Annotated in this window: 76 protein-coding genes and 2 tRNA genes (1 of these 78 running past the window's edge); 36 read left to right on the top strand and 42 right to left on the bottom strand. The window is 47.2% G+C overall.

Annotated features, from left to right (window positions below; genetic code table 11):
* Positions 1–220 precede the first annotated feature (220 nt).
* The 7 genes from GC130_RS04275 to GC130_RS04245 form a co-directional block, all read right to left on the bottom strand.
* Entirely contained in the window at positions 221–496 is a 276-nt protein-coding gene (locus GC130_RS04275; RefSeq protein ID WP_151997016.1) for a hypothetical protein, read from the bottom strand.
* Entirely contained in the window at positions 477–1,046 is a 570-nt protein-coding gene (locus GC130_RS04270; protein ID WP_151997015.1) for an RNA polymerase sigma factor, read from the bottom strand. The genes GC130_RS04275 and GC130_RS04270 overlap by 20 nt, the downstream gene beginning before the upstream one ends.
* Before the next feature lie 81 nt (positions 1,047–1,127).
* On the bottom strand, positions 1,128–2,858 hold the full coding sequence (locus GC130_RS04265) for a cellulase family glycosylhydrolase (RefSeq protein ID WP_151997014.1): 1,731 nt from the start codon (positions 2,856–2,858) through the stop codon (positions 1,128–1,130).
* Entirely contained in the window at positions 2,855–3,943 is a 1,089-nt protein-coding gene (locus tag GC130_RS04260) for a bile acid:sodium symporter family protein (protein ID WP_151997013.1), read from the bottom strand. Before GC130_RS04260 ends, GC130_RS04265 begins: the two co-directional genes overlap by 4 nt.
* 74 nt (positions 3,944–4,017) lie before the next feature.
* Positions 4,018–4,776 (bottom strand): hypothetical protein, encoded by a 759-nt coding sequence (locus GC130_RS04255; RefSeq protein ID WP_151997012.1) that lies wholly within the window; start codon positions 4,774–4,776, stop codon positions 4,018–4,020.
* 87 nt (positions 4,777–4,863) lie between these two features.
* Entirely contained in the window at positions 4,864–5,808 is a 945-nt protein-coding gene (locus GC130_RS04250; protein WP_151997011.1) for an AraC family transcriptional regulator, read from the bottom strand.
* Positions 5,809–5,864: 56 nt separating this feature from the next.
* Positions 5,865–6,626 carry a creatininase family protein gene (locus GC130_RS04245; protein WP_151997010.1) on the bottom strand — a complete coding sequence of 254 codons (762 nt, stop codon included), beginning with the start codon at positions 6,624–6,626 and terminating at the stop codon, positions 5,865–5,867.
* 174 nt (positions 6,627–6,800) lie between these two features.
* Between GC130_RS04245 and GC130_RS04240 the strand changes: the two genes are divergently transcribed.
* Complete coding sequence (locus GC130_RS04240; RefSeq protein ID WP_201568303.1) at positions 6,801–7,295, top strand: DinB family protein; 495 nt, start codon at positions 6,801–6,803, stop codon at positions 7,293–7,295.
* 51 nt (positions 7,296–7,346) lie between these two features.
* Here GC130_RS04240 and GC130_RS04235 read toward each other — a convergent pair whose 3' ends face one another.
* The 5 genes from GC130_RS04235 to lhgO all read right to left on the bottom strand — a co-directional run bounded on the left by GC130_RS04235 (position 7,347) and on the right by lhgO (position 11,213).
* Positions 7,347–8,087, bottom strand: coding sequence for a copper homeostasis protein CutC (locus tag GC130_RS04235; protein ID WP_151997009.1), 741 nt, complete (start codon positions 8,085–8,087; stop codon positions 7,347–7,349).
* A 14-nt stretch (positions 8,088–8,101) separates the two neighbouring features.
* Complete coding sequence (locus tag GC130_RS04230; RefSeq protein WP_151997008.1) at positions 8,102–8,542, bottom strand: DUF3368 domain-containing protein; 441 nt, start codon at positions 8,540–8,542, stop codon at positions 8,102–8,104.
* A complete protein-coding gene (locus GC130_RS04225; protein ID WP_151997007.1) occupies positions 8,520–8,762 on the bottom strand; it encodes a UPF0175 family protein in 243 nt (80 codons plus the stop codon). The genes GC130_RS04230 and GC130_RS04225 overlap by 23 nt, the downstream gene beginning before the upstream one ends.
* A gap of 87 nt (positions 8,763–8,849) precedes the next feature.
* A complete protein-coding gene (gene moeB / locus GC130_RS04220; RefSeq protein WP_151997006.1) occupies positions 8,850–9,944 on the bottom strand; it encodes a molybdopterin-synthase adenylyltransferase MoeB in 1,095 nt (364 codons plus the stop codon).
* Between the two features lie 72 nt (positions 9,945–10,016).
* A complete protein-coding gene (lhgO, locus tag GC130_RS04215) occupies positions 10,017–11,213 on the bottom strand; it encodes an L-2-hydroxyglutarate oxidase (RefSeq protein ID WP_151997005.1) in 1,197 nt (398 codons plus the stop codon).
* A 140-nt stretch (positions 11,214–11,353) separates the two neighbouring features.
* Here lhgO and GC130_RS04210 point away from each other — a divergent pair, with 140 nt between their 5' ends.
* Entirely contained in the window at positions 11,354–12,631 is a 1,278-nt protein-coding gene (locus tag GC130_RS04210) for an acetyl-CoA hydrolase/transferase family protein (RefSeq protein ID WP_151997004.1), read from the top strand.
* 2 nt (positions 12,632–12,633) lie between these two features.
* Here the strand turns inward: GC130_RS04210 and GC130_RS04205 are convergent, their stop codons facing one another.
* Positions 12,634–12,921, bottom strand: coding sequence for a hypothetical protein (locus GC130_RS04205; protein ID WP_151997003.1), 288 nt, complete (start codon positions 12,919–12,921; stop codon positions 12,634–12,636).
* A gap of 398 nt (positions 12,922–13,319) precedes the next feature.
* Between GC130_RS04205 and GC130_RS04200 the strand changes: the two genes are divergently transcribed.
* The 3 genes from GC130_RS04200 to GC130_RS04190 are packed head-to-tail and all read left to right on the top strand — an operon-like array spanning position 13,320 to position 19,013.
* Entirely contained in the window at positions 13,320–14,450 is a 1,131-nt protein-coding gene (locus GC130_RS04200) for an efflux RND transporter periplasmic adaptor subunit (RefSeq protein WP_151997002.1), read from the top strand.
* Between the two features lie 10 nt (positions 14,451–14,460).
* Positions 14,461–17,634 (top strand): efflux RND transporter permease subunit, encoded by a 3,174-nt coding sequence (locus GC130_RS04195; protein ID WP_151997001.1) that lies wholly within the window; start codon positions 14,461–14,463, stop codon positions 17,632–17,634.
* Between the two features lie 20 nt (positions 17,635–17,654).
* On the top strand, positions 17,655–19,013 hold the full coding sequence (locus tag GC130_RS04190) for a TolC family protein (protein WP_151997000.1): 1,359 nt from the start codon (positions 17,655–17,657) through the stop codon (positions 19,011–19,013).
* 77 nt (positions 19,014–19,090) lie between these two features.
* Here the strand turns inward: GC130_RS04190 and GC130_RS04185 are convergent, their stop codons facing one another.
* Entirely contained in the window at positions 19,091–20,452 is a 1,362-nt protein-coding gene (locus GC130_RS04185) for a D-alanyl-D-alanine carboxypeptidase/D-alanyl-D-alanine-endopeptidase (protein ID WP_151996999.1), read from the bottom strand.
* A 230-nt stretch (positions 20,453–20,682) separates the two neighbouring features.
* Between GC130_RS04185 and GC130_RS04180 the strand changes: the two genes are divergently transcribed.
* Genes GC130_RS04180 through GC130_RS04170 form a run of 3 tightly spaced genes read left to right on the top strand, consistent with a single transcriptional unit; the run spans position 20,683 to position 25,837 of the window.
* Entirely contained in the window at positions 20,683–21,759 is a 1,077-nt protein-coding gene (locus tag GC130_RS04180; RefSeq protein WP_151996998.1) for a DUF1611 domain-containing protein, read from the top strand.
* Positions 21,740–22,807: a mandelate racemase/muconate lactonizing enzyme family protein gene (locus GC130_RS04175; protein ID WP_151996997.1), complete on the top strand. Its 1,068-nt coding sequence runs from the start codon at positions 21,740–21,742 to the stop codon at positions 22,805–22,807. Before GC130_RS04180 ends, GC130_RS04175 begins: the two co-directional genes overlap by 20 nt.
* 60 nt (positions 22,808–22,867) lie before the next feature.
* On the top strand, positions 22,868–25,837 hold the full coding sequence (locus tag GC130_RS04170) for a glycoside hydrolase family 3 N-terminal domain-containing protein (protein ID WP_226940376.1): 2,970 nt from the start codon (positions 22,868–22,870) through the stop codon (positions 25,835–25,837).
* Between the two features lie 446 nt (positions 25,838–26,283).
* On the opposite strand, the gene GC130_RS04165 is transcribed toward GC130_RS04170, so the two are convergent.
* The 8 genes from GC130_RS04165 to GC130_RS04130 form a co-directional block, all read right to left on the bottom strand.
* Complete coding sequence (locus GC130_RS04165; protein WP_201568305.1) at positions 26,284–27,570, bottom strand: Ldh family oxidoreductase; 1,287 nt, start codon at positions 27,568–27,570, stop codon at positions 26,284–26,286.
* Between the two features lie 154 nt (positions 27,571–27,724).
* Complete coding sequence (locus GC130_RS04160) at positions 27,725–28,531, bottom strand: CPBP family intramembrane glutamic endopeptidase (protein WP_151996996.1); 807 nt, start codon at positions 28,529–28,531, stop codon at positions 27,725–27,727.
* A gap of 35 nt (positions 28,532–28,566) precedes the next feature.
* Positions 28,567–33,510 (bottom strand): M6 family metalloprotease domain-containing protein, encoded by a 4,944-nt coding sequence (locus tag GC130_RS04155; protein WP_151996995.1) that lies wholly within the window; start codon positions 33,508–33,510, stop codon positions 28,567–28,569.
* A gap of 10 nt (positions 33,511–33,520) precedes the next feature.
* Positions 33,521–33,934 (bottom strand): hypothetical protein, encoded by a 414-nt coding sequence (locus GC130_RS04150; protein ID WP_151996994.1) that lies wholly within the window; start codon positions 33,932–33,934, stop codon positions 33,521–33,523.
* Between the two features lie 342 nt (positions 33,935–34,276).
* On the bottom strand, positions 34,277–35,188 hold the full coding sequence (locus GC130_RS04145) for a PorP/SprF family type IX secretion system membrane protein (protein WP_151996993.1): 912 nt from the start codon (positions 35,186–35,188) through the stop codon (positions 34,277–34,279).
* A gap of 1 nt (position 35,189) precedes the next feature.
* Positions 35,190–41,147: a gliding motility-associated C-terminal domain-containing protein gene (locus GC130_RS04140; RefSeq protein ID WP_151996992.1), complete on the bottom strand. Its 5,958-nt coding sequence runs from the start codon at positions 41,145–41,147 to the stop codon at positions 35,190–35,192.
* Positions 41,148–41,336: 189 nt separating this feature from the next.
* On the bottom strand, positions 41,337–41,966 hold the full coding sequence (locus GC130_RS04135; protein WP_151996991.1) for a response regulator transcription factor: 630 nt from the start codon (positions 41,964–41,966) through the stop codon (positions 41,337–41,339).
* 65 nt (positions 41,967–42,031) lie between these two features.
* Positions 42,032–44,044 carry a tetratricopeptide repeat protein gene (locus tag GC130_RS04130; protein ID WP_151996990.1) on the bottom strand — a complete coding sequence of 671 codons (2,013 nt, stop codon included), beginning with the start codon at positions 44,042–44,044 and terminating at the stop codon, positions 42,032–42,034.
* Positions 44,045–44,362: 318 nt separating this feature from the next.
* Between GC130_RS04130 and GC130_RS04125 the strand changes: the two genes are divergently transcribed.
* On the top strand, positions 44,363–45,124 hold the full coding sequence (locus tag GC130_RS04125; protein ID WP_151996989.1) for a ThuA domain-containing protein: 762 nt from the start codon (positions 44,363–44,365) through the stop codon (positions 45,122–45,124).
* A gap of 70 nt (positions 45,125–45,194) precedes the next feature.
* Positions 45,195–46,109, top strand: coding sequence for a DUF3750 domain-containing protein (locus tag GC130_RS04120; RefSeq protein ID WP_151996988.1), 915 nt, complete (start codon positions 45,195–45,197; stop codon positions 46,107–46,109).
* A gap of 86 nt (positions 46,110–46,195) precedes the next feature.
* Here the strand turns inward: GC130_RS04120 and GC130_RS04115 are convergent, their stop codons facing one another.
* The 3 genes from GC130_RS04115 to hemN form a co-directional block, all read right to left on the bottom strand.
* The gene (locus GC130_RS04115) at positions 46,196–49,303 is read right to left on the bottom strand and encodes a PQQ-dependent sugar dehydrogenase (protein ID WP_151996987.1); all 3,108 of its coding nucleotides are present in this window, start codon (positions 49,301–49,303) and stop codon (positions 46,196–46,198) included.
* A 164-nt stretch (positions 49,304–49,467) separates the two neighbouring features.
* Positions 49,468–50,367: a serine hydrolase gene (locus GC130_RS04110; RefSeq protein ID WP_151996986.1), complete on the bottom strand. Its 900-nt coding sequence runs from the start codon at positions 50,365–50,367 to the stop codon at positions 49,468–49,470.
* 61 nt (positions 50,368–50,428) lie between these two features.
* Entirely contained in the window at positions 50,429–51,790 is a 1,362-nt protein-coding gene (hemN, locus tag GC130_RS04105) for an oxygen-independent coproporphyrinogen III oxidase (protein ID WP_151996985.1), read from the bottom strand.
* Between the two features lie 283 nt (positions 51,791–52,073).
* Here hemN and GC130_RS04100 point away from each other — a divergent pair, with 283 nt between their 5' ends.
* The 3 genes from GC130_RS04100 to GC130_RS04090 all read left to right on the top strand — a co-directional run bounded on the left by GC130_RS04100 (position 52,074) and on the right by GC130_RS04090 (position 56,299).
* Entirely contained in the window at positions 52,074–54,143 is a 2,070-nt protein-coding gene (locus GC130_RS04100; protein ID WP_193217764.1) for an alpha/beta hydrolase, read from the top strand.
* Positions 54,144–54,205: 62 nt separating this feature from the next.
* On the top strand, positions 54,206–55,222 hold the full coding sequence (locus GC130_RS04095; RefSeq protein ID WP_151996983.1) for an NAD(P)-dependent oxidoreductase: 1,017 nt from the start codon (positions 54,206–54,208) through the stop codon (positions 55,220–55,222).
* Between the two features lie 3 nt (positions 55,223–55,225).
* Complete coding sequence (locus GC130_RS04090; RefSeq protein WP_151996982.1) at positions 55,226–56,299, top strand: dihydrodipicolinate synthase family protein; 1,074 nt, start codon at positions 55,226–55,228, stop codon at positions 56,297–56,299.
* A gap of 50 nt (positions 56,300–56,349) precedes the next feature.
* Here the strand turns inward: GC130_RS04090 and GC130_RS04085 are convergent, their stop codons facing one another.
* From GC130_RS04085 to GC130_RS04070, 4 genes are all read right to left on the bottom strand, one after another.
* Positions 56,350–57,213, bottom strand: coding sequence for a GNAT family N-acetyltransferase (locus GC130_RS04085; RefSeq protein WP_151996981.1), 864 nt, complete (start codon positions 57,211–57,213; stop codon positions 56,350–56,352).
* Between the two features lies 1 nt (position 57,214).
* Positions 57,215–58,453 carry an MFS transporter gene (locus GC130_RS04080; protein ID WP_151996980.1) on the bottom strand — a complete coding sequence of 413 codons (1,239 nt, stop codon included), beginning with the start codon at positions 58,451–58,453 and terminating at the stop codon, positions 57,215–57,217.
* Between the two features lie 557 nt (positions 58,454–59,010).
* Positions 59,011–59,199 carry a GIY-YIG nuclease family protein gene (locus GC130_RS04075; protein WP_151996979.1) on the bottom strand — a complete coding sequence of 63 codons (189 nt, stop codon included), beginning with the start codon at positions 59,197–59,199 and terminating at the stop codon, positions 59,011–59,013.
* 42 nt (positions 59,200–59,241) lie between these two features.
* A tRNA-Met gene (locus GC130_RS04070) sits at positions 59,242–59,315 on the bottom strand.
* A 199-nt stretch (positions 59,316–59,514) separates the two neighbouring features.
* Here GC130_RS04070 and GC130_RS04065 point away from each other — a divergent pair.
* The 8 genes from GC130_RS04065 to bshB1 all read left to right on the top strand — a co-directional run bounded on the left by GC130_RS04065 (position 59,515) and on the right by bshB1 (position 68,148).
* Positions 59,515–59,928 carry an START-like domain-containing protein gene (locus GC130_RS04065; RefSeq protein ID WP_236582951.1) on the top strand — a complete coding sequence of 138 codons (414 nt, stop codon included), beginning with the start codon at positions 59,515–59,517 and terminating at the stop codon, positions 59,926–59,928.
* Between the two features lie 79 nt (positions 59,929–60,007).
* A complete protein-coding gene (locus GC130_RS04060; protein WP_151996978.1) occupies positions 60,008–61,747 on the top strand; it encodes an LptF/LptG family permease in 1,740 nt (579 codons plus the stop codon).
* Positions 61,748–61,844: 97 nt separating this feature from the next.
* On the top strand, positions 61,845–62,120 hold the full coding sequence (rpsO, locus tag GC130_RS04055) for a 30S ribosomal protein S15 (RefSeq protein ID WP_151996977.1): 276 nt from the start codon (positions 61,845–61,847) through the stop codon (positions 62,118–62,120).
* A gap of 109 nt (positions 62,121–62,229) precedes the next feature.
* Positions 62,230–64,380: a polyribonucleotide nucleotidyltransferase gene (gene pnp, locus GC130_RS04050; RefSeq protein ID WP_151996976.1), complete on the top strand. Its 2,151-nt coding sequence runs from the start codon at positions 62,230–62,232 to the stop codon at positions 64,378–64,380.
* Between the two features lie 95 nt (positions 64,381–64,475).
* Positions 64,476–65,339 carry an RNA polymerase sigma factor RpoD/SigA gene (locus GC130_RS04045; RefSeq protein WP_151996975.1) on the top strand — a complete coding sequence of 288 codons (864 nt, stop codon included), beginning with the start codon at positions 64,476–64,478 and terminating at the stop codon, positions 65,337–65,339.
* 110 nt (positions 65,340–65,449) lie between these two features.
* Positions 65,450–66,394, top strand: coding sequence for a thioredoxin-disulfide reductase (gene trxB / locus GC130_RS04040; protein WP_151996974.1), 945 nt, complete (start codon positions 65,450–65,452; stop codon positions 66,392–66,394).
* 5 nt (positions 66,395–66,399) lie between these two features.
* A complete protein-coding gene (locus GC130_RS29170; RefSeq protein WP_151996973.1) occupies positions 66,400–67,431 on the top strand; it encodes a peptidoglycan DD-metalloendopeptidase family protein in 1,032 nt (343 codons plus the stop codon).
* A complete protein-coding gene (gene bshB1, locus GC130_RS04030) occupies positions 67,432–68,148 on the top strand; it encodes a bacillithiol biosynthesis deacetylase BshB1 (RefSeq protein ID WP_151996972.1) in 717 nt (238 codons plus the stop codon).
* Between the two features lie 20 nt (positions 68,149–68,168).
* On the opposite strand, the gene pdxH is transcribed toward bshB1, so the two are convergent.
* Positions 68,169–68,810, bottom strand: a complete 642-nt coding sequence (pdxH, locus tag GC130_RS04025; protein ID WP_151996971.1) for a pyridoxamine 5'-phosphate oxidase — start codon at positions 68,808–68,810, stop codon at positions 68,169–68,171.
* A gap of 208 nt (positions 68,811–69,018) precedes the next feature.
* Between pdxH and GC130_RS04020 the strand changes: the two genes are divergently transcribed.
* The 9 genes from GC130_RS04020 to GC130_RS03975 all read left to right on the top strand — a co-directional run bounded on the left by GC130_RS04020 (position 69,019) and on the right by GC130_RS03975 (position 81,236).
* The gene (locus GC130_RS04020) at positions 69,019–69,597 is read left to right on the top strand and encodes a YqgE/AlgH family protein (RefSeq protein ID WP_151996970.1); all 579 of its coding nucleotides are present in this window, start codon (positions 69,019–69,021) and stop codon (positions 69,595–69,597) included.
* 183 nt (positions 69,598–69,780) lie between these two features.
* Positions 69,781–72,042 carry a DUF349 domain-containing protein gene (locus GC130_RS04015; RefSeq protein WP_151996969.1) on the top strand — a complete coding sequence of 754 codons (2,262 nt, stop codon included), beginning with the start codon at positions 69,781–69,783 and terminating at the stop codon, positions 72,040–72,042.
* 345 nt (positions 72,043–72,387) lie between these two features.
* Positions 72,388–72,460 (top strand) — tRNA-Thr (locus tag GC130_RS04010).
* A gap of 552 nt (positions 72,461–73,012) precedes the next feature.
* Entirely contained in the window at positions 73,013–73,399 is a 387-nt protein-coding gene (locus GC130_RS04005) for a hypothetical protein (RefSeq protein WP_151996968.1), read from the top strand.
* 84 nt (positions 73,400–73,483) lie between these two features.
* Positions 73,484–74,668 carry a TolC family protein gene (locus GC130_RS04000; RefSeq protein WP_151996967.1) on the top strand — a complete coding sequence of 395 codons (1,185 nt, stop codon included), beginning with the start codon at positions 73,484–73,486 and terminating at the stop codon, positions 74,666–74,668.
* Positions 74,669–74,708: 40 nt separating this feature from the next.
* Positions 74,709–76,475: an efflux RND transporter periplasmic adaptor subunit gene (locus tag GC130_RS03990; protein ID WP_226940375.1), complete on the top strand. Its 1,767-nt coding sequence runs from the start codon at positions 74,709–74,711 to the stop codon at positions 76,473–76,475.
* 219 nt (positions 76,476–76,694) lie between these two features.
* A complete protein-coding gene (locus GC130_RS03985) occupies positions 76,695–77,417 on the top strand; it encodes a superoxide dismutase (protein WP_151996964.1) in 723 nt (240 codons plus the stop codon).
* A gap of 1 nt (position 77,418) precedes the next feature.
* A complete protein-coding gene (locus GC130_RS03980) occupies positions 77,419–80,511 on the top strand; it encodes an efflux RND transporter permease subunit (protein WP_151996963.1) in 3,093 nt (1,030 codons plus the stop codon).
* A gap of 11 nt (positions 80,512–80,522) precedes the next feature.
* Positions 80,523–81,236, top strand: coding sequence for a cupin domain-containing protein (locus GC130_RS03975; protein ID WP_151996962.1), 714 nt, complete (start codon positions 80,523–80,525; stop codon positions 81,234–81,236).
* A 26-nt stretch (positions 81,237–81,262) separates the two neighbouring features.
* On the opposite strand, the gene GC130_RS03970 is transcribed toward GC130_RS03975, so the two are convergent.
* Positions 81,263–82,264, bottom strand: a complete 1,002-nt coding sequence (locus GC130_RS03970) for an ImmA/IrrE family metallo-endopeptidase (protein WP_151996961.1) — start codon at positions 82,262–82,264, stop codon at positions 81,263–81,265.
* Positions 82,265–82,746: 482 nt separating this feature from the next.
* Between GC130_RS03970 and GC130_RS03965 the strand changes: the two genes are divergently transcribed.
* Positions 82,747–84,405, top strand: coding sequence for a glycoside hydrolase family 28 protein (locus tag GC130_RS03965; RefSeq protein WP_151996960.1), 1,659 nt, complete (start codon positions 82,747–82,749; stop codon positions 84,403–84,405).
* Positions 84,406–84,474: 69 nt separating this feature from the next.
* Positions 84,475–85,476, top strand: coding sequence for an LLM class flavin-dependent oxidoreductase (locus tag GC130_RS03960; protein WP_151996959.1), 1,002 nt, complete (start codon positions 84,475–84,477; stop codon positions 85,474–85,476).
* A 106-nt stretch (positions 85,477–85,582) separates the two neighbouring features.
* On the opposite strand, the gene GC130_RS03955 is transcribed toward GC130_RS03960, so the two are convergent.
* Positions 85,583–87,754: an ATP-binding protein gene (locus GC130_RS03955; RefSeq protein WP_193217763.1), complete on the bottom strand. Its 2,172-nt coding sequence runs from the start codon at positions 87,752–87,754 to the stop codon at positions 85,583–85,585.
* A gap of 336 nt (positions 87,755–88,090) precedes the next feature.
* Between GC130_RS03955 and GC130_RS03950 the strand changes: the two genes are divergently transcribed.
* Positions 88,091–88,795, top strand: a complete 705-nt coding sequence (locus tag GC130_RS03950) for a DUF3291 domain-containing protein (RefSeq protein WP_151996957.1) — start codon at positions 88,091–88,093, stop codon at positions 88,793–88,795.
* Between the two features lie 43 nt (positions 88,796–88,838).
* Here GC130_RS03950 and GC130_RS03945 read toward each other — a convergent pair whose 3' ends face one another.
* The 6 genes from GC130_RS03945 to GC130_RS03920 all read right to left on the bottom strand — a co-directional run bounded on the left by GC130_RS03945 (position 88,839) and on the right by GC130_RS03920 (position 96,142).
* The gene (locus GC130_RS03945; protein ID WP_151996956.1) at positions 88,839–89,801 is read right to left on the bottom strand and encodes a hydroxyacid dehydrogenase; all 963 of its coding nucleotides are present in this window, start codon (positions 89,799–89,801) and stop codon (positions 88,839–88,841) included.
* Between the two features lie 4 nt (positions 89,802–89,805).
* Complete coding sequence (locus GC130_RS03940) at positions 89,806–90,291, bottom strand: VOC family protein (protein WP_151996955.1); 486 nt, start codon at positions 90,289–90,291, stop codon at positions 89,806–89,808.
* Positions 90,292–90,293: 2 nt separating this feature from the next.
* Positions 90,294–91,463 carry a mandelate racemase/muconate lactonizing enzyme family protein gene (locus tag GC130_RS03935; protein WP_151996954.1) on the bottom strand — a complete coding sequence of 390 codons (1,170 nt, stop codon included), beginning with the start codon at positions 91,461–91,463 and terminating at the stop codon, positions 90,294–90,296.
* Positions 91,460–92,344 (bottom strand): sugar phosphate isomerase/epimerase, encoded by an 885-nt coding sequence (locus GC130_RS03930; RefSeq protein WP_151996953.1) that lies wholly within the window; start codon positions 92,342–92,344, stop codon positions 91,460–91,462. The genes GC130_RS03935 and GC130_RS03930 overlap by 4 nt, the downstream gene beginning before the upstream one ends.
* Positions 92,345–92,446: 102 nt before the next feature.
* Positions 92,447–95,608, bottom strand: a complete 3,162-nt coding sequence (locus GC130_RS03925) for a PVC-type heme-binding CxxCH protein (protein WP_151996952.1) — start codon at positions 95,606–95,608, stop codon at positions 92,447–92,449.
* A gap of 279 nt (positions 95,609–95,887) precedes the next feature.
* Entirely contained in the window at positions 95,888–96,142 is a 255-nt protein-coding gene (locus tag GC130_RS03920; RefSeq protein ID WP_151996951.1) for a YtxH domain-containing protein, read from the bottom strand.
* A gap of 270 nt (positions 96,143–96,412) precedes the next feature.
* Between GC130_RS03920 and GC130_RS03915 the strand changes: the two genes are divergently transcribed.
* From GC130_RS03915 to arfB, 3 genes are all read left to right on the top strand, one after another.
* Positions 96,413–96,700, top strand: a complete 288-nt coding sequence (locus GC130_RS03915) for an HPF/RaiA family ribosome-associated protein (RefSeq protein WP_151996950.1) — start codon at positions 96,413–96,415, stop codon at positions 96,698–96,700.
* Between the two features lie 138 nt (positions 96,701–96,838).
* Positions 96,839–97,528 (top strand): DUF1080 domain-containing protein, encoded by a 690-nt coding sequence (locus GC130_RS03910; RefSeq protein ID WP_151996949.1) that lies wholly within the window; start codon positions 96,839–96,841, stop codon positions 97,526–97,528.
* 11 nt (positions 97,529–97,539) lie between these two features.
* Positions 97,540–97,950 carry an alternative ribosome rescue aminoacyl-tRNA hydrolase ArfB gene (gene arfB / locus GC130_RS03905; RefSeq protein ID WP_151996948.1) on the top strand — a complete coding sequence of 137 codons (411 nt, stop codon included), beginning with the start codon at positions 97,540–97,542 and terminating at the stop codon, positions 97,948–97,950.
* Positions 97,951–97,981: 31 nt separating this feature from the next.
* Here the strand turns inward: arfB and GC130_RS03900 are convergent, their stop codons facing one another.
* From GC130_RS03900 to GC130_RS03885, 4 genes are all read right to left on the bottom strand, one after another.
* The gene (locus GC130_RS03900; protein WP_151996947.1) at positions 97,982–98,191 is read right to left on the bottom strand and encodes a hypothetical protein; all 210 of its coding nucleotides are present in this window, start codon (positions 98,189–98,191) and stop codon (positions 97,982–97,984) included.
* Between the two features lie 86 nt (positions 98,192–98,277).
* Positions 98,278–99,123, bottom strand: a complete 846-nt coding sequence (locus tag GC130_RS03895) for a fumarylacetoacetate hydrolase family protein (protein ID WP_151996946.1) — start codon at positions 99,121–99,123, stop codon at positions 98,278–98,280.
* Entirely contained in the window at positions 99,120–100,355 is a 1,236-nt protein-coding gene (locus tag GC130_RS03890) for a DUF6786 family protein (protein ID WP_151996945.1), read from the bottom strand. Before GC130_RS03890 ends, GC130_RS03895 begins: the two co-directional genes overlap by 4 nt.
* On the bottom strand, positions 100,352–101,574 hold the 3' portion of the coding sequence (locus GC130_RS03885) for an aldehyde dehydrogenase (NADP(+)) (RefSeq protein ID WP_151996944.1). 352 nt of this gene lie beyond the right edge of the window; 1,223 of the gene's 1,575 nt are visible here — the last part of the coding sequence; its start codon lies beyond the right edge, outside the window — the gene reads right to left on this strand; the stop codon is at positions 100,352–100,354. The genes GC130_RS03890 and GC130_RS03885 overlap by 4 nt, the downstream gene beginning before the upstream one ends.

The following is a 101,574-nucleotide window of genomic DNA, read 5'->3' as shown; positions in this document are numbered from 1 at the left end:
GCAGTTTTTTCATGAAAACCATCCCACTCCAGGGGGTGATTTCTTTGTCAGTAAAGGCCAGTTTTAAGTCCATCTGCCATGTAAGTTAAAATGACACGGAAAATCGTGCAATTGTGGTCGAAAAAAACAACTCATAGCATTGATAATCAGTGATTTAAAACCTAAAAACCCTAATGGCGGCCATTAGAAATTAAGCCCTAATGACAATTCTGGGTTCATGTTATTTGTCCTGGTTGAAAATTTGATCGATTTCCGCTCTGAAAGCTGCTTTGTTGGCAGCAGTAAAAAGTTTGTGGTCTATTGCCACAATTTCCTGTCTAAGCTGTTTTCGCCCATGCAGAAAAATGACTTCCGAAATGGTTTTTTGGAGCTTTACGCTGGCGATGAGCGGCGGATTCAGCAGCATTCTAGCTTCGAAAAGGAGCTTCGCTGCAATGCCTAGCCTTCCTTGCAGGTAGTTGTCAATTTGCGCTATTTCAGTCAGTGAAGTCCTCATAGTGCAGTGCTTTTGATTTTACTTCGTTTCTCACTTTTTCTAAGCACTTGTACTTCTGCACGGTGGCGGAACGCTCACTTCCGAAGCCGAAACTGGAGGCTATTAGTGGGATGCTCAGGCGATCATAATAGAAGCTTTTCAGCAGGTCCAGGCATTTTTGACCAGCAAGTTCCAGCAGACTGAGCAGTTTGTTAGCCGAAGGATGCGCTTCATTGAGGTCGGGCACGTCGAGGCACTTTTCCCACTTTTCCAGGTGGACTTCGTTACTTCGGGTTTTTGCTTTTCGAATCCACAAGTGTTTACATATTCCAAGTAAATACGCTTTGTAGGAAATTTCTACATGTACTTTTTTCGAAGTGAGGCTCTCATAAAAGAGAACCAGGGCATCCTGAAAAATATCTTGGGCATCCTCCAGATTGCCACCCATGCGGTGAACGAACCTGGCGGCTGCGGGGAAAGCTTCTTCATAGAGCGCTTCAAAAAGGGCGAGTCTGTCGTCAGCCGTCGTCGCCATGAAGGGCTTTCTTTCAAGGGTCTCGGTTACTTCCATGCAATAGCTTTTACTATAAGTGCAGAAAAGAGGGAGAATATCACCTTCAAATGGAGAAATTATTAAATAATTTTCTGAGAGCTACTCTTTTATTACCCGAAAAGTCTCGCTGATCGCTCCCTTCGTAAGCCTAACCAAATAGAGCCCCGCCGGAAGCCGACCCATGTCGATTGATCTGCTGGCTGGCTCAAAGGGGAGCACACCAACAAAACGGCCCTGCATATCGAATGCCCGGGCACTGTGGTAATTTTCCAATCCACTCACAAACAATTGGGACGAAGTAGGGTTGGGGAATACCGTAATATTTCCCCCCGACTCATCGTCCAGTGCAGTAACTGAGTTGAGAACCTCTTCAACCAAAATATCGGAGATGCTCAAATCCACTGTTGATTTACCCAGGTCAAACACCAACCTCGCCTGATCGTCGGTGGGTTCGTTCATCGTAAAGGTGAAAATAAACCTCGTTTCTGTAGCCGGTATGCTTACACCATTGTATCCGCTGTATGCCGTCCATGGGTCGCCGTTTTTGCCGGCATAGAAGGTAGCCGCCCGGGCTTCATCTGCTTTGGCGCTGAAGCCTATCTGGTAAGTCTTTCCTTTCGTGAACGAAAGACCGGTTTTGGTGAGTTGAATATGCCAGCCTTCAGTGCCACCGCCTGATATCGCCACTGTGAGTTTATTGCCAGCATTGTCTAATAGCGAGGTGGCACCTCCCTGATTCACCACAAGCCAACCATCCCGACCGGCGCTGAAGTCACTTTGGTAGACGACTTTGGTATTGACCTTGGCTGGCTCGGGCATGGGGTTGTGTAGCAGCGCATCTACCAGTGGTTCAAGAAACGATTTGTTGGCAGGATCGTAAACCCCGAACCCTGCGCTGAATTCCCAATAGGCCCAGCTCATGTTTTGCGACTCAAACCAGCGAGCCAGGTAGGTCGTCCACCGAACCCGTGAGTCGATATCGGCCGTGCTAAAGGCACCAAACTCACCAACATTGAATGGCAGGTTGTGTTCCTCGGCGAAAGCCTGGGCGACCTTGAATTCGTTAACGACTGTCAGTCGTTCGGCTTCCGTATCATTCCACTCAGTACCAAGCCATGCCTGGGTTTCCGGGCCCACCCAATCAGCTCCCTGGTGGGTAAAGTGAAAGGGGTTGTAATAGTGGATGCTAAGAATGAGGTGGTCATCATCAGGAATCTCCAATTGAGGAACAGCAGTAAGTCCACCGTACTCCGCCACTCCCAATACCACGCTTCTTGTAGGATTCGTTTTTCGGATTTCAGTCAGCGCTTTGGCAAAAAGATTGTTCCATTGTGCCGGGGTTATCTCTCCGTGTGGCTCGTTCAGTACTTCAAACAAGAGGCTGTCGGGGTAATCTTTGAAATGGTTGGCAATTTGGTTCCACTGCGAAAGAAATCGGGTCTCTTCCTGGGTCACGTTCTCAAAAAGGGAGTCGTGGTGGTGCATATTCACGATGATATGCAGCTTGTATTTCAGTGCCGTGTCGACAACGGCCTGAATTCTCTGCAAAAAGTCTGCATTGATCGTATAGGGTGGATCGACCATGCTCCGTTCAGGCGTTTCCCAACGAACGGGGAGCCTCACGTGCTGAAAGCCGAGGTCTGCTATTATTTTGAAGTACTCCGGCTGCCAGGGGTTGCTCCATGCATCTTCGGTAGGTGCCTCAAAGGAATTGCCCATGTTGATGCCACGACCAAGTCTGTCATTGATCTCTGACGAGGACGCCGCCTGACTAAAGGCGCCTTGTGTCAAAAACAGCCAAACAGCCGCCGGAAGCAGAAGCCTTTTCATTTTGGATCTTCTTCACCTGTTGGTTTGTCTCTCCACCAATTTGCCAGGATGGACCCTGTAATATTCATTAAAGAACCGAAGACAGACGGGCCGAGGCCCATGGTCGCTACTTTTCCCATTCCCTGGGCTATTCCGGAGGCCAGGCCGCCGTTTTGCATGCCTACCTCAAAGGCAATTGTTCTACAGTCTCTTTCTGGTAATTTGATGGCCTTGCATAGCTTATAACCAAGAAAGTAACCAGCCGTGTTGTGCAGCAAGGCAGCGAAAACAAGGATCACCCCATAAGTGAGGAGGGCATCCCTGCCTGATGCAGTAATGATGCTGATGATGATGGCAATGCCCGCCATTGACAAAAGGGGCATCGCCCTGTCTACCCAGGGGGCCTTTCCGTGAAAGAGTTTGTTGAAGATCAGGCCACCAATGATCGGGATGATCACAATTTTGACAATGCTCCACATCATCCCCCAAAATTCGATGGGAACATATTGTCCGGCTAGTAACTTCATCCATAAGGGTGTCATTAGCGGAGCCAGCATGGTGGCTACTGCCGTCATTGTTACCGAAAGGGCCACATTGGCTTTGGCCAGGTAGGCCATCACGTTGCTGGCTAATCCACTTGGAGCTGAGCCAATCAGTATGATGCCGGCGGCTATTTCAGAAGGGAAGTTAAACAGCTTGGCTATCCCAAATCCGAGCAGCGGCATAATAGTAAACTGGCATAGTAGACCAACACCTACTCCTTTCGGCATTTTGACTACTCCCTCAAAATCTTTGATGCTCATGGACGTGCCCATGCCGAACATGATGATTTGAAGCAGCGGAACTATCAACGTGCCCAGCTTGAAATCGCCGATTTGCTGAAACGGTGCGGGGTAGTACATGGCGGCAGCAACCGATGAAAAAATGACTACAGAGTAACTATAGCCTTTTGCTTTTTCACTTCCTCTTAATGCAAACGCCAGTAAGAGAAGGCCGGCAATCAGCAAGGGCCCACTGATTGGGGAGCTAAGTCCAATGCCGGCAATGGCAGCGGCGACTAGTAATGCTAAAGCAATAAATAGGGTGTAGGTATATGTCTTTTTCATAATGTAGCAATGGAATGAATCGATTCAATCCATTTCTAAGATGCTGCGGATTTATCAAAAAGCCAAAGAAATGCTCACCCCTTGGCTAAATGATTTTGTAAACGGGACGCAGCGCCTTCTTTCTTTAGAAGAAAAACTTGACGCAGTGACAAAACATGAAGAGAAAAGGCAAGGGGCACGAGTATGCCGGGAAGCAAAACGAAAGGAAAAGTTGCCACAATTTCATTGGCCGGATTATTCATGAAAACCCGGAATGGTGTGGGCATAGACAGCACTGCAATCGTGACTATATTGAGCAGTAGCAGCAGTCCACCAATATTCCATGCAATGGCAAAGCTGGTATTGAATCGGTTCTGCCCAAAACAAAAGAAACCTGCTGGAATAGCTGTAAGGCCTACGAGGATATCCCAGTTGCGGCCTTCGAAAGTCATTTGAGCTGGCAGCAGGTTTTGCATAAAGAGCATCCAAAGCAGTATCTCGACAGGTAAGCGGAAGGTTTGCAGGTACATGATCCAGGAAGGTGGAACTTGTTTTAGCAGGTTGTCCAGTTTTCCAAAAAGTGTAACGACGGTGATTGAAATAATAGGGATCAGCGGGGCCATCAGAAGACGGGGAGGAAGCGTAGAGAAATCAGAAAAGAAGCCCGAAAGAGCGAGGCTGCTGATGATTGTGATCCAAATTGAAATGACAAATAGAAATCTCCAATGTCCTCTTGGATTGAGGTGGGTATTGGATTTGACTGTTTTTGCAATGGCCCAGGTGACTAGCCCTAAGCAAATGACCGACAAGACCACAAAGTAGACTGCCGTGGAGGTAAAAAATGATGTTTTCATTGTTTGAGTAATTTGATTGTGGAGCAAAGGTAGGGCAGCCATCAGGCATATAAGATGACCATTATTGCTAAGTTTTAACCGGCTGGATCAGGCAAACAAACTTCTGCGATATTGGGTGGGATAGGCCCCGAAACGCTGAAAGAATAGTCTACTAAAGCTTGTGGCATTCTCAAAGCCTAGTTGAATGGCAATTTGGTTGACGGGAATCTCTTTTGACTTGAGAAGGGAAAAAGCCCTTTGTAAACGGAGCCGCTGGAGATATTGATAGGGGGAGCAACCGAAGGTCACCTTGAATAACCTCAAAAAATGGTACTTGGAGAGGAATGCTTCATCAGCCAGCTTTTGCAGGTCTATGCTTTGGTTCTGGTGACTGTGCAAATAATCGAGCGAATAAGAAAGCCGTCGATGGAGCTCAATGCGGGTGGAAGCTTTCGCAGCAGGCAGCTTCCGAACTTCCTTAAGAATTTGACGATGCTGAGAAAGCAGATAAACCATGAGCTGGTAATTGTATTCATCTAGCTTTAAGCTACTCAGGTTTCCGTTTTTATGGTCGGCATAAAGACACTTTACAATACCTGCAAGGGTATCGTCTTTCCTGTAGAGCCGATTAGCAAAACCAATGTTTTCTGACGTCAGTCCATAAGAATCGTTGAGAATTTGATCCGTTGGAGTAATTAGCCCTGAAAGGACTTGCAACGAAAGGTCTTCTCCCAGGTGAATATTGAGTGTTTCGGCAGGTTGGTCAGGCTCAACAGTCAGTGTATATTCCTGATTCTTGTTGGTGACGTAGAAAAAGTCGTCGTTAATGGTGGCAGTAGGCCCGCCTGTCGAGCAGTAGCTGTTGCCACTTATATTCATGAAAATTGAAATAGGCCCCTGCACGTCCGGCCGATAGGCTGAGGAAGTCGTGGCATTAATAATGCAATTAGGCCACTTGGGTTTGATCAGTTTTCCTGAGGAATCGGTGACTTTGATCTGCCCCGACACCATCGACTTAAGCCATTTAATATCAGGGAAATCGGATCGGATCATTTTGATTCAAGGTGACTCAAATCTTTACGAATTTCATAAACAGATGGTTTTGACCGTTACTCATAAAAGTCCTCTTTATCAATTTGGGAAAGCTCCAACATCAACTTGCCAAGTTTTTGTGTAACGTCTTTGAAAAAGCGAGCTCCTTTTTCCGCAGTAGATTTTTTTGGATTGCCAATACCCGTATCAGCCGAAACTTTTGACCACTCTCTTTCTTTCCAGGCCCAGCCTTCCCTGAAACCCTGGATGCGTGGTTTTTTGTCTTTCCCGTCCCCGGCCTGGTCGAGCGGCAGCACCAGCTCGGGTCTCAGGTGCATAATGAGGCAGGTTTCCATTTCGTCGGCATGGTCTCCAGGCTCTTCAAAGTACTGCTTCTTGTCCATCGACTGGAACCAGTTACAGGTGCTGAGCAACATTTTTGGGTACCTGACACCCAGCTCTCGCAGCATGGTTTTGAAGTCGTTGCCACCATGGCTGTTCACAATCAGCAGCTTGTAAATGCCTTGCCGGTTGAGCACCTCAATAATATCGTTGAGAATAGCCAACTGCGTACTGGGGTAGAGGTTGATGTCAAGCTTGATGTCGGTTTGGCCAGTGTTTACGCCAAAGGGAATGGTGGGGAGTACGGTCAATTTTGCACCGGCTTCCCAGGCGATACGACCTGCCTCAGCGGCTATGCTGTCAGCTTCGTACACGTCGGTGCCATAAGGCATGTGGTAGTTGTGGGCCTCAGTGGCGCCCCATGGTAAAATGGCCAAATCAATTTGGCGATCCTTGATGTCTTTCCAATTGCACTCGGCGAGTAGGTATTGTTTCATAGGGTTGAAGCTAGAATTTTTGAGAGTATTATCAAACTACAAAGTTGAACAGACATTTGGCTGGTTTACTAATTGAAGAAAAAAGTTTTTATATAAAAAATCGACTGACAGACAGCTGTCAGTGGCCGGTGCTAGCTTGGCTTCATCAAAGAAATTTTGAACCTAAAATCACACATGATGAATCAGCTAAACACTCAGATTGAAGCCGGAGTAATTTCACCAGAGCAGTTGCTCAAACACTGGCAGGGACATAGAAGCCTGACCCGCCGGGTGATAGAAGCTTTCCCTGAAAAGGAGTTTTTTGAACATTCCATTGGCGGCATGCGACCATTTTCGAAACTCGTCAGTGAGATGCTTGCCATTGCGGTGCCAGGTCTGAAGGAAATTGTTACTGGCAAAACAACGCCCTTTAATGAAGAGCTGGAGTTTGAAGGGAAAAAAGAAAATGTACTGAAGGCATGGGATGAGTCTACAGAGCAAATTAACGTCTACTGGAAGCAGCTTTCAGCAGAAAGGTTCCAGGAGCAAATCAAGCTTTTTGGGCAGTATGAGGGAACAGTGGTGTCCAACCTTTTCTATTTCATCGACAACGAGATTCACCACAGGGGGCAGGGCTATGTGTATCTTCGGTCGTTGGGTATTCAGCCGCCCTTCTTCTGGGAGAGGTAGAACCATATTGTGGCTGTCTCAACAAACCAATTGGCTTTTGAGACAGCCTTTTTATTTTTTGGTACCTTCGGCTAACAGGCGGACTTTTTTCACTCTTTCTGCACTTACCACCAGCTTTTGGTACTCTCTCGGGTCGTCTCCCATAGACACGGCGGGGTTTCTGAACGCCATGAGACTGTCCACAAAACTCCTCCCTGAAATATGGATTTCTTTCGCTCCAGTGGTTTTCACCAGATCGGCCACATTTTCTTCGCTGATACCAGCGCCTGGCATGATAATAATTCGGTCGCCGGCCTTTTTGATAAGCTCGGCCAGCAACTGCCTGCCATTGTAAACGTTGGCCTGCTGTCCGGAGGTGAGTATTCTGTCAAAGCCAGCTTCAATGCACGCTTCGAGTGCTTGGTGGGGATCATTGGTCATGTCGAACGCCCTGTGGCATGTCACTTTCAGCGGCCTGGCAAGCTGCACAAGCTCCTTGTTTCTTTCGGTATCCACTTCGCCATTGGCTTTGAGTATACCGAAGACCACACCGTCTGCTCCTAGTTTTTTAGCCGATTCAATGTCTTTTTTCATGACCTCAAATTCCTCATCGGAATAGAGGAAGTCGCCACCTCTTGGCCTGACCATGACGAACACTGGTATCCGTGCCTTTTCTTTAGCAGCCAGGATCATTCCAGCGGAGGGTGTGGTGCCTCCATCGCCAGGGCTATCACATAACTCTATGCGACTGGCACCACCTTCGATGGCGTTGAGCACTGAACTGATGTTGTAGCAGACTACTTCTATGGACATATTGAAAATGGTATTTAGGTTAGCAGTGATTTTAATAGGTCATCAGATACTCTGAAATCAGTTTTTTTAATTTTTTTGATGACTTCAGTCATGTTTGAAATAAGCCCTTTTTTTCCGGCCAGTTTCAGCACGCCAACTGACCCTGTAAATTTGATGCCTATTTCTTTCGCTACTTGTCTGCCTTTGAGTTCGTCGATAATAAGCAGAGAAGAGGGGCTTTCCATAACAAGTGCAATGGCTGATGCTTCTCCTGCGTCAATGAATGCCTTAAATATTTTTAGCGAATCTTCTTTTGGGTTGACTACTTGCACCCATTTAGGCAAAGGGTGGCCATATTCAGCAGCTATAACTGGAGTGATGGTGATTGTTCCAAACAACTGATTGAGAAGGCTTAATTGTTCAATTTTTGTTAGCAGGATCAAACAACTTGTGTCAACTATTGTGACTTTCAGCATTTTTCAAGTCATCTTCAAGGTCTTCCATGGGGTAATTAAAAAACGAGACTCCATACTCTCCAAGAAGTTCCATAAAGGTTTCTTTCGAATAGCCGACGATATCAGCGGCTTGTCCGAGGGTCAATTTTCCCTTTTCATAGAGCCGTGCCGCAAGATACATTCTGGCATCCTTGTCATCAACGTCAACAGTATCAGGAAGTTCTATTGTCAGAGTTTTCATAATAAACGATGTATGCTAATTGGTTACCTTAGGCAAGATAACAAGTATTATGACCAATTCATCCATTTCGTTAAAAGCAAAGCGTACTTAGTACGTAGGCAAGGTCGGATCAATTTCCTCAGCCCAGGCATGAATACCTCCGACGAGGTTATAGAGATTGTCGAATCCGTACCGTGATTGCAGCGCTTGAATAACGGAGCCACTGCGCCCTCCATGGTGACAATGAACGACCACCTGGCGGTCTTTGTCAATCAAGTCCAGGTATTCCTGCAGCTGGCTCATGGGCATCAGCTCGCCACCTATATTCACCGTCTCATATTCGTGGGCCTCTCTTACGTCGATCAACTGAAAACTGACGTTATTTCTCTTCCACGAGTCGAGTTCCTGAACGGTTATTTCTTTCATATTTTTCCGGTAGTTCTTAATGCCGCAAAACGCCTCGTAGTCGATAAGCTTGGTCACCTTGGCCCTCGTACCTTTTGGCTTTATCACCATCTTTTGGCGGGTGTTGTCCCATGCCCCAAGCATTACTAAGGTGCTGTCCAGGACTTCGCCAGACTGGGTAATGATTTTAAGTGCTTCTATGGCCTGCATGGTTCCGATAAGCCCTGGAAGCACGCCGAGTACGCCCTCCTCTTCACAAGTGGGTACCGAACCAGCCGCTGGAGGAGCAGGGTAGAGGTCTCTGTAGTTAGCACTTTCTTTTGTGAGGTTGAATACGGCCACCTGACCTTCAAACCGATGAATCGCACCGTAGATGTATGGCTTGTCTGCCAAAAGGCATACATCGTTCATGAGGTAGCGGGTGGGAAAGTTGTCGGTGCAGTCGATCACAAGGTCAAACCCGGCGACAATATCCAGCGCATTGGCAGAGGTGATTTTCTCCGGGTAAGCCACCAGCTCGATGGTGGAGTTGAGCGCCACTAGGTGGCTTTTGGCAGCGTCAGCCTTATTTTTACCGATGTCACTTTCCCGAAAGAGCACCTGCCGTTGCAGGTTGCTGATGGAAACGACGTCGTTGTCGACAATGCCAATTCGTCCCACGCCAGCTGCGGCAAGATATTGCAGGACAGGACAGCCCAACCCACCCGCACCAATCACCAGTACCCTGGCTTCAGCAATCTTTTGCTGGCCAGCGGAGCCTATTTCTTTCAGTGACAAATGGCGAGCGTATCTGGACATGGAAGAAAGTTATCGGTTAATAGTGAAAAGTAAAAGGGTATCCTTCAACCCCCGCACTTCTTGCCGCTGTGCTCAAAATCTTTTGAGTACGATATTCGATACTGTTTCTCCTATCGAAAGGCTGGAGGTGGCCGCCGGGCTGGGCGCATTGCAAACATTCACGGCTATGTCGTTTTCCAAAATCAGGAAGTCGTCTAACAGGCCGCCGTTGCGATCGCAGGCCTGAGCACGCACACCCGCTCCGCCCGGTTCAAGATCCGACTCTTTCAAATCAGGGAGGAGCTTTTGCAGGGCAATGGTGAAAGCAGTTTTGCTGAACGATCTGTACATTTCGCCAAAGCCTGTTTTCCAGTATTTCCAGGCCACTTTCTGAAATCCTGGCCAGGCCAGTGTTTCTGCCAGCTCAAAAAGGTTGATTTTTGACTTGCTATATCCTTCTCTTCTGAACGCCAGCACCGCATTGGGGCCAGCTTCCACTTCGCCGCCCACCATTCGTGTGAAGTGTACGCCAAGGAATGGGAAATTAGGATCCGGCACCGGGTAGATCAGGTTCTTGACCAGATACTTTCTTTCTTCTTTTATTTTGTAGTACTCACCTCTGAAGGGCACAATCTTGATATTGACTTCCTGTCCGGTCATCCGGGCGATTTTGTCAGAATAGAGACCGGCGCAGTTCACCACCAGTTTCGTTTGGTAAGTGTCCTTATTAGTGACCACCGTGCAACCGCCACCTTCCTTCCTGATTTCCCTAACAGCCTCACTTATATGAATCTGACCATCATCCTTTCTTATCACTTCAGCTAGTTTGGCCGATACTTCTTTGTAGCTGATGATGCCAGTATAAGGCACCCAAATTCCCTCAATACCATTTACATAGGGCTCTTTTTCTTTTAATTGCTCAGCAGTAAGCCGTTCGTTTTTCACCAGGCCATTTTGAATACCTCTTTCAAAAAGGTTGTTAAGAAGCGGTAACTCTTCCTTCGAGGTGGCTACGACAATTTTGCCACAAAGGTCGTACTCAATTCCATGTTCGTTGCAAAAGTCAAGCAGCATGTTGTAGCCATTGATGCAATTTGTCGCTTTCAGGCTCCCTGGCTTATAATATAAGCCGGAATGGATAACCCCACTATTGTTGCCGGTTTGGTGAGCTGCCAGTCTGGGCTCTTTTTCAATGAGCAAAACCTTAAGTCCGGGTCGTTTCTTTTTTAGTTGGTAAGCGGTGGCCAATCCCACAATCCCTCCACCAATGATCGTAATATCGTATTGCATGCTTTTCAGTTGATGTTGCGAATATAAGACTCAAAGGTGAATTATAACTGCATGATAATAATCAGTATACTTTGGGAGTGAAATCATCCTGACGTTTTGTAGTGGGTAATACTTTTGTGCCAACATAAATCATCTCAATCATGGAAAGGAAAGTTGTGAGTGCCGAGGAAGCGCTGAAGGTTGTAAAGTCTAATGACCGGGTTTTTGTTCATAGTGTGGCTGCGGCACCCAAGATACTGATAGACGCCCTGGTGGCGAAAGCGCCCGAGCTAAGAAATGTGGAAATTATGCACCTGCACACCGAAGGGCCGGCTGACTATGCAAAACCTGAATATGCCAGCAACTTTCATGTTCATTCACTTTTTGTGGGTGCCAATGTGCGCAAAGCTACGCAGGAGCACAGGGCCGACTACATACCGATATTTTTAAGTGAGATTCCAAGGCTTTTCAGAGAGAAAATTCTCCCGATTGATGTGGCGCTTGTTTCGGTTACCCCACCTGACAAACACGGCTATTGTTCACTCGGCGTGTCTGTTGATGCCACCCTGGCGGCTATCGAAACGGCCAAAGTTGTGATTGCGCAGGTGAATCCACTAATGCCACGCACTTTCGGAGACAGCTGTTTACCGGTGAGCAAATTTCACTATTTGGTAGACGGAAAAGTGCCAATACATGAAGTGCCTTCGCCTCCTATTAGTGAAGTGGAGAAAAAGATAGGTCAGCACATCGCAGGTATGGTAGAAGATGGTGCAACGCTTCAAATGGGCATTGGAGCCATTCCCAACGCAGTACTTTCGCAGCTTACCAACCACAAACATTTAGGCATCCACACCGAAATGTTCTCCGATGGCGTGGTGCCACTGGTAGAATCGGGTGTGATCGACGGTAGTATGAAGGCCATTAACAGAGGCAAGATTGTGTCGACCTTTGTAATGGGCAGCAAGCTTACCTATGATTTTATCGACAACAACCCCTCGGTCAATCTTTACGATGTCGCTTTTGTTAACGATGTTGCTACAATCCGTCGCAACCCCAAGGTAACATCAATCAACTCGGCCATCGAGATTGATATCACTGGTCAGGTTTGCGCCGACTCCATTGGCACCCTACATTACTCCGGGGTAGGTGGGCAAATGGATTTTATCAGGGGAGCATCCTATTCAAAAGGAGGAAAGCCAATAATAGCGTTGCCATCGGTGACCGGGAGAGGTGAAAGTAAGATTGTGCCATTTCTCAAAGAAGGTGCAGGCGTAGTGACCACCCGGGCTCACGTGCACTACATTGTAACGGAATGGGGCGTAGCCTATTTATATGGCAAAACACTGCATCAAAGAGCTCGTTTGCTTATCGATATAGCCCATCCCGACCATAGGGAGGCATTGGAGCGGAAGGCTTTTGAAAGGTTTGGGAAGATATAATGTTAGCTTTTTAGCTGAATCTGATGGGGGCTGGTCTTGGGAACTCGTTCAATAATTCCTCTGGCCTCCATATCCAGCTTAACGGTAACGAAATACCACAACACTTTTCCATCGAATGAGGCTGTCAACTCGTTCACTGCCTGGTCTGCAAGACTTTCAAACGTCCTGGGTTTTCCGTCTTTCAACTTCTTGGCTATGAAAGCATAAATCACATCATATTTATGTTTCATGATATTGACACCCTTTTTACCCTGGGGGTGAAGCGTCAGAATTTTCTCTTTGTCAACCATTATTCGAAAGTTTGACCGTGGATTGTACCTTTGAGCCTCGTTCAATTTAGTTATTTGCAGAGGTTATATCAACAGTTGTAGCCGCCAATTAGCCGGTAGTTCCGCCGGCAGCTTCCACTCTTCTATGAAATTTGGTAGAACTTCCTGATAATTTAGCCAATCGTCCGAAACCCGGAAAATTATCCGTATTTTGAACAACCTTTGCAAGCTTTTTGCGTCCGATAGACAGTGCGCTGCAGCCTGCCGGCGTATTGCTTTCATTAATCCACAGCAGAAAACAAAGCCCACTCTGAGCGGGTTTATTTGAGAATAGAGCCTATTGTAAAGATTGAATCCATTGTTTGGCATTAGAAGGCCTTCACATACGTAAGTAAAATCATTTTGACCTATAAATTTCTATGTCTTTAAGAAGAAAACTCATTGCGTTTCTGGTTGTCGTGTTAATGGTGACTGGCTCCATTGGCCTTTATAGCTTTCTGGCAGCAAAAAAGGAACTACCCCCTGAAAAGGAAGCCCCCGAGGTTGTCAACTATGTGAAAGTGAGAGAAGTGGCTTTCCAGAACGTTGAAACGGAAGTCGAAGCCTATGGCAGGGTAGGTTCTTCGCAGCCCATCGATTTGTTGGCCGAAGTTGGCGGAAGGTTGATAATGGGGGACGTGCCACTGAAAGAAGGGCAGAACTTTAAGAAAGGTCAACTGCTTGTGAGGGTAAATGACGTGGAAACAAGGCTGAATCTCCAGGCGAGAAAAAGTAGCTTCCTTAACCTCATCGCCTCTATTTTGCCTGACCTTAAAGTGGACTACGCCAGCAGCTTTCCGGCATGGCAAACCTACTTTGCGAACATAAAAACAGATAGTCCGCTTCCTGAGCTTCCTGAAATAACAGACGTCAAGGAGAAGACTTTTTTGGCCACCAAGAATATTTTGAGTGAATTCTATTCTATTCGGGGACTTGAAGAGAACCTGAGAAAATACCATATGATTGCTCCTTACAACGGCAGTATTTCCGTAGTTAATATAGAGCCCGGCACTTATGTAAACCCAGGATCCAACATCGGTCGAATCCTCCGCACTGACGCCTTCGAAATTAAAGTGCCCATTGAAGCCAAGGACATTCAGTTTGTAGAGCTTGGCAAGCGGGTGAAGGTGATCAAGGGTGAAGATGAGTCAAACTCACTTACAGGAAGAGTGATCAGAATGACAGACTATATCGATCCTACCACACAGACATTCCATGTGTATGTGTCGGTGGAAAACAACCAGAAACAGGCATTGTATGACGGGCTGTATTTGAAGGTTGTGATTCCGGGGAAAATGGTTGATAACGCCATAGAGGTGCCGAGAGGGGTGGTGAGAAACAAAGGAGAAGTCTTTGTGTATAACAATGGACAATTGGGTAGCAGAAGTGTTTCAGTGATCAAAAACAATCAAAATACTTATCTGATTACCGGACTGAAGGAAGGAGATTCGCTAGTGACCGAAGCTCCGCTGAATGCATTTGAGAAAATGAAAGTGGAAATCATTAAATAATCCAGAGGATATGAGAGCAATTTTATCATTCTTTATTAGGTATCCAATTTGGGCTAACGTAATACTGTTTGCAGTATTTCTTCTGGGGTTGGCTAGCTTCCTGACCATGAAGAAGTCGTTCTTCCCTGAGAGAACGCCGAACATGATTACTGTGTCGGTTGCATATCCTGGTGCGGCTCCTGAGGAAATGGAGGAGGGTATTACTATTAAAATCGAGGAGGCCCTCAAGGGAATCGTTGGTATTGTGGAGGTGAGATCCGTGTCGAGCGAGAACTCGGCGTCCATCACCATTGAAACATCAACCAACTATGAACTTGACGAAGTTCTCACCGAAGTAAAAAACGCAGTTGACAGGATCAATTCCTTTCCGGTAGGTGCTGAAAAGCCCACGGTTTTCAAGCAGCAGTCCACCAGCATGGCCTCTTTCCTGGGCCTCAAAGGCGATGTGCCATTAAGGGAACTTAAAATAATTGCAGAGAAAATTGAGGACGACCTTCTTAAGTCGGGGCTGATTACACAGGTAAGAGTGTCTGGTTTTCCTGACCTGGAAATATCAATAGAGGTGCCGGAGGAGAACCTTTCTCGCTATGGCATCACGTTTACCCAGGTAGCCAATGCGGTCCGTGTAAACAACCGTGACGTGTCGGGCGGTACCATCAAAACCTCTGAAGAGGAAATAAGGATACGGGCCAATGCCAAAGACTATGACCCCGAAGTGATTGGGAATATCGTTTTGAAGGCTAATGCCGATGGCACCCGGGTGCTGCTCAAAGACATTGGTACTGTTACGCTAGGTTTTGCTGACATCCCTAACAAGTATTATAGCAATAATGTGAGGGCTGTCAATATCTCGGTAAGTAAGTTGCCTGAAGAGGATCTTCTCGCTATTTCTGAGTATCTGGATAAGTACGTGGCAGATTTCAACGCCCAGAATCAGGGTGTAACTCTGTTCACAAACTTTGATTTCTACTCAATACTTGAGCAACGAATAGACCTATTGACGAGCAACTTTGTTCTTGGCCTCGTTTTGGTGATGATCACGCTAGGGCTATTCCTGTCATTGAGACTTTCGTTTTGGGTGGCTGCAGGCATCCCGATTTCTTTTCTGGCCATGTTTGTAGTTGGCAGCATTGCCGGCATCACTATTAACATGCTGTCACTATTTGGAATGCTTCTGGTAGTTGGGATACTCGTGGACGACGGTATTGTTATCTCCGAAAACATATATACCCATTTTGAAAAAGGAAAGACGCCCGAACAGGCGGCGGTAGATGGCACGTTGGAAATGATGCCTTCAGTGTTTACCTCGGTGGCCACGACTATGTTGGCTTTCGTAACGCTGATTTTCCTGGATAATGGTGGGTTTAGCTACGAAATGGCGGTGGTGGTAATTGCCTGCCTTGGCTTTTCGCTGGTAGAAGCTTTCTTAATCCTGCCTTCTCACCTGGCCTCCAAAGCCATTTTGTCAAAGAGAAAGCCGGACACATTGTATGACCGGTTCAGGACAACAATGGAGAAAGGCATTGACTTTGTTCGTTTCAGGCTGTACGGAAATTCCATTAAGTTTTTGGTTCAATGGCGTTGGATTGCAATGATGGGGCCATTGGTGTTTGTGATGATGGTAGTGGGGATGTCACAAGGCGGTTTGATAAGGTTCGAGTTTTTTCCGAGAACCCCTTTTGACGATTTGCAGGTGGATCTTATGCTCAAACCAGGTACCCGAGAAAACATTACCGAAGACTACCTGAGAAGATTTCAGGATCAGGTATGGGAAGTGCATGAAGAAATGAAGAAGGAGGCGGGCTTAACCGAACCGTTTTTCTCGTCAGTGGACATCATAATTGGCAGCGGCGCAAGCAGAACGAGCAGCGGCAGCCATGTGGGATATGTAGGGGTTAATTTTGAAGACCTGGAGGGTAAAAACATTTCAGCGTTTGAGGTTGCTAACCGAATTAGGAAAAAAATTGGCCCTATCCCGGAGGCTGAGAACTTTACAGTAGGAGCTGCCCAGCGATGGGGCAAGCCTGTTTCCATAGCGCTGAAAGGCAAGTATATTGACGAAATAGAGGAGGCAAAAACCGAGCTCAAGGAAAGCCTGAGAAGGATTGATCTGCTAAAGGATATTACCGACAATTCTGCGATAGGTCAGCGGGAAATAAAGCTTGAACTAAAGCCATTGGCTTATTTCATGGGCTTGAATCATCAGGATATTACGCAGCAGATACGTCAGGGCTTCTTTGGCGAAGAAGTGCAACGACTGATTATAGGCACCGACGAGGTGAGAGTATGGGTGCGCTACCCGGAAGAGGATCGGGTAAACGTCAGCCAGCTTGAATCGATGAAGATCAGAGCTGCTAATGGTTCTGAGTATCCGCTGTCACAGCTTGCCACCTATGAAGTGGAGAGAGGGGTGTTGAGTATCAACCGCTTCAACGGAAAGCGGGAGGTGAGGGTAGAGGCCGATTTGGCCAACAACAACACCTCGATGCCGCCGCTGATAGAAAAGATTACAGCTGATATTATGCCACCCATCATGGCAAGGCATCCCTCGCTGGAATACTCTTTCGAAGGTCAACAGCGTCGGGCATCGAGAGAGCTTGATTCGGGAGCGGTAATCTTTGGGTTGTGCTTGATAGCAACTCTTTTGTTGCTTATGCTAACTACCCGATCTTATCTGCAACCGTTCATGATTTTCTCGCTCATACCACTCGGCTTTATTTGTGCCATATTCGGTCACTGGATTGAAGACAAAACGGTTTCTATTCTGAGCGCCTATGGCATGCTGGCATTGTCGGGTGTAATTATCAACGATGCTGTGGTGATGGTGGATCAATTTAACCGTAACCTCAAAGAGGGCATGAATATGCACGATGCAGTGATTGATGCTGGAATTAGTAGATTCAGACCTATTGTTCTAACATCGGCAACAACCGTAGCGGGGCTTTACCCTATCATTCTTGAGACAAGCTTCCAGGCCCAGTTCCTGATTCCAATGGCCATTTCTATTGCTTATGGTGTAGCACTGGGAACGCTGTTTATCCTTTTCTTCTTCCCGGTGTTTCTCATGGTGATGAACGATATCAGGGTGTACTCCAAGTGGTTGCTATTCGGTGGAGAGAAGCCAAATAAGGAAGAGGTAGAGCCGGCGGTGAAAGAAATGAAAAAGGGCTATGCCCTTAACTAATCATTGATCTAACAATTGTAATGAAGAAAATACTCTTAACGTTCGGGATGGCCTTGGTCATCCTGAACTCTTATGCCCAGACCGAAGAAACAAAAATAACCGAGCTATCGCTTTCGGAGGCGATTGCCACCGGCCTGGACAATAACTTCTCAATAAAGATTGAAAAGCAAAATATTGATATTGCCACCCGTAACAACTCATGGGGGCAAGCTGGTTTGTATCCGTCTCTAACTTTCAATCTTTCACAGGGATTTAGCAGAACTGAAATCAATAACCCAACCTCCTTTGTGCAGGGAGCCATTCAATCGAGAAACCTACAGCCTTCATTATCACTTAACTGGACACTTTTCAACGGCTTCAATGTTCAAATCACTAAGGAAAGGCTGGAATTTTTACAGCAGCAAAGTGTGGGGAATGCGACCATTGTGATTGAAAACAGCATACAGGGAATTGTAGAGGCCTATTATACAGTCCGTCTTCAGGAAGAACAATTGAGTATTTTCGAGCGTAGCCTTCAGCTATCTAAGGACAAATATAACTATAGCAAACTCAAGGGAGAACTGGGAAGCGCCGTTACATTTGATATTCTTCAGGACAAAAGCGCTTATCTAACCGACTCATCCAATTATATCACCCAACTCTATAATGTGCAGAACGCCTTAAGAAACCTGAATCTGCTGCTGGGTATTGATGTGGAAACCAGTTACGATTTGACCGATTCACTGACGGTGCAAATCCAGCCATTTACGCTGGATGAGCTGTATGCAAGAATGGTGGCGAACAACAGCAACCTAAAGAATCAGTACATCAATCAAGAGATTTTCAAAAGAGACATTGGCATTGCCAGGTCGGCGATGTATCCTAGTATATCAATGACTTTGGGCGGGTCTGACAATAACCAAGTACAGAACCTAACCAAGGCCACTTTTCTAAACGGGAATGTCGGTGAGGCTGGAATCAAATCAGGCAACACAAACTACAACGCCAACTTTACTCTCAGCTTTACGATATTCAATGGGGGCAGAATACGCAGACAGATAGAGAATGCCAGGGTCAATGAGCAGATCGCTGCTATACGGGTTGATGAATTGAAGCAAAGCCTCAAGAACAACCTAATCAATACGCTGGAGTTTTATCGCCTGCGGGCTCGGCTGTATCAGATTGCCATTGAAAACAGACAAACTGCTGAGTTTAATTTGACACTGGGTGAGGATCGTTATCGTAATGGGACGATCAGCTCTTTCGACTTCCGTGACTTACAATTGAACTATTTGCGGTCAGCGCTGAGTGAACTTCAGACCAAGTATAACCTGGTAGAATCGGAAGTAGAGCTAATGCGCCTTACCGGTGGTATTTTGGAAGAATACGAGACTGAATAACCACGAAGATTTTGATTTGAGATTTCTGATTTGAAATTAATGGTTCGCATAATTTCAAATCAGAAATCTCAAATTCCTCAATACTTGTCCCTTATAAACTCCAGCACTTCCTGCATTTGCTCTCTTATAGGGTTGGTGAACCCGGGGTAGTTGTTGTGCATAAAGCTAAAGATCAGCACCTTTCCTGAGTTGGTTTTAATAAACCCACTGAGTGAGTGCACGCCGCTTAAGGTGCCTGTTTTAGCGAAAACGTAAGGCTCCGCATCACCGGCATACCAGCGGCGTATGGTGCCAGCCTGGCCACCAATAGCCAGCGTCCTGAATAACTCCTTTTGTTCAACTAGCGTAGAAGTTTCATCCAGCAAGGCCACCAGGCTTCGTGGCGTGAACATATTGTATCTCGATAGCCCAGAGCCATCATACCAGATAGGTGCATCCGGCAAATTGCTGAGGTATTTGTTCTTTACAAACCACAAGGCATTGTTGCCGCTAAGTGTATCCCCAAACCCGGAAGAGCACATCACCAGAATCTGTTCCGCAATAAAGTTGTCGCTTGGCCAAAGCATGGCCTGATACACTTTTTGCGAGGGATAGCCTTTGAGGGTTTTCCATGCTAAACTATCCGGCTTGTAACCAAAGACGACAGGCTTCTTTAAGGTGTCCTGGAGCAGCTCCCTTCCCAGCGAAAATGAGTACTTGAAAGGCACGTCTCTCTCTACTGTATCCAGTTTTTCTGGTGTGAAAAACAGGTAAGAGTTGTAGCTAAGGTCTCTTTCTACCAATGTTCTTTGCTTTTCGAAAGGTCTCGCTTCCACAAACTGTTGGAAGAAGGGAGGGTTTACCTTCGGCGTCGTGTCTCCCGGAAGCATGCTAAACCTCACGAAGTTGCCGTAAATAGGAAGGCCTGCTCTTTCTGGCTGATAGTAATACAGGTAGTCGTCCCACGACCATCCGGGTCCAAAAACAGGATCTTTGTAGTTCTCGGGCTGCCAAATCAGTGCTTTGGTGGTGTCTGATAGCAAGTCAAACGCCGGTTGATACTCGAAGTCGGGATGCAGAAAAGTAGGATCGCCGGTGCCGGTAAAGAAAAGCGTATCGTTGGCTTCGGCATACTTCAAGGCTGGGATGGAATCGCCGAGCAACCTGAGGCCGGAGTAGTAGGTGAATAGTTTGGTGTTGGAGGCAGGAGTGAAATACTTATCGCTGTGCTGCTCAGCCAGGTAGGTTTTCGTTTCGGGGTCGTAGAGAGCGAAGCCGGTAAAATGATCGGCGAAATCTGGCGACTTCTTAACCATTTGTTTCAGCACCATTTTTTTGCTGATCACAAGTTGTGGCGAGCAGGAAAACTGGCTTATCACAAGCATCGCAATTAATGTAAACCACAGGTAGTCAAGGGGCTTCGACTTGTATATAGGCGACTCTGTACTTTTTCTTTTCATATGGTTTTTATAGCAGCTATCCTTACCATGACCCGAATAAATAATGCTTCAGTGAAAAATTCTAATTTATGAACGAAGAGTGTGGAATTTTAGTAAAATTGGTGCTTGCTAAGTTTGGCAATATATCGAATCTTCGCTAGCTGATTTTTCGAAGTCATTACCTGCTTACAAAACACAATTGACACCTATTATATTGAACAATCAAAAACCTATCTTCTATTTATAGTAAAATGCAATTAAAATCAATCGTATTGTCCAATGGCAGCTTCGATACGAAGTCGGCCAAAACTGCCCATGGGCTTATTAGGGGATCTGTAAGATATGATATCCTCGCTGTCATCGATCCGGTGTTTTTCGGCCAGGATGCGGGTACCGTGCTGGACGGCAGGGAAAGAGGAATTCCTATTTATAAGACCGTTAAAGACTTTTTACTCGCAGGCGGAAAGGCAGAAAATTGCGTTGTGGGCGTGGCTCCAAAAGGAGGTCAGCTGCCCAAATCAATGGAAGAAGATGTGGTGACAGCAATGGAAAATGGCATGGACGTCGTAAGTGGCTTGCATTCATTTCTCAACGACAACGAAAGGCTGGCTACGCTTGCAAAGGAAAAAGGCGTAACAATACACGATATCAGGCAGCCAAGGGAACGGAAATACCTGAAGTTCTGGACGGGTGACATATACAAAGTAAAGTCAACCAAAATTGCAGTAATGGGTACCGACTGCGGCCTTGGGAAAAGAACCACTTCCAAATTTATTGTGGAAGCCATCCGTAAGGAGGGTATGGTTTCAGAAATGATTTACACAGGGCAAACGGGGTGGATGCAAGGCTGGAAGTACGGCTTTATCCTGGACTCGACTTACAACGACTATGTGTCTGGTGAGCTGGAAAATGCGCTCGTAACCTGTGACAGAGACCTGAATCCAGACCTGATGGTGATTGAGGGCCAGGCTGCGTTGCGCAACATAAGCGGGCCCTGCGGTGCGGAATTCCTGTTGTCAGGCGATGTGGATGGCGTAATTTTGCAACATGCCCCCGCCAGAATTCACTACGATGGCTTCGAATACCTCGATGCGAAAATCCCCCCGATCACGGAGGATATTGCATTGATCAAAATGTATGGCAAGGAAGTTATTGGAGTGACCCTCAACACTAGAGGACTTACCATTGATCAGGCCCTGCGCCACAAAGAGGAATATGAGCAGAAGCTCGGCATTCCGGTGGCGTTGCCAGTGGAACGAGGGGTAGACGATATTTTAGGACCAATCAGAGAGTTGATCAAACGAAAGAATGCGAATAAAGGAAATTAGTATCCGAAAGGAAAACCTGGAACTGGCCAAGCCCTATTCCATCTCCTACAAAACTGTTGACTCAGTAGAAAACGTTATTGTGGAATTGATAGCAGACAACGGTATGGTGGGGTTGGGTGTGGCCAATCCCAGCAAATATGTTGTGAACGAGGATGTTGCAGAATGCTACAAAACACTTGTGTCGGCTGACCTGACTTTCCTGAAAACGGCAGATATCTCATGTTTTTACGAATTGCTAAATGGCATTCATACCCATTTCGCTGCCAGCGCTGGCGCCAGGGTGGCCCTGGATGTAGCATTTCACGATCTTTTTGCCCAGTCGCTGGGTGTACCATTGGTTCACTTTCTGGGTGTTCACCACAAATCGATGGCTACTTCGGTTACCATTGGGATTATGAGTATTGAGGAGACTCACAAAGAAGCAGATGACTTTATCAAAAACGGTTTCAAAATTTTGAAAGTCAAGCTGGGGAAGACTATCGAGGAGGACATAGAGCGGACAATTGCCCTGCGCAAACACATTGGCAACAAAGCTATGATCCGGATAGATGCCAACCAGGGGTGGAATTTTGACGAAACCATTGAGTTTGTCAGCGCCACAAAGGATCTTGACATTGAGCTGATAGAGCAACCCCTGAAGCAATCGGCCATTGCTGAGTACCGCAAGTTTCCTGATTATGTAAAGAACCTGGTAGCTGCCGATGAATCACTGGTGGGACCGGCTGATGCTTTTAGCCTGGCCAACAATCCCAAGGCTGCGGGTATCTACAATATCAAGCTGATGAAATGTGGCGGCATTCAGCCCGCCAGGGAAATTGCCACCATAGCGAAGTACGCAGGCATTGACCTGATGTGGGGTTGCAACGACGAAAGCATAATCAGCATTGCTGCCGGGCTGCATGTGGCTTTTTCGTGTCCTCATACCAAATATATCGACCTCGACGGAAGCCTCGATCTCGCCAAGGATGTGGTGTCAGGCGGCTTCACTATCAAAGACGGTATGATGAGTTTGACCGACAAGCCCGGACTGGGGGTTAAGAAGATTTAGCCATAGGTTTTTTGTCACCGGCTGACTTCTCTAAATTTATATTTTCAGTAAACCTGATTGATGATGTTTAAAATCTACCTGCGAGCTACCTTTTTCTTATGTCTTATCCTTTTCCGTTTTACTCCGGTCGCTGCCCAGGCACCCATGCCCCGGCCCTTCGAGCAACTCAACGAAGTAGCGCAAGCTAAAGCCTGGGTAGATTCGACCTATGCCACACTTACGCTGGATGAAAAAATAGGGCAGCTGCTTATGATTGCTGCGTATTCCAACCGGGACGAAGCCCATACGCAGGAGTTGATCCGGCTGATTAAAGAGCGGCATGTCGGAGGTTTAGTGGTTTTTCAGGGGGGACCTGTCAGGCAGATCAACCTGATCAACAAACTACAGAAAGAAGCCAAACTTCCTTTGTCCATCGCTATGGATGCGGAGTGGGGTATAGGCATGCGGCTCGACAGCACGATGTCGTTTCCTTACCAGATGACCCTGGGTGCTATCGAAGACGTTACCTTGATCGAGCAAATGGGGCAGGCGATTGCACGACAGCTGAAACGAGTGGGAACATATGTCAATTTTGCACCGGTCGTGGATGTGAACAACAATCCTAACAATCCGGTGATCAATTACCGTTCTTTTGGCGAGAACAGGGAAGAGGTGGCCCAAAGAGGATTGGCCTATGTGAGGGGCCTCGAAAGCCAGGGGGTGTTGGCCTCGGCAAAGCATTTTCCCGGCCATGGCGACACAGGTACGGATTCTCACTACGACCTGCCTGTTGTTAAGCACGATATGCAAAGGCTTGACAGTGTGGAACTTTACCCTTTTAAAAAGCTAATTGAGGCCAATGTGTCGGGTATTATGGTGGCGCACATGTCAATTCCGACGTTGGACGACACGCCCAATTTGCCGACTACACTATCGAAGCCAGTGGTAACGGACTTGCTGAAAAACAAGTTGGGTTACAAGGGAATCATTTACACAGATGCCCTCAATATGAAGGGTGTGACGAAGTATCATGCCTCTGGCGAGCTTGAGAAAAAGGCTTTTCTGGCAGGCAACGATGCGCTGGAGTTTGCAGAGGACGTGGATGTTGCCTTTGAGTACCTGAAAGCGGCAGTGACGAAGAAAGAGATCACAGAGCAACGTTTGGCAGAGAGTGTGAAAAAGATTTTAATGGGCAAATATGTGACAGGAATGACCCGCTGGAATCCGTTGAGCAATGAGTACGTTTTCGAAGACCTGCATCAGCCCAACGACGAATTGCTGAACCGAAGGCTGTTTGAGGAGTCTGTTACCCTTTTGGAAAACAAGAACGATCTGTTGCCTCTGAAGCGACTCGATACATTGAAGCTGGCAAGCCTTAGCGTAGGAGTGGAGGCACTTTCTCCTTTCCAGCAACGACTGAATGACTATACCGAAATGCCTCATCTGATATTGCCCAATGAGGCCACCCCGGCACAAATAGAGGCAGTGAGAGATAGCCTGAGCAGCTACAACATGGTGCTCATTGGCTTGCACTCAGGGCTCAGAGCTAATAACAGGGAAGGGATGTCAGCCAACGTGCAGGCGTTCGTGAAAGAGCTTGTCGAAGGCAAAGCAACCGTGGTAGCGGCCATGAGGAATCCTTATACGCTTTCCAAACTCGACTGGATTGCAGAAGCTGATGCGGTGTTTACGACCTATCAGGAGCACGCAATAGCCGGAGACATGGCTGCGCAGCTTATTTTCGGAGGCATTGGAGCCAAAGGGCACTTGCCAGTAACGGTGAACGACCGCTGGCCTGCCGGTTACGGATTGACAACGGAGGGAGGCGTTCGATTCAAGTTTACCTTGCCCGAAGAGCTGGGCATTAATAGCCAAACCCTTGAAACCCGCATTGACAGCGCCATGACACTGGCTATTGAGAAAAAAGCCTTTCCGGGAGGACAAGTGATGCTGGCCAAAGAGGGGAAAGTATTCTTCCATAAGACTTACGGTTTTCACACCTACGACAGTTTGCTGGATGTGAAGAAAACCGATATCTACGACCTGGCTTCTCTTACGAAGATTACAGCCGCTTTGGCTGCGATCATGAAGCTTCATGACGAGAATAAGTTTGACCTAAATGCCAGACTTAAAGACTACTATCCGTACTTCGGCTGGTCAAACAAGGCCAAACTGGAGTTCATTGATATCCTTAGCCACCAGGCAAGGCTTAAGTCATGGATTCCTTTCTATCAGTCGGCTTACAAGAAGGACAGCAGCTACAAGCGCCATACATTGTCGCTAACGCCTTCTGCTGACTACCCGATCAAGCTGACCGACAATCTATACGAGTACAAAGACTACAAGCACACACTGCTGAAGAAGATCAAAAAGTCGAAACTCAATCCTGAGCCTGGTTATGTGTATTCCGATATGAGTTTTTATCTATATCCGGATATCGTAAAAACGCTGACTGGCACTGACTTTCAGGAATACCTGAATGCGAATTTTTATGACAGAATAGGAGGGACAACACTGGGCTACAATGCGGGAAGAAAGTATTCCCTTGACCGGATCATTCCTACTGAGAACGATAACTACTTCCGCATGACGCAGCTGCATGGGGTGGTGCACGACGAAGGCGCCGCCATGCTTGACGGTGTGTCGGGCCACGCCGGACTTTTCGCTCGTTCCTACGACCTGGCAGCCATGTGGCAGATGTACCTGAATGAGGGTACGTACGGCGGGGAGCGCTATATTTCGCCTCAGACGCTGGAGAAGTTTTCTGTTTGCCAGTTTTGCGAGGAGGGCAACCGCCGGGCCATAGGCTTCGACAAGCCGTTGATTGAATACAATAAGAGAAGCAGCAGCGTCGCCCGCCAGGCATCTCCGTCCAGCTTTGGACATTCGGGCTACACAGGCACATTCGTGTGGCTTGATCCTGAGTATGATTTTATGTATGTGTTCCTGTCCAACCGTGTGTACCCAACCAGAAACAGCACGGCCATCTACGACCTGGCTGTGCGACCAACGATCCATACGATAGTGTATGAGGAGATGGGGGTGAGGTAGGGAGACTAATACTTCGGGTGGACGCCAGACTGAAGATCGCCACAAGGGAGACCCTTGCGGCAGGTAGGGAACTTTTGTAGTCTTTGGTCGTTTTTCGGACTAGTTCAAGCGTCTCGCTATTCACGCCATTGGTGATCTGTTAGAGCATTAGCGGATTTTACTGAAAGCCTGGCAGGCGGACGCCAGACTGAAGATGGCCACAAGGGAGACCCTTGCGGCAGGCGAGTCATACCCAATCTGCCAGGATCATAGTAACGGATTAAGCGGAAAATCTGGGGGATTAACTTTTAACTGCAATATCCCGAGTGGCTATAAAAAAGCAAAAGGTCCAAGCGAGACGCATTGAACCAGTTTTGCTTTTTATTTAGCCACACACCAATCATTCAATCCCCAGGAATACAGATTGATCCATAGTACCAGCTAAAGTCTCGTTTCCTCTTCCTACATTAATTTTCAGTGCCGTCCACGTTTTCGGGCAATGCAGCGCCGAACTTAACGCTCAGCTCATTCATTTGCTCCCACAAACCTGGCTCTATGGGTATGCCATGCTTGCGACGAAGCTTTTCTTTTGCATAATGATCATCTCCTGGAGCCAGTACTGGTTGCTCGGGGTCTCTTGGCGTCTGCTCACGGGCTGCCCTGGCCATTTCTGCCACTGATGTTGGAAAGGTGATGCCACCGAAAAAGCGCTGGGGATCAATGGCTATCACCAAAGAACCGAGGTGTCTTCTTTCTGTAAGGTCTCGGTACATGTTCGATATATTGGGGCCCCATGCCATGCCATTCAGGGGCCCGCAAAGTAAATCAATCATAAATGAAAGCGCATAGCCTTTGTGCATGCCAACCGGCGCCAGGGAGGCCACTGAATGAGGGTCTTCGGTTGGTGCTCCTTCTTTGTCAAAAGCCACTCCTTCAGGAATTTTGCCGTTTTCCCTTCTGGCATTCAATACGGCATTGTAGGGAATGATGGTGGTGGCCATGTCGAGACACAGCGGCGGACCGTCTGCATTGGGCACGCTGATGCAGATGGGGTTAGTTCCCAGAAACTTTTGATATCCCCTATGAGGTGCGGCAAGAGAATCGGTATGTGTGAAAACGATACCAATCAACCCCTCATTGGCGATCATTCTTCCGTAAATCCCAATGGCTCCGCAGTGTGAAGATTCCCTGATGCCGGCAATGCCAACACCATTTTCTTTGGCCAGTCTTATTGCCTCTTTGGTGGCCCTACCTGTAACCACAATCCCCAGTCCATGGTCTCCGTCAATATTGGCAATGCATGTGCCAGCGTTTTCTATCTTAATGTTAGGCGCAGGTTTGATAGAGGCAGCTTGCAAACGGGCCAAATAATGCGGAAGCCGAGCAATCCCATGAGAATCGATGCCCCATAAGCTGGTCTGAACAAGACTTTCGGATAAAAAATGGGCGTCGTTCTCTTGTACGCCTAGCTTTTCAAGACAGGTCTGCCCCCAAGCCAGCAGGCTGTCATGTCTGATGTATTTGATGTCTTTCACCTGATCTTTCATTGTTTGAGTTTCGGATGATTGATGATTTCTAGTGTAGCCTCTCTTGGTGCCCAGACAAAGATAAATAAGAATGGCAAAGAATAATTCAGTGCCATGTCCAGGCGAAAATAGCTCAAGGCCCGGGGGAAATTGAATCACAAAGTCCAGATCACTTGCGGCATGGAAACGGTCTTTTGCAGCGAAGCCAAGAAGGTACGAAGTCTTCATGCGGTGATGAAGACAAATGGCCTCTGTTTCTGCAAAATAGCTCTATATGAATTGGTGTATAAGCGAAGATGAATGAAAACTGTGGTATTGAGGGAATAACTGGCGGATGCCAGAATACGGGTTGTAACCAGGGAAATCCTCACAGCTCGGGGGTTCAAGCTTCTTTCTCACTCCACCGCTCTATCAAACGGTGGCCCACGAACAGTGCTGCCACTGCCAGAGCAAATATGCCGACGTACAGCAAATTATTGCCAATCAAATTAGGCAATGTCATGTCCTCCATGTCACTGCCAATGAAGACCATCAGACAGAAGGCTAGTAGATTGTTGAAAAAGTGTATGATGAGGCCGGGGATCAAAGAGTTTGTCCTAACATAGGCCCAACCGATCAAGACGCCTGTCGCTGTTGCGCCAATTGCCTGCCAGGGGTTGAAGTGGGCAATTCCAAAAATAAGTGCCGACCAGATGACGGCCTTTTGGGGGCTGTAGTTTTTAAGAAGTCCTTCAAGTATAACGCCTCTGAAAAGAAGCTCTTCGAGAATAGGCGCAGCGACAACTAATGTGAGAAAGCTAGTCAGATCCGGCTTCATAAGCTCTTCGAAAAGCCGTTTGAAGTATTCCGGCATGGGAATAAGTTCTATAATCGGATCGACAATGATGATCGTGGCAATCGTCATTGTCAGCAGTACTGCAATTATTTCCATGCCCACCATTTGCCGTTTAGGAGTTGGATCCCAAAGCCCTTGTTTCCGAATCTTTTTCCAGGCCAATTCGATAACAAGAGCAAACGAAATCACATACATAGCCAGTTGGGCTACCTGCTCATAAACATCGTTGTTCAAATGCATTCCTTTGATAATGATCATTGGAATAGCTCCGGCCAGGGAAAAAAGCAGGAGGAGACCTATCAACCCAAATGATTGCTTGAGGGTGGGGTAGTAGGTTTGATTGGGCTCCTCCATTTATTTAAAAATAATGGTTCTTAAACATCTCAATATCAGTCCTTTATTATCCTAAACGACGTTTGCCTGTGATCCGAATCCTCCAGCTTGATTAGGTACATGCCGGGCTGCAAATCTCTCAGATCTAGGCTTTTTGATGTTGACCTGTGAATTTCTTTTCCGGTCAACTCGAAAACCACGGCCTGTACAAAATCATCCATTTCAACGGTTAGGTAGTCTTTAACCGGATTGGGGTAGACTGTAGCCAATTCGCCCTCCCAGTTTACGGAAAGGAATTGATTGAATTCAAAATTGGCCACAAGTGATCTGTTTTCAGTCACTGTGAAGCTAAGTGCTGGGTCAGTTGTCACTTCCGTACCTCCTTCTGTCCAGTTGATGAATTCGTAGCTTGCCCCCGGCACGGCTGTTAAAGTAGCCGTGGTGCCAAAATCATAAGCACCTGCACCTTCTGTAGAGCCTCCCTCTGAAGGGCTTGCCGAGGCTGTGATATCGAAAGACTTGAGCTCAAAATTGGCCACAAGGTTTCTGGCTTGTTCGATGTCAAATGTGTAGGTAAGGGCTGTCGATACGTCCGAACCGCTTTCAGTCCAGTTGATAAAGTTGTACCCGGCTTCTGGCATTGCGACCACTGAAACAGAACTTCCATAGGCGTAGTTGCCAGCTCCTGTCGTGGAACCACCCTCAACTGGGTTGGAAATCGTTGTGATTGCAAATGATTGTAATTCAAAATTTGCCACAAGGGTTCTATTTCCCAATACAGTAAAGCCATAAGTAACATTACTCGACCGTGCTTGTCCATTTTCTGTCCAATTGACAAAACTATATCCGGCAGAAGGAGTGGCCGTTACCTCAGCGGCTTCCAGATAACTATAGGTTCCTGCTCCCTTTATCTCACCGGCACCTGCAATATTAGGGGTGGCCTGAATTTCGTAGGCTTGTGGCAGAAAATGGGCAACCAGGTCTCTGTCCTTTTTGGCGAGAAAGCTCATCGAGGTAAGCTCAGACACCACCTCGCCGTCTTCCGTCCAGTTGATAAAATCATACCCGATGCCTGGAATTGCGAGCAGAGAAACTGTTTCTCCATAATCATAAGTGCCGCCCCCGGTCACACTTACGTCTTCGGCAATGTCGCCAATGGCCATTATGACGAAAGACTGTATCTGGAAATTGGCGACCAGGGTTCTGTCAACTGAAGCAGTGAAGCTTAATGTCGCTTCGGTCGATATTTCTGTTCCGCCTTCTGTCCAGTTGACGAAGTTGTAACCTTCAGAGGCTGTGGCTGTCAGGTTAACCGCTGCTCCAGGGCTAAAATCTCCCTGTCCCGTTACAGCGCCTCCCGCTGCGGGGCTAGCAGTTGCAGCGATACTGATCACTTCTTCAAAGTTGGCGACAAGCGACCTGTCTCCGGTGGCGGTAAAGCTATAAACAGCGTTATCCGAGACTTCTGTTGCTCCTTCAGTCCAATTGAGGAAAGCATATCCGTCCGCTGCTGTCGCACTCACTTCTACGCTCTCATCTTTTTCATACACACCCGCTCCTATTACGTCTCCACCTTCTTCAGGATTAGCTGCAAGCGAAATAGTGTATTCGATGAGCTCCTCGACAGTCAGTGACGTCGTAACCACGGTTTCCGCCTCATCATCATCATTGCTGCTGATAGTAATGTCTGATGAGTAAGTGTCGGGAGTTAGCGCTGTTGCATCAAAGGTGACAGTAATCATAGCTGATTCGCCGGCATCAACGGTTCCGGAAATGGGGTCAACACTCGTCCAATCCTCTTCAGGTGCGATGGAAAAAGTAAGCTCGCCATCACCCGTGTTCTGGATAGTAAATTCTTTAGACCCCGAACTTCCTTCTGTTAGCGTTTGCGTCAGTGCGGTAGGAGTGACTTCAATTTCCGCACTGCCTTCACCTTCGGGTATATTGATATAAAATGTGTGATTGCTTGGCGTGCTATTTTCATCATCTAGCAAGAGGTAGTATGTAGTGCCCTGCGTCCATGATAGGGAGCCAAATGTGTCCGGAGTATCGACATCGCCAATACAAGTCCAGCTGCCAGAACTGCAAGCCGTGCTCCAGGCATAGTCGACATAACTTACCCCTGACGCAAGAGTTATTGAGTAGTCGCCAGTATACGGCGCTAAAAAGCTATACACTTGCTCGTCACCGGGTGTTGGATAGCCACAAAAGTTGTTACTCCATTGTCCACTGCCTCCACCTTCGAAGGTTATCGAATTCCCTACTCCCGTGCCGGTAATTTCAATCACCTCATCGCACGGGCCGATAACAGGATCGCTTATGAAGAATTCATGGGTGCCTAAAACGTCGCTTTCGCTATCAAGCAATAGGTAATAAGTGACGCCTTCAGTCAAAGACCGTTCCCCGTATGTGCCAGGGTCTTCAATATCATCTATACAGTCCCAGCCGGCAATACTGCAACTTACACCCCAGGCATAGTCAACCCAACCATTGGCTGACGTGATGACGACGCTGTAGGAACCAGAAGCACTTGGCGTAAAACTGTAAACTTGTTCAATGCCAGGGGTAGAGAACCCACAAAAACTGGTACTCCATTGCCCTGTCCCAGCTCCAGAATAGCTTTGAGCGTTTGATTCTCCTGTGCCAGATATTGCAATCACGTTTTCACAAACAGTACCGCCACCGACGGGGCCTTCGATGTGAAATTCATGTGCAATTGATGTGATATCTTCAGCGTCGACTAAAATATAGTATGTTTCACTTTCAGTCCACTCTATCAAGCCATAGGTTCCAGCGCTATTGATATCTCCGATACAATTCCACCCCTCTGCGTCACAACTGGTACTCCATCCGTAGTCGGCCCAGTCTGTCGCAGATGTTACCACCAGGCTATAGAAGCCCGTTTCGGATGGTGTGAAGCTGTAAATATGTTCCGTTCCGGGTGTAGAGTATTCGCAAAATTCGGTATTCCACAAACCGGATCCTTCTCCTGTATATGTCTGACTATTCTCCGACCCCATTCCGGCAATCGCCGTAATATTGTCACACGGAGTGATTGGTTCGTTTATATAAAATTCATGGGTGCTTCCAGTGCCGTCGTCTTCGTCATCAAGGAGTAGGTAGTATGTTTCACCTTCGGTAAAAGCTAGGCTGCCGTATGTTCCGGTTGAGTTGATCTCTCCGATGCAGCTCCAACCTGCAAAGCCGCAAGTTGCACTCCAGGCATAGGCTACCGTACCACTGGTTGACGTTACTTCTAAGCTGTATAGACCGGTGGAAGGAGCTGTGAAGCTGTAGATTTGCTCAATGCCTGGAGCTGTACTCTCGCATACGCCAAGATCCCAATCTCCTTCGCCACCACCTGTAAAAGCTTTTGCATTCCCGCTGCCAGTGTCAGCTATTTCGATAGCATCTTCGCATGGATTTGGGATATCGCCTTGCAAAAGGGTGAAGGATATGCCGAGGCCATCCTCCACTATGCTCGAAATCTGGATATTACTGTTGCTCCCAATATACAGCTTTGAATTAGGGTTAGAAGAATCGTCGAACAGCGTATTGCTGCTTGTGCCAGGATAGAGGTCGCCAGCATCTCCCCGGTTGGTTCCATTGTCCAATCCATTTAGTCCATCTGCCTCTTCCAGGTCTACTAGTTTGTGGGTTTCGTCACCGTTGGTGGTTTTATTGTCATCGATGTGCCAAATAGCAAGTCCTTCTCCGGGTATGTAAGTGTCCTGGCCAGTTTTTTGACGGTTTTCAAGCAAGAAGTATTCTTTGGGGTCGTTGGTGGCGATCTTGTAAACTGTAGTGCTGCTGACTGAGGGATCAAGCGAATAGTCGCCACTCTCGATTATGGTGGGAGTGACCCACTCCAATTTTGCCCGTGACCAGGCGCACATAAAACCCGGTGTTCTTTCATTGTTAAGCCAACCTGCACCTGCCATCAGTCCCCAGTTACCAATGCCTTCCGAATCTCCATTGGAGTCGTCAATATCATACAAATCGGGAAGGCCCAGCCCATGACCAAACTCATGACAAAAAACGCCTATACCCACCATGTTGGTGGTTTGGCGAATTTCGGGGTTGATCATGTAGTCATTCAGGACAACACCATCGTATTCTCTATAATAATTGGCTTCTGGAATATAAGTATAGCCTAAATTCCACCTGTGGCTCCAGATATATTCCGTTTGACTACCTTCCTCAGCACCGGGGCCAGCGTGCACTATGATAACGCCGTCTACAAATCCGTCACTGTCATTGTCATAAACTGAGAAATCTACACCGGCAACCTCAGCTGCGTCTATGGCTTCTCCAACCAGTTCTCTAGCCAAATTGTCGTCGTTGTTTTCTTCACCATAGTAGTCATGGCTATTCTCAGCTTCATACCATCCAAAGACGTCTGCATCTACATCCAGCTCATTACCCGAAACCTTTAAAAAATAGTCTCTGAAACTGCCAGTAGTATTGTAATTGACTTCGTTCATCATGTCATCGAAGTCTGTAACGGTGTAGGTGTTGGCCAGGTCAGGGTATTTGATGAGGATCACCAGCACCTTTCTTGTTCCTGCGGTAGGGAAGGCGTACTCGATGCCTGGCGAGTTACTTTGATTGACATTCATGGGAGAGTTGCTTGAAGCAGATCTGCTTATTGCGTCTCGTAAGTGTTTGGGCTGACTGTTCAGAAATGACTTGGAAGAAGCGTCCCGGCCTGATGGGTTTGAAGCTTTTGTGCCAGATGGTGCCAGTCTTCCTTCTTTTATCTCTGCATATTCATAAATGCCCCTTGCGTTTTTGACTACTGTATAACCATCCTCCGTTTCCGTGTGGTGGTTGGCCATATTGCCTTTGCCGACTACCCGCAGCTTAGAGTTGTCGGGTTGCGTGATTTCCACGGCGTAGGGGGACGCCGGACAGTTTGAAGGATCCAAACCTGACTGCGCACGGAGCTGTGAGACAAAAAATGTTGCGAGTAAAAAAATCAGTTTAAAGCTGGTTCTCATAATGATAATATTAGTGCAACTGGTTTCTTAAATGTGTGTCAATCCTTTTTAAAAACTGGACTTCTTCTGGCTTTCTTTGATCAGGATCGTTGGCTTTCACGCCACTTAGTTCAAGTTTACCGTCCGATCCGGGTACAGCGTATTCATATATTTTTGATTCGTTTCTCAGGATGGTATAGCCGTCAATGGTTTCGGTATAAGGGTTTTGCCTGTTGCCTTTACCCAATATTTGGATAGACGTATTGTCACTCTGTTGAATTGTTAATGCATAAGGGCTTGTGGTGCTACTTCCACCGCCATCTTTTTCTGTGGTTTCAGAAGCACCAGTGTTTTGCAACTTACATCCGGCGATTGTCATACCATAGATTAGGGTCAGTAAAAGGAAGACCTTTGAAAAAATCGTACCCGATAGTCTGTTGTTCATCGTTAATAAATCCTGATTACTAGTGTTACCAGAAAAGATACCCCAGTAGATATTTAAAATTACACGAAGTCCAAGGTATACTATGGGTCAGCAGACTTGAGCTTTTGTTAAAAAAATCTCCGAAATGGAGTAGGCGTATACACAAGGATGAATATACGCAATTCCACTAATTGGCATTATATTTTTTTGTAAAAATACAACAAAAGCTCGGAGCGAAGATTTGACCCAGCTCTTGCATGTTTAGAGACTCTGTTCAGTTTGAGAAAGAAGATGTAGCTTTTTGAGTGATTTACAGGTAGTTAGTTCTTTTTCTATGCAGATCAGAACTCCCGTTTTGGAAGGCTAATAATACCTCACCTTCGGCACCTGCTTAGCAAACAGACTGAGGTCATAGCCCAGGGTAATTTCATGAGTGCTGAAGCTAGTGGGTGCCAAGCTGTTGGTGGCCAGTTCTCCTGAATAGCCCAGCCTGATGCCTCCTTCAGCCATAAAGAAAACATTCAAGCCTACTGTGTTGAAGCTTCTGGTGTAGAGACCAGCCCACACTGCATCCAGCATCAGTACGCTGGCTCCAAGATCAAAGGAGAGGGGAGTGTCGGCACTATAGCGCACGAGCGTCCATGCTTTTAGCTTTACCGCTTGTACTTTGTCGATGACCAGTCCACTGGAAACATACAGCTGGCGACTGTATCGTTGGCTGTTGCCACCGTCCAGGTTGTCTGTTACCTTCAGCAGCCTCGGCGCTGACAATCCCAGGTAAAAGTTTTTAGAGGAGAGGAAAATGCCAGTACCGAAATTGGGTTTCGAATAAGACTGCCCACTAAAGATGAAGTCCTCATCAGAGGGATCATCGGCATTCAACTTGCCAAAGTTGTAGTTAAGCGCATTCACTCCTCCCTGGAGTCCGAACGACACGCTGTAGGTGCTGTCGAGCTTTATTTTGTAAGCCAGACCCAGGTTGATATCAGTTTTTTCAATGACTCCAATATTGTCGTGTTGTACAGAAACACCAAGCCCTACCTGATTATCGACTAGGGAGGTGGTACCTGAAAACAGCATGGTTCTCGGGGCTCCTTTCAAGTTGCCCCATTGGCTGCGATAATGCACATCGAAGCTGGTGATATCGTTTACACCCGCATAAGAAGGGTTGAAGAAAAGCTGATTGAGCTGATACGTGCCCATGAGGGCATCCTGCTGAGCATGGCAATATTCAGTAATCAGGTACAAGACCGATAGCAATACTAGCCTTTTCATATTATCTTCTTAAGTGTAAAAAGCCTGTCAGTTTTTCTCCCGAGGCCTGAATAAGATAGAAGTACGTGCCTTCCACCAGGTTGAGGCTGCTCCCAACATTGGAGCGGCCCTCAAACCTGGCATTTGAGTCCTGATTATCGTAGTTGGATACCTCAAACACCTTCACGCCCCAACGGTCGTAGATTTCTACGGAATTACCCGGGTGACTTTCGATGTTGGCTATTTTGAGAAATTCGTTTTTGTTGTTGCCATTTGGTGCTACGGCGTTGTAAACAATGATCTCGCCACCGTTTTGGCCTATCACGGGCTCCAATACCGTTAAAATGGCTGCCTCGCTGACCAGACTGCCGCAGTCATGGGAAATAGTACATGAGTAGTTTCCCTGGCTATCGAGACCTACAGCAGCTACAACAAGTTCAGCACTTGTTTCTCCTTCCAGGTTTCTCAGGTCTTTTTGCCACTGGTAGGTTATGTTATCGCCGGAGGCCGTGACCGAGAAGGAGGCTGGCTCACCCACTTCCACCGACTGGTCGGCAGGCTGGGAGGTGAATGCTACTTCCTGCCGCAGGGATATCGGTACTGGTACCCGGGCGCTCTCACAAGTGCCATCGTTAATGGCAACGTAGTAAGTAGCATCGGAAGATAGCGCAGGAGTGACCAACGTACTATTGACTTGATTGGGGATGCCAGCGCCGCCCGTGGGCACCTCGTACCATCGGTAGTTTCCGTCGGTACCTCCGGTAGCTGTAAGAGTCGCACTTTCGTCAGGGCATGTGCTTACTTCGACAGCGGTTGGTGGCGTGACGCCAGAGCCAATCTCGACGGTAACGGGTGTTCGGCTGCTTTCGCAAGTTCCGTTGTTGATAGCAACGTAATAGCTGGTGGTCGCCGATAGGATGGGAGTGGTGAAACTGCCGTTTACCTCACGGGGAATAGCGATTCCTGCTGTTTCGACGTCATACCAACGGTACTCACCTTCCGCACCACCAGAGGCAATAAGGGTGGCACTCCCCGGCGCACAAATAGAGACATCTGTCGTTGTCGGGGGCGTCACTTCTGGGCTAATGCTAGCAGTTACGGCCGTTCTGGGGCTTTCACAAAAACCATCATTGATGGAAACATAGTAAGTTGTAGTGGCCGACAGGGTTGGAGTGGAGTAGGCACCATTCGCTTCCCCCACAATGGCGGTTCCACCTGTTTCCGTGTCATACCAGCGGTATTGCCCATCTGAACCACCCGAGGCAGTTACGGTAGCTGAGCCTGGTCCACAAAGTACCGTATCGGTTGTGGAAGGTGCGGAAGGAGGTGAGTTTACCGTGACCACAACCGGCGTCCTTGCGCTTTCACAGGTTCCATCGTTTATAGCAACATAATAAGTGGAAGTGGCTGAAAGAGCAGGAGTGGTGTAGATGTTGTCGGTTTCTCCACTGATGGCAGTGCCGCCACTTTCAACGTCATACCATCGGTATTGTCCGTCGGTGCCTCCTGTGGCAGTCAGTACGGCAACTTCATCAGCGCATACTGTGACGTCAGATGCTGAAGGTGGATTCAGCGTAGCATTGAGTGTGGCGGTTACCGGAACTCTTTCACTTTCACACAAACCGTTGTTGATCGCCACGTAAAACGTGGTTGTTTCTGAAAGCTCAGGCGTGACAAAGGAGCTGTTTACCTCACCATCAATGGCTGTGCCACCAGTTTCAACATCATACCACCTATACTGACCGGCGGTAGCGCCTGAGGCAGTGAGGGTCACGCTTTCGGACGTACAGGTGCTTGCGTCGGTTGCTGTTGGGGGCGTCAAAGGGCCAATGGTTAGTGTGGCACTTCCCGAGAAGTCGTCGATGATTGTGCTGCCAGATACTTTGCATCGGTAAGTTCCTGCACCAAAGTCGCCTGTTGTATTGATGGAAAGGCTGGAAGTAGTAGCTCCTGAATACCCACCGGCGTTGGAAATATCTTCGTAGATCGAAGTTGAAGTATTCAATTTCTGCCACTGGAAATTATAGGGATATGTTCCAAGTACTGTGGTTGCAAACGTAGCGGTAGAGCCTGTGCAGGCAAATTTGTTAACGGGTTCAGTATCAAAACAAACTGTGGGAACTGCCGGACTTACTTTCCTGATGAAGAAGTCGGTGCCGTTTACATTATTCATTTCGAAGACGCATTCGCTGGGATCGAAATCAATGTGGCGGGCAAAGCCACCCACTGAATACACGTCGCCTGCTGAGTTAACTGCCAAACTATAGCCGTTGGTAGAAGTGAACCCCCCATCTATTTTCCTCATGGCAATCACCCACTTAAAGTTGCCGTCGGTGTCAAGCTTAAGCGTGAAGTTGTTGAGGAATAGTCCAGTACTACTTTCTGATGCGATTAGTGGCCCGGGATCAAAATCGGTGGTGCCCTGAAAGTACCCGGTGGAATACACATCTCCCGCAGCATCGATAAAAATCTGGCCCATGAGTACCGAGTTGAGCCAGGTTGTGAAGGATGCACCCCAAACAAAATTGCCACTTGGATCGAGTTTGACCAGATAAGTGGCAGCCGATCCACTTGAAGTTACTTCGAACGTGCCGGCTCCTGGGTCTATGTCAATGGTGTCGTCAAATCCTCCGGTCACATAAATGTTGCCATCGTTGTCCACTGCAATGCTGTTCCCAGCACCCCCATGGATGAGTTGATGGCTTTGGTATTCACCGGCAGTGTTTAGCTTTAAAATATAGGCCGCACCGTCGGTAAGAGTTTCAATAGCAGTTCCTGCTCCTGGGTCAAAGTCCACGGTGCCTGGCCCATACACTCGTCCGCTGATATAGAGGTAGGTTCCGTCAAAAGCAATGTCGGAACCCGAATCGCTGAATAAGTTGGATGCAGTGCTTGTATTGGAGCCAATATTCCATGCCCATAGAAAGTTTCCGTCTGTGTCCAGACTAGCCGCAAGGATGTCCGTGCTGTTGGTGCCCAGGGCTGTCAGGCTAAAGGAGCCCCCTACATTGGTAGTACCTCTAAAGGCTCCGGTGACATAGAGGTTGCCATCCGCATCGGATTCAATGCCACCAGCGTACTCATCGCTGTTGCCCGCAATGGTCCTCACCCAAATGAAATTTCCGTCAGCATCATACTTGGCAATGGCCATATCATTTTTGTTCGCTGGCGAACTTGGGATGGCAGTCAGGCTGGTCACGCCGTCACCGGGGTCAAAATCAGCCGTCAAATTAAAAGCGATCAGGAGGTAGTAATTTCCAGCCGCATCCATAGTAGCGTCGGCTACGCCGATGTTTCCATTTCCGCCCATCGCTTTTGCCCAAAGTAATGTTCCGTCAGGATCCATTTTCAGCATATATACTTTTGATCCTAGGGTAGACGTGAGAATCGATTCGCCGGGACCCGTGTCGAAATCAATCGTGCCACTAAAGGAGCCAAATACCAGAAGGTCTTCATCACCGGTGAGCAGAATTTTAGCGGCAGCGCTAGTGCCGCCTCCTGAACCTGCGCCCAGTGCCCATACGAATCCGGGTTCTGGCTCACAGGTGCTGATGGCTGCCTGTATATCACTTCTGGCACTTTCACATGTGCCATCATTGATGGCCACATAGTAGTGGGTGGTAGTGGTTATTTCTGGAGTGGTGTAGGTACTGTTTACTTCTCCCGCAATTGGCGACCCACCGGTTGGTACGGTATACCACCTGTATTGTCCATTGGCTGCTCCAGATGCTGTGAGGGTAAAAGAAGTCGCCCCGCAGTTGACAACGTCGGAAACCGAAGGTTGAGCCGGCCCAATATCAAGATATACCTCATCAGAGAATGCGTTGGATGAGAGGTCTCCGGAAACCACACACCGATAGTAGTTTTCTCCAAAATCACCGGCTGTATTAATGGATAGCACCGAGGTATTGGTTCCTGAAAAGCCATCCACATCGGTCAAATCATACCATCCACCTTCGTAGTCTGACTCCTGCCATTGATAGGTGAGGTTGGTTGTGCCGCTCGCAACAACTTCAAAAGTGACTATGTCACCAACGCAACCCGTGTAGTCAACAGGCTGCGTATCAATGGTGATTAAGTCCGTAACGCAGGAAACAAGCGCTTCCCAACCCGGTCTTTCGCCGTCGTTGTCGGAATAAAAGTAGAACGTGATTTCGCCGGTAGCACTCGTTGCAATAATGTCTTTTGGCAGCGTGTTGCCACTCATATAGCTTAACCAGGGCGATGAAGTATCGGGCCCGTCATAAGCGACCAGATATTCGCTGACTTCCGTATCGAAGGACAAAAAGGAAATTTTAATTTTCTCACCGGGGTTTTCGGGAACAAAGGTGAAGGTGAAATCTTCGTTGGCTTCATAGTCGCCGAAGCCGCCGGAGTCTGTGAATTGAAAATCGCATCCCGAAACGTTTCCATCGGCCATTACAATGGATGCTGCGGTGACATAAAAATCGACGTCTGAGGCGACCGTATTGCCAGCAACTGTCACCGTTATGGGGCCGCTGCTGGCCCCGGCCGGTACCGATGTGGTGATGGTCGTCGCCGTGCTAGTGGTTACAACGGCAGCAGTTCCATTAAAGGCGGCGGCATTGTCTGCTGGCGTGGTGCTAAACCCGGTTCCTGTAATAGTAACTTCAGTGCCAACAACGCCCGACAGGGGGTAGAAGCTTGTAACAGATTGATCTATAACAGCAATGTAGCGAGCAAGGGCCATATCCCATGTGGCACCATTAGTTCTACCAGCAAGCACAATCTTTTTGTCTGCCTGGAGTCCAATGGCGTAGGCATTTTCGTTGGACGAACCAAATGCAGTGATCACAATACCGCTAGTGCCGAAGCCAGTGTCTAACGACCCATCTGAATTGTAACGCACCAATGCAAAATCGTTATTTGATCCGTTATTACTAAAGCCGGCGAGTAGTATTTTACCGTCAGCCTGAATGGCAACAGCCCGTCCGGTTTCGTGCGAGCTGCCAACAGGGGTGATGACCTTTCCTGCAGTGCCAAACCCGGTATCTACAGAGCCATTGCTATTGAGACGAGTCAAAGCAAAATCCAGGTTTCCTGAATTGTGTGAGCCACCCACCACTATTTTGCCATCAGTTTGCAAGGCAACGGAATAGGCCTGATCATCTGCAATGCTACTTCCAATGTTCACTGTTACTTTTCCGTCAGTATCGAAACCTGTATCTAAGGAGCCATCAGTATTGTATCTCACCACAGTAAAGTCAGCTTGTGGGTTGGAGCTTGTGCCTGCCAGAACAATCTTACCATCTGCTTGAACTGCAATAGACCATGCCTCACTACTTAAGCTCCCATTTGAGGTGGTAACCTTGCCATCAGTGTCAAAGGAGGTATCCAGGGAGCCATCCGTATTGTAACGCACCAGTGCAAAGTCAAAATTTGAACCATTGTGGCTCCTCCCCGCTGCGAGTATTTTGCCGTCGCTTTGAATAGCTACAGCAAAGGCTTGGTCATCGTCTGTACCAATAGCTGTTGTTAGGATTCCGTCAGTATCGAATGAAGTATCCGGGGCACCGTTGCTTGTGTAGCGCACCAGTGTAAAGTCTTCGTTGGAACCATTAAATGAGTAGCCAGCCACCACTATTTTATCATCCGACTGAATGGCCAACGACCAGCCATAGTCGTCGAAAGTGCCAATAGGCGTAGTCACCTTTCCCGCAGCTCCGAAAGTGGCATCCAGCGACCCGTCGGTGTTGTAGCGGGCAACCGCAAAATCGTCGGTGGTGGCAAAAGTATAGCCAGCGACGATAATTTTCCCATCGCTTTGAAAACCAACGGCGTAAGCCTCATCGCTAAAGCCCCCAAAATCTGTCATTTGCTTTCCATCTCCCGAAAAAGCAAGATCAAGAGTGCCTGGTTGGGCAAGTGTATTTTTTGAGCACAAAGTCAGGAGAGAAAACAACGAGATACTGACGGACAGTAACTTGCAGGTAGTGAGCTTTCCGGTAGCACTTTTCATAAAAAGTTATCGGTTTTTACTTACTTGAAAAAATTCGATACTCCTCTGGTAAGCAGAGAACTAACTTCAATCAAAGCTCACCAAAACAAAGAGTGAAGTAAATCGCATGATGATGTGAGGGGGTTGTGAAGGTAGTTTGCAGGAAATTGATCAAACAGTCACCAAAAGGAACGGCTGTTGATAATGGTTCTAAACCAGCCCCTCATTGATAGCCTTACTTACCGCCTCGATTTGAGAGTGCACCTGAAGCTTTTCGTAGATTTTCTTGATGTGAGTGCGTACAGTATCAAGGCTGATGTCGAACTCAGCGGCAATCATCTTGTAGCTGTTGCCCTGGCTTAGAGACGTAAGAATCTCTTTTTCCCGTGAAGTAAGCTTGTAATTGTTTTCAGCTGGCTTTTGCCTCATTGATTCGATCACCATTCGTGCAATGCTGGGCGACATGGGAGCGCCTCCGGCCAGCACCTCTTCTACTGCGTCGAAAAGGCGGGTAGAAATGTGCTTTTTCAACAAATAGCCCGAGGCACCAGCAAATATGGCGTCTAAAACATGGGTGCTGTCGTCAAATACCGTCAGCATGATGATTGGCAAATTCGGACTGGAACTCCTTACTTTTTTCAAGGCTTCGATGCCTGTCATTTCTGGCATGTCGATATCCATAAAAACCAAATCAGGCTGATGCCGTTCGATTTGCTCGACCGCCTGTAATACGTTCCCATACGCACCTACACAGCGAAAATTCTCATTAAGGCTGATCATGCTTTGCAGGCTGCTGCGAAGGAGCTCATCATCTTCATATAGCAGCACAGAAAGGGACATAACAGGGGTCGATTAGTGGTAAATGATAAAAGTCGGCTATTGCCTGAGTTGAAACAATACCCTAATCATGTGATAGGGAATTCAAGGTTGATATGCGTTCCATTTCCAATAGCACTGGTGCGGCTCAGCGCTCCGAGCAAGCTCTTTGCCCGAGCCTCCATGTTCTTCAGCCCGTTTCCAGGCTTCACTTTTTCAGGATCAAATCCGTTGCCATTGTCGCTAATAGAGAAAATTATGTTCCCATTTTGGCCAGCTACATTGATGATGATTTTTGACGCATTGCTATACTTGGCGGCGTTGTTAATGGCCTCTTTGAAAATGAGGAAAACATTCTTTCTCTTTTCAGAAGCCAGTTCTATGTTTTTTACTTCATCAATCCCCTGAAACGAAAAAGCGATCCCTTTTGGCTCGAGTATTTCGGCAGCGAATTCCTTCATCTTCACCAGCACCTGCTCCAGCGAGTCGTTGTTGGGGTTGATAGACCAAACAATGTCCGACATGCTCTCCATGATCTTGGACGAATGCTCTTGGATGCTTTGAAAGTATTGTCCGGCGTGCCCGTTATCCTCTTTGAGCGCAAGTTGGCTCATAATATTGATGCTGGATAGCGTTGAACCAATATCATCGTGTAGGTCTCTGGCAATGGCATTGCGCATGCGCTCCATTTCAATCGTTCTTTTTGCTCGTGCCACCACACGGTATCGGTTGATGAGCAACAAGCCTACAATGATTACTGAAGCCAGTATTACTGCAATAACAATGACGTTGGCACGTTCACGGTCGAGCGCTAGTGCCTGCAGCTCCTGGTCTTTTTTTAAGAGCTCAATTTCCCGCTCTTTTTTCTCCGTTTGATAACTCCCCTCTAATTCCTTCAGTTCCAATAGCACAGCCATTCCTTCTATTTCCTCTTTCAGTGCTTCGTATTTCTTCTGATATTCAAATGCCTTTTCAAATTGTTTCATCGCCGCATAGTATTCACTTAGTCGGCTGTATTCAATCAACTCTCCATTCCTGTTGCCTGCTTCAATCATAGTTTTTAGGCTTGCAATGAGGGTGTTTTCGTTGGCTTTCTCACTTTTTTGTGCCATGTCAACGCCAACGAGCTCCGATTTGGCTCTGGCGATAACAGAACTGTCGCCCATTTGCTCCGCCAACTCTAAGCTTTTAGAAATATTTTCCCTGGCACGATCAAAATCACCCGTTCGCTTGTAGAGAAGACCAATCTGATGCAGGCCCCGAAGCTCCTCGCCTGGCAGCTTCATTTCCCCGGCAGCAGAAATTGCCTGTAAATAATATTTTTCAGCAAGAGAATATTGACCTAGTTCTTTATACACATCGCCCGCTCCGGTCCAGCTGGTAAGGAGCCCTCGCTTGTCGTTGAGCTGCTCTTTCATCTTAATGGCCTGTAGGTAGTATTTTTTTGACAACTCGAATTGGTTCAGGTGAAAAAAGTCGTTTCCCAGGCTCTGCAAACAAAACGACTGCCCTCTCAAGCTGTTGACTTTTTCAAAAAGGGCCAGCCCTTCAAGGTGATAGTGCATGGCGTTCCGGTAGTCGGCCAGGTTGAAGTAGGCATTCCCGATGTTGAGAAAAAGGCCGCCTGTGTTTTCATGGTCAGGCTGAGCAAACCGGAGATTGTCCAGGAGAAAGGGAAGAGCCTTCTTGTAATAGCCCTGGTTTTTATAATAGAGGCCAGCGGACTGGTTGTAATTCATTTTTAGTTTCCAATTGTCGGGGTTGGCGTCGGACAAGGCCTCTAATTGCGTCAGAAAAAAGACGGCGCTGTCTTGCTGGGCAGAGCTTTGATAAATGATTGTTAGGTAGTGATAAGAGCTGCCTATAGCCTTTACATGATTAAGAGAAGTGGCAATTGGTATGGTTTGGAATGCGTATTCTTTAGCTTTGTTTAAGTCTATCCTGAGGAATTCGCTGATCAGATTCAGCGATGCATTCACGCCGATGGTGTCTTCGGGGTGAAGTTTTAAAACTTGCTTAAGGCTGTCAACATAAGGGGTTTGTGCCACTGACACCAATGCGCATGTAACCCAAAGAAAGCCTATGATAAGAATTCTTTTCAATGCAGACTTTCTTGTCAATTTAGTGAATAAATTGATAGGTAGCCTGTGAATTGCGTCGGGAATTTATAAGCCAGGCCCCGAAATAGATGTAATCCTCTTAAGGCAAGTGGATGACGGAAGCCATTTATCCCTTTCATGGGTGTCTGCTGCACACCATTATAGGTAAATTGAAAGTTTCTGGCGTAATTACAGTTGATACAAATGCTTTGATTGAGCAGGAACCTGAGCCCTTTTTATGACCTGAAAAGTGCCTGTGGTGATATACCCGCATGTTTATTTACTATCAATTAATTAAGAAGACTTAAACCCCTAAATCCAATGTTGAAAAACATACTTTCGTTGCTTTTTGCAATTTGTATTGTGTCTGCTTCACAAGCGCAGCAATTCAAAGTGCTTCTTTTCACTAAAACAGCTGGTTTCCACCACGTGTCTATTCACGAAGGAGTAGATGGCGTTCGTGCGCTGGCCAGCCGCCACAACTTTAGTGTCGACTGGCAGGAAAATGCCTCTGTTTTTAACGACAAGCAGCTAGCCAACTACGATGTGGTAATCTTCCTCAGCACTACCAGCGACATCTTGAATGATGAGCAGCAGGCGGCCTTCGAAAAGTACATTAAGTCTGGCAAAGGCTGGGTAGGCGTGCATGCCGCTGCCGATACCGAATACGAGTGGGAATGGTACACCAAAATGGTAGGCATGATGTTTCAGGTTCACCCGCAGCAGCAAACTGCCTATTTGGACGTAGTCGACAGTAATTTCCCTGGAATGGAGCGCTTTCCCAAAAGACTACTGTGGACTGACGAATGGTATGAGTACCAAAAGCCGTTTAAGTCTGACGACTTGAAATTTTTACTCACCGTGGACGAAAAAAGCTACGATGCATCAACCAATTGGGGGGGTACTGCCAGAAAGGGCATGGGCGATTTCCATCCAATTGCGTGGTATCATGACTACGACGGTGGAAGGGCTTTCTATACAGGCCTGGGCCATATTGGGGCTATCTATTCTGATCAAACCTTCCTGGATCACTTGTATGGCGGTATTTATTGGGCGGCAACAGGAAAGGGCATCAAAAAATAGACTTTATCAGGTTGAATAGGCAAAGCAGCTTTTGGTAACGGAGGCTGCTTTTTCATTTTAACCGGACTGATTGAGTAGCCCTGAAATCACGAGACACGTCACCTTTTTACCTGCCACTCGTAAACAGGGAGTAATCGTGTCCATGGATCGTCAGCTTAATGTTAAACCGAAGAGGAAATGGCCTTTGTCAAAAATTGGCTGGATGGTGCTTTTGGTGTTGTACGCATATGGCATTTACCTGATTGAACCCTTCAGAATTCACCGGGAGCGCCTCGCTGCATCTGATATAGGGGGTTCAGCCTACAGTTATGGTTTGGCACCCAAGGCGGATCAGTACGATGATGCGGTGATACAGGTATATGCAGCCCGTACATGGGGAGCTAAAAAAGTGCTTGCAGTCCATACCTGGATAGCTACAAAAGGCAAGGGTGCCGATCACTACCAGGTCAGCCAGATCATAGGGTGGGCGCTAAACAGAAATGGAACCGCACTTTTCTCAGAGGCAGGCATTCCAGACAAAAGCTGGTATGGCAATGAACCCACGCTTCTCCTTGACCTGCGAGGCCGGGATGCTGAGCTTGTTGTAGACAAAGTTGAGGAAGCAATAGCAAAATACCCATACGCCGACACCTACACCGTTTGGCCGGGCCCCAATAGCAATACGTTTATTGCATGGCTTGGTCTTGAAGTGCCCGAACTTGGTCTCGACCTTCCATCTACAGCCATTGGAAAGGACTGGCGGCCATGGAAAGAAACGTTTGGGTGGTCGGCAAGTGGTAGTGGGGTGCAGGCTTCTGTGTATGGTTTACTGGGTCTCACGGCTGGGTTTCAGGAAGGGGTGGAGGTGAATGTACTTGGACTAAGCCTGGAACTTGATTTATTTGATTTGGCCCTTGAGCTACCCGCTGTGGGAAGAGTAGGAACAGCTCCGGTGGATGTTGATTTGGTCTTTTCCTCCTCAGAATCAGAGGCTACCGGACGGTGACAATAAAGTCAACTTGATTGGGAGCAAAAAGGCACCTGCCTTCTTAAGACAGGTGCCTGGATAGTCGGGTAAGACTTGTTTTCTAACTATTTGAAAAAACTGATTTTGTCCAGACTCATCAGGTTTGTCTCTTTATCCGGATGGGAAACAACAAAGTATAGATTGGCAATCTGACCCACCTCGTCGATGCTGATGTCAGCATTTGCCCACTGGCGATCTCTCCATGAGCCTTCGAACGCTGGCACATCCACCGTACCGATAACCTTGCCTGTGGGGCTGCCTGAAACCACTTTGATCGTTCCGCCTTTCACAGCCATCATGGTTACAGAAATTTTGCTGATTCCCTTCAGGTCAATGCTTTTGTAGCCAATATATGAGCCATCATTGATATTGCTCAGGAAGGCAAAGTCGCCACCATTGGGGCGCTGCTGCTGCACGTCGTTGAAGAAATCGTAGTTTTCAGCCTCAAGCACTGGCGCTTTGATCATAATCATCTTTGACGACTCAATGGCGGAAATGGTGCCATTTCCTTTGTCGGTATACCTGATGCCTACCACATAGGCTCCCTGGTTCTCTGTGCCTTGTTTGTCAAGCGTTATGCTGCCTTTCAAAGGCAAACTTGTAGTCGGGCTCTCTTTCACCAGCGACAGGATATAATCCACCATCACTCTTGTTTCATCGAGCGTAAGTTGCGGGTGGGCTGCCATCAGGCTGTGGCCCCAATTGCCATTGCCGCCTTCGATGATTTTGCCAGCCAGCATGTCTCTTGACGAAGGGTCATCAGCGTATCTTTTTGCAATTTCGATGTAGGTAGGCCCAATCGATTTCTGATCCACAGAGTGGCACGACAAACAATCACTGTTGGCGATCATGTTTTTACCTTTCACATTGATGGCTGGGTTTTTGAAGAAGTCCTCGCCCAGGTTGGCCAGGTCATAGCCGCCTTCCAGATAGCTGAAATTAACGCTTATCGCCTCTTCGGTTATGCTGCCATCCTCTGTGCTGCCGTCTTCTTTGTCGGTAACGATTACTTTGTAGTTATTAGTTTCCTTACCAAAATAGAAGGATTGGTTACCGCTGTAGTCAAAAACGATATTCGAAGGCTCGTTGCCTGCTATCACTTTAACAAAGGCTGAGGCGCTTTCTCCTCGGGAGTCGGTTACTGTCAACTCCACTTCTTGTTCACCGGGCTGATCAAAAGTAATGCTCACATCACGGCCCTCATACTTTTTGCCGTCTTTGGTTGTCCAGCTAAATATCAAAGCATCGTCTTTATCATAGTCAAAAGAGCCCTGCGCTGAGAAGTTGACAGTAAGCGGCACTGCACCTCTGGTTTTGTCCGTCGCTACCTCTGGCACAGGCGCCCTGTTGCCTTCGGTGTACTCAATCCTTACCAGCCTTGCGTCCACATTGTTGGCAAAGTAGTTGGAGCCATACTCCAGCAGGTACATCACACCGTTTTTGTCAAACTCCATATCGATAGGCTTCACAAATGTTTCGTCAGGGAGAAACGACTCAATTTGCGTTGGGTTCCAATCCTCGTCAAACGACACCACCTTGATCCAGCTGCGTGCCCACTCATAAATGAAAAGCTTGCCATTGTAATACTCAGGAAATCCCGCTTTCGAAGCGTTGGCTGGCTTGTAATACATGGGGCCCGACATGGCACTTCTGGAGCCTGTGCCCAGCATGGGCCAAATGTCCGACTGGCCGTAAGGGTACCAGATCATGGCAGGCCTTGCAGGGGGCAATTCTCTTGAGCCGGTATTGTTGGGAGATTCGTTGATTGGGTGGGCCGGGTCTTGCTTGGGGCCAATTTCATCCGTAGCGAAGTCAACCATAGGGAAGGCAATGTTGTTCGCTTCGAAGTACGGCCAGCCGTAAAAGCCAGGCGTTCTTGCCTGGTTCCATTCGTCGTAGCTCTGAGGGCCTTTCTCGCTGTCTCTACCCGAATCCGGGCCCACATCCCCCCAATACACGTAACCGGTTTTCATATCCACGGTGAATCGGAATGGATTTCTGCAACCCATGACATAAATCTCTGGTCGGCCCTGCGAACCATCCTTGGGAAATAAATTACCGTCAGGAATCGTATAGGAGCCTTCCGCCGTAGGTTTGATTCTTAAGATCTTGCCACGAAGATCATGGGTATTGGAGGAACCCTTCTGTGAGTCGAACGGCCCACGGCCTGGGCGTTCGTCAAGGGGAGAATAACCGCTTGATTCCTTGGAGTTGGTGTTGTCGCCGGTGCTGAGGTAAAGATGACCGTTGGGACCAAACACCACACCACCGCCTGAATGGCAGCAGGTTTCCCGTTGCACGCCTACTTCCAGCACAATTTTTTCGCTACCCACTATCAGGCTGTCGGCCAGCAGCGTGAACCTGGACAGGTTTTGCCGGGAGGCACCGCCCAAAGGAGAGTAGTAAATGTAAATCCAGTTGTTTTGATCATAGTTTGGATCTACAGCAAGGCCCAACATACCGTCTTCATAATTGCCTTCTGTATTTACTTTGAAAGTGTGCAGAATCTTCGTTTCGTTTGACTCCGGATCAAACATTTTCAGATTACCTTCCCTCTCGATAAACAGCAGCTTGCCATCAGGAAGTATATCCAACTCCATTGGCTCGTTGACCTCTGCATCGAGAATGATTTTGGTAAACCGGCTGACGTCGGGTGCAGCCAGGCTCTTTGCATTGTCTTTATTAATAGCATTTTCTGCTAAGGAGGAGGAGATGGTCTCACCGGTTAAATCGGTTGCGGTAGCAAAAAATGTTACTCTTCCGCCGTCATAATTTTGTGTTCCGGCTTCCTCAGCAGCAAACAGCCAGGGCCATTGGTATTGGTTGACTGTGTCCCTGAGAGCAAGTAGAGCCCCACCGGTTTGCACGTAGCGCTCAATGTCGGTTTGCCACTGTGGTGTAAGATGATTTGTATTGGCCAGCAAAAGCACACCTTTGTTCTTCCAAAGGTTGTCGCCACGGCGGTCGCTGGTGAGGGAGACTGTGTCGGTTTTTAGTCCTTGCGTCGTGGCATCACTCATTATTTGATTTATCGAAGCTGCTAGCGCATGGTTTTTTTCGTAAACAACCAAAAGCGAGCTGTCACGTGATTCGCTGCAAGAAAATCCAATGAGAGTGATAAAGACGAAAGGCAGAAGCTTCAAAGATGCCTTTTCAAGTAGGTGTTGTTTCATCAATACGTTTCAAATTAATTTGAGCAAGCAAAATAGGTAGATGCACGGCAACTTAGGTAGACAAACGTCTCAAAGGAGGGCGGTAAATATATTAATCCGGCGACAGATAGCCTTTGCCCGATTGAATCGATTGCAGTCTTTTTTGAAACTATAACTGTTGCTGACTATTGATTCAAATAGCTATAAATCTTTTCCGACACCCTTGCCAGTACTTCGGTACCCTCTTCAATGGTGTTCAGGTTCTTAGACAACAGTACCAGTACGTATTTGCGTCCATCGGGTAGATAAACAATGCCAGAATCGTGATGCAATTTGGTAATGGAGCCTGTTTTATGTGCCACAGAAACTGAATCCGGCAAATAGGTCGGAATGATGTCATTGAATCGCTGGTCTTTTAGAATTTTAATCATTGCGGCACAGTCTTCCGGCGTGCCGGCCTTGTCAGTTGCAATCATTTCCATCACAATGGCCAGGTCTTTCGCTGTTGTGGTGTTGTTCATGCCCAGCTCATAGGCCTTTTGGTCTTCCACGCCACGCAGCACCTGGATATCGTTAGCTCCGAATGATTTCATGGTTGTCATTACGTTCGGGGCGCCTACCAATTCTATAAGGATATTGGTGGCCAGGTTGCTGCTCACAGTGATCATTTCGTACGTCAGGTCATAAATAGTGAGCTTTTGGCCAATAAAGCTGTAAAGGCCCTCACCACTATCTTCTCCGATATCCATGGTATAGGCAGATGAGTCGACAATGCTTTTGAATTCATTAACAACCAGAATGGAGTCAGAAAGACTGAATTTACCGGCACGGGCTTGCCTAAACAGCTCAATCATCACCGGCGTTTTCATGGTGCTGGCTGCATGAAATGTCTCCTTTTCGTTGATGTACAGTTGATTGTCAGGATTGCTGAGATCTTTGAAAGCAATGGCATAGTCGCCGGTGTTGGCTTCAAAAGCTGCTGCAATGCTTTGCTTCAGCTCATTCAACGTTTGTTTTTTTGATGAGGGTTGGCAAACGGCCAACGTGAGTGCCAAAGCAAATATCAGGTAGGTAGGTTTTTTCATTGGGTAAAGGCTTTGTTCAAAGTAAAGCACAAACCCTTTAGCTGCCAAACCACTCATACCATCAAATAGTGGATGAAAAAAGTTGCGTTTCGGGCTGTTTTCTCCAAAGCCGTTTATCGAACGCCATGCAAATGTTACGGATAAACGCACGTCCTTTTTCAGTGATATGGACATCGTCGCCGCTTAACTCAATTAGCTCATCCTGCAGAGGCTCGGCCAGTCTTTCCAGTATGGAGCGGTACGGCATTTGTGCCTCAAGTAGCGTTGTGGAGAACCTGCACATAAGATCGAGAATGTGCTGCCTGATGATGAGGTCTTCCTGATTGAGCATATGCCCCCTGAAAACTGGTAAAAAGCCACTTTCAACTGACTCTTGATAGGTTTCAATATCTTTGTGGTTTTGCGCAAATCCATACCACGAGTCGCTGATAGAAGAAACGCCCAACCCAATAAGTAATTTGGTCGATGATGCGGTGTAGCCCATGAAATTACGGTGAAGCTGTCCGTTAATTGATGATTCATAAAGCTCATCCTGTTTTGTGGCAAAATGATCCATGCCAATTTCCACCAAATCGATGTCCAGCAACATGTCTCTTCCAAGTTCATACAAAGCTCGTTTTTCATCATCTTTTGGTAAGTCAGCTTCCGAAAATTTCCTCTGTCCATTTCCCTTGATCCATGGCACATGGGCATAACTATAAAATGCTATGCGATCCGGCTTCAATTCCTTCACTTTCTCAATCGTATCAATGATGGAGTTTGATGTTTGAAAAGGCAGGCCGTAAACCAGGTCGTAGTTGATGGATGTATAGCCCAATTGCCTTGACCACTCTGTCACCTCCTTCACTTTGTCAAACGTTTGATGGCGATGGATGGCCTCCTGCACTACCGGATCAAAATCCTGAATACCATAGCTTACCCTGTTAAAACCCAGTTCCCTGAGTGTTTTCAAATGCTCATAGGAGGTGTTGTTAGGATGCCCTTCAAAGCTGAAAGATGCTTTGGGGTGCTTATGGGCTTTTGAAAGTATGCCAATAATTAGCCACTGCAGGCTGACTGGAGAAAAAAACGTCGGTGTTCCGCCGCCCAGGTGTATCTCTTTAATCACCGGTTTTTTTGGAAGCCGAGCCACGTATAAGTCCCATTCCTTCAGCACGGTACTGATGTAGGGTGTTTCCACTCCGTGATTCTTGGTAATCCGTTTGTTGCACCCGCAAAACGTGCACAGGCTTTCGCAGTAGGGAAGGTGAATGTATAAGCTAATGCCCTCTTCATCAGTGGTTTCAGCAAATGCTTGCTGGAAGCTTCGGGTCCATTGTTTGCAGGTGAAATCGTCCGACTCCCAGTAGGGCACGGTGGGGTAACTGGTATAACGGGGCCCTGGTATATTGTATTTGGAAAGAAGGGATGACTGCTGCTGCATGTTTTTACTTGATTTACTTACAAAGAAAAGTCATCTATCTCCATTGGGAAATGATAAAAATCAGCAAATAGCTTGAAGAGATTCAGTTAAGACAAGCGCCGGAGTAAGTCGCAAGATCAAATACAGCCCGCTCTTTCTCCATTTTCAGTGCTCAGACTGACGATTAAAATTTAAATCCCACCGATCCGAAAGAATGGTAATCGTAATAATTGCTAATTTTAATGATGCTGTTGCCGCCAAATGAATGCAGGCCCGCAACTCAAAACAACTTTACCTCTTTTCAATGGATCATCAAACTAGGACCAGGTATGTGGCTTTTCATGTTATCACCATCCTTTGTCTATGTGGCTGCCTCTTTATTTCATCATGTTCCGATCCTTCAGCTTCCCGAGTTGACAGTGAGGTTCCTCGCTTGTCGGTCGAGAATAATATCCGGAGTTACCTGAACAAAGTATCGGCAGATATTACCGACAATTTCCATTCTGATATTCAGACGCTAGGTGATTGGGAGAAAATAAGGCGTCAGCGTTACGTGGAGTTTATAGAAATGATGGGGATTGATCACCTGCCTTTGAACGGAGAAAAGTCGGCATTGAACGTAAAGGTGACGGGCACCATCAAGAAAGAGGGCTACCGAATTGAAAAGCTGTATTTTGAGTCACTTCCCGGCTTATACGTAAGGGCTAACCTGTACATTCCTGATAGCATCAAAGAGCCCCGACCTGCCATCCTTTATGTATGTGGCCACTCTCCAACCCAAAAGGCACACTACCAGGCCCATCCCATAAAATTTGCGCAGCTGGGCTTTGTATGCCTGATCACCGAAACCATTCAGTTTGGTGAGGCGCCAGGGCATCATTGGGGGCCGTATTCAAAAGGGTGGTTCAATTGGTATAGTCGGGGGTATAATCCTGCCGGAGTCGAACTTTGGAATGCTATTCGGGCCATTGACCTTCTTTCGGAAAGGCCGGAGGTGGATGCAGATAAAATCGGGGTGACTGGCATTTCAGGCGGTGGCTCTCAGTCGTGGTACATTGCTGCTGCCGATCCCCGCATAAAGGCCGTTGCTCCTGTTTGCGGGGGAGCCACATTAAAGGATCATGTATTCAACAGAACCGTTGACGGACACTGCGACTGCATGATGCCCAATAATCTCTATGGTCGTGATTTTGCCGACATAGGCGCTTTGATTGCCCCACGGCCGTTGCTCATCGCCCAGGCCAACCAGGATGAGATGTATAAGATTGAATCGGTACGTGAGCTTGAATCTAAAGCTCAGAAAATGTACGATTTGTATGTGAAGCCCGACAACATATCTCTTGTTGAAACACCAGGTGGCCACTCTTACCATCAAACATCTCGTCAGGAAATTTTCTCTTTTTTCCTTGATAAACTTATGGGAAAGAAAGTTACTCCAGATCAGGTGGGTGATATAGATGAGAACCCTGAAAGGCAGCTTTCTTTTGAAGAGCTTAAAGTGTACGTCGATGCCCCGCCGGAGGGAGACCGCACACGCACGATACAAGATTCTTTTATCCCACTAGCCAGAGCTCCGGAAATCACTACCGAAGAAGAGCTTTCTTCTCATCGTGATTCAGTAAAAGTATTTTTGCGTGAAAAAACATTTGGCCATTTTCCAGTAAAAGAGGCTGCTTTTGATTCGCAACTCGAAATACAAAGTATGTTTAGTAAAAACGCTGGAAACAGGATATTCAGCTTTGTTTCAGAGGAGGGATGGCGCTTGAAAATAGACGTGCGCTGGAGAGGCGATTCAAACACGGTTAAGCCTTTAATGGTTGTGCTACGCAATTATGATGAGGATCGGTGGGATTCCGAAAGCTTCGCTTCTAAACTGTCAAAAGACTGGAACATAGCCTATTTTGAGCCGAGAGGCGTTGGAGAAACAGGGTGGGATCCCGGGCTTCAATGGCACATCAGACGTGCCTCGGCCTGGACAGGAAGAACGATTGCCTCCATGCAGGTGTATGATGTTTTGCGGAGTCTTCAATTCTGTCGGACACTTCCTGGCATCGACCCAACAAAAATTGGCATTGCCGCCAGAGAGGAGATGACCGTGGTGTCATTATATGCGGCCTTGCTGGATGGGAAATGTGAAACTGTCATTTTGAAAAACCCACCTTCCACACAGGATGTGGTGAGCGACCCCGAAGGAAAAGGGCCAGCGATAGAAATGCTCAATTGCCTTCAGGCAACCGATGTCAATCAGATACCTGCACTGATCTGGCCTGCAAAAACGGAATTTGTCGGTGATGTTCCAGATGCTTATCAATGGTCGGAAAATATACTCAAGCGCTTGGGAAAGGGCGGATTTGTCAGGAATGACAGCAATTAATGTAAAGGTATGATCACCAACTGCCTTTTGGGAAAAATTAGAAATACGGAAGCCAACAGAATATGAACGATCTGGAAAAACGATACCAGCACCTATTGAAGCCTTCAGAAGCACTTATTTCTGAAATCTCAGCACTGACGGGCGACATTCTTATCTTAGGTGCGGGCGGGAAAATGGGGCCGACACTTGCACTATTAGCAAAGCAGGCGGTGGATCAGGCAGGATTAAAAAAGCGGATTATTGGCGTCTCCCGTTTTTCTGAACCAGGTCTTCAGGCCAGACTGCATCAAAATGGTATTGAAACAATTACAGCTGATTTGCTGGACGAAAACCAGCTACAGGCGCTTCCCGAGGTGCCTAATGTCCTTTACCTGGCTGGTACAAAGTTTGGTACCACAGGGAATGAATCTTTTACCTGGGCCATGAATACCTACCTACCCGGAAGAGTAGCAGAGAAGTTCAAAAAATCCCGCATTGTCGTTTTCTCCACAGGAAATGTGTATCCGTTCGTTCCCGTAGTAAGTGGCGGGGCTACCGAATCGCTGCCACCAGAACCCATTGGCGAGTATGGCCAGTCATGCCTGGGTCGTGAACGCATTTTCCAATACTTCGCTGCCAAAAACAACACGCCCATTTTAATCTACCGGCTGAACTATGCCAACGATGTCTCGTATGGCGTGTTGCTGGAAATAGCCAAATCCGTGAAGGAGAGCAAACCGATTGACCTGGCCATGGGCACGGTAACCGTGATTTGGCAGGGCGATGCCAACGAAATAGCTTTACGAGCGCTTCACCATTGTGCCACGCCGGCAAAAATATTGAATGTCACCGGACCCGAAATTGTCTCAGTCCGATGGCTGGCTGAGGAATTTGGGAAAATACTGGGCATAGCACCTCAGTTTATCAACGAAGAGCAATCCACCTCATTGCTATCGAATGCAGCCGAGTCCTTTCGCCTTTTTGGCTACCCCAAAGTGAGCTTGAAACAAATGATGGAGGCTATCCTTGAATGGTACAGTGCGGGGGGTGAAATTTTAAATAAGCCCACTCACTTTTCAGAAAGAAAAGGAAAATTTTAAGCCATGCCTAAACATATACAACTCAATTCTTCCGTGACTCAGCTATTAAAGGAGGGAACGGTTATTCCTGCCCATCCACTGGCGCTCACATCAGCACTTCACCTGGATGAAGCCAGGCAGCGACAGCTCACTCGTTATTATATGGCCAGCGGAGCAGGAGGGGTGGCAGTGGGTGTTCACACCACGCAGTTCGAAATCCGTAAACCAGAAATCAATTTGTTGGAGCCAGTACTTAGAATGGCTGCAGATGAAATTGAAAGGGCTGAATTGACACGTCCGTTTACAAAAGTAGCTGGTATTTGCGGGCCCGCCGATCAGGCCTTGAGAGAAGCTGAGTTAGCACGGAAGTACGGATACCATCTTGGCTTACTCAGTAATGGAGGGTTGAATAATTATACTGAAGCTGAACTCATCCAGCGCACGGAAGCGGTCGCTGAAATCATGCCTGTTTTTGGATTTTACCTTCAGCCTGCTGTAGGTGGTCGCTATTTGAGTTATGATTTTTGGAGGGACTTCGCCGAAATTCCCAATGTGCAAGCCATCAAAGTCGCCGCCTTCAACCGGTACCAGACGCTGGACGTGGTCAGGGCGGTGTGTCACTCCAGCAGAAGAGACGAAATAGCCCTTTATACGGGCAATGACGACAACATCGTTGCCGACTTGCTCACACCTTACCAATTCACGGTGAATGGAGAGAAGGTTGAAAAAGCATTTGTTGGTGGGTTGCTGGGGCATTGGGCCGTTTGGACAAAGCAAGCGGTTGCGCTTTTCAAGGAAGTAAAAACATGCATCTCAAATGATTATGTTGGCGCAGAAAAACTCCTGGCAAAAGGGGTGGAGGTCACCGATATGAATGCCGTTATTTTTGATGCCAGAAACGCTTTCAAGGGATGTATCCCTGGCATTCATGAAGTGCTGCGCAGGCAGGGCCTTTTACAGGGCGGGTTTTGTTTAAATGCAGAGGAAGTACTTTCGGGCGGGCAGGCTGAAGAGATTGATCGAATCTGCGAAAGCTACAGGCATTTGACTGATGATGAATTTGTGCAGGCATTTCTGCAAGGCAAGACTGTTAAATAGTCCTCAATACTTCCTCCCAACTGGTTTAAAGCCTGGGCATTAAACCTGCCCTAGCCAAATTCAGGGCCACAGATGCAGTAAGAATGCTCCGTAATTCCCGGAAAGTGATTCTCGCCCTTGTACATTCTCACAAAGTGCCTTTGTTTGGTGAATCCCAGCGATTTTAACATGGCAATCAAAGCTTGCTTGTCTTGCAACACATCCACCACCACAGGTTTTTGGATCAGCCCTCCGAGCGATTTTGCAATGAGGGCCCGAGCGACCTCAATAGTTGAGGCAGACACCGGCCCCACATGATGATATTTGTTGCCATCTCTTCCCAGCACAAACCCGGTCACCCGATTGTTATGCCTTACCATCCATGCCTTATCTGGATATTCCTTTACAAGTGAGGTAACGAGGTGCTCTCTTTTTGTGCCAAAAACAGCAGCATCAGAAGCGACAATATCTTCGATGTTTTCCGGCTTCACTGGCTCTGGTTCTATGCCGCTGTTGTCGGATGACGCAGAATTCGTCAACGATACATTCACCATTCTGTCGATAAGGTACTCGTCTTTGAAATCGAATTGTCTATACACTTGTTGCCCGGCTGGAGTAGCATCCAGTTTGATCGATATGTCGCTTGTATTCTTGAAAACATTATCGAGCAAGGCTTTGCTTACCCCCTGGCCACGGTACGCTTTATCGACCAGCACCATACCAATCCATGCCAGCTGATGTGAATAGTTGATAGCCGTGGTGGTGCCAATAGCGGTGGAACCCTGTTCTGCCAGCACGCAAGCGCCTTCACTCTCCTTAATAAGCAAGGCCCAATCGCTTTCTGTCTGGTTCCAGCCCTCCGCAGTGGATAAGTTCATTGCTGCACTGATATCGTTCAATTTCAGCGGCCGCAATTTGAAATCAGTTTCACTCATATCAGGCTTCTTCAATAAAGCTCATGTCTTTCTTAAAGGTTTCTTCTAGGTAATAAAGGGCTATCATGCCCGCTAAATACGTGAGGATACCGGTAACCAGGGCACTGTTAATGGTTCCGATATAGCCTTTCATTACCAGGAAAATGGACGTGAGTGGAATGATCGTTCCCCTCACAAAGTTAGGGGCGGTGGTAGCCACGGTTGCACGCAGGTTGGAGCCAAACAGTTCGGCTGCCACGGTGATAAAAAGCGTCCAATAACCACTGAAAAAGCCCAGACAACCACATAACAGGTAGAACAGGGTTGTGCTTGAGAAAGGTGCCAATAGAAGGATAACCGTCAGAAAAAATGAGCCCATCATGAACGAAAAAATCACCTGTCTTCTGTTTTGTAAGTATTGACTGAGAAAACCACTTGCCAGATTGCCGGCCACCTGTGCAGCAAACGCAAAAAGCACTGCCCGTCCCGCATCAACAGGTTGGTCAAGGTGCATCGCTCTGCCAATTTCCGGAGAGAAGGTAATCAGGATGCCGACCACAAACCATATAGGCATGCCCACCACAATGCTGGTCATATATTTCAAGAACCTGGTTTTATTATTAAACAGCATGCGTACGTCTCCCCGCCTGATGTTTTGCTGTTTTAGTTGCAGGAAGATGCCAGATTCAAAAACTTTTAGTCTTAAAACCATTAGCAAGAGCCCAAGTCCACCCCCAATAAAATAGGAAGCTCGCCACTCAAAAAACTGGACAATCAAAAAGGCAAGCAATGCACCAAAAACACCCATAGTAGCTACTAATGTAGTTCCATAGCCCCGGATATTCTTAGGGAGGATTTCTACCACTAAAGTAATTCCTACACCCAATTCGCCGGCAAGTCCGAAGCCTGCAATAAACCTTAGCACGGCATACTGCTCAATAGTGGTCACCAGCCCATTCCCAATATTGGCAATCGAATAAATTAAAATGGATCCGAACAGAACAGACAACCTTCCTTTTTTGTCGCCAAGTACACCCCAAAATAGCCCACCAATGAGCATCCCCACCATCTGCAGGTTCAGCAATAGAATTCCATCGCTAAGCACCTGTTCATCTGTAAGACCAAGCGACTTTAAACTTGGCACTCTAACTATGCTGAACAAGAATAGATCATACATGTCGACCAGGTATCCCAGCGCAGCAACCATCACTGGAATACTTAAGAGCTGCTGCACAGTATTTTTAGTAGGTGAATCCTTCATTAGAGTAAGTTTAAATAACGTGAGTTCGATATAAGAAAGTAACAAAACATCACCGAGGGCGTCATTGCGGAAATTTTCTTCAGATATTTTTCTCATCTGAAGAAAATTATCCGTTCCACGTCGGCGGAATCTCCGCCTCAAGACATATGAGATTCCGGATAAATATTGGCCCATTTTGATTTTAGGCCAATATTTTCCGGAATGACGACATTCTTATATCGAACTCACGTTAAATAGCTATTGGTACTGGTAAAAATATGCAATTAAACCCTAATGATATTTAGCGAATATGCTCCAGCCTCAATTGATGCCAGATAAATTTGCAGAACTTGTTAAGCATGAGATTGGAAGGGGGAAGGCAGTAATCGTGGAAAAAAGAAAAACTGCCTTTTGAGCTGCTTTCTTACTGTAGCGGGGAGCAGGATTCACTGGCCGTCCGCCAGCTGGCGGATCACTTGTCCGACTACTGGCGGAATGCATCCTGCGCTCTAACTATCTGGCTTTGAGTTAACCAGTTTCCAGATGAACTCTCTGCCTTTTGCCGACTTAAGTTGCTTCTATCTGATCATCGCTTCTTTTTTGGTTGGATAGCATTCTGTATGAACAACAACCCATGGACGATATTTGAAGGTGTAACCTTTGGTTTGATAAACATTGTGTGCAGCTAACCGATTCTCCATATCGGACGAGTAGCCGATATAAATTTTATTGAACTTGGCGCTATGTAGGGCGTAGACTGTAAACAAGACGAAAAAGTAAAAGCAGCCTTTTGAGCTGCTTTCTTACTGTAGCGGGGAGCAGGATCGAACTGCCGACCTCAGGGTTATGAATCCTGCGCTCTAACCATCTGAGCTACCCCGCCATCAATCTTTCAAAAATGGGAGTGCAAATGTATGAAGATTGTTTTCTAATTGCCAACCTTAACCTTCAACTTTTATTGGGGAAGAACATATAGATAGGAGTGAAAGACCCACCCGTTGGCTCGAATCGCAGTACTTAAGCAGCCCATTTGACTATTAAAAAATAAATTATGTTCACATCAATTTTATTTTTAATACATTATGGCACTTTTGAAGAAGTTCGATATGGGTAACTACAAGTATATAGCAGAGTTTGAATTCCGGGCATCGAAAAAAATGCTTTTTCCATATGTGAGTTCAGCAAGTGGGTTGGCGCAGTGGTTTGCCGACGATGTAAACATCAACGAGGACAAGGACTACATATTCATTTGGGACGGAGAGAAAAACAAAGCTAAGATGACCTCACACCGGGCCAATAGCCTTGTAAAGTTCGTTTTTGAGGGCACGGAAGAGAATGACGACCCCAATTACGTGGAGATGAAGCTCGAAGAAAACGAAATGACGCAGTCGACCTACCTTAAGATCACAGATTATTCTGATATGGATGACCTTGAGGAATTGGAAGATTTATGGGAGTCAATGATCCATACGCTAAAAGAAATAGTCGGTGGTTAAGGAATACTTTTTGCCTACTTTTGCGGTTAGTTAACAGGTGCTGCTTGCACCTTAATCTGCTAAGCACTTTTCCGCAGGCATGAAGAAACTTGATAAACTCATATTAAAATCATTTTTCGGCCCTTTTTTCCTCACCTTTTTGGTTGTGGTGTTCATCTTGCTTGTGCAATACATGCTCAAGTACTTCGACGATTTCGTGGGAAAGGATCTTGGATTTAGCGTTTTTGCCGAGCTTATCTTTTACTTCAGCATCAATATGTCACAGGTGGCTTTGCCGTTAGCCATTCTGCTGTCGTCCCTCATGACTTTTGGAAACCTGGGAGAGCACTTCGAGCTAACCGCCATCAAGTCAGCAGGTATTTCCCTGGTTCGAACGCTCAGACCGCTTTTTATCGCTGTCTTATTTTTAGTGGTTTTGGCCTTTATGAACAACAACTTTATTGTGCCTGAAGCCAATATCAATGCCTACAGCCTGCTTTATGACATCAGGCAAAAAAAGCCATCGCTGGACATACGGGAAGGCCAGTTTTACAATGGCATTCCCAACTATAGCATCAAAGTCAATCAGAAATTCCCTGATGGTGTGTCGATGAAAGACGTGATTATTTACGATCACACCAGAGAAATGGGCAACAATAGCGTTACTGTGGCCGACTCATGCAGAATGTACACCATTCTAAATGATCGCTACCTCGTTTTTGAACTCTATGATGGTAATTCTTACCAGGAGTCACGCCAAAATGAGTTTAACCGGACAGCCAGCTTTGGAGGAGTGAACGACCTGGCAAGGAACGAGTTCAGTGAAATGAAGATGGTATTAAGCCTGGCGTCTTTTGACCTCAATCGAACAAAGCAGGAACTTTTTGCCGGCAACAGACTCATGAAAGACATGGGCGAGCTTGCCCATGATATTGACTCTATGCAGGGCGTAGTCAGCGAAGTCAGACTCAATCTGCTCAATAATGCCGATGGAATGTATGACTACCACCTGAAGGAAAGAAGGCAATGGAAAATTGACTCTATCAGGGCTGCCACGAGCAAGGAAAGAGAGTCCGTGGCGATATCGCAGGGGGAGGTAAAGATCACTGTAGAAGACAGTATTTTATCTCCAAACACAGGGAATACCCCGGCTGCCTCACGTATTGCGAGAGAGTCTGCGGTTGAAGCGCTGGCGAAGACGCAGGCCAAAACTAAGGAGCAGGCGAAGATGGATAGTATTAAAGCGGCCAGGGAAGCGGTGATAAAAAGAAAAAAGGCAGCAAGAGATACGATCACTTTCGAAAAATATTTCGCCGACAATAGCAGGAGAACCCGGGCAGTCAATGACGCCTTGGTAAAGGCCAGGTATATCAAGACTAATCTCGCTAATCAGGCTACCAGAATTGAAAACCTCAACTCGGAGATATATCGCCACATTATCGAAAAGCACAAAAAGGTTGCCCTGGCCTTCAGCTGCCTGGTCATGTTTTTTATAGGAGCACCATTAGGCTCCATCATCAAAAAAGGAGGTTTTGGTTTGCCGGTGATTTTGTCCATAGGGTTTTTCATTATATTCTATGTAGTGAGCATCATGAGCGAAAAGTACGCCAGGGAGGGCTTGCTCGACGGCGCTGTTGCCGCCTGGATGCCCAATATGATACTGATGCCCTTCGGCATTTTTTTCCTGCGACAGGCCCGCAACGACTCACGGCTTTTTGATGCAGATGTTTACATTATTTTCATTGATCGACTAAAGAAGAAATGGGCCTCTTTCGTGCAGAGGAAAAGCCCGGTTCCAACAACCGAAAAAGCCTTGTCAGATCAATCAGAAGGAGAATAAACCTGTCAGGATATTTTATACAGAGTTTTGTATTTCAATAAGCTTCTCTCTACCTTTGCACATTAATTTCAATTCATACAATTTATTTTAGCTAAGCATGTATTTATCAACAGACAAGAAGCAAGAGCTCTTCGAGAATCATGGTCGGTTAAAATCTAAGACAGATACCGGTTCACCGGAGTCTCAGATTTCATTATTCACCTTCCGCATCAATCACCTTACAGAACACCTCAAAATCAACAAGAAGGATCACTCTTCTCGTTTGGGGCTGTTGAAGCTGGTAGGTAAAAGAAGAAGATTATTGGATTACCTGGTTAAGGTAGACATTACGAGGTATAGAGCAATTGTAGCTGAACTGAATCTCAGAAAGTAAAAAGTTCAGGGAGGGGATTCATAAAACGGATTCCCTCTTTTTATTTTCCCCTTATCTGAAACAATCGAAATTAAAATTTGATTTACTTTTTATACGTTAACTAATATTTATGTATCCAAGCGTCATTACAAAAACCATAACCCTTGCTGACGGCAGAGAGATTACAATTGAGACTGGAAAATTAGCTAAGCAAGCGGATGGTTCAGTGGTGGTCAAAATGGGCAACACAATGCTACTGGCCACAGTAGTTTCCAACAAAGACGCAAAAGAAGGAGTGGATTTCCTTCCGATGTCTGTAGACTACCAGGAGAAATTTGCAGCAGCAGGTAAAATCCCTGGCGGCTTTCTAAAAAGAGAAGGTAGACTGTCAGACTACGAAATACTCATTTCAAGACTTGTAGACAGGGCCATTCGTCCGCTTTTCCCTGACGATTACCACGCAGAAACGCAGATCGCCATTTCATTGATCTCGGCGGGTGACGATGTAATGCCCGATGCTTTGGCAGCTCTTGCCGCCTCATCGGCGCTGGCTGTTTCCGATATACCCTTTGGTGGGCCAATCTCTGAAGTGAGAGTTGCCAAAATTGACGGTCAGTATGTGGTTAGTCCCACTGCGGCGCAAGCTAAGACTGCTACACTCGACCTTGTTGTCGCCGCATCTTACGACAATATTCTGATGGTCGAAGGGGAATCGAAAGAAGTATCTGAGGCAGAAATGCTTGAAGCATTAAAAATTGCTCACGACACAATCAAAATACATTGCCAGGTGCAGAAGGAGCTGGAAGCAGCTGCTGGCAAAACTGTGAAGCGCACCTACAATCACGAGAACAACGATGAGACTTTAAAAAAGAACATGCACGACAAACTTTATGACAAATGTTATAAAGTTGCTGCCAAGCAGATGCCCTCTAAGTCTGATCGCAAAGAGCAGTTCGCCGCCATCGTGGATGAGTATGTGGAGGCTTTCACCGACGAACAAAAAGAAGCTATTGACAAGGACCTTATCAAAAGATACTACCACGATATTGAGAAGGAAGCCGTTCGTAACTTCGTTCTCGACTCAAGAAAACGTCTTGATGGACGTAACCTTGATGAAATAAGATATATCTGGAGTGAGGTAAACTACCTTCCCGGAGCCCATGGTTCAGCTATTTTCACAAGAGGCGAAACGCAGGCTCTTGCGTCCGTCACTCTTGGTACAAAGCTGGATGAGCAGATGATTGATTCTGCTTTGATGAAAGGGTTCAATAAGTTTATCCTTCATTACAACTTCCCGGCATTTTCAACTGGTGAAGTAAAGCCTAACAGAGGTCCTGGACGTAGAGAAGTTGGTCACGGTAACCTGGCCATGAGGGCGCTTAAGCAGGTTTTGCCACCTGAAGAAGAAAACCCTTACACTATTCGTATTGTGTCTGACGTGCTGGAATCAAACGGTTCTTCGTCAATGGCGACCGTTTGTGCAGGCACACTGGCACTGATGGACGCTGGTATTAAAATCAAAGCGCCCGTTACAGGCATCGCTATGGGGATGATCTCTGACAGCAAGACCGGCAAATACGCCATCCTTTCCGATATCCTAGGTGACGAGGATCACCTGGGAGACATGGACTTCAAAGTGACCGGAACCCGCAAAGGGATCACTGCCTGCCAGATGGATATCAAGGTAGACGGACTTTCTTATCAGGTGCTTGAAGAGGCACTTAATCAGGCAAAGGCTGGTCGTTTGCATATAATGGATGAAATCGAGAAAACTTTGTCGACTCCAAATGCAGATTTGAAACCTCATGCGCCAAGATCCGTGAAGATCAATATCGAACGGGAAATGATCGGTGCGGTGATCGGGCCTGGTGGAAAAATTGTTCAGGAAATTCAGAAGGAAACAGGAGCTACCGTTATCATCGAAGAAATTGCTACTGGAGGCGTTGTGAGCATTTTCGCCAATGATCAGGAGTCGATGGACAAGGCTGTGAAGCGTGTAAACGCTATTGTCGCCGTGCCGGTGGTTGGTGAAGTTTACGACGGAAAAGTGAAGTCAATTATGCCATTTGGTGCGTTTGTAGAGTTTATGCCGGGCAAAGATGGCCTTCTACATATCTCTGAAATCAAGTGGGAGAAAATTGAAAAACTAGACGGTATTCTCGAGGTAGGTGAGGAAATAAAAGTAAAATTGACTGAAGTAGATAAGAAAACCGGTAAATATAGACTGTCAAGAAAGGTTTTGATACCTCGGCCTGAGCGAAACCAGGAAACAAGCAACTAACATTTGTCAAAAAAAAAGCGGGAACATTAGAGAAAGGAACTTTACCTTTTTATATTATTGTTTAGTCTATTAGGCTTTAAAAAGTCAGATATTGAATGAGACAGTTAAAGATAAGTAAGCAGATCACCAATCGGGAGAGTCAGTCGCTTGACAAGTATCTCCAGGAAATAGGTAAAGTAGACCTGCTTACCCCCGATGAAGAAGTAACACTAGCTAAACGGATAAGAGAAGGAGACCAAATGGCTTTGGAGAAACTGACCAAAGCCAACCTTCGATTTGTGGTGTCAGTAGCCAAACAATACCAAAACCAGGGACTTTCGCTGGGTGATTTGATTAACGAAGGAAACCTGGGACTTATCAAGGCTGCCCAAAGATTTGACGAAACGAGAGGTTTTAAGTTTATCTCCTATGCGGTTTGGTGGATTCGGCAGTCGATTCTTCAGGCTTTGGCCGAACAATCAAGAATTGTGCGTCTTCCCTTAAACAGGGTTGGGTCGTTAAATAAGATTTCCAAGACCTTTTCTGAGCTTGAGCAAAAATACGAGCGTGAGCCATCTCCGGATGAACTTGCCGAAGTATTGGAGGTATCTACCAGTGAGGTTGTGGACACCATGAAGATTTCTGGTCGTCACGTATCGATGGATGCGCCGTTTGTTCAGGGCGAAGAGAACAGCTTGCTGGATGTGCTGGAAAACGACATGGAGGAGACTCCTGATTCAGGCCTTATCAACGACTCCCTTCGCAAAGAAGTACAGAGAGCGCTTTCTACGCTTACAACCAGAGAGGCAGATGTTATTTCCCTTTATTTTGGACTCAATGGTGAGCATGCCATGACGCTGGAGGAAATAGGCGAGAAGTTCAATCTGACCAGGGAAAGAGTTCGTCAGATCAAGGAGAAAGCCATTAGAAGACTGAGGCATACATCCCGCAGTAAGGCCCTTAAGCCGTACCTCGGGTAGTAAGCTCAGAAAAATTAGCAAAGGTCTCAAAGGAGACCTTTTTTTGTTAACGCCAAATGATCTTTTGCGTTTAAATTGGTGTTACAGTTGATAGCAAATAATATTTCGAGATGACAAAAGAAGAAGTTAAAGTTTTGATTATTGGTTCAGGCCCAGCAGGATACACTGCAGCTATATACGCTGCCCGTGCTGGTCTGAAGCCGGTTTTGTATACTGGCGGCCAGCCAGGCGGTCAGTTAACGATTACAACTGACGTAGAGAACTACCCGGGATATCCTGATGGGATCATGGGGCCCCAGATGATGACAGACTTTCAAAAGCAGGCTGAGCGATTTGGAACTGAGATTCGCTATGGACTCGCTACGTCTGTAGACTTCTCTTCGTATCCGCACAAGGTAATTGTAGATGAAACACATGAGATAACAGCCGAAGCAGTGATTGTATCAACTGGTGCGTCAGCCAAGTGGTTGAACCTCCCGTCAGAGCAGAGACTGAACGGTCATGGTGTGTCTGCCTGCGCAGTCTGTGATGGCTTCTTTTTCCGTGGCCAGGACGTAGCAATTGTGGGGGCTGGAGACACAGCAGCAGAGGAAGCCAGCTACCTGTCGAAGATATGTAGCAAAGTGTATATGATCGTGAGAAGAGACGAAATGCGGGCTTCTGTGATCATGCAGCAGAGGGTTAAAAATGCCAAAAACATAGAAATTCTATGGAATACGGAAACAGAGGAAGTGCTTGGTGATAAGGAAGTAACTGGTGTGAGAGTGGTAAATACTCAAACAGGAGAGAAGACTGAGCTTAAAGTCGGAGGATTTTTTGTGGCTATTGGACATAAACCCAATACGGACATTTTTAAGGAATGGCTTGATATGGACGAAAATGGTTATATAAAGACAGTTCCAGGCTCATCCAGAACGAACATCGAGGGCGTTTTTGTAACCGGAGATGCTCAGGACCATATCTACAGACAGGCCGTGACGGCAGCCGGTAGTGGATGTATGGGCGCATTGGATGCAGAAAGATTTTTGGCGGAGAAAGAATTGGCCGTATCTTAGCAGCCATGATTAAGAAAAGTTTACTACTAGCGGCCTGGGTAGTAATATTATTAGCTTTTGAATCACGAGCGCAGGAAAGCAAATCGTGGGTCAAAAGCTTTTTCTCTTTTAAGAAAAGAGAAGCCCCGGCTCCAATACCTTCTCCACCACTGATTTTGTTTGCTGACAACATCTTTAAGGTGGATTTTGATTTTCTGGACAGCATGATGATAGCGGAGGCGGAAGCAATGGCGCCACCCGCTGAAGGAGGTCCCGCCACCCCTCCATTGGTACTTTCCTATGGCCATGAAGTGGCTGTTTCTGACAAGCTATCACTCGACTCTGTATGGCTTTCTGCTGAAGACTACTACAATATTTGGGACTCACAGAGAGTCAACCCTTACAAATTCAACGGCCTGGATTACAAAGACACTACTGAGCTGACATTGTTTTACCCGGAGGTAGGGCTGGTTTGGGAAAATCCCTTGAAGAAGTCGGTGATTACGTCTGACTTCGGCTTGCGCAGGTATCGCTGGCATTATGGAGTGGATTTGAGACTTACTACAGGCGACTCTGTGAAAGTCGCTTTTGATGGCGTAGTGCGAATGGCCAACTACGACAGGCCTGGTTATGGTAACTATGTACTAGTGAGGCACTACAATGGCGTCGAAACCCTCTACGGGCATTTGTCCAAGCGCCTGGTGAATGTCGGAGACGAAATCAAAGCTGGAGATTTGGTAGGCTGGGGCGGAAGTACCGGAAGAAGCAGCGGCCCACACCTTCACTTTGAGGTGAGGTACCAGGGCAATGCCATCGACCCAAAAGAGTTTTTTGATTTTGACACAAATTGTCTGATAGACCAGAAGTATACACTCACGAAAGCATCTTTCGCCTATCTTGAGGAGGCCAACAAGGTGATCGTACACCGGGTGAGGAGTGGTGACACGCTTAGTGGCATCGGCAGCAGGTATGGCGTCTCAGTCACGAAGCTTTGCAGACTCAATGGCATTTCCCGGAACTCGGTGATACGGGTAGGTCAGCGACTTCGGATTAACTAAATGAAACTCGATATTCTTGTTTTTACGGCGCACCCCGACGACGCCGAACTTGCTTGTGCAGGAACGCTGATTTCTCACGTTGAGATGGGAAAAAAAGTCGGCATTGTTGACCTTACCAGAGGGGAGCTTGGCACAAGGGGCACACCCGAACTAAGAGCCGCTGAAGCCGCTGAAGCAAGTAAAGTGATGGGTATTCATATCAGGGAGAACCTGGGGTTTCGTGATGGGTTTTTTACCGTAGACGAGCTCCATAAGCTTGAGGTGGTGAAGATGATACGGAAATACCAACCGGAAGTCATTTTAGCAAACGCCATTCGTGACCGCCATCCTGATCATGGCAGGGCCTCCAGCCTGGTATCTGAAGCAAGCTTTGTATCGGGTCTTAGAATGGTCGAAACCCGTGTTGATGGCAACCCTCAGCAACCGTGGAGGGCGAAAAATGTGTATCACTATATCCAAAGCAACTTTATTATGCCCGATTTTATTGTCGATGTATCGGCTGCTTGGGAAAAGAAAATGCTTGCGATCAGGTGCTTTAAATCGCAATTTTACGACCCTGCCAGCAAAGAGCCGAGCACATTTATTTCGTCTCCGGACTTTATGAAGATGCTTGAAAGCAGGGGGAAAGAGCTAGGGCACTCAATTGGGGCTGCCTATGGGGAAGGTTTTACAGTTGAGCGCCACTTGGGAGTGAAAGACCTGTTTCATTTACAATAGTAAGTCGCTTTTAGCCTCCATCAGGGGGAAAGGCGCTCGGTTCCCCAGGAGCCGTCTGCACCTTTTTTGAAGACTATCCTGTCGTGCAGCCTGCTCGGGCGTCCCTGCCAAAATTCAATCAACGCCGGCACCAGTCCATAACCACCCCAGTAGTCAGGTTTTGGTATTTCTGCCAGTCCACTAAATTTCATTTTGAAATCTTCTGTCTTCCTTTCCAAAAATGCCCGGTCGGGTATCGACTCGCTCTGTAAGCTTACCCAGGCGCCTATTTGGCTACCTAAAGGCCTTGAGTGATAATACCTGGATGACACTGCCTCGGTTAGCTTCGTTACCCTACCCTCAATACGCACCTGTCTCTCAAGGTCGGCCCAAAAAAACGTCAGAGATGCTCGGTTGTTTTGCGTAAGCTCTCTGCCCTTGTGGCTTTCGTAGTTAGTGAAGAATTGAAAAGCGCCATCTTCCAGCCCTTTCAGAAGCACGATTCTCCCATGTGGCTGTCCATCAGCAGAAACTGTGGATAAGGTCATGGCGTTCGGTTCTTTCACTTTTACGTCAAGTGCTTCCTGAAACCACTTGTTGAATTGCAGCAGCGGATCTTTCTCTACTGCCTCTTCGTTCAAAACTTGCCTGGAATATTCTTCTCTCAAATCTGCGATATTCATTGCTTCAGTATTTTTCAAATCCGACTCAAATTTATAAATAGCCCTTACAATTTGGCTATTATTATGTTATATATGCAATGTGGTCAAGCAGCTAAGTAAGGCAACAACGAGGATTAGTTGTTCTCAATTTGAACAGTTCTTGGGTGTACAGGTGCCACTTGTTGTCTTTTAAACAAAGGAGTAGTCAAAAGGACTTTGAATAAACCGAATGGAACATTTCGACGCATTTAAAAGGGTGAATCCCAATAAAGGAGACTTACTTATCTCAGAGCCCTACCTCTCAGATCCAAATTTTGAGAGATCGGTGATCTTACTTTGTGAGCACGATGTAAGTGGTTCAATTGGTTTCGTTCTTAACAGGCTTTCGGAGCTGTCATTGGCAGAGGTGATTGAGGGTGCGCCTGACGATGAAATTCCGCTGTTTATTGGAGGGCCAGTTCAGCAGGATACGCTTCATTTTGTGCATTGCTCGCCACATTTGATGGAGGAGGGACGAGAAATTGCCAGAGGAATTTATTGGGGAGGTGATTTTGAGAAGTTGATGGAATTGATGAGTGCGGGGTTGGTTACTGCTGATGAGGTAAGGTTTTTCATTGGCTATTCAGGGTGGGGAGCAGGGCAGCTTTCGGAAGAGTTGGATGCCAATAGCTGGATTGTAAATAAGAAAACGGCGCCGCAGTATATTTTTGAGTATTCACACGAAGAACTCTGGAGGCAGGTGCTCAAAGACATGGGTGGAAAATTCAGAGCATTTTCTAATTTTCCTGCGGATCCGAGGCTTAATTAGACCTGCCAGAGGATTGCAATATAAAGAGCCAAAATTGGCCGGAGGAATAAAATCTCGTTTAAACCATATCTACAACGTAGTTTTGTCCAAATCCAATCGTCAATGCAATAAAATCAAATATTAGACACATGAATTAATATTATTAAATTGCAGAGACTATAGAACCTGATCAAGGAGCGCACGATGAACAATGAGAAAGAAGTGTCTGAAGGTGATGAGAAGTTGAGCAACGCTGCTCCAAAGGAAGTGACTTCCGATGATAGCGTTACCAGCAACGACTCTCAACCATCGGTAGATGTCCGTGATGAAGACGGAAAGAAAGAACCAGAAGCTGAAACCCCTGCCGCCGAAGTACCCGCAGTACCTGATGAAGCTGAGCAACCTCCAGCAGAAGTTGTTGCTGAGGCTACACCAGCATCGGTTAGCGCTGATGAAGCTGTAGCGCCCGAAACAGAAAAAAGCCAGCCAAAACCCGAAGTTGCCGCTGTGGAAGAAGTGAAGGCGAAAGAAACCACAAAGGATGCGACGGAGGCCGAAGCACCGGCGCAAGTGGAGGCAGGAACACAAAGCAAAGAGCCAACGCCTGAATCAAAACAGGAAGCTGTTGCTGGCGAAGAAGCCTCTGCCGACAAAAAAGAGAAGAAAGAAGAGCCTAAGGTAGCAGCCGAGGTGGCTGATGCTTCAGGCGATGACGAAGCGGAAGAGGAGGAGGACAGCGAGGAGCACGAGGAAGCAGAGGACTATAGCCATTATTCACCTGAGCAGTTGGTAGATAAGTTTACCGAGGTGCTTCACTGGGACGACGTGCGCAAAGCAGATCGAATAGTAAGGGAGCTAAAGGCAGTTCACGACGAACTGGTTGCTCATGACAGGGAAGAAGCGCTGAAAAAATACCTGGCAGATGGGGGAGAAGAAGACTCGTTTGAGTTTAGGTTAAATGATTTTGCCTATCGTTTCGATGAGAATTACAAATTGTTCCGTGAGAAAAAGCACAAGCTTTTTCAGAATCTGGAGCAGCAAAAAGAAGAAAACTACAAGAAAAAGATAGATGTTCTGGAGAAGCTTCGCCATTTAGTTGATGGCGAGGAAAATACGACCTCCATTACAGCCCTGAAGAAAATTCAGGATGAATGGAAGGTGATTGGCCAGGTGCCCGGCAAGTACGCAAAAACCCTTTGGGCCAACTACAATGCCCTCATTGATCGCTTCTACGATAACAGAAGCATTTATTTTGAGCTAAAGGAACTCGACAGGAAGAAAAACCTCGAATCAAAACTTGAGCTCTGCGACAAGGCGGAAGCTTTGACCAAAGAAGAGAACATCAAACATGCTGTAAAAGAGTTGAATGTTCTTCACGAAGAGTTCAAACATCTTGGACCGGTACCAAAGGAATCTCAGGAAGAGATTTGGCAACGTTTTAAGGCCGCTTCTGACCTCATCTATTCCAAGCGCCGTGAAATGGTGGATGAACTGAAGGTTGAGTTGAAGGCCAATATGGAGGTCAAGACAAAGCTATGTGAGGAGGCTGAGACGTTTGTAGCTTTCAACTCTGATAAGATCAATGAGTGGAACAAGAAGACGAAGGAGGTGCTGGAGCTTCAAAAGAGATGGGAAGCTGTTGGCGGTGTACCTAAGGAAAGCGCCAAGAAGATAAATAAGAGATTCTGGGGGGCATTCAAAACGTTCTTTAGCAACAAGAGTGGGTTCTTCAAGACCCTGGAAGGAAAACGTCATGAAAACCTGAAGTTGAAGGAAGAGCTGGTAGCAAAGGCGGACGCACTAAAAGATAGCGAGGAATGGGATTCAGCTGCGAATCAGCTCAAGCAATTGCAGCAGCAGTGGAGAGAGGTGGGCCCGGTGCCTGAAAAAGTGAAAGAGGAGGTTTTTCGTAAGTTCAAGGCTGCCTGTGACCATTTTTTTGAAAGGAAGCGTTCGCAGAGCAAGGGAGCAGAGAAGGAGTACTATGACAACCTGAAAAAGAAAGAAGAAATTTGCGAGCAGTTGCTGAAACTGGCAGGTGAGAAAAGTCTCGATCTGGATGTTATCAGTGGCTTTCAGGAGAAGTTCAGCCAGATTGGTTTCGTTCCGAGAAATGCGATGAAGACCATCCAGAAAAAATATCAGGAGGCCATAGACGCTCTCAACAAAGCGGCGGAGTCATTACCTGAGGATGAACAGCGTAAGTTCAAGACAGCCATGCAGGTGGGTAAGATCAAGGGTGAGCCACATGGCGAGCGCAAAATCTACCAGAAGGAGGGACAGGTCAGGCGCCAGATTGCGACGCTGGAGAACGACATAGCCGTTTGGAGAAACAACCTGGAATTCCTGGCGTCATCCAGAAAAGCTGATAAGCTGAAGGCCGACTTTGATGAAAAAATCGTTAAAGCAGAAGAGGAATTGGACGGTTTGAAAGAGCAACTCAAGGTGATTCACGAAACCTCTTAAAAAAATCACAATAAGTGTTTGCAATAATTAATCAGCCGATTAGTTTTGCAGTCCCAAATAAGGAATGCCTCCTTAGCTCAGCTGCGGTTCGGCGTCCGATAGAGCAACTGCTTGAAATCGGAGGGTCGCAGTAGAATAAGGGAACATAAATGGAGAGAAGCCTCCTTAGCTTAGCTGCGGTTCGGCGTCCGATAGAGCAACTGCTTGAAATCGGAGGGTCGCAGTAGAATAAGGGAACATAAATGGAGAGAAGCCTCCTTAGCTTAGCTGCGGTTCGGCGTCCGATAGAGCAACTGCTTGAAATCGGAGGGTCGCAGTAGAATAAGGAAACATAAATGGAGAGAAGCCTCCTTAGCTCAGCTGGTAGAGCAACTGACTTGTAATCAGTAGGTCGCTGGTTCGATCCCGGCAGGGGGCTCTTTTTTGAAAGCACTGATAGTTCGCTATCGGTGCTTTTTTGTTGTACATCGGCCAGTCCATGGGGCTCAAAAACGGATCAATCAGTATTTCTGGGGGGATTGATTTTTAGCTTGTGTGTGCTTTCATAAAGAAGCAAGAGGTCCAAACCTAACCCGGCCGGGCGAGACGCATTGAACCAGTTTTGCTTCTTTATTGCCTGCCAATAGTTGAATAGTATAACACTCTTTTAATTTTACTCCTCATATCTTCCGCTTGACCCTCATAAACCGAAGAAGAAATGCTTATATTTTTGTTTTTTTTAGCTCTTTGACGTACAAGAAAATTAATTTCCTATAAAAATTTAGTTCTCTGGTTAACAGAATATCCTACATTGCAAAGCACATGACAAAAGCGAAAGTATACTAAAGGTTATAGCAAGGCGATTGGATCTACAACCTAAGGGTGTGACAGACTTCGTGATTTTGCTGACTACCAATAATAAACTACATTTGTTTCTATCAAGCGGTCTGTTGCCATATCGTCTCTTCTTCTGTTAGCATCGTTCAGCCTTATGATGCTTCATCAGGTATTGCCACACCAGCACCTGGAGAAGCATGACACGAGCCATTCCATTAGCCATAGTCACGACTCAGACGGCAATCACCACCACCGTCAGCCGAAAGATTCATCATCCGAAGAGGAAAATAGTCCTTTAGATTTCTTTCTAAACCACCATGCCCATTCTTTCCATTGGAAGGAGTCTTTGCCTTTGGTGGTGAAAGCCAAGAATCTTGTTGGCTATGAAAAGTTCGATCTGGAGTTTATCGCCGAAGCCACGATACAGTTTTACCTGGCCGATGCGGCACCACCTGAAAATCGAAGTTCGTTCAAGGAAAAACACTATCAACAGGCATTTCTAACCTCTCAGCATCTGAGAGGTCCTCCTTCTGTTTGCTAATAGTCTCCGCCGGTATCCCGGCCCCTCAGGAATAGCGGCTCCCATTTAATGGTGTCTGCTTTATTCAAATCAAATATTATTCACATGTTTAAAAAAATGGTATTCGCCATCGGCGCATGCCTGATTTCCTGTCTGGGAGTAGCTCAGAGCCAGGAGATTTTAGGTATTCTCGAGCAGATTGAGCGAAACAATAAAGATTTACAGGCTTTCCGGTCTTTGACTCAAAGTCGTGAGCTGGAACTTAAGTCAGGCAATAACTTACCTGACCCACAGTTCGGAGTCTACTATTTGCCCTGGAGCGATCATCCAGGAGGTGACTATACTGAGTTTCAGCTTACACAGTCCATTGAGTTTCCCACCGTCTATGGAGCGAGATCAAGCGTCAACTCGATCCAGTTGGAGCAACTTAAGCTTGATTACACGTCTGGAAGAAATGAGATTCTTTTGAAAGCACTCAGCGGCTGCTACGAGCTATTGTTTCTGAACCAGACCATAGAAGTTGAAGAGAAAAGACTTGAGCAATCTGAAGAAGTCTATCGTCACACACAGCTATTGTATGACAAACAACAGGTAGGTCGTCTGGAATTCAACAAAGCAAAGGTTTTCAGGGCGCAGCAGCTTTTCAGGATAGACCAGCTGCAAAATGAAAAGAAAAATCAGCTACTCGAGTTACGAAACCTGAACGGAGGCGAAGAGCTTACGCTGAACCTCGACTCATGGAACCAGCACTTGGACGTGCCGTCGCAGGAAACACTATGGCAGGAAAAACTATTGCTTGACCCTGAGTTGCTCGGGCTCAGCAAGCAGGAAGAAGTCGCAGCCGGCCTGGTTCGGTTGGCGCAAAATAAGGGCCTTCCTCACCTCACGGCTGGGTTCAATCGTCAGGGTGTTTCTGGTTCCTACTATTCGGGAATTTATGGCGGCTTATCTATACCACTTTGGAGTAATCGGAACAAAGTCAGGGCTGCCAGGGCGTCGCTCGACTATCATGAGCTTCACTCAGGCGTAAGGTCACTGATGCTGGCTACAGACTTTGGTAAACAATACAATGACTATCAGCTAAAGCTTAGCCAATATCAGGACTATAAAGCTGCATTGGGAGACGTACAAAGCGACACGCTTCTCTTAAAGGCTTATACGCTCGGTGAGCTGTCATTCATAGAATACTATATGGAACTTCAGTTCTTCAGGGAGGCGCAGGATTACCTCCTTGAAATGGAAAAACAGGTGCACATGTTACGTGCCCAACTATTGAAGCATCAATTGTAAACACTAAACAAATAAGTCATGAAAATTTCACACATCATCATTGCATCATTCCTTACCTTCTCTGTTTCAGCTTGCTCGTCTGGAAGTTCTTCCGATCACGGGCATGAGCATGCCGAGGGGGAAGAGCATTCACACGCAGAAGGCGAAGATCACGAACACCCACATGCGGAAGGAGAAGAGCATGAGCACACCGATCAGGAAGAATTCACAGTTAAGGGTGATACGCTCAAAACTAAAGCTGATTCTACCCATACACATGATGATGGGACTTCACACCAGAACCATTGATATGATACGAGCAAGTTATTTGATTTTAGCTTTGGGACTAGTGGTCTTCGCCTGCACACCTGCGGCGGAAGACCATGGTCATTCCCATGATGAAGAAGGCGGGCACAGTCATGAGGCCGGAGCATCAGTGAACCTGACGCTATGGACAGACAAAACAGAACTGTTTGTGGAGTTTCCTGCCCTCACAGTTGACCATACAAGCAGGTTTGCAGCCCATTTTACCGTGCTGAACGGCCATCAGCCGGTAAGAGAAGGCTCTGTTACTGTGAGTCTTGTCAAAGGGGGTAAAGGGATCAGGCATACGGTAGATGCTCCATCTTCGCCCGGAATTTTTGGTCCGTCACTACAGCCAAAAGAGGCAGGCGTTTACCAGCTGATTTTCGATTTAACCACACCAGCCTACACCGACCGGATTGTGGTTGATAGTGTGACTGTATACGCTTCGGAGCAGGAGGCTACAGAAGCATTAGCTGGTGAAGCCGAGCCTGGTGGGTTAATCAGCTTTCTGAAGGAGCAGGCCTGGAAGATGGAATTCCAAACAGCCCCCGTCTTGAAAAAAGAGATATTTGAAGCGATTCCGACTTCCGGCGTTTGGAAAGTAGCCCCAGCCGACTACAAAACCCTGGTTGCCACCACAGGTGGTATGGTAAGCTTTGCCGTCAACAACTTGACGGAAGGAAGCGCTGTCAAAAAGGGGCAGGCGCTGATGAGTGTCAGTAGTGCCGGGCTTACTTCAGGCAACCTGACCACGGAGATTCGAAAGGCAAAAGCGGCCCTGGAGCAGTCGCAATCTGAATTTCAACGAAAGAAGGAGCTTTTCGAAGCCGATGTGGTGGCAAAGGCTGATCTGGAAGTGGCGCAGGAAAAATACGAGGTAGCCAAAGCAACTTATGATGGACTGGTTTCGGGCTATGGATCGGCTGGTAAAACGATAGCCTCGCCAATCAACGGCTTTGTTAAATCAATAGCTGTTCAAAATGGTGAGTTTGTCGAGCAGGGAGCATCTGTTTTGACAGTAACAAGTCATCAGTCGAGCTTGCTGCAGGTGTCTGTGGGAGCTGGCTTTGCCGGAAAGCTTCAAAGCATTCAGGACATACGCTATCAGACAGCACCTGGTGTATGGTCAAGCCTGGCGAATACCGGAGGTCGGGTCGTTTCTGTGGGTAGGGAAGTTGAAGCAGATCAGCCACTACTGTCGGTATTTGCTGAGGTCAATGATCTGGTCGAAATGCCTGAGGGTAGTTTTACCGAAGCCAGCCTGCTGGTAGGCGAAGGCCATACAGCCACCGTGATTCCCATAGCAGCCCTGCTCGAAGACTACGGTGCCTATTCGGTGATTGTGCAGGTTTCGGGTGAAAGCTTTGAACGGAGGTCGGTAGTGACTGGCAGCAGGAATGGCCACGAAGTGGAAATATTGAGTGGTTTGGTTCCGGGAGAAGTGATTGTCACCAAAGGTGCATACCAGGTTAAGATGGCGTCTATGTCGGGGCAGGCTCCGGCGCATGGACATGCACATTAACCATTGGGTTGTTCATTGTATGCAAAACTTATTGACTTATTCTGTACTCCCGGGTTCTGCCTAATTCTCGCTTGCTGGGGAAAAAGAAGGTTTTGCCGGAGTATTAGCTTGACTGTAACTTACCGTAGGCTTAGCCATTACGATTAAAACCATAGCCCTTTGTGTAGTCCTTGGGCTGATTATCAAATTTCTGTTCGTTTAACTCTAACTACCAAAAAAATGGAAAGAAGAAAATTCATTCAAAACTCAATGATCATCGGTGGGGCTTCTGTTCTGCCTGCATCAAGTGTCCTTGCCCAAAGCGTTGAGCAGGGAGGAATCGATAAGCTCATGGACGAAAATGGAAATTTTGTCCAGGCGCCGCTGCCTTACGCTAACAATTTTCTTGAACCGTGCATGGACGAGGAAACCCTCTATCTGCATCATAAATTTCATCACGGAGGAGCTGTCAACGGAGCCAATAAGGATTTGGAAATGATCAATAAGGCCGTCGAGGCAGGAAATTATGATCTGGCGGAACACTGGACGGCCAAGCTTTCTTATCATTTCTCCAGCCATATCCTTCACTCCATTTTCTGGACCAACCTCACCAACAAAAAGAATGACCCAAAAGGGACTTTGCTAAAATATATAGAGAAGAGTTTTGGTTCGCTCGACAAGCTCAAAGGCCTGCTTGGGAAAGTGTCCAAGTCGGTGGAGTCCAGCGGTTGGGGCATCCTTGCCTACCAGCCATTTACTGACCGCTTAACAGTTTTAGGGTGTGCTGATCACCAGAAGCTGACCCAATGGGGTTGTATTCCTCTGCTGGTCATCGACGTTTGGGAGCATGCCTACTACCTTACTTACCGCAATAGGAGAGGCGAATTCGTGGACTGTGTGATGGACATTATCAATTGGGATAATGTAGCTCAACGTTTAGATATAGCGGTTAAAATCAATTAGAATGCTGAATAAAATATTATCAATTTCATTACAAAACCGCCTGCTCGTCCTCCTTGCTGCTGCGGCTCTCAGCGTTGCCGGGCTGTACATTGCCAGGAACATGAATGTGGACGTATTTCCCGACCTTACCGCCCCCACTGTCACGGTGCTTACAGAAGCCCATGGCATGGAGTCGGAAGAGGTAGAAAAGTTGGTGACCTACCAGCTGGAAACTGCTCTGAATGGTTCGCCCAATGTACGGAGGATCAGGTCTTCCTCTGCAGCAGGTATTTCCATTGTTTGGGTCGAATTCGAATGGGGCACCGATATCTACAGGGCCCGCCAGATTGTGAGCGAGCGGATACCTATGGTGCAGGAAAACCTGCCGACAGGCGTGGGCACTCCCACCATGGCTCCTATCTCATCCATCATGGGCGAGATCATGCTTCTGGGCGTCACCTCCGACAGTCTGTCGCCCATGGAGCTTCGCACCCTCGCCGACTGGACCATACGGCCCAGGATCAAATCGATTGGCGGCATTGCCAATGTGGTTGTGATCGGTGGCGACTTCAAGCAATACCAGGTGCTGGTCAACCCCGAAAAGCTGAGGTACTATCAGCTCAGCCTGGGCGAGGTGCTGACAAAAGTAAGGGAGTCTAACCTTAATGTTCCCGGGGGAATAATAAACGAGTACGGCAACCAGTACCTGGTAAAGGGGAGCGGCAGAGCCTATGCTGTCGAACACCTGGAAGAAGCTGTAGTCAAATATGTAAACGGGCAATCGGTGAAACTGAAAGAGGTGGCTACCGTGCGGATTGGTGCTGCTGATAAAATTGGAGACGGCTCCCTTAACGCCTCCCCGGCAGTGATCCTCACCGTTTCTAAGCAGCCTGAAGTAAATACACTGGAGCTCACCCAGCGGCTCGACTCAGCCATCACCGACCTGAGCCAGACCTTGCCAAAAGGGGTCAATATCCAAAGCCACATCTTCCGGCAGTCCGATTTCATCGAAGCCTCAATTTCCAACCTCAACCAAACATTGCTGGAAGGGGCGGTTTTCGTGATCATCGTTTTGTTCATTTTCCTGATGAACTGGAGAACGACGGTGATCTCCTTGCTGGCGATTCCGGTTTCTCTGCTGGTATCCGTCATCGTACTTAAACTATTGGGATACACGATCAATACCATGAGCCTTGGCGGCATGGCGATCGCCATCGGGGCACTGGTTGACGATGCCATTATCGATGTGGAAAATGTTTTCAAGCGGCTGCGAGAAAATATCAAAAAGCCCCGGATCGAACGGCTGCCTGCCCTGCAAGTTATCAGAGATGCGTCCCTGGAGATCAGAAGCTCCATTATCATCGCTACACTGATCATCATTGTCGCTTTCGTTCCCTTATTCTTCCTTGGCGGAATGGAGGGCAAACTATTGCAGCCTCTTGGTATTGCGTTTATCACTTCTGTCCTCACTTCGCTGGTGGTGGCTATCACCATCACGCCAGTGTTATGTTCTTACTTGTTAAAAAGTGAAAAAGTGCTTGCGGCCCAGGCCGAAGGAACCAGGGTGGAAAAATGGCTTCAGCGTTATTATGGTGGTCTGCTTAAAGGGGCGCTTGCTTTTCCCCGCACCATCATTGCCATAGTGGGTGTGGCGTTTGTTGTCACATTGGGCCTTTTTTCTCAGCTAGGGAGAAGCTTCCTTCCCGAGTTCAATGAAGGCTCCCTGGTGATAAGCGCTGTGGGAGTACCAGGTATGTCGTTGGAAGAAAGTAATAAAAATGGCGTGCTCATTGAAAGATTACTACTCGAAATGCCCGAAGTGCAGGTAGTAACCAGAAGAACCGGTCGGGCTGAATTGGACGAGCATGCCCAGGGTGTCAATGCTGCGGAAATAGACGTGCCCTTTGTCCTTCATGGTAAAACCAAGGAACAGTTTTTTGAGGAAGTGCGGACCAAGCTGAGCGTGGTGCCTGGTGTCAATATTACACTTGGCCAGCCCATAGCACACAGGATCGATCACATGCTTTCTGGCACAAGGGCCAATATAGCTATCAAGGTTTTCGGATCCGACTTGCAGCGACTGTTTGAGATTGGCAAAAGCATCGAAACTGGCATTAAGGACATTCCAGGACTGGCCGACGTTGCTGTCGATCAGCAAATTGAAGTGTCTCAGCTTAGGATCACCCCCAAACGACAAATGCTGGCTGCTTATGGGATGACTACTGCCGACTTAATGGAACAGGTGGATATCGCCTTCGCTGGAGAGACTGCAGGCGAGGTATACGAGGGACAAATGTATTTTGACCTGGTGGTGCGATTCCGTCCAGAATCAAGAAGCACCATGAGTGTCCTCAATGCGTCTCTGATCAGCCTGCCTTCAGGTGCTTTCACCACGCTGAATCAGCTAGCCGATGTAGCATCTGTCAGTAGCCCAAACACCATTGCCCGGGAAGAAGTGCAGCGTAAGATTGTAATAGCAGCCAATGTACAGGGTCGGGACTTGTTTGGAGCAGTCAACGAAATCAAAGCGTTTGTGGATGCTAACGTACTGATGCCACAAGGTTACCGTATAGAATATGGCGGGCAGTTTGAAAGTGAACAAAAGGCCTCGCAACTGCTTTTAATTACAGCAATTTTGGCTGTGCTGGTGATCCTTTTGCTGCTTTATTTCGAGTTCCAAAATGTTAGGCTGGCGCTGATTGTTTTGATCAATCTGCCGCTGGCGCTTATTGGAGGGGTGATGATCATTTATTTTACCTCCGGAATTGTCAGCATTGCTGCTACCATTGGCTTGATCAGCTTGTTTGGCATAGCTACCCGAAATGGCATTTTGCTGGTGTCGAGGTACGAAGACCTTCGAAAGGAGGGAGTAGCTGGACGTGAGTTAATTATTTCTGGTGCTACCGACCGACTTAACCCGATTCTGATGACGGCGCTAACGACCGGTCTGGCGTTGATTCCTTTAGTGCTGAAAGGAGGGGAGCCAGGCAATGAAATACAAAGCCCTATGGCTGTCGTAATTCTCGGTGGATTGCTGTCGGCCACTATTCTTAATCTTATTGTGATACCTTGTGTATATGCGCTTGTAAGTACCAAAACTGAAAACCAAACCTAAACTGTAAACCTATGAGACAACCTTTTTTTATTGCTGTTTTGATCGGATTTGCGCTCTGGTCTTGTACCTCAACTACTGAAAAGAAGGAAGAACATGAGCATGAGCACGAAAATTCGCATCCGCACCCGGCAGAGGGCCCTGCTGTAGTACAGGATACGTTGCCCAAATTGACTGTCAAAGCAACCGAGTTTTCCCCAGAGTTTGTGCAGCTGGCTACCAATGTTGAGGTGATTCCCAATATTGCTGAAGCTGTCAAATCTGTGGGAGTGCTTACCAATGAAGGCGTATTTGGTCCACTGCTTTTTGCTGAGCAAACAAGAGCTTTCTTTATCGAACTAAAGCCGGGAATGTTTTTGGCAGAACATCCTCACCCGACCGAAAGCATCGTTTACACAGTGGGAGGCCGCTGGGTGCTTTGCAGCGAAGGGAAGAGACAGGTAATGGAAGCTGGTTCACTCTTCCACTTTGGTTCCAATATGCCAACCGGGTGGGAGGCTCCGTTTGCCGAAAGTGCCTTTTTGCTTGTGGTCAAAACAAAGGAGGAGGGTGAAACCTACGAGCCTTATGTGAAAGGGCTGAGAGAAATGAAAGGGCTGTTGGAAAAAGAACGTGCCGACGGCACCGAGTTTTACTTCAATGAGCTGCCTTCGGATCACCCTGCCATTCAATTTGCTAGAAGTGTCAACCCCGACTTTGACCAGATGTTAAACAATATTCCTTATTAATCATTTAAAACTGGTGAGGGAGAACCTCACCAGTTTTCATCAATGGGCGCAGCCCCGTCAAACCTCACGACATAGTCGCCATACAACGGATCGTAGTAGTGGCCACCTTCTTTGTAGTCTGGGTTCCAGATTTTGTTTCCGTTTTGGTCTTCTTTGTACAAGTAGGGTGAAAGCAACAGTCGCTCCAAATGCCATCGCCCAGCCTCTCCGGAAGGGATATCTTCTCCGTCGCCATAAAGCATCAGCCCACCATCGGCATACACTTCATGACCAGGGTGGGTGCTTTTATATTCATGGCTCACATTCATCACCTTATGTCCCAGCTCGTGTGCCACAGTTCGGCGCAGGCGTTCGGGAGTGGAGAGGTTGGTAATAGTGATGACACCTCGCATGTTTGACGGAAGTGTGTTACAATAGGAGTAACCAGGAAAAGATAATCCACCAGTCCTGACGGATTTCATCGTCCAGTTACGGCCTTCGGATACTTCGAGGAAAGGGAAGAAGACGTCCTGTAGCACAACCAAATAAACCGTCCGCTTATTGTCAGGAGCATCCTCGATAATGCTATTAAAAGCATCGAGCGAATGTTGCGTCAGCTCGGCGGGATGCCTGCGGGAATGGACGTACATATTCACATACTCTGTTTCCGGAATGCCCGGCACCTCGTTGGCCTGTATTGAGAAGTGCTTTGGGTCTACCTCGCCGGTTTTTACCCACAGTAAATTGATTTGCACTCCCGTTGGTTGGTAGATTTCTTTGGCAGCCCTCAGGCTTTCCATCAGCCAGGGTAGGGTCACCTTTTTAAAACGGGAGTCGAAATTGGAGGGGAAATATACGCCTACATCAACAGTTGGTTTACCAGGAATCAGATCAGCGTTGAAGCCGGCGACGTCCAGGGTATCCAGAGAGCGCCATTTAACCTTTGTTATCGATGGACTTATGGCGCCAGGATTTTCTGTAGTGTTGGTAGTCGGGGTTGTATTACATGCGATTAGCCCAAATAGTAATAAAGCTAGAAAGTGTTTCATACTTCCAAAAATAGTGACTCTCACCATTTAGTTGTAAATATCTCCCCTCACATCCAAGCTTTTCGGACAGATACCGTTCGTATTCCCCAAAATCTTACGTGTTATCAATGAACTTAGGCTAGTTTTTTGTCGCCAAGTCCTCAACATGATCGATAAATATGTACTTTATACATCGACCCTTTTCCTACTATATGATCAATCAGCAAATTGCGTCGCTGAAAAAGCGTATGCAATCGTTCCGTGTCGTGTTAGCTAGCAGAAAGGGTTATTTTTATTGCTTTCATTGATATTTTTCCCACCACCCATGTTATCTTCTGTAGGTGGGCGCTCCGTCATATTCGTCTCTATCTTGATGCCTGCTGGTTAGCTGACATCTCGTTTGCGTTGGTTTAACGCATTTAAATCATTGTTTGTTAATTAACGCAGGGTGGTATTGATTTGCCGCCAGTTGTGTTTTCAGACATCTTTACTCAGATATCTCTATGAAAGTCAAACTATTTATTCTATGCCTCCTTGTTTCGCAGCTTTCATTTGGACAGGCAGAAGTTTCATTTCCCCAGGTCGAATTCGACATGCCCAAAATGACAGAGCCAGTTATTCCGAACTATCGGGTGAGTCTGCTGGATTTTGGTGGTATGCCTGACGGAGCTACACTCAATACCGACGCCTTTGCAAAAGCAATTGAGGCAATTGTGAGCAAAGGAGGGGGACACCTGGTGGTTCCGAGAGGTATTTGGCTGACAGGGCCGATCACGCTTAAAAGCAACCTCAATTTACACGTGGAGGAAGGAGCCCTTATTCTTTTTTCAGACGACAAAACGCTGTACCCCATAGTGGCCACGAGCTTTGAAGGACTTGATACCTACAGATGCATATCGCCGATCAATGCTCTTGAGGTGGAAAACATCTCTATCACTGGAAAAGGTGTTATCGATGGCAACGGGGATGCCTGGCGGCTAGTGAAAAGAAGCAAAGTCTCGAGCCAGCAGTGGAAGGAGATCGTGGCCGGCGGCGGACTGGTAAACGACGATGGCGACACGTGGTATCCTTCAGAAAGCTTTCAGAAAGGAGTGGAGGCGACCAGTAATTTCAATGTGCCGGACAACGCATCAATGGATGAACTGAAGGAGTACAAAGACTTTTTGAGACCGGTGATGATCAGCATTCGGAACTCCAGGAATGTAATGCTCGATGGTCCGACTTTTCAAAACTCACCCGCCTGGAACATACATCCTCTCATGTGCGAGAACCTGATTGTAAGGAATCTGACTGTGCGTAACCCGTGGTATTCGCAAAACGGTGATGGTATTGACATCGAATCGTGTAAAAACACCTGGGTGTACAACAATTCGTTTGATGTGGGTGATGACGCCATTTGCATCAAATCAGGAAAAGATGTTGATGGCAGAAAGCGGGGAATCCCTACCGAAAACCTGGTGGTGTTCAATAACATCGTTTATCATGGTCATGGTGGGTTTACCGTTGGTAGTGAAATGTCGGGTGGGGTAAAGAACGTGCATGTATCAAAATGCACCTTCATTGGTACTGACTGTGGCTTGCGATTCAAAAGCACCAGGGGACGTGGTGGCGTGGTGGAGAACGTCTACATCACCGACATTGATATGTACGATATTGCCGCCGAGCCTATTCGCTTCAATCTTTTCTATGGTGGGCAGTCGCCTATTCTGGAAGACGATCAGGAGGCACCGGAGATCGACGATACGCCTGTGCCGGTAACAGAGGAAACCCCTTCGTTCAAAGATATTTACATGAAGAATATCCGATCGGTTAACTCTGGTGTGACAGGTTTCTTTCAGGGACTGCCTGAAATGAACCTCAAAAACGTGAATCTTGACAATGTTTATCTGTCAGGCAAAAAGGGCGTTTCTGTCATTGATGCTGATGGAATGAGTTTCAAGGATGTCACTGTCGTGGTAACAGAGGGAAACCCCTTCACCATCTACAATTCACATAACCTTACCTTCTCGGGATTCAAAGTGGTGTCTGGCGAGGGAAAGCCATTGTCCATTCAGGGTGCCAAAACTAATCATCTGACTTTTTTAAAAGCAGACTTTTCCAGCCCGGCTAAACAAATGCTGATCGGGGAGGGTGTTGATTCGAAAGCCGTTAAAATGAAATAGTAGCTCGTCATGTGAACTATCCCAACCCTTTTTTCATTTGCCTATTGATACAATTGGTATGGTGTGAATATGAAGAAAGGAAAAGTGCCTTACTCCATCCTGGAGTTAGCGTCGGTGCCTGCTGGATCATCTACAGGCGAGGTTTTTAAAAACAGTTTGTTGTTGGCACAACATGCTGAAATGTGGGGATACACCCGCTTTTGGCTGGCTGAGCACCACAACATGGTCAGTATAGCCAGTTCAGCAACGCCAGTGCTTATAGGTCATATTGCTGGTGGAACAAAAAGTATCAGGGTTGGCTCAGGGGGCATCATGCTGCCAAACCATGCGCCGCTTATTGTGGCGGAACAGTTTGGTACGCTGGGGTCATTGTTTCCTCATAGAATTGACCTTGGTCTCGGCCGAGCGCCTGGTACCGATCAGGAAACAGCATACGCCATTCGCAGGGAGCGAATGCACGCTGCTTACCGGTTTCCCGAGGAAGTTGGAGAGATTCAGCAATATTTTGCCGACGACAATGCCGACGAAAAGGTGAGGGCCTACGTAGCTGAAGGGGTTGATGTACCTTTGTACATTCTTGGTTCCAGCACCGATAGTGCCCACCTTGCGGCCAGAAAAGGGCTTCCTTATGCCTTTGCCAGCCATTTTGCACCTACGCACCTTTTTGAGGCACTCAATGTCTACTACAACGAATTTCAGCCCTCGGAAGCGCTTCAGGAGCCCTATACAATTGCCTGCGTGAATGTGATTGCCGCCGATACCGACAAGCAAGCCGAGCTGCTGGCGTCTTCGCTGGTGAGGATGGTGTTAGGCATACTCACAAACAAACGTGATCAGTTGAGACCACCTGCGCCATTGGAACCCCAAATGAAAGCATTTATGAGCGAGCCTGCTTTCCAGCGGTTTCTACAGTATGCCTTTGTGGGCAGCAAAGAGACGGTGAAAGAAAAGACCATCGATTTTCTGCAAAGGACTGGAGTAAACGAAATTATGGTTGCCAGCCATATGTATAGCCCTCAAGATCGGCTAAGGTCGTATGAGCTTTTTGCAGAATTGATGAGGGAGATGTAGCAAATGGTAATAGACAACATAGTTCCCATATTAGATTTCTGAAGCCTCTGCTCTCCGAACAGCCCTTCATCATCTGCTGTGGCAGCTAACGTTCTACATTGTTGCCTTACAGTAGGTGAGTTGTCGGTTTTGACCTCTTTTTGGCTTCATTAACCTTGAAGGAAAGGGTGGACGAACTAACCGATACCAGCGTTCCTTTGGCGTATTCTGACTCTATATTGATCGTTCCGCCCAACTTGTCGACCATTTTTTTAACCAAAAAGAGCCCAAGGCCCGACCCTTTTGAACTTTCATTTGCCCGGAAGAACATGTCATATACCCGGGGCAACAATTCCGACGCTATTCCCTGTCCGTTATCTTCTACTTTTAAGGTAAATACACCATTTTCAATTGTATGCCAAACACGCACGAAAGGTCTTTCCTTACGACCGTCGTGGTATTTTATAGCGTTAATCAGGAGATTGTGGATGATCATTTTCCACAGTCCGGGATCAGATTCTATTTCCAAAGTATCGTCAATATTATTCTCAAAAGTGAGCTGATCGGCATGCTCAATAAACTCAATATCTGCCCACACCTCATTCACCAGACTATGAAGCCGGATCCTTGCAGCTAGTGGCTCACTTTTGCTGTTCTTCACATAACTATTAATTTCTAGCAGGGTGTTTTCTAATCTTAAGATTCTGTTCTCCATCAAGTCCAGATACTGAGGAAGTTCGTCTTTGGATACCTTCAAGAGGTAGAGCAGACCTCTGATGGATTTTACCGGTGCTATGAGATCGTGCGACGACCGGTAAAGGAAGGTGTCCAATTCCTCGTTTACTGCCATCAGGTCATGGTTGCTGCGGAGTAGTTGTTGCTCGTGCCTGGTCACCTCTTCTGTTTTTTTTGCTACCAGTGTGGCCAGGTTTTTGCGCATGCGCTTTGCCCTGTATATAATACCCACGATGGTTAGCCCGAGAACTACCATAGCTATAAATGCATACCCCAATGGCCCTTTTATAAAGGCCAGCAGAGGCACGGCCACAATGATGACGAGTTCAGCTGGCTGCAAATCGCTGCTCGCATCCTTTACCTGAAAGACATATTTTCCGTTTGGCAGGTTGTCAAAAACGGCCATTGGCTCGGTTGTTGGATACCAGGCTGTGTCATAGTTGAACAGTCGGTATTGGTAGGTCTGAGGCGTGTAGTAATCGGATCCCGGGTTGCTAAAGTTGATCTTTATTATAGTTGCAGGTTTGGAAAGTTTGGCTGTATCATACTTTTGTGTGGTGTAGGCAATTGAGTCATAATGGTATACGAACGACGAAATTTGCGTTGGAAACGGATTAATGCGTTCGAATACTGTGTCGGGGAACGCCTTTGTCATATAGATCATCGAGATGCCATACGACGTGGCTAGCCACAGATTTCCCTGTGGCCCCTTCTTCATTTCGTAAACTTCATTTGACATGAGTCGATCCTCGGTTGTGAACTTGCGAATGACCTGCCCTTTTTCGTCTGTAATAAATACTCCGTCTGTCCAGGTGGCAATAGCCAGTAAGTTGTTCGAAAGGCTGACGGCATTGTACAACCAATGCTTAGTTATTAGAGAAGCAAGGGGTTGGTCGTAGACGGCAATACTTCCATCTACCAAATTTCTGACAAGTGGGGGTGAGTCCGGATAGAGTATTAAATGCCTTTGTTCGTCCAGTGGAAGCACCTGAAAGGCAGGACTTTTTGAGTGTGAGCTTTGATTCCAGTTTTGTAAAAGTTCCGTATTCTCAAATATGCTCAGTGCTCCGTTTGTTTCGGATAAGTAAACAGTTGACCCTACACGAAAGAAGTAAGATTCAGGAAAGTTTCTATAGCTGACTGAATCGGCGGTGTAGACAAAACGTCCTTCCCGAGTCATGAAGTAAATCTCGTTGTTGAATAGGAAAATTTGCCATACTTCTTTGAATGGGTGGCTCTCTGAGATTTGTGTTGACAAATCGACGTATGAAAAGCGAGTGGCTTTGTCTCTTTTCAGGTAGCCGAAATGCTTGGTACCGCCAATATATATTCTATCAGTAAGACTGTCGTAATTAATGCTACGGGTGTTTCCTTTTCCACCAAGGTCTATCTCCTGCCACGATTCGCCATCATAAACGACCACGCCTCTGGAAGTACCAAAATACATTAAACCCTGATTATCGATTTCAATGGCAGCTACTGCACCCCCGGAACGATCTGCTTCTCTGCCGAAATTTACCACAGGGATAACTTGCTGCCAGCCGACGGCGTCAATGGTCGTCAATAAAAAAGATACTAAGAAAAAAATCCCAACAGTTCTCGACAGCGACATAAGAAAGAAAAGTATCTAGTAGAGAAAAAGCTAAGAATGAGGGATAAGCTTTTCAACGAGCTGGAGGAGAGACAAATATAAGGGAATAATTCTGGCAACCGACACAAAGTAATTGATACTTATGCACAGGAGTTCAATCGCAACGCTCGAGAGTTTCGGATATGGCAGCACAGTCTGGAGGCATATCGCTTTTGTACCGTTGAATAAATAGGTTGATCGACCAGATAGACTTGTTCAAATCACACTTTGTTGTCTTAACATTATTCGTATACGACATGTTATGATGCCATGTCACAGGTCACAACCATCACATGTTTTAGGTTCAAGGGTTTTTCAGATAAGTTTTGGGCTCTTTCAATGATGCAGTTGGCTCACCGCCAGCTTTCCATCGAAGAAGGCAATACGTTTTACAAACTCATGGGAACTGGCCGTGGTGATAGTTTCAATGCTTTTCCCGATTTTTCCACCTACATTCTTTTGCAGGTTTGGCGAAGTGAAGATGATGCTAACGCATTCTTTGCCAGGTCACAGATCGTTGATCGTTATCGGGGGCGTGCCAGCGAGGTGTGGACAACCTACATGGTGAATGTTAGTTCACATGGTCTTTGGAGTGGGGTTAACCCATTTGAACCAACTCCCAGTTCCGGGCCGTCTGGTCCTGTGATTGCTGTCACCCGTGCAACCATCAAATGGCAAAAGCTTCTTGATTTCTGGCGATATGTACCTGTTTCCCAAAAGGATTTGAAGGCTAACAGTGGGCTTGTTTACACAAAAGGAATGGGAGAGCTGCCGATCGTGCAGATGGCTACCTATAGCGTTTGGGCGGATGAGGCTTCGCTTCGACGATTCGCCTATGAAAGTGAGCACCATCGAGTGGCCATTGCGAAGACAAAGAAATTAAAATGGTACAAGGAAGAGTTATTTGCCAGGTTTCAGCCCATTCGCTCAGAAGGCACATGGGAGGGACGTCGTCCACTGGAGGGCATGTTATGAAGTGATAGCCTACTTCACAAGCCATTCCCTGGCTCTCTCCAAATTAGCTGTCACCCAACTCTTTCCGGTTAAAAACACACCCTTCCATAGGCTGCTGCCCTCTCACAATGGCCAGTACATTGTTCACAGTGTCTACGCACATTTTGGTGTAGGTGCGGCTGGTGAGACTACCTACGTGGGCGGTAATTAGCGCATTGGGAAGTGTGAGCAAGGGCTCATCTTTGGCTGGTGGCTCCTCTGCTAGCACGTCAGCAGCAAAGCCAGCAATAGTGCCGGTCTTTAGCGCCTCGTATAGGGCCTGCTGATCGATAATCGGCCCACGGGCGGTGTTGATCAGCAAGGCACTTTTTTTCATCTTATTAAGTGTTGCAGCATTGATAAGCTCCTTTGTGGCAGGCAAAAGAGGTACATGGAGGGTAATGACATCCGCTTCGGTGATTACCTCTTCAAATGATTTGAAGGTGTAGGGCACGTTAGGAGCTTCAGCTTGATCCCAGTAAATCACCTTCATACCAAAAGCAATGCCCATGGCCGCCACTTTCTTGCCAATGTTGCCCAGGCCGAGAATGCCCATGGTTTTGCCATATATTTCGTCACCTTCAAACTGGTTGCGCCATGCCCAGTTACCCGCTTTTACTTCCGCCACTGACCTGTAAAGGTTTCTTTGGAGCATCATCATTAGCGACATGGTGTGCTCGGCGATCGTTTGAGCGTTGGAACCTGGCGCATTCACGATTTTGATGCCCTTGGAGGTTGCATAGGCGACGTCCAAATTATCGAGCCCCACACCACAGCGTCCTGCTACCTTCAGGACCGGACAAGCATCTATCAGTTTTGGATTGACCTGGCCCTTGCCTCTGGTGACAATGGCATCGACCTGATGATTTGAAATAGCCGACAAGTCAAAGCCCGGCTCATAGGCAGCCAAAATATTGACATCGGCTGCCTTTTGAAGAATCTCCAGGGCATCATCGGCCACGGTTTCCAGTAGAAGGATATTGTACATGCGGTTACTTGTGGTAAAGCGTGGCGTCTTTTGATTTATAGCCTCTGAAGTCGTTTCTGCCTGAAACATAAATACCTTCCTGGAACAGTTCATCCTCAAAAATTTTCGGATCAATGGCAAAGCCGGGAGGTGAAGAAAGCTCCACAAGGTTGCCCGATGGGTCACGAACAAACATCTGAATGGGCCCATCTGGGAGTTGGCGCACTTTGCCCCAGGGGGAAGTATCTATTACCCCCAGCTCTTTCATGCGCCAGAAGATCTTGTTGATATCATCCACTTGCATACAAACATGCCCACGGAATGAATGTTCATCTTCCCATTCAGTGAGGTGAAGCTGCTGCGTGGCGTTGATTTTGAAAAAGGCGGTAGGGTAGTCGAACAAAAAAGCCGGAATGACTTCCAGTCCCAGCTCTTCTTCGTAGAATTTACTGGTTTCCTCCAGATTTTTTACAACCAACGCTACGTGGTTAATTCCAATTGCTTTTGCCATGATTATCGAACGGTTTGTTTAAACTCTTTTACAAAATCCCAGTTAGGAGTGAGGCCCAGGCCAGGGGCAGTTGGGGCCGCTATTTGGCCATCAACAGCCTCAATGTTTTCTTCTACCAGATCGTACATCATCGGATTTCCTCCGAGTGAAAACTCAATGATCGTAGCTGCAGGAGCTGCAAAGGCAACGTTCACCCCGGCCATGAATGAAAACGCTGATCCCCAGCAGTGAGGAGCCAGTTCAAGTTGATAGGTATTGGCCAAATGGGCGGTTCTCATGGCCTCTGTAATGCCGCCAATGATGGCAGAGTCGGGCTGCACTACATCCAGCGCTCTGAGGTCGATCAGGTCACGCACGTCAAACACAGTATATTCGCTTTCTCCAGCAGCGATAGGAATCGCCGTAGAAGCCCTTACCTCAGCTGTTCCCACTTTGTTGTCGGGACTAATGGGCTCCTCGAACCAGTAGAGGTTGCAGTCTTCCACGCCCCGGCAGAACTGCTTTGCTTCGGGCACGCTGAAGGTGCCATGGGCATCTGTCATGAGTTTGATGCTATCACCGAGTGCTTCTCTGGCAGCCTTTACCCGCTTGATGCTTTCCTGTACGGTATTGTCCATGATACCGACCCGCATTTTGACTCCTTTGAAGCCTTTTGCCGTGTAGCTCAGCAGTTGCTCGCCTATTTTATCAGCACCGGCCCAGCCACCACTGGCATAAGCAGGCATGCTGTCACGACAGGCTCCGCCCAGCAACTCGACAACCGGTACACCCAGCATTTTTCCCTTTATGTCCCAAAGAGCTGTGTCGACACCGCTCATGGCTGAGACTGTCAGGCCACGACGCCCAAGAATGGGAAACTTACGGCCCCTGTCTAGTGCATAGTGGTCACGTGTGCCGTTGTAGATCATTTCCCAAAGCTGGGAGATGTTTCGCACTTCCTGCCCGACTAAGATTGGCTTCAGCTCATTTTCTACGCAGCTAACGATGGAGGCACAGGAGCCGGAGGAGCCGACGGCGGCTTTAGCTTCTCCAAAGCCTTGCAAGCCGCTTTCTGTTGTGACAACCACGAGGGTCATGTCGAATTCAGTGAGCAGACCGTAGTCTGAACGGTGCTGCTTGGCTGGTGGTATCGGGCAACGAAGCCAGAAGGCTTCAACGTTTTTTATTTTCATGTCAATGGTCTGAGCGTTTCGATGGATTTTTTGGTGAGCATGGTGTAGAATTCGTCGGTTACGGCTGAGCTGCCATGGTCTTCGAGAAACTTTTTTTGCTCTGGACTCAATCCTTTGGGCGATTCGTCAATAGAATTGGGATAAGGATTGGCCGGTGTTCTGTCGAGCGGGGAGCAAAACTCAACCGACAACACATCGTCGTAACCAATTTCGCCCAGTGTTTTGACGATGCTCGCCCAATCCAGCTTGCCCATGCCAGGAGCCATTCTATTATTGTCGGCCACGTGAAAGCCAATTAATTTGCCTTTGGCACGATGAATGGCAGGAAGGATTTCATCTTCCTCAATGTTCATATGGAATGTGTCGAGGCAAACGCCGCACTTGGGGCCAACTTCTTTCGCCAGCGCCAGTGCCTGATCGCCACGGTTAATGAAATAGGTCTCAAAACGGTTGATGGGCTCTATTCCAAGCAGAATGCCAACACTTTCTGCATACTCGTATACCTGTTTCATACTGTCAACGGCATATTTCCAGTCTTCTTCGGGTTTGCCTTCCGGTAAGATCTTCCCAACTGTCGACGGTACCACTGATACCATGTGGCCATCGAGCTCCGCCACCATTCTTACGACGTCTTTTACATATTGTACAGAGTCGGCTCTTTGCTTTTTGTCTTTGGCCAGAAGGTTGCGCTGCTCTAACATTAGCGTGACAGAACCCCAGCAGTTGATACCGGCATCATCCAGCAGTCGTTTTACCTTTTTTGTGTCGTACAGTTCGGGGCTTCCCTGAATTTCAAGACTGTCGTAGCCCAGTTTGGCAATCCGGTTAACTGTTTCCTCAATGGTTTCTGCCCGCATCCAGTTATGTATCGAAATCTTCATTGTTAGTAAGTATTGTGTTTTGTAGTCGACTGACCAACCGCCAGTGCTTAATTATTCAATGTATTGAGTTTACTTATTTGATAAATTGGTTCGTTAGGTTATTTACTTGTCATTTTCGTGTGGATGCTCTTTCAAAAGTTCTTCAGGTGTGTAGAAGCCGGTTTTGCTGCTTGACGACTCACGCACTTCTTTTACTTTTTCAGGAGTAACAGCATCTGCCAAATTGCCAAATGAGCTTCGCACGTAGGTGAGGACAGCGGCTATTTCCTGGTCATTCAGTAGCCCCCCGAACGGGGTCATTGGCACCTGACCCGGATAGTCTTTTCCGGCCACCGTTATCGGGCCATACAATCCCTTTAAGGTGATTTTGATGAGTCGCTCTTCGCTGCCCTGCACCCACTCGTTGCCTGACAAAGGGGGAAAGCCTGACGCTTCCAGCCCTTTTCCGTCAGGCTGATGACAGGTGTTGCAGTAGCCATCTCTCATGTAAATTTCCTTTCCCGCAAGGAATAACTGTTGTTCTTCCTTCGACAACATTGGTGGCACCAGCTCGTTGCCAGCGATTTCGGGCTTGTAAGGCACCATGTGATCTAATATGGCCTGGTACGGCTTTTCCATCCAGTCATCCAGGGGTTTCCGGGCAGCTATTGCGAGAATCTCTCTGGCTGCATCGTCATCCAGCCACGAAGCGGCCACAATGGCTTCCAGGCGAACCCTGCTGTTTTCATCAGCGGCAGCCATTTTCAGCAAGCCAGCCTGCTCAGACACCTGGTGCCTAGTGTAACGAAGCACCCGAACGGAGGCTGTTCTTACTTTATAATCGTCAGCCTTTAGCAGCGTTCTCAGCAGCTTCAGATCAATAGCATTCATTCCCCACGATGCCCACAGCCCCTCAAGTAAGAGTCTCTCATAGTTGGGGTCTGTTTTATCCAACTCATTCGTCCATTTTTCGATAGCTGCCAGTACCTTGTCAGTTTCTCTTTCTCTCAACTCTCTTCTGCTTCTGTAGCGGGTGCGGTATTCAGGCAGCTTCAGGTTGTCGAGCAATTCTTCAATGCTTGCTCCATCTACTTTGGCCGGTGTTACTAGCGGACGGGAAGGGTAGGTGATGCGGTAGATTTTGCCATGCACATGGTCACGCAGGGGATCACGGGCGTTGTGCTGCATGTGGCCCACGAGCACATTGTGCCAGTCGGCCAGGTAGAGCGAGCCATCTGGCGCAAATTCCATATCCACTGGACGGAAGTTGGGGTCGTCGCTGACTACCAGGTCAAGTCTGTGCCTGGTTTTGAAGCCGGTGCCATCGTCCATTACCTGGTGCATTTTGGTGCCCAGAAAGCCAATGGTATTGTTGATCAGCATGTCGCCCTGCACTTCATCAGGAAAGTGCCTGCTATGCACAAACTCCAGTCCGGAAGTGGGGCGCACCCTGTGCTTTTCTTCAATCAGGTTTCTCGATCCTGGGTTAGCCAATCCATATTTCGACTTGATTGAGCCAGGCATCATCCAGTTCACATCGGGTCCGGAAGTATGTGCGAAGAAGTTCTGCCCCCATTCATCAAAAGCGATGCCCCATGGATTGGGAATGGAAAGCTGGGCAGTTCTTTCCAGGCGTTTTCTTTGCGGGTTGTAGCGATAGAATCCACCATTTGTCGCTCGCACGGTACCGTAAGGTGTTTCCACGTTTGTATGCAGGAAAACTCCCTCACCCATATAAATGGCTCCGGAAGGGTCGGCACTAAAGGCGCTGATCACGTGGTGAGTGTCGTGGTCATCGAAGCCACTTAGGATGATCTCGACTTTATCGGCTTTGTCGTCGCCATCAGTGTCGGTATATAGCTTCAGGTTCGTGCCCTGAGAGACGTAGACGCCTTCGGGGGCAAATTCGAAGCCAGCCGGGATGTGTAATTTATCCGCAAACACAGTTACCTTGTCGGCCTTAAAGTCACCATCGGTGTCCTCAAGAATAACGAGCTTATCGTCGGGCCTTGCGTCGCCAGGCTTATAGTGCGGGTAGGTGGGCATCACGGCCACCCATAGGCGACCTCTGTTGTCAAAGGAAATCTGAGAAGGGTTGGCCAGCTCAGGAAAGTCTTCTTCGGAGGCAAATAGTTCAATTTTGTAACCAGGCGCCATTTTGAAATGACTCATGAGCTCATCTCCGTACATATACTTGACATTGTCTGTCAGGGTGTAGTTCGTTTCAATCGGCGTCAGCTTTTGCGTTTTTGCATCTGCAACCGCCAGCTCATACTTTTCACCTTTCAAAACTTTCCAAATAGCAGTATCTCTGATGGCAGTCATTTGGCGCACCTTGATCAGCTCCTCCGGGTAGTTTTCATTGCCAAACGGACGGTACCTTCTGCCAAACACATGGACGCCGTTGGGGATTTTGTAATCGTTGTGCCAAAACCAGTTTTTTTCCAGAACGGCTTCTTTTACGGATGCTCGCAGGTTCTCGTTTTCAACTTCCTTTTTACCGAAGGTTTCGTCTACCAGTAGCTTCGAAAATTTTTGGTAGCCTTCATCATTGAGTTGCAATCCATCTATTGTCAATTGCTGTTCAGCAAACCATTGTTGCGTTGGCCCAAAAGCGTCGACAAACAGCACCTGATATTGCAGGGCCACTTCCTTGATGGCATTTGCATAGAGACTGAGGTTTCTGTTTTCCTGATCTCCGTTGGGAAGGTCGTATTTATCGGAAAGATCCTGAAAGGCGATGGGCGACACCAGCACCAGTTGAGGTGGAATGGAATCGTTGTATTTTTGGGAAAAAGTGTGCTCAATGAAGGCCGAAAGTTCTGCCTTGAAATTATCGACACCTTCAGGCCCCGCATAGGATTCAGAAAAACCAAAGCAGGCAATGATAATATCAGTTTTGTGCCGGGCAAGCCATTCGTCCGGCGTTTCGAAATGCCCTTCGCTACCAGAGTTCTGAGCCAAATCCGTTTGAAACTTTTCAGCTCCCGGAAATGCCCAGGGCGAAATCCGGCCGGAATGGGGTCGGAACCCGGGTGTGTCACCGCCGTCGCACATGTTTCTGATGTACAACTCTGAGTCGGGGTACCTGAGCTGCATTTCCGTTTCAAAGTAACCGTAATTCATCATTCGGGAGCAAAGGTTGTTTCCAATAAGGCTGATATGTGCTCCTTGTGAAATCTTGAGATAAGGCTTCTCAGGCTGGCAGCCAAAACTAAACAGCAGGACAAACGACAGAGGTGCGATGATAGCTTTCAGGAATGCTATTGCCGGCTTGTAGGTCATAGTTTAAGAGTATAGTATGCGATGAAATCGTCAAATACCCAACGAGGGTATGTCCGGCTAAATTAACCGAATTTACTAAAGCACATTACTTTTTAGCCAACTTATTGGGGGCAATTTACAGAAGGGGCATTTTGGCGTGAAAAGCTGCTGATGTCCATAAGCTCTGTCGCAGCGGAAATCAAAAGAGGGCATCAGATGAACCGTGGCTAACCTAACGCCCCTTTTTTTTAGATGGTACTCTTTGCTTAGGATTAATTTGAAACCTCGAAGGTTTGCCTCCTAATTGACGTTCTCATGCTCCAAAGGCGCAGAGCTGTTGACCAGCTTGCCTTTACCAAGTTTGGCGTTGACCGAATCCATTAGCTCATTGAATTTTCGTTCAATTTTGTGATTGAGTGTTCCTGCCAAATCTTCGCTTTTGTCAACAATGTTTTTCCTTGTCTTTTCACCTTTTTCCGGAGCAAAAAGCAACCCTAAAGCGGCACCGGCAGCCATCCCGGCTACCACGCCCAATAATGCTTTTCCTGTTGTCATAGCCTTAGTCATTTAGTTACCTAACCAAGGTACTGCGCAACTATTTCAAAGGCACTGACTTCGGTCAGCAGGGCAAGATGAGCTTTGTCGTGCCCGGAAAGGCAAGTAGCCCGAAGAATTTTTGTGCCAAAAAATTAATTCCGAAAACCAGGTGACATTAATCATCAGTCTCGTTAAATCGTGTCATATTTGAACCGGGAAGCCTCTGATATCTTGGCTTTTGAACGGAGACACAAAGGCTCCGAAAATGTCCCTTAAAATAGTTATGCTATGAAAACGATCATTGAAACCCCTAATTTTAACGCAAAAGACTCACTGACTGATTTTGTGAAGTTGCATGTTGAAAAGCTTGAAACCCTTAGCGATCAGATCGTTGAAAGCCGGGTGTTTCTTAAACTTGATAAGTTCGATAACAAAGAGAATAAGGTTTGCGAAATCAAGGTTTCTTTACCTGGAAATGATCTTTTTGCCTCTAAGCATGCCGATTCATTCGAAGAGGCAGTTACTCTGAGTGTAGATGCAATTAAACACCAATTAAAGCGATGGAAGGATGCTTAAAGAGTATTTCTGTCCATTAGCGCCCCAAATAGAAGCAAGGTTTACGAAGCCTTGCTTTTATTCTTATCCGGGTATTGGCTTTCCTTTTATATTTTTGAATGTGCCTGAAATGGGGCTACTTTGAAAAAAAATGCAAGCATGAAGCAAATCTTAATCCTGTTAGCCCTTGTTTTCTTTTTGGCGTGTTCAAAAAAAGAGAATGAACCTGTTAGCCTTTTCAACGGCATAGACTTTACTGGCTGGCATATCGATGTGCCTGCCATGGACAACAACGACACGGTGCCCAGCCCGTTCATTGTTAGAAACGGCATGCTGGTAAGCCTCGCAGCACCGCAGGGGCATATTATCACTGATAAGGTTTACTCCAACTACAGGCTGGAAGTGCAGTACCGGTTTGCTGGTGAGCCAGGCAACTGTGGGGTGATTTTACATGCTTCTACGCCTCGGTTGCTCTATGAAATGTTCCCCAAGTCAATTGAAGCGCAGTTGATGCATGAAAATGCCGGCGACTTCTGGTGCATCAGAGAGGACATTAAGGTAGACGATATGGAAGCAAGGAGAGGAGACCCAGCCAAGTGGGGTACTTCGGAAGGCATGCTGCGCCGCATAGTGAATTTGACCGACGGTTCAGAAGATGCGGTGGGTGAGTGGAACAAGATGGTGGTAGAGTGCCTTGGTAGGGAAATCAAAGTGTGGGTGAATGATGACCTGGTGAACCATGGCTACGACTGCACTGCCAGTGAAGGCCAGATTGCGTTACAGGCCGAAGGCTCAGAGGTAGAGTTCCGAAAAGTAACACTTCAACCCATTGAAAAGCTAAGCGAGTAATCCAAAGTGCAATGAGCTATCCTGCCTCTCCGGCTATAAAAGACATTCTTTCGGAACTGGTTTTCTCGGCGACCACTGGCGGCGGGCCGGGTGGGCAGCATGTGAACAAAGTCAGCACGAAGGTGACCTTGAGGTGGAGCATTCAGGAATCGGCAATGATCAGCGACGAACAAAAGGCCATTCTTCTTCGCAAACTGGCCAACAAACTGACGAAAGAAGGTGAACTATTGCTGAGCTCGCATGAGAGTCGCTCCCAACTGAAAAACAAAGAGGAGGTAATAAAGAAACTTTCTTCGCTGATACAGCAAGCGTTTGAGCGAAAGAAAGCCCGTAAGCCTACCAAACCCGGCAAGGCGGCGGTGCAGAGACGCATAGACGCCAAGAAAAAGCTAAGTGAGAAGAAGAAGTGGAGGAGGGAGTAAGGAGTAGGCTATTTTTTAAAGGGTTGACGGTCTATTTCACCTTCTTTTCAAGCGCAGAAAGGCGCTTTTCGTGATCTGCATATTTTTCAGCCGAAAAGGCCATGTATTCAGTGATGTCTTCGTGAAATTCCTTAAAAGAATCCTGAAGCCCTCTCATACCTTCATGTAAATAGGAAATTTTAGCTTCCACCGCATTAAGGGTTCTGTTGATTTCGCTTTCAAAATCTTCATGTCTGCCCATCTTTCAATTTACTTTTTGTTTCTGAGAAAATTCTGTCCTAAAGAGACAATTTTCATATCAAGTTGGGCAGACTTAAGTTGTGGTTATCAAATCACCCCAACCACATTTTCCAGCGTTCCGATGCCATCGATACTGATGCTCACCAAGTCTTTCGGCTCGAGGGTAAACTCATTGGGAGGGATGATACCCGTGCCAGTCATCAGGTAGGCTCCCTGATTAAAGTGACAAGCCCTGTATAGGTATTCGACCAACTCTTCAAACTTGCGCTTCATTCTGTTTAGCTGAATTTCTTCATGAAATACCTGGTTTCCGCCTCTTTTGATAGAAATCACGATATTGGTGTCCAGCGAAATAGGCTCTTTAGGCACATAAAGACAGGGGCCCAGTGCACAGGCTTTTTCATACGACTTGGCCTGAGGTAAATAAAGTGGATTTTCTCCCTCGATGCTGCGGCTGCTCATGTCGTTGCCAACGGTGTAGCCCTGAATCTCGCCTTTGGAGTTGATGAAAAGGGTGAGCTCCGGCTCAGGAACATTCCACGTAGAGTCCTTTCTTATATACACCTCGCCTCCATGTCCAACTACCCGATGGGCCAACGATTTGAAGAATAGCTCTGGCCTGTCTGCATCATACACTTTCTGATAGAAATCGGAGCCGCCACCGGTTTTACTTTCTTCCATTCTGGCATCTCTGCTTCGGAGGTAAGTAACTCCTGAGGCCCATACTTCCTGGCTGCCAATCGGTGCGCTCAACCCGTCTTTGAGCCAGTCTTTTTTTATGCCTGAGTCAAGAGGTTTGGCAGATTTGACCAATTTCACCAAATGATCATGCAGCTTGCTGTGGTTTACAGCGTGATCCCAGCTCTCTGAAATTTGGTAAGATTGGCCTTCGTATTCAGCAATGATTCGGTTGGAAGTTTTAAAGAGTTTCATAGGGTTGTTTTCTTGCTTTTTATTTCAGTTAAGTCAACGCCCAAAAGGCTTTTAGATAGTTGATTGAGGCTTTCGAATTCTCCTTCGAAATGACAGGTCAGTTGCTTGTGTTCTTGCGCTTCGCCGGGCGCCAGTTCTTTGGCTGGTGACGAAGACTCTATTTCGTAAAAAGGCCCCATTTGCGAGCCATCGGCCATTGGGCCATCATTGTAAGAGTTTACGACGTCGCCCTTGAAAGGCTCATCCTGCATTTCCCATTTCGAATTGACGTAATCGCCCTCAGGTGCTACGTGAAACTTGATGATGGTCAGAATATTCTTTGCAAAGTCGAAACTGGCGGCCATTGGCTTGGCAATGACAGGCGACAACCCAAGTTTACTCCGGTAAAGACCGTCGCACTGGAAATAGATAACGCTGTCCGTTACTGTTAGCCTTTCCGCCGGTATTTCACCAAAATAGTCGTCAGCAATATGGTCTTTCGCTCCGTCAATTGGCTTGAAAGGAATTATCACCATGGTTTCAGGTGATGGCGTCATCATGCCCAGCAACCAGATGGATAGCAGACCTGAGCCCTTTGTCCATTGTTCAGTTCCTTTGTTGGTAATGCTGTTCGTCGTTTCATAAGCCACCCAATTGAGGCTTTCTCCCCAGGTGACACCCAGGCTGGTGGCCAGTGCTTCTTTCGGTAACAACCGAACACTTCGCTCGATGGCCAGATCAAATACGGTTCCGCTATAGTTGGTGACGCTCGCTTCAATTCCGAAGATTACTTCACCTTTCGCCGCCGAAACAACTGGGTAGGCCACCGTGTCAATAATAGCGGGCACCTGCCAGTTGCCGATTTCGAAGGAATCTCCACCTTTAAAATACACCGAGAACTGACCACCCTCCGGCCCCAGCCAAAAACGTTCTTCACCACCCACGGGATTGAATTGCATCTTCCATTCGCCAGCTTCAATCAGGTCGTAGTTGAGCCAGCCGTAGCTGTTACCAGAAGCACCTGTAGCAGTGCTGGTCATTACCCGACCCTGATAGTCAGCTGAAAGCAGCACCCTTGCCTGGCCGTCGGACGATTTTAGTTCGTAAACCGAGGACGTGTTGGCTTTCAGAAAAGCAGAATCATAAGCATAGGTACCCTTAGCTGGCATCGCTTTTTCCTTGTTTTCATTAGTTGTTTGGCTGCACCCTGCCAGGGCCCAGAGACCAATGAGGCAGGGAAGGAGCTTTTTCATAGCGCTTTATCGGTAAACTGCCCGTTTACTTTTCTTGTGATGGACAATGGATTTGCATCTTGCAGCGCCTCAGGCAGCAGTGCCTGATGATAACCCTGATAGCACACTGCTCTTGTGAAACGATAAATAGCGTTGGTGCCTACTGAAGTAGACCTGCTGTCGGTGGTAGCCGGGTAGGGGCCACCATGCACCATGGCATAGGTTACTTCCACACCCGTGGGAGGTGCATTGAAGATAACTCTGCCAGCTTTACTTTCAAGGGTTCCTATCAGCTCCGAATGCGCTTTCATGTCTTTTTCTGTGCCCCAAACGCTTGCTGTAAGCTGTCCATGAAGGATATCAGCCACTTGCTGCATTTGTGCTTCGTTGGCGGCCACTACATGTAAAGAACTCGGGCCAAAAACTTCTTCCTGAAGTGCAGGGTTGTTGATAAAAGCACTTGCTTCTACCTGAAACATGTGTGGGATAGCAGCTACACCTTCTTTTGCCGTTAAGTCGCCGACGAGCTGGGTAACGCCTCGCAGCGAGGCCATTTTGCCGAGGTTGCTGCAGTAGCCACTAAATACTTTTTCTGTGAGCATATTGTCGGCAGAGGCGGCCTCAAGGGCTGTTTTGAAGGCTTCAGTAAACTGCTCCTGGGCCTTCGACTTTACGGCCACAATCACACCAGGGTTGGTGCAAAACTGCCCGGCACCCATCAGGTTAGAGCCAGCCAGCTTCTGCCCAAGTGAAGTGGCCTCTTTTTCCAATATTTCTGGCAACACAAATACAGGATTCACACTACCCATTTCAGCATAAACCGGGATTGGTTCGTTTCGTTTGGCGGCAGCATTGAAGAGGGCTCTGCCTCCGCCAAGCGAACCGGTAAACCCTACCGCCTTTATCGCCGGATGAGAGACCAGGTGAACGCTTGCCTCATAACCTTCGCCTTGCACCAGGGAGAAAACACCCTCGGGCATGCCGGTATCGTTACCAGCTTGTATGATGAGGGAGGCTACCAACTCGGATGTAGCCGGATGACCCGGATGTGCTTTGCACACAACTGGGCAGCCTGCAGCAAGTGCTGAGGCGGTGTCGCCGCCAGCGGTGGAAAATGCAAACGGAAAATTGCTGGCGCCAAAAACAGCCACCGGGCCGAGCGGTCTTTGCATTTGGCGTACATCGGGCTTTGGCAGCGGTTGGCGGTCAGGGATGGCGGGGTCGATCATGGCATTGACCC

The organism is Imperialibacter sp. EC-SDR9 (assembly GCF_902498805.1).
GTDB lineage: Bacteria > Bacteroidota > Bacteroidia > Cytophagales > Cyclobacteriaceae > Imperialibacter.
The sequence above is the reverse complement of the archived record's forward strand: the minus strand, read 5'-3'. Positions and strand labels throughout refer to the sequence as shown.

Coding starts and splice junctions, on each gene's coding strand:
- GC130_RS04275 (WP_151997016.1), bottom strand. CDS start 496: ATGAGGACTTCACTGACTGAAATAGCGCAAATTGACAACTACCTGCAA.
- GC130_RS04270 (WP_151997015.1), bottom strand. CDS start 1,046: ATGGAAGTAACCGAGACCCTTGAAAGAAAGCCCTTCATGGCGACGACG.
- GC130_RS04265 (WP_151997014.1), bottom strand. CDS start 2,858: ATGAAAAGGCTTCTGCTTCCGGCGGCTGTTTGGCTGTTTTTGACACAA.
- GC130_RS04260 (WP_151997013.1), bottom strand. CDS start 3,943: ATGAAAAAGACATATACCTACACCCTATTTATTGCTTTAGCATTACTA.
- GC130_RS04255 (WP_151997012.1), bottom strand. CDS start 4,776: ATGAAAACATCATTTTTTACCTCCACGGCAGTCTACTTTGTGGTCTTG.
- GC130_RS04250 (WP_151997011.1), bottom strand. CDS start 5,808: ATGATCCGATCCGATTTCCCTGATATTAAATGGCTTAAGTCGATGGTG.
- GC130_RS04245 (WP_151997010.1), bottom strand. CDS start 6,626: ATGAAACAATACCTACTCGCCGAGTGCAATTGGAAAGACATCAAGGAT.
- GC130_RS04240 (WP_201568303.1), top strand. CDS start 6,801: ATGATGAATCAGCTAAACACTCAGATTGAAGCCGGAGTAATTTCACCA.
- GC130_RS04235 (WP_151997009.1), bottom strand. CDS start 8,087: ATGTCCATAGAAGTAGTCTGCTACAACATCAGTTCAGTGCTCAACGCC.
- GC130_RS04230 (WP_151997008.1), bottom strand. CDS start 8,542: ATGCTGAAAGTCACAATAGTTGACACAAGTTGTTTGATCCTGCTAACA.
- GC130_RS04225 (WP_151997007.1), bottom strand. CDS start 8,762: ATGAAAACTCTGACAATAGAACTTCCTGATACTGTTGACGTTGATGAC.
- moeB (WP_151997006.1), bottom strand. CDS start 9,944: ATGTCCAGATACGCTCGCCATTTGTCACTGAAAGAAATAGGCTCCGCT.
- lhgO (WP_151997005.1), bottom strand. CDS start 11,213: ATGCAATACGATATTACGATCATTGGTGGAGGGATTGTGGGATTGGCC.
- GC130_RS04210 (WP_151997004.1), top strand. CDS start 11,354: ATGGAAAGGAAAGTTGTGAGTGCCGAGGAAGCGCTGAAGGTTGTAAAG.
- GC130_RS04205 (WP_151997003.1), bottom strand. CDS start 12,921: ATGGTTGACAAAGAGAAAATTCTGACGCTTCACCCCCAGGGTAAAAAG.
- GC130_RS04200 (WP_151997002.1), top strand. CDS start 13,320: ATGTCTTTAAGAAGAAAACTCATTGCGTTTCTGGTTGTCGTGTTAATG.
- GC130_RS04195 (WP_151997001.1), top strand. CDS start 14,461: ATGAGAGCAATTTTATCATTCTTTATTAGGTATCCAATTTGGGCTAAC.
- GC130_RS04190 (WP_151997000.1), top strand. CDS start 17,655: ATGAAGAAAATACTCTTAACGTTCGGGATGGCCTTGGTCATCCTGAAC.
- GC130_RS04185 (WP_151996999.1), bottom strand. CDS start 20,452: ATGAAAAGAAAAAGTACAGAGTCGCCTATATACAAGTCGAAGCCCCTT.
- GC130_RS04180 (WP_151996998.1), top strand. CDS start 20,683: ATGCAATTAAAATCAATCGTATTGTCCAATGGCAGCTTCGATACGAAG.
- GC130_RS04175 (WP_151996997.1), top strand. CDS start 21,740: ATGCGAATAAAGGAAATTAGTATCCGAAAGGAAAACCTGGAACTGGCC.
- GC130_RS04170 (WP_226940376.1), top strand. CDS start 22,868: ATGATGTTTAAAATCTACCTGCGAGCTACCTTTTTCTTATGTCTTATC.
- GC130_RS04165 (WP_201568305.1), bottom strand. CDS start 27,570: ATGAAGACTTCGTACCTTCTTGGCTTCGCTGCAAAAGACCGTTTCCAT.
- GC130_RS04160 (WP_151996996.1), bottom strand. CDS start 28,531: ATGGAGGAGCCCAATCAAACCTACTACCCCACCCTCAAGCAATCATTT.
- GC130_RS04155 (WP_151996995.1), bottom strand. CDS start 33,510: ATGAGAACCAGCTTTAAACTGATTTTTTTACTCGCAACATTTTTTGTC.
- GC130_RS04150 (WP_151996994.1), bottom strand. CDS start 33,934: ATGAACAACAGACTATCGGGTACGATTTTTTCAAAGGTCTTCCTTTTA.
- GC130_RS04145 (WP_151996993.1), bottom strand. CDS start 35,188: ATGAAAAGGCTAGTATTGCTATCGGTCTTGTACCTGATTACTGAATAT.
- GC130_RS04140 (WP_151996992.1), bottom strand. CDS start 41,147: ATGAAAAGTGCTACCGGAAAGCTCACTACCTGCAAGTTACTGTCCGTC.
- GC130_RS04135 (WP_151996991.1), bottom strand. CDS start 41,966: ATGTCCCTTTCTGTGCTGCTATATGAAGATGATGAGCTCCTTCGCAGC.
- GC130_RS04125 (WP_151996989.1), top strand. CDS start 44,363: ATGTTGAAAAACATACTTTCGTTGCTTTTTGCAATTTGTATTGTGTCT.
- GC130_RS04115 (WP_151996987.1), bottom strand. CDS start 49,303: ATGAAACAACACCTACTTGAAAAGGCATCTTTGAAGCTTCTGCCTTTC.
- GC130_RS04110 (WP_151996986.1), bottom strand. CDS start 50,367: ATGAAAAAACCTACCTACCTGATATTTGCTTTGGCACTCACGTTGGCC.
- hemN (WP_151996985.1), bottom strand. CDS start 51,790: ATGCAGCAGCAGTCATCCCTTCTTTCCAAATACAATATACCAGGGCCC.
- GC130_RS04100 (WP_193217764.1), top strand. CDS start 52,074: ATGGATCATCAAACTAGGACCAGGTATGTGGCTTTTCATGTTATCACC.
- GC130_RS04095 (WP_151996983.1), top strand. CDS start 54,206: ATGAACGATCTGGAAAAACGATACCAGCACCTATTGAAGCCTTCAGAA.
- GC130_RS04090 (WP_151996982.1), top strand. CDS start 55,226: ATGCCTAAACATATACAACTCAATTCTTCCGTGACTCAGCTATTAAAG.
- GC130_RS04085 (WP_151996981.1), bottom strand. CDS start 57,213: ATGAGTGAAACTGATTTCAAATTGCGGCCGCTGAAATTGAACGATATC.
- GC130_RS04080 (WP_151996980.1), bottom strand. CDS start 58,453: ATGAAGGATTCACCTACTAAAAATACTGTGCAGCAGCTCTTAAGTATT.
- GC130_RS04065 (WP_236582951.1), top strand. CDS start 59,515: ATGGCACTTTTGAAGAAGTTCGATATGGGTAACTACAAGTATATAGCA.
- GC130_RS04060 (WP_151996978.1), top strand. CDS start 60,008: ATGAAGAAACTTGATAAACTCATATTAAAATCATTTTTCGGCCCTTTT.
- rpsO (WP_151996977.1), top strand. CDS start 61,845: ATGTATTTATCAACAGACAAGAAGCAAGAGCTCTTCGAGAATCATGGT.
- pnp (WP_151996976.1), top strand. CDS start 62,230: ATGTATCCAAGCGTCATTACAAAAACCATAACCCTTGCTGACGGCAGA.
- GC130_RS04045 (WP_151996975.1), top strand. CDS start 64,476: ATGAGACAGTTAAAGATAAGTAAGCAGATCACCAATCGGGAGAGTCAG.
- trxB (WP_151996974.1), top strand. CDS start 65,450: ATGACAAAAGAAGAAGTTAAAGTTTTGATTATTGGTTCAGGCCCAGCA.
- GC130_RS29170 (WP_151996973.1), top strand. CDS start 66,400: ATGATTAAGAAAAGTTTACTACTAGCGGCCTGGGTAGTAATATTATTA.
- bshB1 (WP_151996972.1), top strand. CDS start 67,432: ATGAAACTCGATATTCTTGTTTTTACGGCGCACCCCGACGACGCCGAA.
- pdxH (WP_151996971.1), bottom strand. CDS start 68,810: ATGAATATCGCAGATTTGAGAGAAGAATATTCCAGGCAAGTTTTGAAC.
- GC130_RS04020 (WP_151996970.1), top strand. CDS start 69,019: ATGGAACATTTCGACGCATTTAAAAGGGTGAATCCCAATAAAGGAGAC.
- GC130_RS04015 (WP_151996969.1), top strand. CDS start 69,781: ATGAACAATGAGAAAGAAGTGTCTGAAGGTGATGAGAAGTTGAGCAAC.
- GC130_RS04005 (WP_151996968.1), top strand. CDS start 73,013: ATGATGCTTCATCAGGTATTGCCACACCAGCACCTGGAGAAGCATGAC.
- GC130_RS04000 (WP_151996967.1), top strand. CDS start 73,484: ATGTTTAAAAAAATGGTATTCGCCATCGGCGCATGCCTGATTTCCTGT.
- GC130_RS03985 (WP_151996964.1), top strand. CDS start 76,695: ATGGAAAGAAGAAAATTCATTCAAAACTCAATGATCATCGGTGGGGCT.
- GC130_RS03980 (WP_151996963.1), top strand. CDS start 77,419: ATGCTGAATAAAATATTATCAATTTCATTACAAAACCGCCTGCTCGTC.
- GC130_RS03975 (WP_151996962.1), top strand. CDS start 80,523: ATGAGACAACCTTTTTTTATTGCTGTTTTGATCGGATTTGCGCTCTGG.
- GC130_RS03970 (WP_151996961.1), bottom strand. CDS start 82,264: ATGAAACACTTTCTAGCTTTATTACTATTTGGGCTAATCGCATGTAAT.
- GC130_RS03965 (WP_151996960.1), top strand. CDS start 82,747: ATGAAAGTCAAACTATTTATTCTATGCCTCCTTGTTTCGCAGCTTTCA.
- GC130_RS03960 (WP_151996959.1), top strand. CDS start 84,475: ATGAAGAAAGGAAAAGTGCCTTACTCCATCCTGGAGTTAGCGTCGGTG.
- GC130_RS03950 (WP_151996957.1), top strand. CDS start 88,091: ATGTCACAGGTCACAACCATCACATGTTTTAGGTTCAAGGGTTTTTCA.
- GC130_RS03945 (WP_151996956.1), bottom strand. CDS start 89,801: ATGTACAATATCCTTCTACTGGAAACCGTGGCCGATGATGCCCTGGAG.
- GC130_RS03940 (WP_151996955.1), bottom strand. CDS start 90,291: ATGGCAAAAGCAATTGGAATTAACCACGTAGCGTTGGTTGTAAAAAAT.
- GC130_RS03935 (WP_151996954.1), bottom strand. CDS start 91,463: ATGAAAATAAAAAACGTTGAAGCCTTCTGGCTTCGTTGCCCGATACCA.
- GC130_RS03930 (WP_151996953.1), bottom strand. CDS start 92,344: ATGAAGATTTCGATACATAACTGGATGCGGGCAGAAACCATTGAGGAA.
- GC130_RS03925 (WP_151996952.1), bottom strand. CDS start 95,608: ATGACCTACAAGCCGGCAATAGCATTCCTGAAAGCTATCATCGCACCT.
- GC130_RS03920 (WP_151996951.1), bottom strand. CDS start 96,142: ATGACAACAGGAAAAGCATTATTGGGCGTGGTAGCCGGGATGGCTGCC.
- GC130_RS03915 (WP_151996950.1), top strand. CDS start 96,413: ATGAAAACGATCATTGAAACCCCTAATTTTAACGCAAAAGACTCACTG.
- GC130_RS03910 (WP_151996949.1), top strand. CDS start 96,839: ATGAAGCAAATCTTAATCCTGTTAGCCCTTGTTTTCTTTTTGGCGTGT.
- arfB (WP_151996948.1), top strand. CDS start 97,540: ATGAGCTATCCTGCCTCTCCGGCTATAAAAGACATTCTTTCGGAACTG.
- GC130_RS03900 (WP_151996947.1), bottom strand. CDS start 98,191: ATGGGCAGACATGAAGATTTTGAAAGCGAAATCAACAGAACCCTTAAT.
- GC130_RS03895 (WP_151996946.1), bottom strand. CDS start 99,123: ATGAAACTCTTTAAAACTTCCAACCGAATCATTGCTGAATACGAAGGC.
- GC130_RS03890 (WP_151996945.1), bottom strand. CDS start 100,355: ATGAAAAAGCTCCTTCCCTGCCTCATTGGTCTCTGGGCCCTGGCAGGG.